Source organism: Nocardioides sp. Root682 (assembly GCF_001427795.1).
In the GTDB taxonomy this organism is placed as follows: Bacteria; Actinomycetota; Actinomycetes; order Propionibacteriales; family Nocardioidaceae; genus Nocardioides.
Map to the genome: position 1 here is coordinate 341,394 of NZ_LMHJ01000001.1, position 113,903 is coordinate 455,296.

The 113,903-nt window shown below is 69.2% G+C and carries 111 protein-coding genes, 3 pseudogenes and 1 riboswitch (1 of these 115 only partly in view); of the genes and pseudogenes, 53 read left to right on the forward strand and 61 right to left on the reverse strand.

All coding sequences use genetic code 11. The annotated features are described in order from the left end of the window. The 10 genes from ASD84_RS01645 to ASD84_RS26145 form a co-directional block, all read left to right on the forward strand. Positions 1 to 669 carry the 3' portion of an AMP-dependent synthetase/ligase gene (locus tag ASD84_RS01645; protein WP_056706086.1) on the forward strand. 1,122 nt of this gene lie to the left of the window's left edge, so only the last 669 of its 1,791 coding nucleotides appear in the window; its start codon lies beyond the left edge, outside the window; the stop codon is at positions 667 to 669. 263 nt (positions 670 to 932) lie between these two features. Beyond that, a complete protein-coding gene (locus ASD84_RS01650) occupies positions 933 to 1,643 on the forward strand; it encodes a hypothetical protein (RefSeq protein ID WP_156391525.1) in 711 nt (236 codons plus the stop codon). 7 nt (positions 1,644 to 1,650) lie between these two features. Further along, positions 1,651 to 2,835 (forward strand): AAA family ATPase, encoded by a 1,185-nt coding sequence (locus ASD84_RS01655; protein ID WP_056706090.1) that lies wholly within the window; start codon positions 1,651 to 1,653, stop codon positions 2,833 to 2,835. Beyond that, the gene (locus ASD84_RS01660) at positions 2,835 to 4,349 is read left to right on the forward strand and encodes a CpaF family protein (protein ID WP_056706091.1); all 1,515 of its coding nucleotides are present in this window, start codon (positions 2,835 to 2,837) and stop codon (positions 4,347 to 4,349) included. The genes ASD84_RS01655 and ASD84_RS01660 overlap by 1 nt, the downstream gene beginning before the upstream one ends. Further along, positions 4,349 to 6,277 (forward strand): type II secretion system F family protein, encoded by a 1,929-nt coding sequence (locus tag ASD84_RS01665; protein WP_056706094.1) that lies wholly within the window; start codon positions 4,349 to 4,351, stop codon positions 6,275 to 6,277. The genes ASD84_RS01660 and ASD84_RS01665 overlap by 1 nt, the downstream gene beginning before the upstream one ends. After that, positions 6,277 to 7,197, forward strand: a complete 921-nt coding sequence (locus ASD84_RS01670; protein WP_056706095.1) for a type II secretion system F family protein — start codon at positions 6,277 to 6,279, stop codon at positions 7,195 to 7,197. The genes ASD84_RS01665 and ASD84_RS01670 overlap by 1 nt, the downstream gene beginning before the upstream one ends. 21 nt (positions 7,198 to 7,218) lie before the next feature. Next, positions 7,219 to 8,793 carry a sensor histidine kinase gene (locus ASD84_RS01675; RefSeq protein WP_056706097.1) on the forward strand — a complete coding sequence of 525 codons (1,575 nt, stop codon included), beginning with the start codon at positions 7,219 to 7,221 and terminating at the stop codon, positions 8,791 to 8,793. Continuing rightward, the gene (locus tag ASD84_RS01680) at positions 8,790 to 9,440 is read left to right on the forward strand and encodes a response regulator transcription factor (protein WP_056706100.1); all 651 of its coding nucleotides are present in this window, start codon (positions 8,790 to 8,792) and stop codon (positions 9,438 to 9,440) included. The genes ASD84_RS01675 and ASD84_RS01680 overlap by 4 nt, the downstream gene beginning before the upstream one ends. Positions 9,441 to 9,595: 155 nt before the next feature. After that, a complete protein-coding gene (locus ASD84_RS01685) occupies positions 9,596 to 9,775 on the forward strand; it encodes a Flp family type IVb pilin (RefSeq protein WP_056706102.1) in 180 nt (59 codons plus the stop codon). Between the two features lie 161 nt (positions 9,776 to 9,936). After that, positions 9,937 to 10,029: a hypothetical protein gene (locus tag ASD84_RS26145; protein ID WP_414858592.1), complete on the forward strand. Its 93-nt coding sequence runs from the start codon at positions 9,937 to 9,939 to the stop codon at positions 10,027 to 10,029. A gap of 21 nt (positions 10,030 to 10,050) precedes the next feature. On the opposite strand, the pseudogene ASD84_RS01690 reads toward ASD84_RS26145, so the two are convergent. The 4 genes and pseudogenes from ASD84_RS01690 to ASD84_RS01705 all read right to left on the reverse strand — a co-directional run. Next, positions 10,051 to 11,373 (reverse strand): annotated as a pseudogene (locus tag ASD84_RS01690) (M48 family metalloprotease); the annotation flags it as partial. After that, complete coding sequence (locus tag ASD84_RS01695) at positions 11,291 to 12,502, reverse strand: hypothetical protein (RefSeq protein WP_056706105.1); 1,212 nt, start codon at positions 12,500 to 12,502, stop codon at positions 11,291 to 11,293. The pseudogene ASD84_RS01690 and the gene ASD84_RS01695, both read right to left, overlap by 83 nt. 20 nt (positions 12,503 to 12,522) lie before the next feature. Further along, positions 12,523 to 13,512, reverse strand: a complete 990-nt coding sequence (locus tag ASD84_RS01700; protein ID WP_056706106.1) for an NlpC/P60 family protein — start codon at positions 13,510 to 13,512, stop codon at positions 12,523 to 12,525. A gap of 10 nt (positions 13,513 to 13,522) precedes the next feature. Continuing rightward, a riboswitch (cyclic di-AMP (ydaO/yuaA leader) is annotated at positions 13,523 to 13,702 on the reverse strand. Between the two features lie 183 nt (positions 13,703 to 13,885). Next, positions 13,886 to 14,092, reverse strand: a complete 207-nt coding sequence (locus tag ASD84_RS01705; protein WP_056706108.1) for a hypothetical protein — start codon at positions 14,090 to 14,092, stop codon at positions 13,886 to 13,888. A gap of 83 nt (positions 14,093 to 14,175) precedes the next feature. Between ASD84_RS01705 and ASD84_RS01710 the strand changes: the two genes are divergently transcribed. The 4 genes from ASD84_RS01710 (at position 14,176) to ASD84_RS01725 (ending at position 19,019) form a co-directional block, all read left to right on the forward strand. Next, positions 14,176 to 15,540 carry a hypothetical protein gene (locus ASD84_RS01710; RefSeq protein ID WP_056706110.1) on the forward strand — a complete coding sequence of 455 codons (1,365 nt, stop codon included), beginning with the start codon at positions 14,176 to 14,178 and terminating at the stop codon, positions 15,538 to 15,540. Between the two features lie 33 nt (positions 15,541 to 15,573). Further along, a complete protein-coding gene (locus ASD84_RS01715) occupies positions 15,574 to 17,295 on the forward strand; it encodes a DEDD exonuclease domain-containing protein (protein WP_056706112.1) in 1,722 nt (573 codons plus the stop codon). Positions 17,296 to 17,304: 9 nt separating this feature from the next. Continuing rightward, entirely contained in the window at positions 17,305 to 17,583 is a 279-nt protein-coding gene (locus ASD84_RS01720) for an Lrp/AsnC family transcriptional regulator (protein WP_056706115.1), read from the forward strand. Positions 17,584 to 17,684: 101 nt separating this feature from the next. Beyond that, the gene (locus ASD84_RS01725; RefSeq protein WP_156391526.1) at positions 17,685 to 19,019 is read left to right on the forward strand and encodes a hypothetical protein; all 1,335 of its coding nucleotides are present in this window, start codon (positions 17,685 to 17,687) and stop codon (positions 19,017 to 19,019) included. 4 nt (positions 19,020 to 19,023) lie between these two features. Here the strand turns inward: ASD84_RS01725 and trpD are convergent, their stop codons facing one another. From trpD to ASD84_RS01740, 3 genes are read right to left on the reverse strand one after another with little or no spacing between them, the layout of a single operon-like run. Next, positions 19,024 to 20,046, reverse strand: a complete 1,023-nt coding sequence (gene trpD / locus ASD84_RS01730; RefSeq protein WP_056706120.1) for an anthranilate phosphoribosyltransferase — start codon at positions 20,044 to 20,046, stop codon at positions 19,024 to 19,026. Position 20,047: 1 nt separating this feature from the next. Next, entirely contained in the window at positions 20,048 to 20,449 is a 402-nt protein-coding gene (locus ASD84_RS01735) for a hypothetical protein (protein WP_056706121.1), read from the reverse strand. Positions 20,450 to 20,459: 10 nt separating this feature from the next. Next, entirely contained in the window at positions 20,460 to 21,386 is a 927-nt protein-coding gene (locus ASD84_RS01740) for a cytochrome c oxidase assembly protein (protein WP_235530931.1), read from the reverse strand. Between the two features lie 167 nt (positions 21,387 to 21,553). Here ASD84_RS01740 and ASD84_RS01745 point away from each other — a divergent pair, with 167 nt between their 5' ends. The 8 genes from ASD84_RS01745 to ASD84_RS01780 all read left to right on the forward strand — a co-directional run bounded on the left by ASD84_RS01745 (position 21,554) and on the right by ASD84_RS01780 (position 30,912). Beyond that, positions 21,554 to 22,144, forward strand: coding sequence for a heme-copper oxidase subunit III (locus tag ASD84_RS01745; protein WP_156391809.1), 591 nt, complete (start codon positions 21,554 to 21,556; stop codon positions 22,142 to 22,144). 70 nt (positions 22,145 to 22,214) lie between these two features. After that, positions 22,215 to 23,078 (forward strand): c-type cytochrome, encoded by an 864-nt coding sequence (locus ASD84_RS01750; protein WP_235530932.1) that lies wholly within the window; start codon positions 22,215 to 22,217, stop codon positions 23,076 to 23,078. 9 nt (positions 23,079 to 23,087) lie between these two features. Further along, the gene (locus ASD84_RS01755) at positions 23,088 to 24,185 is read left to right on the forward strand and encodes a ubiquinol-cytochrome c reductase iron-sulfur subunit (RefSeq protein WP_056706125.1); all 1,098 of its coding nucleotides are present in this window, start codon (positions 23,088 to 23,090) and stop codon (positions 24,183 to 24,185) included. Position 24,186: 1 nt separating this feature from the next. Next, a complete protein-coding gene (locus ASD84_RS01760) occupies positions 24,187 to 25,893 on the forward strand; it encodes a cytochrome b (RefSeq protein WP_056706127.1) in 1,707 nt (568 codons plus the stop codon). 75 nt (positions 25,894 to 25,968) lie between these two features. Next, a complete protein-coding gene (locus tag ASD84_RS01765; protein WP_162251477.1) occupies positions 25,969 to 26,667 on the forward strand; it encodes a L,D-transpeptidase family protein in 699 nt (232 codons plus the stop codon). Between the two features lie 156 nt (positions 26,668 to 26,823). Then, on the forward strand, positions 26,824 to 28,287 hold the full coding sequence (locus ASD84_RS01770; RefSeq protein ID WP_056706129.1) for a sugar transferase: 1,464 nt from the start codon (positions 26,824 to 26,826) through the stop codon (positions 28,285 to 28,287). A gap of 67 nt (positions 28,288 to 28,354) precedes the next feature. Then, positions 28,355 to 29,659, forward strand: a complete 1,305-nt coding sequence (locus ASD84_RS01775; RefSeq protein WP_056706132.1) for a glycosyltransferase — start codon at positions 28,355 to 28,357, stop codon at positions 29,657 to 29,659. Then, complete coding sequence (locus ASD84_RS01780) at positions 29,656 to 30,912, forward strand: lipopolysaccharide biosynthesis protein (protein ID WP_056706134.1); 1,257 nt, start codon at positions 29,656 to 29,658, stop codon at positions 30,910 to 30,912. The genes ASD84_RS01775 and ASD84_RS01780 overlap by 4 nt, the downstream gene beginning before the upstream one ends. Here the strand turns inward: ASD84_RS01780 and ASD84_RS01785 are convergent. Together ASD84_RS01785 and ASD84_RS01790 are read right to left on the reverse strand one after the other, a co-directional pair. Next, entirely contained in the window at positions 30,905 to 31,975 is a 1,071-nt protein-coding gene (locus ASD84_RS01785; RefSeq protein ID WP_162251478.1) for a glycosyltransferase, read from the reverse strand. The two genes, ASD84_RS01780 and ASD84_RS01785, sit on opposite strands and share 8 nt — an antisense overlap. 23 nt (positions 31,976 to 31,998) lie before the next feature. Continuing rightward, entirely contained in the window at positions 31,999 to 32,802 is an 804-nt protein-coding gene (locus ASD84_RS01790; RefSeq protein ID WP_056706137.1) for a glycosyltransferase, read from the reverse strand. Between the two features lie 76 nt (positions 32,803 to 32,878). On the opposite strand from ASD84_RS01790, the gene ASD84_RS01795 reads away from it, so the two are divergent. Further along, positions 32,879 to 34,012, forward strand: coding sequence for a glycosyltransferase (locus ASD84_RS01795; RefSeq protein ID WP_156391529.1), 1,134 nt, complete (start codon positions 32,879 to 32,881; stop codon positions 34,010 to 34,012). Here ASD84_RS01795 and ASD84_RS01800 read toward each other — a convergent pair whose 3' ends face one another. The 4 genes from ASD84_RS01800 to coxB all read right to left on the reverse strand — a co-directional run bounded on the left by ASD84_RS01800 (position 34,013) and on the right by coxB (position 38,393). After that, positions 34,013 to 35,221 carry a L,D-transpeptidase gene (locus ASD84_RS01800; protein ID WP_235530933.1) on the reverse strand — a complete coding sequence of 403 codons (1,209 nt, stop codon included), beginning with the start codon at positions 35,219 to 35,221 and terminating at the stop codon, positions 34,013 to 34,015. It lies immediately after the preceding gene. Between the two features lie 117 nt (positions 35,222 to 35,338). Further along, positions 35,339 to 35,770, reverse strand: a complete 432-nt coding sequence (locus tag ASD84_RS01805) for a cytochrome c oxidase subunit 4 (RefSeq protein ID WP_056706143.1) — start codon at positions 35,768 to 35,770, stop codon at positions 35,339 to 35,341. Then, positions 35,770 to 37,521 carry a cytochrome c oxidase subunit I gene (gene ctaD, locus ASD84_RS01810; protein ID WP_056706145.1) on the reverse strand — a complete coding sequence of 584 codons (1,752 nt, stop codon included), beginning with the start codon at positions 37,519 to 37,521 and terminating at the stop codon, positions 35,770 to 35,772. Before ctaD ends, ASD84_RS01805 begins: the two co-directional genes overlap by 1 nt. Further along, on the reverse strand, positions 37,518 to 38,393 hold the full coding sequence (coxB, locus tag ASD84_RS01815; RefSeq protein WP_056706146.1) for a cytochrome c oxidase subunit II: 876 nt from the start codon (positions 38,391 to 38,393) through the stop codon (positions 37,518 to 37,520). The genes ctaD and coxB overlap by 4 nt, the downstream gene beginning before the upstream one ends. Before the next feature lie 138 nt (positions 38,394 to 38,531). Between coxB and ASD84_RS01820 the strand changes: the two genes are divergently transcribed. After that, complete coding sequence (locus ASD84_RS01820; RefSeq protein WP_056706148.1) at positions 38,532 to 39,650, forward strand: cysteine desulfurase family protein; 1,119 nt, start codon at positions 38,532 to 38,534, stop codon at positions 39,648 to 39,650. Positions 39,651 to 39,652: 2 nt separating this feature from the next. Beyond that, positions 39,653 to 39,877 (forward strand): sulfurtransferase TusA family protein, encoded by a 225-nt coding sequence (locus tag ASD84_RS01825; protein ID WP_082573338.1) that lies wholly within the window; start codon positions 39,653 to 39,655, stop codon positions 39,875 to 39,877. Between the two features lie 7 nt (positions 39,878 to 39,884). Here the strand turns inward: ASD84_RS01825 and ASD84_RS01830 are convergent, their stop codons facing one another. After that, positions 39,885 to 40,817 carry a carbohydrate kinase family protein gene (locus ASD84_RS01830; protein WP_056710522.1) on the reverse strand — a complete coding sequence of 311 codons (933 nt, stop codon included), beginning with the start codon at positions 40,815 to 40,817 and terminating at the stop codon, positions 39,885 to 39,887. Between the two features lie 140 nt (positions 40,818 to 40,957). Between ASD84_RS01830 and ASD84_RS01835 the strand changes: the two genes are divergently transcribed. Next, positions 40,958 to 41,170, forward strand: a complete 213-nt coding sequence (locus ASD84_RS01835; RefSeq protein ID WP_056706150.1) for a hypothetical protein — start codon at positions 40,958 to 40,960, stop codon at positions 41,168 to 41,170. A 66-nt stretch (positions 41,171 to 41,236) separates the two neighbouring features. On the opposite strand, the gene ASD84_RS01840 is transcribed toward ASD84_RS01835, so the two are convergent. The 3 genes from ASD84_RS01840 to ASD84_RS01850 all read right to left on the reverse strand — a co-directional run bounded on the left by ASD84_RS01840 (position 41,237) and on the right by ASD84_RS01850 (position 44,026). Beyond that, on the reverse strand, positions 41,237 to 41,659 hold the full coding sequence (locus ASD84_RS01840) for a HesB/IscA family protein (RefSeq protein WP_082573096.1): 423 nt from the start codon (positions 41,657 to 41,659) through the stop codon (positions 41,237 to 41,239). Positions 41,660 to 41,735: 76 nt separating this feature from the next. After that, positions 41,736 to 42,866, reverse strand: a complete 1,131-nt coding sequence (locus ASD84_RS01845; RefSeq protein ID WP_235530934.1) for an NAD(P)-dependent alcohol dehydrogenase — start codon at positions 42,864 to 42,866, stop codon at positions 41,736 to 41,738. A 74-nt stretch (positions 42,867 to 42,940) separates the two neighbouring features. Then, the gene (locus ASD84_RS01850; RefSeq protein WP_056706151.1) at positions 42,941 to 44,026 is read right to left on the reverse strand and encodes a glycerate kinase; all 1,086 of its coding nucleotides are present in this window, start codon (positions 44,024 to 44,026) and stop codon (positions 42,941 to 42,943) included. Positions 44,027 to 44,099: 73 nt separating this feature from the next. Here ASD84_RS01850 and nadA point away from each other — a divergent pair, with 73 nt between their 5' ends. Genes nadA through ASD84_RS01870 form a run of 4 tightly spaced genes read left to right on the forward strand, consistent with a single transcriptional unit; the run spans position 44,100 to position 46,884 of the window. Then, positions 44,100 to 45,275, forward strand: a complete 1,176-nt coding sequence (gene nadA / locus ASD84_RS01855; protein ID WP_056706152.1) for a quinolinate synthase NadA — start codon at positions 44,100 to 44,102, stop codon at positions 45,273 to 45,275. Next, positions 45,268 to 45,636, forward strand: coding sequence for a zinc ribbon domain-containing protein YjdM (locus ASD84_RS01860; RefSeq protein WP_082573097.1), 369 nt, complete (start codon positions 45,268 to 45,270; stop codon positions 45,634 to 45,636). Before nadA ends, ASD84_RS01860 begins: the two co-directional genes overlap by 8 nt. Positions 45,637 to 45,638: 2 nt before the next feature. Then, positions 45,639 to 46,217, forward strand: a complete 579-nt coding sequence (locus ASD84_RS01865; RefSeq protein WP_056706154.1) for a DUF3043 domain-containing protein — start codon at positions 45,639 to 45,641, stop codon at positions 46,215 to 46,217. Between the two features lies 1 nt (position 46,218). Beyond that, on the forward strand, positions 46,219 to 46,884 hold the full coding sequence (locus ASD84_RS01870) for an EthD domain-containing protein (protein ID WP_156391530.1): 666 nt from the start codon (positions 46,219 to 46,221) through the stop codon (positions 46,882 to 46,884). Between the two features lie 37 nt (positions 46,885 to 46,921). Here the strand turns inward: ASD84_RS01870 and ASD84_RS01875 are convergent, their stop codons facing one another. Then, positions 46,922 to 47,932 (reverse strand): aldo/keto reductase family protein, encoded by a 1,011-nt coding sequence (locus ASD84_RS01875; protein WP_056706155.1) that lies wholly within the window; start codon positions 47,930 to 47,932, stop codon positions 46,922 to 46,924. Between the two features lie 92 nt (positions 47,933 to 48,024). Between ASD84_RS01875 and ASD84_RS01880 the strand changes: the two genes are divergently transcribed. From ASD84_RS01880 to ASD84_RS01890, 3 genes are read left to right on the forward strand one after another with little or no spacing between them, the layout of a single operon-like run. Continuing rightward, positions 48,025 to 48,564, forward strand: coding sequence for a GNAT family N-acetyltransferase (locus ASD84_RS01880; protein WP_056706156.1), 540 nt, complete (start codon positions 48,025 to 48,027; stop codon positions 48,562 to 48,564). Between the two features lie 19 nt (positions 48,565 to 48,583). After that, on the forward strand, positions 48,584 to 49,282 hold the full coding sequence (locus tag ASD84_RS01885; protein WP_235530935.1) for an AzlC family ABC transporter permease: 699 nt from the start codon (positions 48,584 to 48,586) through the stop codon (positions 49,280 to 49,282). Next, positions 49,279 to 49,584, forward strand: a complete 306-nt coding sequence (locus ASD84_RS01890) for an AzlD domain-containing protein (RefSeq protein WP_056706159.1) — start codon at positions 49,279 to 49,281, stop codon at positions 49,582 to 49,584. The genes ASD84_RS01885 and ASD84_RS01890 overlap by 4 nt, the downstream gene beginning before the upstream one ends. Positions 49,585 to 49,603: 19 nt before the next feature. On the opposite strand, the gene dapB is transcribed toward ASD84_RS01890, so the two are convergent. Further along, entirely contained in the window at positions 49,604 to 50,398 is a 795-nt protein-coding gene (dapB, locus tag ASD84_RS01895) for a 4-hydroxy-tetrahydrodipicolinate reductase (protein ID WP_056710533.1), read from the reverse strand. Positions 50,399 to 50,449: 51 nt separating this feature from the next. Between dapB and ASD84_RS01900 the strand changes: the two genes are divergently transcribed. Beyond that, entirely contained in the window at positions 50,450 to 50,965 is a 516-nt protein-coding gene (locus ASD84_RS01900) for a class I SAM-dependent methyltransferase (protein WP_056706160.1), read from the forward strand. Between the two features lie 49 nt (positions 50,966 to 51,014). Here ASD84_RS01900 and ASD84_RS01905 read toward each other — a convergent pair whose 3' ends face one another. The 5 genes from ASD84_RS01905 to ASD84_RS01925 all read right to left on the reverse strand — a co-directional run bounded on the left by ASD84_RS01905 (position 51,015) and on the right by ASD84_RS01925 (position 56,577). Next, positions 51,015 to 52,382: a M16 family metallopeptidase gene (locus tag ASD84_RS01905; RefSeq protein ID WP_056706162.1), complete on the reverse strand. Its 1,368-nt coding sequence runs from the start codon at positions 52,380 to 52,382 to the stop codon at positions 51,015 to 51,017. Further along, the gene (locus ASD84_RS01910; protein ID WP_056706164.1) at positions 52,379 to 54,619 is read right to left on the reverse strand and encodes a polyribonucleotide nucleotidyltransferase; all 2,241 of its coding nucleotides are present in this window, start codon (positions 54,617 to 54,619) and stop codon (positions 52,379 to 52,381) included. The genes ASD84_RS01905 and ASD84_RS01910 overlap by 4 nt, the downstream gene beginning before the upstream one ends. Positions 54,620 to 54,766: 147 nt before the next feature. Next, entirely contained in the window at positions 54,767 to 55,042 is a 276-nt protein-coding gene (gene rpsO / locus ASD84_RS01915; RefSeq protein ID WP_056706166.1) for a 30S ribosomal protein S15, read from the reverse strand. A 162-nt stretch (positions 55,043 to 55,204) separates the two neighbouring features. After that, on the reverse strand, positions 55,205 to 56,248 hold the full coding sequence (locus ASD84_RS01920) for an HAAS signaling domain-containing protein (protein ID WP_056706167.1): 1,044 nt from the start codon (positions 56,246 to 56,248) through the stop codon (positions 55,205 to 55,207). Next, positions 56,245 to 56,577 carry a PadR family transcriptional regulator gene (locus tag ASD84_RS01925; RefSeq protein WP_056706170.1) on the reverse strand — a complete coding sequence of 111 codons (333 nt, stop codon included), beginning with the start codon at positions 56,575 to 56,577 and terminating at the stop codon, positions 56,245 to 56,247. The genes ASD84_RS01920 and ASD84_RS01925 overlap by 4 nt, the downstream gene beginning before the upstream one ends. Positions 56,578 to 56,661: 84 nt before the next feature. On the opposite strand from ASD84_RS01925, the gene ASD84_RS01930 reads away from it, so the two are divergent. Together ASD84_RS01930 and arfB are read left to right on the forward strand one after the other, a co-directional pair. After that, the gene (locus ASD84_RS01930) at positions 56,662 to 58,767 is read left to right on the forward strand and encodes a molybdopterin-dependent oxidoreductase (RefSeq protein ID WP_056706171.1); all 2,106 of its coding nucleotides are present in this window, start codon (positions 56,662 to 56,664) and stop codon (positions 58,765 to 58,767) included. An 8-nt stretch (positions 58,768 to 58,775) separates the two neighbouring features. Next, positions 58,776 to 59,198 (forward strand): alternative ribosome rescue aminoacyl-tRNA hydrolase ArfB, encoded by a 423-nt coding sequence (arfB, locus tag ASD84_RS01935; protein ID WP_321164002.1) that lies wholly within the window; start codon positions 58,776 to 58,778, stop codon positions 59,196 to 59,198. A 12-nt stretch (positions 59,199 to 59,210) separates the two neighbouring features. On the opposite strand, the gene ASD84_RS01940 is transcribed toward arfB, so the two are convergent. The 9 genes from ASD84_RS01940 to rimP form a co-directional block, all read right to left on the reverse strand. After that, on the reverse strand, positions 59,211 to 60,143 hold the full coding sequence (locus tag ASD84_RS01940; RefSeq protein ID WP_056706174.1) for a nucleoside hydrolase: 933 nt from the start codon (positions 60,141 to 60,143) through the stop codon (positions 59,211 to 59,213). A 2-nt stretch (positions 60,144 to 60,145) separates the two neighbouring features. After that, the gene (locus tag ASD84_RS01945; RefSeq protein WP_056706175.1) at positions 60,146 to 61,162 is read right to left on the reverse strand and encodes a hypothetical protein; all 1,017 of its coding nucleotides are present in this window, start codon (positions 61,160 to 61,162) and stop codon (positions 60,146 to 60,148) included. Position 61,163: 1 nt separating this feature from the next. Continuing rightward, positions 61,164 to 62,111, reverse strand: coding sequence for a bifunctional riboflavin kinase/FAD synthetase (locus ASD84_RS01950; protein WP_082573099.1), 948 nt, complete (start codon positions 62,109 to 62,111; stop codon positions 61,164 to 61,166). Positions 62,112 to 62,170: 59 nt separating this feature from the next. Continuing rightward, a complete protein-coding gene (gene truB, locus ASD84_RS01955) occupies positions 62,171 to 63,028 on the reverse strand; it encodes a tRNA pseudouridine(55) synthase TruB (RefSeq protein WP_082573100.1) in 858 nt (285 codons plus the stop codon). Then, positions 63,028 to 63,525, reverse strand: coding sequence for a 30S ribosome-binding factor RbfA (gene rbfA / locus ASD84_RS01960; protein WP_056706179.1), 498 nt, complete (start codon positions 63,523 to 63,525; stop codon positions 63,028 to 63,030). Before rbfA ends, truB begins: the two co-directional genes overlap by 1 nt. Positions 63,526 to 63,603: 78 nt before the next feature. Then, complete coding sequence (gene infB / locus ASD84_RS01965; protein WP_056706182.1) at positions 63,604 to 66,495, reverse strand: translation initiation factor IF-2; 2,892 nt, start codon at positions 66,493 to 66,495, stop codon at positions 63,604 to 63,606. A gap of 94 nt (positions 66,496 to 66,589) precedes the next feature. Then, the gene (locus ASD84_RS24630; RefSeq protein WP_082573101.1) at positions 66,590 to 66,964 is read right to left on the reverse strand and encodes a YlxR family protein; all 375 of its coding nucleotides are present in this window, start codon (positions 66,962 to 66,964) and stop codon (positions 66,590 to 66,592) included. 72 nt (positions 66,965 to 67,036) lie between these two features. Then, on the reverse strand, positions 67,037 to 68,005 hold the full coding sequence (nusA, locus tag ASD84_RS01970) for a transcription termination factor NusA (protein WP_056706184.1): 969 nt from the start codon (positions 68,003 to 68,005) through the stop codon (positions 67,037 to 67,039). Further along, positions 68,005 to 68,574, reverse strand: a complete 570-nt coding sequence (rimP, locus tag ASD84_RS01975) for a ribosome maturation factor RimP (RefSeq protein WP_056706185.1) — start codon at positions 68,572 to 68,574, stop codon at positions 68,005 to 68,007. Before rimP ends, nusA begins: the two co-directional genes overlap by 1 nt. Positions 68,575 to 68,643: 69 nt before the next feature. Between rimP and ASD84_RS25260 the strand changes: the two genes are divergently transcribed. After that, a complete protein-coding gene (locus tag ASD84_RS25260) occupies positions 68,644 to 69,144 on the forward strand; it encodes a hypothetical protein (protein ID WP_056706187.1) in 501 nt (166 codons plus the stop codon). Continuing rightward, the gene (locus ASD84_RS25265; RefSeq protein WP_056706190.1) at positions 69,141 to 69,572 is read left to right on the forward strand and encodes a ferritin-like domain-containing protein; all 432 of its coding nucleotides are present in this window, start codon (positions 69,141 to 69,143) and stop codon (positions 69,570 to 69,572) included. Before ASD84_RS25260 ends, ASD84_RS25265 begins: the two co-directional genes overlap by 4 nt. A gap of 338 nt (positions 69,573 to 69,910) precedes the next feature. Here ASD84_RS25265 and ASD84_RS01990 read toward each other — a convergent pair whose 3' ends face one another. The 3 genes from ASD84_RS01990 to ASD84_RS02000 all read right to left on the reverse strand — a co-directional run bounded on the left by ASD84_RS01990 (position 69,911) and on the right by ASD84_RS02000 (position 74,256). Next, positions 69,911 to 70,654: an HAD family hydrolase gene (locus ASD84_RS01990; protein ID WP_235530937.1), complete on the reverse strand. Its 744-nt coding sequence runs from the start codon at positions 70,652 to 70,654 to the stop codon at positions 69,911 to 69,913. 2 nt (positions 70,655 to 70,656) lie between these two features. Then, a complete protein-coding gene (locus ASD84_RS01995; RefSeq protein ID WP_056706192.1) occupies positions 70,657 to 72,441 on the reverse strand; it encodes a proline--tRNA ligase in 1,785 nt (594 codons plus the stop codon). A 63-nt stretch (positions 72,442 to 72,504) separates the two neighbouring features. Beyond that, positions 72,505 to 74,256 (reverse strand): FAD-dependent oxidoreductase, encoded by a 1,752-nt coding sequence (locus ASD84_RS02000; protein WP_056706194.1) that lies wholly within the window; start codon positions 74,254 to 74,256, stop codon positions 72,505 to 72,507. 139 nt (positions 74,257 to 74,395) lie between these two features. Here ASD84_RS02000 and ASD84_RS02005 point away from each other — a divergent pair, with 139 nt between their 5' ends. After that, positions 74,396 to 75,022, forward strand: a complete 627-nt coding sequence (locus ASD84_RS02005; protein ID WP_056706197.1) for a TetR/AcrR family transcriptional regulator — start codon at positions 74,396 to 74,398, stop codon at positions 75,020 to 75,022. Positions 75,023 to 75,029: 7 nt separating this feature from the next. On the opposite strand, the gene ASD84_RS02010 is transcribed toward ASD84_RS02005, so the two are convergent. Then, on the reverse strand, positions 75,030 to 75,401 hold the full coding sequence (locus ASD84_RS02010; RefSeq protein WP_156391532.1) for a DoxX family protein: 372 nt from the start codon (positions 75,399 to 75,401) through the stop codon (positions 75,030 to 75,032). Between the two features lie 17 nt (positions 75,402 to 75,418). Then, positions 75,419 to 76,264 carry a GNAT family N-acetyltransferase gene (locus tag ASD84_RS02015; RefSeq protein WP_156391533.1) on the reverse strand — a complete coding sequence of 282 codons (846 nt, stop codon included), beginning with the start codon at positions 76,262 to 76,264 and terminating at the stop codon, positions 75,419 to 75,421. Positions 76,265 to 76,369: 105 nt separating this feature from the next. Between ASD84_RS02015 and ASD84_RS02020 the strand changes: the two genes are divergently transcribed. Further along, positions 76,370 to 77,266, forward strand: a complete 897-nt coding sequence (locus ASD84_RS02020) for a homocysteine S-methyltransferase family protein (protein WP_082573103.1) — start codon at positions 76,370 to 76,372, stop codon at positions 77,264 to 77,266. Between the two features lies 1 nt (position 77,267). Here ASD84_RS02020 and ispG read toward each other — a convergent pair whose 3' ends face one another. The 5 genes from ispG to ASD84_RS02045 all read right to left on the reverse strand — a co-directional run bounded on the left by ispG (position 77,268) and on the right by ASD84_RS02045 (position 83,181). After that, complete coding sequence (gene ispG, locus ASD84_RS02025; RefSeq protein WP_056706198.1) at positions 77,268 to 78,419, reverse strand: flavodoxin-dependent (E)-4-hydroxy-3-methylbut-2-enyl-diphosphate synthase; 1,152 nt, start codon at positions 78,417 to 78,419, stop codon at positions 77,268 to 77,270. 63 nt (positions 78,420 to 78,482) lie between these two features. Then, entirely contained in the window at positions 78,483 to 79,841 is a 1,359-nt protein-coding gene (locus ASD84_RS02030) for a M50 family metallopeptidase (protein WP_056706201.1), read from the reverse strand. Between the two features lie 21 nt (positions 79,842 to 79,862). Further along, positions 79,863 to 80,975: a 1-deoxy-D-xylulose-5-phosphate reductoisomerase gene (gene dxr / locus ASD84_RS02035; RefSeq protein ID WP_056706202.1), complete on the reverse strand. Its 1,113-nt coding sequence runs from the start codon at positions 80,973 to 80,975 to the stop codon at positions 79,863 to 79,865. A 10-nt stretch (positions 80,976 to 80,985) separates the two neighbouring features. Beyond that, the gene (gene meaB / locus ASD84_RS02040) at positions 80,986 to 81,963 is read right to left on the reverse strand and encodes a methylmalonyl Co-A mutase-associated GTPase MeaB (protein WP_235530938.1); all 978 of its coding nucleotides are present in this window, start codon (positions 81,961 to 81,963) and stop codon (positions 80,986 to 80,988) included. 18 nt (positions 81,964 to 81,981) lie between these two features. Beyond that, positions 81,982 to 83,181, reverse strand: coding sequence for an acetyl-CoA C-acetyltransferase (locus tag ASD84_RS02045; protein WP_056706204.1), 1,200 nt, complete (start codon positions 83,179 to 83,181; stop codon positions 81,982 to 81,984). 191 nt (positions 83,182 to 83,372) lie between these two features. Between ASD84_RS02045 and mce the strand changes: the two genes are divergently transcribed. Then, positions 83,373 to 83,822 carry a methylmalonyl-CoA epimerase gene (gene mce / locus ASD84_RS02050; RefSeq protein WP_056706205.1) on the forward strand — a complete coding sequence of 150 codons (450 nt, stop codon included), beginning with the start codon at positions 83,373 to 83,375 and terminating at the stop codon, positions 83,820 to 83,822. Positions 83,823 to 83,826: 4 nt separating this feature from the next. On the opposite strand, the gene ASD84_RS02055 is transcribed toward mce, so the two are convergent. The 3 genes from ASD84_RS02055 to ASD84_RS02065 are packed head-to-tail and all read right to left on the reverse strand — an operon-like array spanning position 83,827 to position 86,035. Next, positions 83,827 to 84,678 (reverse strand): biotin-dependent carboxyltransferase family protein, encoded by an 852-nt coding sequence (locus tag ASD84_RS02055; protein ID WP_056706207.1) that lies wholly within the window; start codon positions 84,676 to 84,678, stop codon positions 83,827 to 83,829. Beyond that, entirely contained in the window at positions 84,675 to 85,292 is a 618-nt protein-coding gene (locus ASD84_RS02060) for a 5-oxoprolinase subunit B family protein (RefSeq protein ID WP_056706208.1), read from the reverse strand. The genes ASD84_RS02055 and ASD84_RS02060 overlap by 4 nt, the downstream gene beginning before the upstream one ends. Next, positions 85,289 to 86,035, reverse strand: a complete 747-nt coding sequence (locus ASD84_RS02065; protein ID WP_235531075.1) for a LamB/YcsF family protein — start codon at positions 86,033 to 86,035, stop codon at positions 85,289 to 85,291. Before ASD84_RS02065 ends, ASD84_RS02060 begins: the two co-directional genes overlap by 4 nt. A 178-nt stretch (positions 86,036 to 86,213) precedes the next feature. Between ASD84_RS02065 and ccrA the strand changes: the two genes are divergently transcribed. From ccrA to ASD84_RS26085, 4 genes and pseudogenes are all read left to right on the forward strand, one after another. Next, positions 86,214 to 87,551 (forward strand): crotonyl-CoA carboxylase/reductase, encoded by a 1,338-nt coding sequence (gene ccrA, locus ASD84_RS02070; RefSeq protein WP_056706211.1) that lies wholly within the window; start codon positions 86,214 to 86,216, stop codon positions 87,549 to 87,551. A gap of 179 nt (positions 87,552 to 87,730) precedes the next feature. Further along, complete coding sequence (locus ASD84_RS02075; protein WP_056706212.1) at positions 87,731 to 88,990, forward strand: hypothetical protein; 1,260 nt, start codon at positions 87,731 to 87,733, stop codon at positions 88,988 to 88,990. Continuing rightward, the gene (locus ASD84_RS02080; protein ID WP_235530939.1) at positions 88,987 to 90,132 is read left to right on the forward strand and encodes an AI-2E family transporter; all 1,146 of its coding nucleotides are present in this window, start codon (positions 88,987 to 88,989) and stop codon (positions 90,130 to 90,132) included. The genes ASD84_RS02075 and ASD84_RS02080 overlap by 4 nt, the downstream gene beginning before the upstream one ends. Positions 90,133 to 90,259: 127 nt before the next feature. Continuing rightward, positions 90,260 to 90,790: pseudogene (locus ASD84_RS26085) on the forward strand (DUF6629 family protein); the annotation flags it as partial. On the opposite strand, the gene ASD84_RS02090 reads toward ASD84_RS26085, so the two are convergent. After that, positions 90,722 to 91,813 (reverse strand): DMT family transporter, encoded by a 1,092-nt coding sequence (locus ASD84_RS02090; RefSeq protein WP_082573106.1) that lies wholly within the window; start codon positions 91,811 to 91,813, stop codon positions 90,722 to 90,724. The pseudogene ASD84_RS26085 and the gene ASD84_RS02090 sit on opposite strands and share 69 nt — an antisense overlap. A 38-nt stretch (positions 91,814 to 91,851) precedes the next feature. Between ASD84_RS02090 and ASD84_RS02095 the strand changes: the two genes are divergently transcribed. Together ASD84_RS02095 and ASD84_RS02100 are read left to right on the forward strand one after the other, a co-directional pair. Beyond that, positions 91,852 to 92,391 carry a CGNR zinc finger domain-containing protein gene (locus ASD84_RS02095; protein ID WP_056706216.1) on the forward strand — a complete coding sequence of 180 codons (540 nt, stop codon included), beginning with the start codon at positions 91,852 to 91,854 and terminating at the stop codon, positions 92,389 to 92,391. A gap of 79 nt (positions 92,392 to 92,470) precedes the next feature. Next, positions 92,471 to 93,625 (forward strand): endonuclease, encoded by a 1,155-nt coding sequence (locus ASD84_RS02100; protein WP_056706217.1) that lies wholly within the window; start codon positions 92,471 to 92,473, stop codon positions 93,623 to 93,625. Between the two features lie 58 nt (positions 93,626 to 93,683). On the opposite strand, the gene ASD84_RS02105 is transcribed toward ASD84_RS02100, so the two are convergent. The 3 genes from ASD84_RS02105 to ASD84_RS02115 form a co-directional block, all read right to left on the reverse strand. Further along, positions 93,684 to 94,466, reverse strand: coding sequence for an alpha/beta fold hydrolase (locus ASD84_RS02105; protein ID WP_056706219.1), 783 nt, complete (start codon positions 94,464 to 94,466; stop codon positions 93,684 to 93,686). 9 nt (positions 94,467 to 94,475) lie between these two features. Then, on the reverse strand, positions 94,476 to 95,648 hold the full coding sequence (locus ASD84_RS02110) for a 3-hydroxyacyl-CoA dehydrogenase NAD-binding domain-containing protein (protein WP_056706221.1): 1,173 nt from the start codon (positions 95,646 to 95,648) through the stop codon (positions 94,476 to 94,478). A gap of 93 nt (positions 95,649 to 95,741) precedes the next feature. Further along, on the reverse strand, positions 95,742 to 96,056 hold the full coding sequence (locus ASD84_RS02115) for a DUF167 domain-containing protein (RefSeq protein WP_200954378.1): 315 nt from the start codon (positions 96,054 to 96,056) through the stop codon (positions 95,742 to 95,744). Between the two features lie 25 nt (positions 96,057 to 96,081). Here ASD84_RS02115 and nucS point away from each other — a divergent pair, with 25 nt between their 5' ends. Both nucS and ASD84_RS24640 read left to right on the forward strand, forming a co-directional pair. After that, positions 96,082 to 96,780 (forward strand): endonuclease NucS, encoded by a 699-nt coding sequence (gene nucS / locus ASD84_RS02120; protein WP_056706223.1) that lies wholly within the window; start codon positions 96,082 to 96,084, stop codon positions 96,778 to 96,780. Between the two features lie 26 nt (positions 96,781 to 96,806). Continuing rightward, complete coding sequence (locus ASD84_RS24640; protein WP_082573107.1) at positions 96,807 to 97,406, forward strand: DUF952 domain-containing protein; 600 nt, start codon at positions 96,807 to 96,809, stop codon at positions 97,404 to 97,406. Positions 97,407 to 97,433: 27 nt separating this feature from the next. Here the strand turns inward: ASD84_RS24640 and ASD84_RS02130 are convergent, their stop codons facing one another. Beyond that, the gene (locus tag ASD84_RS02130) at positions 97,434 to 97,958 is read right to left on the reverse strand and encodes a ferritin (protein WP_056706225.1); all 525 of its coding nucleotides are present in this window, start codon (positions 97,956 to 97,958) and stop codon (positions 97,434 to 97,436) included. 32 nt (positions 97,959 to 97,990) lie between these two features. After that, a complete protein-coding gene (locus ASD84_RS02135) occupies positions 97,991 to 98,197 on the reverse strand; it encodes a hypothetical protein (RefSeq protein WP_056706227.1) in 207 nt (68 codons plus the stop codon). Positions 98,198 to 98,291: 94 nt separating this feature from the next. On the opposite strand from ASD84_RS02135, the gene ASD84_RS02140 reads away from it, so the two are divergent. Beyond that, positions 98,292 to 98,651: an ArsC/Spx/MgsR family protein gene (locus ASD84_RS02140; protein WP_235530940.1), complete on the forward strand. Its 360-nt coding sequence runs from the start codon at positions 98,292 to 98,294 to the stop codon at positions 98,649 to 98,651. Positions 98,652 to 98,772: 121 nt separating this feature from the next. Continuing rightward, positions 98,773 to 100,719 carry a hypothetical protein gene (locus ASD84_RS02145; RefSeq protein ID WP_156391534.1) on the forward strand — a complete coding sequence of 649 codons (1,947 nt, stop codon included), beginning with the start codon at positions 98,773 to 98,775 and terminating at the stop codon, positions 100,717 to 100,719. A 46-nt stretch (positions 100,720 to 100,765) separates the two neighbouring features. On the opposite strand, the gene ASD84_RS02150 is transcribed toward ASD84_RS02145, so the two are convergent. Both ASD84_RS02150 and ASD84_RS02155 read right to left on the reverse strand, forming a co-directional pair. Further along, the gene (locus ASD84_RS02150; RefSeq protein ID WP_200954509.1) at positions 100,766 to 102,796 is read right to left on the reverse strand and encodes a protein meaA; all 2,031 of its coding nucleotides are present in this window, start codon (positions 102,794 to 102,796) and stop codon (positions 100,766 to 100,768) included. An 84-nt stretch (positions 102,797 to 102,880) separates the two neighbouring features. Then, on the reverse strand, positions 102,881 to 103,234 hold the full coding sequence (locus ASD84_RS02155; RefSeq protein ID WP_235530941.1) for an STAS domain-containing protein: 354 nt from the start codon (positions 103,232 to 103,234) through the stop codon (positions 102,881 to 102,883). Positions 103,235 to 103,357: 123 nt separating this feature from the next. On the opposite strand from ASD84_RS02155, the gene ASD84_RS02160 reads away from it, so the two are divergent. Next, positions 103,358 to 103,936 carry a cob(I)yrinic acid a,c-diamide adenosyltransferase gene (locus tag ASD84_RS02160; protein WP_056706231.1) on the forward strand — a complete coding sequence of 193 codons (579 nt, stop codon included), beginning with the start codon at positions 103,358 to 103,360 and terminating at the stop codon, positions 103,934 to 103,936. Between the two features lie 52 nt (positions 103,937 to 103,988). After that, positions 103,989 to 107,168, forward strand: a complete 3,180-nt coding sequence (locus ASD84_RS02165; protein ID WP_056706233.1) for a DEAD/DEAH box helicase — start codon at positions 103,989 to 103,991, stop codon at positions 107,166 to 107,168. A 42-nt stretch (positions 107,169 to 107,210) separates the two neighbouring features. On the opposite strand, the gene ASD84_RS02170 is transcribed toward ASD84_RS02165, so the two are convergent. From ASD84_RS02170 to ASD84_RS25665, 7 genes and pseudogenes are all read right to left on the reverse strand, one after another. Next, on the reverse strand, positions 107,211 to 107,654 hold the full coding sequence (locus ASD84_RS02170) for a DUF2550 domain-containing protein (protein ID WP_056706235.1): 444 nt from the start codon (positions 107,652 to 107,654) through the stop codon (positions 107,211 to 107,213). A 7-nt stretch (positions 107,655 to 107,661) separates the two neighbouring features. Next, positions 107,662 to 108,069 carry a F0F1 ATP synthase subunit epsilon gene (locus ASD84_RS02175; protein WP_056706237.1) on the reverse strand — a complete coding sequence of 136 codons (408 nt, stop codon included), beginning with the start codon at positions 108,067 to 108,069 and terminating at the stop codon, positions 107,662 to 107,664. 2 nt (positions 108,070 to 108,071) lie between these two features. Then, positions 108,072 to 109,526 carry a F0F1 ATP synthase subunit beta gene (gene atpD / locus ASD84_RS02180; protein ID WP_056706239.1) on the reverse strand — a complete coding sequence of 485 codons (1,455 nt, stop codon included), beginning with the start codon at positions 109,524 to 109,526 and terminating at the stop codon, positions 108,072 to 108,074. 43 nt (positions 109,527 to 109,569) lie between these two features. After that, complete coding sequence (locus tag ASD84_RS02185) at positions 109,570 to 110,484, reverse strand: F0F1 ATP synthase subunit gamma (protein ID WP_056706241.1); 915 nt, start codon at positions 110,482 to 110,484, stop codon at positions 109,570 to 109,572. 3 nt (positions 110,485 to 110,487) lie between these two features. Continuing rightward, the gene (gene atpA, locus ASD84_RS02190) at positions 110,488 to 112,125 is read right to left on the reverse strand and encodes a F0F1 ATP synthase subunit alpha (protein ID WP_056706242.1); all 1,638 of its coding nucleotides are present in this window, start codon (positions 112,123 to 112,125) and stop codon (positions 110,488 to 110,490) included. Between the two features lie 73 nt (positions 112,126 to 112,198). Beyond that, a complete protein-coding gene (locus tag ASD84_RS02195) occupies positions 112,199 to 113,005 on the reverse strand; it encodes a F0F1 ATP synthase subunit delta (RefSeq protein WP_056706245.1) in 807 nt (268 codons plus the stop codon). Positions 113,006 to 113,292: 287 nt separating this feature from the next. Further along, a pseudogene (locus ASD84_RS25665) lies at positions 113,293 to 113,868 on the reverse strand (F0F1 ATP synthase subunit B); the annotation flags it as partial. Positions 113,869 to 113,903: the final 35 nt, after the last annotated feature.

Below are 113,903 nucleotides of genomic sequence, written 5' to 3' on the forward strand. Positions count from 1 at the left end.
GGCCTGACGGAGACGACCGCCGCACTCACGGTGAACCTTCCCGATGCCCAGAAGGTCGGCACAGTGGGCCGGCCCCTGCCGGGCGCTGCGGTCCGGATCGCCGACGACGGGGAGTTGCTGTTCCGCGGTGGACAGGTGTTCGCCGGTTACTGGAACAACGACGCTGCCACGGCCGAGGCGCTGGACGCCGACGGGTGGTTCCGCACGGGTGATGTCGGCGAGGTCGATGACGAGGGCTTCGTCCGCATCACCGGCCGCAAGAAGGAGATCCTGGTGACCGCCGGGGGCAAGAACGTCGCTCCTGCCGTGCTCGAGGACCGGGTCCGCTCGGCCGCACTGGTGAGCCAGTGCCTCGTGGTCGGCGACGGTCAGCCGTTCATCGGTGCGCTCGTCACGATCGATGAGGAGGCCTTCCCCGCGTGGGCCGAGCAGCACGGGAAGTCCGGCTCGATCGCCGACCTGGTCGAGGACGACGACCTCCGCGCCGCGATCCAGACGGCGATCGACGAGGCGAACAAGGCCGTGTCGAAGGCGGAGTCGATCCGCAAGTTCACGATCCTCCCGTACGACTGGACCGAGGAAGCCGGGCAGGTCACCCCGAGCCTGAAGCTCAAGCGCAACGTCGTGATGCGCGAGAGCCGCGACGAAATCGCGGCGCTCTACGCCTGAGTTCAACCGATCGGTCAGAGCCCAACCACCCGATCTGACCAGTCGGTCCCGGGTCTGGTCTCGGTCCGGTATCGAATCGTGATGTTTTTGCGATTTCCGTCACTTCCACGCGTCGTCTTCGCTAACCTCGCGATGCGTCACTGCCGGGGAGGGCAGGCGCGCTGACATTTTCTTTCGGAGTGAGTGGTTGCCGAGGACCCTGGGAGGGATTCCCTCGGACAACGCATGGGGAGCGGGAGGGCTCTGAAGTGGACCGTCGCAGGTTGATGCTTGTTGTTGCTGCAGTGATTGCAGCGCTCGGTGTCGGACTCGTCTTCGTCTTTGCGCGCGGCGCGGAGTCGCGAGCAGCCGAGAAGTACGAGACGACCAAGGTCGTCACCGTCGCCGCCGGAAAGACCGTGCTGCCGGGTGAGAGCATCAAGTCCGCGCTCGACTCGGGCAAGCTCAGCGAGACCGATGTCCCGAAGGGCCAGGTCCTGGAGAGCGCACTGCGCCAGTCCGAGCTGACCAGCCTGGACGACAAGGTCGCGCTCACCACCCTCTTCTCCGGTGAGCAGCTGCTGTCCACCAAGTTCGGCGGAGTGGGCGACGCGATCGACGTGGCCACGCTGCCGCTGCCGGCCGGCATGATCGCCAAGCCGCAGTCCTTCGACCTGCCGGTCGGCTCGTTCATCCTTCCGGGCTCACAGCTCGCGGTCTTCCTGACCACCGATGCCAGCACCCCGACCTGCCTGCTCATCGACCGCGTCTCGGTCATCTCCGTCGGCGCGACGACCACCGTCGTGCCCGAGGGCGAGGAGGCACCCGTGGTCGGCGCATCGCCCGCACTGCACCTTGCGGTCACGCAGGAGCAGTTCGAGCAGATCGAGGACGGCAAGAAGCGCGGCGTGCTGTCCGTCGCCCTGCTGAACTCGGCAAGCGACGTCAAGGTCGACAAGACCGGTCCTTGCGCCGCCATCCGCGACGCCAGGTGAGGTCGTCATGCCGGTTCTCGTAGAACAGGATCCTTCGCTCGTCGACCAGCTCCTCGGTGCCATGCCACCGGGCTCCCAGGCCGTCGGGACGAGCGAACGCGGGCTCGCCTGGCTCGACCAGCACGCCGACGAGTACGTCGTCGCGTTCGGACCGTCAGTGGACTTCGCCGTGGCGCTGGCCACGGCGGAGGATCTGCGGATCAAGCGTCCGACCGTCAGCGTCGTCCTCGTCCGCGACCAGTACGACACCGACGTCCTCACGCGTGCGATGCACGCCGGGGTCCGCGATGTCGTGGTCGCCGCCGACCAGAAGTCGCTGACCGGAGCCATCGAACGTGCTCACCAGCTGCACCAGGCGTTGCGCGGTCCCGGCGGTGCTCGCCAGCTGGGTCGCGTCGTCACCGTCTTCTCCCCCAAGGGCGGCGTGGGCAAGACGACCTCGTCGGTGAACCTCGCGCTCGCGCTGACCGACCGGGGCGCCCGCAAGGTGTGCCTCGTCGACCTGGACCTCGCGTTCGGTGACGTCGCCATCACCATGCAGCTGTTCCCGACCCACTCGATCGAACAGGCCGTCGGCGCCGAGGACTCGATCGACCTCGGGATGCTCGAAGGCCTGCTCACGCGCGCCGAGGACTCCCTGGTCGTGCTGGCTGCGCCGGCCCACCCCGATGTCCGCGAGCGGATCACGCCGCTGCTGATCTCACGGATCCTGCGCACCCTGCGCGACGGTTTCGACTACATCGTGGTCGACACCTCACCGTCCTTCGACGACGCGACGCTCACCGCCCTCGACGAGACCGACGAGTGCGTCATCATCGCGACGCTCGACGTACCGACGCTGAAGAACGTGAAGGTCGCGCTCGAGACGATGGACATGCTGAACATCGCCCGTGGGCACCGGCACCTCCTGCTCAACCGTGCCGATGACGAGGTCGGGATCAGCGTCGAGAAGGTCGAGAGCATCCTTTCGATGCCCGTCTCGGCCCAGGTCGCCACCGCAGTCGACATCGCGGCAGCGACCAACGCCGGCACGCCGATCATCACCCACAAGCCCGGCCACGCGGCCAGCATCGCCTACGCCAACCTAGCCGCGTCGGTGACCGGTGAACCGGTGTCGGCCCCCCAGTCCCGAACCACCGACCAGGCCGATCACACTCGGTCGCGCGGACTCTTCCGCCGCGGGAGGAATTGATGTCCAGCCTCTCCGATCGCCTCGCCGCGGCGCGCCAGGAAGCCGCCGCCGCCCAGGGCAAGCACGCAGCACCGTCCACCGAGGACGACGTCACCGCCGGGGTGGAGGGCGCCAACGCCCCCGCCGCACCGACCGAGCCAGAAGCGAAGGCCAAGACGCCGGGGCCGCTGTCCTCGCGGACTGCCGTCGCTGCCACCGAAGGACGCCCCGGCGCTCGGCGGACCATGGCCGCCCAGGAGGCAGACCGCATCGAGGAGCTGAAGAGCAGCGTCCACGCGGAGCTCCTCAAGCAGCTCGGTCCGCACCTGTACGACGCGGAGATGGACCAGGAAGAGCTCGACCAGAAGGTGCGCTCTGTCCTGTCCGAGGTCCTCGGCGCCCAGGACCGGCCGCTCAGCGCGAGCGACCGCAGCCGGGTCACCCAGGAGATCACCGACGACATCCTCGGGTACGGACCGATCGACCCGCACCTGCGTGACCCGGAGGTCTCCGAGGTCATGGTCAACGGCTACGACAGCGTGTGGCTCGAGAAGAACGGCCGGCTGACGAAGTCCGATGCCCACTTCGCGGACGAGGCCCACCTGCGCCGCACGATCGACAAGATCGTGTCGCGGATCGGTCGACGCGTCGACGAGTCCTCGCCGATGGTCGATGCGCGGCTCCCTGACGGCAGCCGCGTCAACGCGATCGTGCCTCCCCTCGCGGTGGACGGCTCTGCCCTCACGATCCGGAAGTTCTCGACGGATCCGCTGACCGTCCAGGACCTGATCAACTTCGGTTCCCTCACGCCGCAGACCGCCGACTTCCTCGACGCGTGCATCCGCGGACGCCTCAACGTGATCGTCTCGGGTGGAACCGGCGCCGGAAAGACGACCACGCTCAACGTGCTGTCGTCCTTCATCCCCACCGACGAACGCATCGTCACGATCGAGGACGCCGCCGAGCTCCAGCTCAAGCAGGACCACGTCGTTCGACTGGAGTCCCGCCCCTCGAACATCGAGGGCAAGGGCGCGGTCACCATCCGCGACCTCGTGAAGAACAGCCTCCGGATGCGCCCCGACCGCATCGTCGTCGGTGAGGTCCGTGACGCCTCGGCCCTCGACATGCTGCAGGCCATGAACACCGGCCACGACGGTTCCATCTGCACCCTGCACTCGAACGGACCGCGCGACACGCTGGCTCGTATGGAGACGATGGTACTGATGGCCGGGATGGACCTGCCGATCCGCGCCATCCGCGAGCAGGTGGCGTCCGCTGTCGACCTGATCGTGCACCAGACCCGGTTCAAGGACGGGTCGCGCCGGATCACGCACATCACCGAGGTCGAGCGGATGGAGGGCGACATCATCACCCTCCAGGACATCTTCGTCTTCGACAACTCGGCCGGCTTCGACGAGAACGGCCGGATCCTCGGTCGCCTGCGGACGACCGGCCTTCGGCCGAAGTTCCTCGAGAAGCTCGCCTACGCCAACGTCGCCGTCGACCCGACGATCTTCCGAACGGAACGAATCTGATGTCCGGGCGCCGGGCACTCCGCCGCCTCGCGGCCCTGCTCGTCGTCCTGGTCGCCGCGCTGCTGCTCCCGGCGGGTGCGGCGACGGCTGAGGACGGCTCCATCGCCCACGTCGAGTCCACCGCCGACGGTCTCCGGATCCTCGTCGACGTCCCTGCCGGGATCGAGACCGATCTCGGCTCCGTCAGCGCCACCCTCGACGGCACCAAGCTGGACGCCACCGCGTCCGCGACCAGCGACGGCTCGGTCGTCAAGCGGACCACCGTGCTCGCCATCGACACCAGTCGGTCGATGCGCGAAGCCGGACGGTTCATCGCCGCAAAGCAAGCGGCGTCGACCTACCTCGAGACCGTGCCGCCGGACGTCGAGATCGGCATCGTCACGTTCGACTCCACCGTCGACGTCGCCCTCGCGCCGACGACCGACCGCGGAGCCGCGAAGACGGTGATCGACGGACTCACCCTGCGCCAGGACACTCTCCTGTACGACGGCCTCGTGGCCGCAGTGGAGGCTGCCGGCACCACGGGCCAGCGCACCGTGCTCGTCCTGTCCGACGGCGCCGACACGGGGAGCAAGGCCAGGCTCGACGACGTCGTGGCCGCCGTGGAGGCCAATGCCACCAGCGTCCACATCGTCGGTCTCGACCTGGCCGAGCAGCAACTGACCCCCCTGCGCACCATCGCGCGCGCCGGTAAGGGCGACGTCATCACCTCGACGGGCACCGCCCTCGCCGAGGAGTTCGCCAACCAGGCCCAGGCGATCGCCAACCAGGTGCTGGTCACCGCTCCCCTGCCCGCCAACTTCGACGCTGACGTGGCGAACGTCGTCGTGACCCTCCCGACCTCGGGTGAACCGGTCATCGCCCGAGCCCTGGCCCCCATCGAGGCAGCCAGCACTCCGGACCTGCCTGACGTCGTACCGAACTTGGCTACCGACAACGGCTGGAGCGCTCCGGACTGGCTGCTGTGGGTGGGACTCGGTGTGTTCGGGCTCGGCCTCGTGACCGCAGCGATGCTCCTCGTTCCCAAGCCGGCAGGTCCGATGAGCATTGCCGATCGGGTGACTGCTTACAGCACCCGTACCTCCGGTCTGGACATGACTCAGGAAGCCAAGCCGGCTTCCGAGCCCGTGCTGGACCAGGCCAAGGCCGCAGCCGCGGGGGTGCTGGAACGCAACAGCGCGCTCAACGAGCGCCTGACCCGCTCGCTCGGTGCCGCCGGTAGTGAGTTCAAGCCTTCCGAATGGCTGCTGGTGCACGTCGGGGTGGTCTTCGGAGCAGCCCTCATCGGCTTTCTGCTCGGCAAGGGCAACCTGCTGGTCGGACTCCTGTTCGTCCTCATCGGCGCGGTCCTCCCACCCCTCTTCCTGCGCTTCAAGGCCAGCCGTCGACGCAAGGCGTTCGATGCTGGGCTGCCCGAGGTCCTGCAACTGATCTCCGGAGCCCTGAGCGCCGGTCTGTCGCTCGCCCAGGCGGTGGACACGGTGGTCCGCGAAGGACCGGAACCGATTGCCGGGGAGTTCAAGCGGGTGTTGATCGAGGCCCGGATCGGCGTGGCTCTCGAGGACGCCTTCGACGGTGTCGCCGAGCGCTTCGCCAGCAAGGACTTCGCCTGGGCCGTGATGGCGATCCGCATCCAGCGTCAGGTCGGCGGCAACCTCGCCGAGCTGCTCACGACCGTCGCGGCAACCATGCGGGAGCGCCAGTACCTCCGGCGCCACGTGCGTGCGCTGTCGGCTGAGGGGCGCCTCTCAGCCGTCATCCTCTGCATCTTGCCCCCAGGGTTCCTGGTCTTCTTCCTCGTCACCAATCCAGACTTCCTCGACCCGCTGGTCCACGATCCTCGCGGCTGGGTGCTCTCGGGATTCGGAGTCATCTGGATGGCGATCGGCGTGTTCGCCATGTCTCGGCTGGTCAAGGTGGAGATCTGATGCTGCTGCTACTCGCATTCTTGCTCCTCCTGGGCGCCATCCTCGCCTTCGGTGCTGCCTTCGCGAAGGAGCAGCCCAAGGGTGTCGCGCGGGCACTCGAAGCCCTGGAGCGTTCGGGGCAGGCGGGCCACGAGCTGGCTCAGGAGGCCGATCGCTCGTTCGCCGACCGGATCGTCGATCCGATGCAGGCCCGCGCGCTGACCTTCGGACGCCGACTGACCGGCGCGGACAAGGCGGAGCGTATTCGCCGCAAGCTCGACTTCGCCGGCAATCCACGAGGCTGGTCGGTCGACCGGGTCGTTTCGCTGAAGGTCCTGTTCGCCATGGTCTTCGCTGCTGCAGCCCTTGCCTACGGATTTCTGGTCGGCATTTCCCCCCTGATCGTCCTGTTGGCCACAGTTGGCGCCATGGGGCTCGGCTTCGTCGCGCCCGATCTCTACCTGCACAACCGGACTGCCCACCGCGCCGACCAGATCCGACGCAGCCTCGCGGATGCCGTGGACCTGCTCACCATCAGCGTCGAAGCCGGCCTCGGGTTCGACGCCGCTCTGCAGCAGGTCGCGCGCAACACCGACGGTCCGTTGGCCGAGGAGTTCTCTCGTGTACTTCGAGAGATGCAGCTCGGCATGGGCCGCTCCGAGGCGATGCGCGCGCTGGGCGCCCGTACCAACGTCGAGGACCTGCACACGTTCGTGGGTTCCATGGTGCAGGCGGACGCCTTCGGCATTCCGATCGGTCAGGTGTTGCGCGTGCAGTCCTCCGAGATCCGGGTCAAGCGTCGACAGTACGCCGAGGAGAAGGCGCAGCAGGTGCCGGTCAAGATCATGGTTCCGTTGATTCTCTTCATCCTGCCGTGCCTGTTCGTCGTTATCCTTGGTCCCGCCGTACTCGGAGCAATGGACGCGTTCAACTCGAACTAGAGTCAAAGGATCGGAACAACCATGCCGAGCAGTCGGTCGTACGCCGTTGTCGGCGCGACGCGGATGTTCGCGCTGCTCGCCATCGGTGGCCCGATCCTCTGGTTGCGCCAGGAACAGGGCGTCATCTCGCTCGCCACCTTGAGCGCCGTGTGGGTGTACCAAGGCGTGACGGCCACCCTCCGGGACCTGCGGCTCTCGCTGGCCCCGACCACCGAGGCCGCAGCGGTTGGTGTCATCTGCGCACTCGGCATGACCGCAGCCCCATCCATCCTGGCAGCGCTGGTCGTGCCACCGCTCTATGCCACGGCCGTGGCCGGTGTCCGCACGATGGCGCGCACGGTGCTCATTGAGCTGATCGCCGTCGTTGCACTCGCCCTGATGTGGTGGGAAGAGGTCACGTCCGACCAGGCCGTCGCCATCTTCACCTGGGTCATGGCCGGCGTCGGCCTCAGCCTGATCGCCGCGGTCACGTTCTCCTCGGACCGCGTTCCCGATCCTCTGGCGCCCTACCGCGACGCCCAGGAGCACCTCAAGCAGCTCCTGGACCTCGCCGGCAGCCTCAGCTCCGGGCTGGACGTCGGTGCCCTGGGCGGTGAGCTCCTGAGCGAGGTGAGCGACCAGATCCCCAACCGCGGACTGGTCCTCTACGTCGCTCGCGGGGATGCCTTGACTCCCGTGGCCTCCACCGTGGAGCTCGAACCCGGAGATGCCGTGGCCAGTGAGACGCTTGCGAACGACGTGCGCCAGAGCGTCGGGACACGGTCCGGCCCCGTCGAGATCGGGCAGGGTTTTGCCTTCCGCGTCAGTGACCAGGCCATCGTCGCGGGCCTGCGCCCGTCCGGTTCGGATGCGGCCGACCCGCTTCCCCTCGCCGCGGTCGCGGACCGGCTCACCGGAAACGCAGTCAAGCTGGACGCGGCCCTGCTGTTCGCCCAGTTCCGCGACGCAGCCACGTCCGACGAGCGCAACCGGCTCGCCCGCGAGATGCATGACGGCGTCGCGCAGGACATCGCTTCGCTCGGCTACATCATCGACGCCCTCGCGGCACGACCCGCCGACGAGCAGCAGGCCAAGGCGCTGGCCATGCTGCGCGAACGGGTGAGCAAGGTGGTGGCCGAGGTCAGGCAGTCGGTGATGAACCTGCGTACCAGCATCGGGGAGAACGAAAGCCTCGGTGGAGCCATCAGCAGCGTCGCCCGCCACCTCTCGGAGTCCTCCGGCATCCCGATCCGGGTCCGCCTCGACGAGCAGCCCACCCGGCTGCGTCCCGAGGTCGAGGCCGAGTTGTTCCGCATCACCCAGGAAGCCATCAACAACGCCGTCAAGCATGCCCGCGCCACCGCGATCGACGTGCGCTGCCAGGTGTACGCACCGGAAGCAATCATCACGATCACCGACGACGGTGTCGGCCTCCAATCTGCCCGCAGCGACTCGCACGGCCTCAAGATCATGCGCGAACGTGCCAGACTGATCGGTGCGGAGCTCGTGGTTCGCGACAATGCCAGCAGGGGCCTCACCGTTTCAGTGTCGGTGAAGATCTCACGGAACTCCGTCGGCGCCGTACCGGCCTCGGCCACCCCAGAGGAGACGCGATGAGCGAGAAGATCACCGTCCTGCTGATTGACGACCACGAGTTGATCCGCAACGGTCTCGGTGCAGTACTGGACCTCGAGGACGACCTCGACGTCGTGGCGACCGCTGGCTCGGTCAGCGAGGGTATCGAGCGCTGGCGCCAGTACCAGCCCGACGTGGTGATCACTGATCTCCAGATGCAGGACGGCACCGGGCTCGACGTCGTGCGCACGATCCGCAAGGAGAGCGACAAGGTCGGTCTCATCGTGCTCACCATGCACTCGGGCGATGAGCAGATCTTCGCGGCGATGCAGGCCGGCGCGTCCGGCTTCGTCGGCAAGGACGCGCCGTCGACCGAGGTCATCAAGACCGCCCGTCACGCCGCAGTCTCTCCCAAGGCCTTCGTGTGCGCCGGCCTGGTGGGCGCCATGATGCGTCGGCAGTCGGCGGAGTCCACCGCGCTGACCGAGCGTGAGCACGACGTCCTGCTCCTCCTGGCAGAGGGGCTCAACGCCGCCGCCATCGGAGCAAAGCTCTATCTCTCCGAGTCGACCACAAAGTCGCACATCGCCCGGATCTACCAGAAGCTCGGCGCCTCCAACCGCGCCCAGGCGCTGGTCACGGCAATGCGAATCGGGCTGCTCTCGACCGTCCAGCCGTCGGCCCGCTGACAGCGTTACCGGAACGCTTCGCACGGTAGTCAGAAGTGACTACGAGCGACAAGACGAACTCCCGATCCGTGGTCCTGTGAACTCAGGCAGAGTTCTCTTCATCGGGGAACACTCCCCGGGGACACCGAAGCAAACAGTTCTAGGGAGAACACCCCATGGTCCAGTACCTCAGCATCCTGCTCAACGCCCGCCTTGCCAAGACGGACGAGCGTGGCGCCACCGCCGTTGAGTACGGCCTGCTCGTCGCCCTGATCGCCATCGCGATCATCGTCGCGGTCACCACCCTGGGCGGCAAGCTCAGCGGCCTGTTCGAGGACGTGAGCAGCTCGCTCTGAGCGAGCGCGTCAGTCGCCGGTAGGGTCGGGTCGTCAGTGACGACCCGGCCCTTCTCGCATTGTTCGGCACACAGAAGAGAGGCGGTCCGATGGTCGAGTCAGTACGCACCGAGCGCGGTGCGACGGCTGTTGAGTACGCGCTGATCCTTGCGCTCCTGGCGATGGCGATCATCATCTCCGTCAGCCTGTTCGGAGGCGGGGTCGCCGGTCTGTTCCAGGACTCCGCCGCGAGTGTGGGCAACGCCGTTCCCTGACGTGGCCGCCCGGGCAAGCGCGACCCGGTCCAGGACCGTTGGATGTGAACCGAACCAGAATTGTGACCATGCCGGGGGTGTGGGGTCGGCATGGGACCGCAGCGCCAGACGGCGCTGGAGGTCGACGAACGCCGCAGGTGCGTTCGTCACCTCCAGCGCCGTCTGGTCTGCCCGGGTCTCGAGCTTGCGGCTGATCCCGTTCTGCACGGGCGCGGCGAGCACCGTCGCCAGTGCCGCCAACGCCAGGATCGTGGGCACCGCACTCATCCCGATGCCGGGCGGTACGACGTCCGGCGGGTCGGCGACGCCGCCAGCCAAGCGCCTGCGCGGCAGCAGCAGCCCGAGCAGGCCGACCCCCACCAGCGCACCGGCGGCTGCCAGCAGCGTCCCTGTCACCACGTCGTCGTACTTCGCGTGGGCGAGCTCGTGGGCGACCACCGAGAGCGTCTCGTCCTTCGGGGTGTCGTCGACCAGGTTGTCGTAGAGGACCACCCGGCGCGTGTGCCCGAACCCCGACACGTAGGCGTTGAGCGTCGTCGTACGACGGGACGCATCCGCGACGAGCACGTCGTCCACGGCGACGCCCTCCTTGTCGGCGAGCGCCAGGATCTCCGTGCGCAGGGCACCGTGGGGCAGCGAGTCGAACTGGTTGAAGAGTGGCTCCACCACCAGCGGGTAGACGAACGACCCCGCGGCGACCAGCGCGGCGGCGAGCACTCCCCCGATGGCCGGCCACATCCGCGGCCAGCGCCGCGCGCAGCCCACCAGTGCGATGAGCGCTATCGAGGTCGAGATGATCGTGACCAGCTCGCCCTTCGCGAGATCGAGGGTCCATGCGGCCCAGGTGCCCGCAGCGAGGCCTTCGTCCAGGCGCAGCTGGCGCAGCACGATCCCGAACGGCAGGGTGACCAAGCGGCCGACGAGGGTCAGCGCCGCGACGACCAGCAGGACCCGCACCCACCACCAGCCCGGCATCCGCTCGGCCCAGAGGCGGCCACGTCGGCTGAACCCGAACCAGGCCGCCACTGCGAGCGACACGGCCAACGACGACCAGCTCCAGATCCGCCCCCACGTCGCAAAGTGCTCCGCGCGCGTGATCTCGTCGGCGGAGAACACCGACGAGGCGGACACGGGTGCGGGCACGCCGCCGGGGACCGGCTCCCACGGCACGCGGTTGGCGGCGATCAGCACGAAGGCAGCGACACCGATGAGGGCAGTGCCGAGCGCCACCCGATCGGCGGAAGGGCGGGGGTCCACGGCCCTACTCTGACACGCCCGCCAATGCGGCCAGCTGGGCCTGCCAGGCCGCAGTGAGGTCGGCCACCGACCAGCCGAAGGACGCACGCAACGCGGGCGCGAGCTCCTTGCCCTCCAGCATCGCCCGGTAGAAGTCGACCAGGGCCCGCTCGCCTCGACGCTCGGCCAGGGTGACGCTCACCTGCCAGGCCGCCTCGTACACAGCACCCAGATGGGTTCCCGACGGATTGAACTCCGAGTCCGTGGGCAGCGCCTTGGGTACGCCGTTCTTGCGCACCTGCGACCGGATCTGACCGGCCGTCTTCGCCAGCGGCAGACCGACGTCGCGCAACGCCACGTAGTCGGCGAACCCCTCGACCACCCAGAGCGGAACGTTGCGGGCGAGCACTGCTCCGGTGAGGGCGTGCACCGCTTCGTGGGTCATCACGACCTGCGCGGCCACCCGGTCGAGGTCGTCGTAGACAGCGGGATTGATGAAGACATGGATCGGGCTGCCAGCAACCCGCGACCCGTCCACCGGCGCCGTGACGGCGGCAATGGATCCGTAGGCGCCCGGATCGGCACCCAGCGCGCGGTGCAGGGCGGTTGCGTCACGGGGCACCTCCACCACGAGCCCGGACCGGCCACCGACGACCGCGCGGGCCTCCGCAACGGCCTTGCGGGCCCATCCGGCGTACGACGTCCGGTCGGCCGAGGTGCCCGAAGTGTCTGCGGCGAGCACGAGGGCACCGGGAACCCGCTGGACGGTCACCGGGCCGGTGAGCCACACGGGGAGCCGACCTGTCGCGTCGCCGATGGCAGCGATGCGTCGTCCCCCGGCGGCGAACGACATGGGAATCTCCGTGCGGGCCGACGCCTCGTCGAAGCCCTCGATCCGCCACGTCACGGCGACCAGCCCGTCCCAGGCGTCGTCGCCCGACGTGCGGCCGGTCTCGGTGACGTAGCGGAACGTGACGTCGCTGAGGTCGATGGCCTGCGCATTGGTGGCCAGCGCCGCGACGAGCGTCCGGGCGTCTTCGGTGGCCAGTGCTCGCGCTGCCGCACCGTCGCCGGCGACGACCGCGTCCTGCAGGGCTGCCAAGGTGTCCGCCGCGGCCGCCGCATCGGCGACCTCGCTGCCCTGAGCCGGAGGCGGCGCGACGTACTCGTCAGGCGAGCAACCAGCCGTCGCCAGGGCGACCGCGAGCAAGCCCGCCGGAAAGAGCCGGCGGATCACCCAGTCACCCAGTCACCGGATCATCCGGGACGGACAGCTCCGGAGTAGGGCATCTCGTCGACACTCGACACCTTGACGCCCGCGCCGGGGTTCGCCGCGTGGACGATCATGCCGTTGCCGATGTACATGCCGACGTGGCTGATCGGGCTGTAGTAGAAGACGAGGTCGCCCGGCTGCAGGTCGCTCTTCGACACCCGCGCACCGGAACCGGCCTGGGCACGCGAGGAGTGCGGCAGACCGACACCGGCCTGGCCCCACGCCACCATCATCAGGCCCGAGCAGTCCCAGGCGTTGGGACCGGCTGCACCGTAGACGTAGGAGTCGCCGACCTGCGCGAGGGCGTACTTGATCGCGACCGCGGCGCGGCCGGAGGCAGGGATCGAGGACGCAGCAGGGGCACGGACGCCACCGTCGCGGGACAGGATCTCCGCGCGCTCCTCCTCCTCGAGGCGCGACAACAGCGACTCCGCCTTGGCCAGCTTGGAGTCGGCCGACTTCTTCTCGGCCGACAGCTTCGACTTGAGGCTCTTGATGTCGTTGCGCCGCTTGGCCGTCTGGCTCTCGCGAATCGAGTAGGCCTCGAGCTCGTTGTCGTAGTCCGACAGCAGTCCGTCCTGGAGGCCCGTGATCGTCGACAGCGTCGAGAGCTCGTCGAGGAAGGCCTCGGAGTCCGAGGACAGCAGCTCGCCCGTGGGGCCGAGGCCGCCGGTCTGGTAGCGCTGGATGATCGAGTCACGCACGTCGGACCTGACGCCATCCAGGGCATCGCCCTGGCGTGACTGGTCTGCCTTGAGCGAGTCGAGCTCGCGGTTCAGCTCGGTGAGCTCGAGCTTGGCGTCGTTGTAGCGCTCCGAGGCCTGCTCAGCCTGGTGGAGGAGCGTCTCGACACGATCACGCACGGTGTCGATGTCGGGCTCCGCCTGGGCGGGGGTGCTCACGGAGAGAGCAAGGGTTCCGGTGAGGGCGAGCGCAGCGAGCGCGGCGATGGTGCGGTTACGGCCGTTCAGCACGAGCTGGCGGTCCCCTTCGTGTCGTACGCCTACCGGGTGAGCTGACGGATTCGGGCACGACTTGCCCTACCCGCACTCCTCGCGGCCCTCGTCGATCCGGTCAGGATCTTCGAGGTCGCACCTCGTGCGGGATTCACCCCAGATGTGGTTGGTTCCCCGGCTCCGGCGCCCCGAGTGGCGTCAGACTCAGCGCGGCGCTCGCGCGGGTCGGTCGACCCACTTCCTCGAGCACCTCAGTGAGGCAGCCTAATCGTGGTCCGCGGGGACACCAAACCTTCCCCGAGCGTGTTGGGTCCGCAATCGGTGAGGCGCGGATCACACCGGCCCCATGTGCCTCGCTGGCCCCATCGCTCACAGGCACGGTGCGGACCGGTCACGCGGACTCGACCCGCGGGCCGTCGACAGGCAGCACCAGCCGCAGCGGCGGCACCAGTCCGCCCTCGGCCAGCACGTCCAGCGCACGCAGCTCGTCGTCGTCGATGAGCAGCTCGGGCGGTGGCCCGAGCAGCACCGTGATCACGCAGTCGTGGCACGCGAGCCCGCGCACCACGCACGTGTCGCAATCGATCCTCGTTGTCATGGCCCGAGCGTCGCAGGAGGGGCCGACACTTCACGCACGTGCAAAGGCACCGGCGATCGTCACCTGACTGCGAGAATCCCACCGTGCCCGAGAACCAGCAGCGACCCAACCGGCCCACGTGGCAGATCGGCGTCGCCCTCTTCCTCGTCGCCGCAACCGTCTACGTCGCCACAGCGGGCTACACCAGGGTCCACATCGACGTCCTCTCCGCGAATGTCGGCGGCTGGCGGATCGCTTCCACTGGTGAACCGTGGATCGACGGGGTCGATGTCGACCAGATCAACCGCTCGAAGGTGCCCCTGTTCACGACCACCCACGACGGGCACCGGGTCATCGCGCGCTCACCCGGCGTCGTCGCCGCCGGCGTACCGGCGTATGCCCTTCGCGAGCTCGCCACTGACAGCGGGACCTCGGCCGACGACTACAGCAGCGCACCTCCCGCGGTCACAGCGGCGCTGATCACTGCCGTGAGCGTCGTGCTCATGTGGGGCGCGCTCCTGCGGCTGACCAGTCGAAGATCCGCCACCGCCGCCGCCCTGGTGTTCGCCTTCGCAACACCGGTGTGGTCGGTCGCGGCGGACGGGATGTGGACCCACACCCTCACGGTCCTGGGAATCTGCGGGATGGCTTACGCCGCAGCTCGCGAACGATGGCTCCTCGTCGGTGTCTTCGGCGGTGTGGCGACGTGGGGCCGTCTACACACGGTGGTGATCGCCGCCGCGGTCGCGTTGGCGTGCGCCTGGCTCCAGCGAAGGCCGTCGATCGCGGTGCGCGTCGGCGTCACGGGTGCGCTCATGGTGGCCGGAGCGAGCATCTGGTCGCACTGGCTGTACGGCACGTGGATCCCTTCTGGCGGCTATGCGCCTGGAAACTACGTTTCGAGGGCGCCCGGGTCGGCCTACGACTTCAACACCTCGCCCGTCCTCCTCCTGCGCAACGAGGCCGCACTGTGGATAGCCGGAGACCGAGGCATCCTGATCTGGACGCCCCTCGTGGTGCTCCTCCTGCCGTTGCTCATCCGGACCTGGCGGACGCAGCCGATGTGGTGTCGCGCGATGTTCCTGGCCGGTGTCGCCTACACCCTGTTCCAGGGCTGGGCAGCCCCGTTCCACGGCGGCGACGGCATCTACGGCTACCGGCACGGGCTGGAGTTCCTGGCGTGCGCGACCCCGTCGCTCACCCTGGCAGCGTTGTACGCCGGCCGAAAGCTGCGCCTGGCGCTGACCGTGGTGGTCGGCGTGCAGCTCTCGGCGTTCGCACTGGGAGGCAGCATCAACCGTCCTACGCTGACGTTCGGCGACCACTGGGACAACAACGCCTTCGTCCAGGCGCTCCGGGACGCGCCCGTCCTCATCGCCGTGCTCGCGTGCGTCGTCGCCACGACCGTCCTCGCTACCCGGATGTTCCTGAGCGAACCTGAGCCCGAGGCAGCTTCGGCGCGGGAGTGACGTCATGTCGGAGGTCCTGCCTACCGTGAGGTCATGACCGTCAGCGCCGCCACACCGCAGAGCCGGTGGGAGGCGCAGCGTTCGTTCGACGAGCTCGGCCAGCCGCTTCGTGACGTGACCTTCTGCGTCGTGGACCTCGAGACCACCGGCGGTTCGGTGGGCGACGGCGACCGGATCACCGAGATCGGGGCGGTCAAGGTACGCGGTGGCGAGGTGCTGGGCGAGTTCCAGACCCTCGTCAATCCTGATGCGGCGATCCCGGCGTTCATCGCCGTCCTCACCGGCATCACCAACCGGATGGTCGCGGACGCGCCCCGCGTCACCTCTGCGCTGCCGGCCTTCCTCGAGTTCGCTGCCGGCTCCGTCCTGGTCGCCCACAACGCCCGTTTCGACGTCGGCTTCCTCAAGCACTTCTGCCGCGAGCAGGACCTCGTCTGGCCGGAGTTCGAGGTGCTCGACACGGTCAAGCTCGCCCGCCACGTCGTCACACGCGACGAGGCGCCCAACCACAAGCTGTCCTCACTGGCCCGGGTCTTCCGGGCCGGCACCACCCCGAACCACCGGGCGCTCGAGGACGCGCGGGCCACCGTCGACGTGCTCCACGGCTTGATGGAGCGGCTCGGAGGACTCGGCGTCCACACCCTCGAAGAGCTGCAGGGCTACTCGTCGAAGGTCGCGCCGGCCGCGCGGCGCAAGCGCCACCTGGCTGACCGGCTCCCCCACGCACCCGGGGTCTACCTCTTCCGCGACGAACAGGAGCACGTGCTCTACGTCGGCACCTCCAAGGACCTGCGACGCCGCGTGCGGTCCTACTTCACCGCATCGGAGAGACGCACCCGGATCGGCGAGATGGTGCAGATCGCCACCTCGGTGACCGGGGTCGAGTGCGCGACCCCGCTCGAGGCCGAGGTCCGCGAGCTGCGGCTGATCGCCGAGCACAAGCCGCGCTACAACCGACGCTCCCGCTTTCCCGAGAAGGTCACCTACCTCAAGCTGACACGCGAACCCTGGCCGCGGCTGTCCCTGGTCAAGCGGGTGCTGGACGACGACGCCGACTACATCGGCCCCTTCTCGTCCAGGTCCTCGGCCGAGAGCGCCCTCGCCGCCCTGCACGAGGTCTTCCCGATCCGGCAGTGCAACGACCGGTTCGGGCGCCAACCCTCGCGGACGGCCTGCGTCCTCGCCGAGATGGCGCGCTGCCTGGCGCCCTGCGACGGGAGCACCGACGCCCAGACGTACGCCGCCGTCGTACGACAACTGCGCGACACCCTCCTGCGCCGGCCTGACGACGTCGTCGACCTGGTGCAGGCGAAGATGACCGCGCTCGCCGACCAGGAGCGCTTCGAGGAAGCCGCGCACCATCGCGACCGCCTCGCCGACTTCATCCGGGGCGCCGCCCGGTCGCAACGGCTCACGGCGCTGACGGGTTGTCCCGAGGTGGTCGCCGCACGACGGGACGAGGACGGCCGCTGGTCGGTCCACGTCGTGCGACACGGCCGCCTGGCCGCGGCCGGGGTGATTCCCACCGGTGGCGACGCCCTCGCGTACGTCGCCGGCCTCCGTGCCTCCGCCGAGACAGTGCTCCCGACCATCGGTCCGACCCCTGCCGCGACGGCAGAGGAGTCCGAACGCATCCTGCGCTGGCTGGAAGCCCCCGGCATCCGGCTCGTCGACGTCGTCGGCGAATGGGTGTGTCCGGTCGCCGGGGCGGGCCGACACCGGGAGTCGCTGCTGCGCGCACCTGCATCCATCTAAGGTGGGCGCATGATCACCGCCATCGTGTTCGTGCAGGCCGAGACCGCGCGGATCCCCGAGGTCGCCGAGGCCATCGCAGCCCTCGAGGGAGTGAGCGAGGTCTACTCCGTCACTGGTCAGATCGACCTGATCGCGCTGATCCGCGTCGCGAGCCATGACGACATCGCGACGGTCGTCGCGGATCGCCTCAACAAGGTCGACGGTGTCGTCGACACCGAGACCCACATCGCCTACCGCGCCTACTCGCGCCACGACCTCGAGGCCGCGTTCTCCATCGGGCTCGACTGACGGTGGCAACGGAGCCCGGATCCGAGGCCGCGGGAGGTCGCTTCCCCCTGCTCGCCGTCGCCTGGCCGCCTCTCGTAGGGCTGGTCTTGGCTGCCTTGCTGATGAACCTCTCGAGTCGACCGTTCCGGTCGTTCGACACCTACTTCCATCTCCGCTTCGGCGAGGAGTTCCGCAGCGGGTGGTCGCTGACCCATCCCGGTCAGGTCAGCACCGCGTCGACCAACGACTGGGCTCCGACTCAGTGGCTGCCGCAGATCGGGCTGTCATGGCTCGCCGACGCCGCTGGCGACACCGGACTCGTCGTCCTCTTCGCTGCCCTCGTCTGCGGCTTCGCAGTCGCGATCTACCTGCTGGTTCGAGCCAGCACCACACCCGGCATCGCCGTCGTCGTCACAGCAGTGGCCACCCTCGGCTGCATGCCCAGTCTCTCGCTGCGCCCGCAGGTCCTCAGCTACCTCTTCCTCGTGGTCGTGCTGGCTTCCTGGAGCCTTGCTCGTCGCACCGGACGTCTGCCCTGGTGGCTGGTTCCATTGGCGTGGCTCTGGGCCGCCAGCCACGGCATGTGGATTTTGGGCGTCGGCGCGAGTGCGGTGCTGGCCGTCGCCGTGTGCCTGGAACGGCGCGGCACCCGCGGAGAGGTCCTGCGGATGCTGGTCGTGCCGGCAGGCATGCTGCTCGCCGCCTGCGTCACGCCCGTCGGCCCGCGACTGGTGTCGGCGGTCCTCCTCGTCAACGCGCGCGCCAACCACTTCAGTGAGTGGCGGGCGCCGGAGCTGGTGACCCTCGCCGCGGCGCCTGTCACCGTCCTGCTCGCTGTCGCAATCCTTTTCATGGTCTGCCGCAACGGCGTGCGCCCCTATGACGTGGCACTGCTCGGGCTCGGCTGCGTGTTTGCGATCTATTCGAGCCGCACGTTGCCTCTGGCACTCGTGGTCCTCGCGCCCGTCGCCGCGCGCGAAATCACCCTGGCGCGGGAGGCACGAAGAGCCAGACCTGCCGTGCATCCACCCGGCCGAGCCGAACTCGCAGTCGTGACCGTGCTCGCGGTCGGTGTCGTCGTGCTCGCGCCGATCAAGTCGCTGCAGGACGTCCCGGCCGACAACATCCGCCCCTTCGCTGGGCAGCTCGACGAGTTGCCGAAGGGCACCGTCGTACTGACCGATCGCGCCACAGGTGCAGTCCTGCTGTGGACCGACCAGCGACTGGACATCCCTGTTCACGGCTACGGCGACGTCTACACCGACACGGAACTCGAAGCGTACGACGATCTGGTCCGACTCGAGCCGGGCTGGGAGGACACCTTGCGCGATCTCGGCGCGCACGTCGCGCTGTTGCCCGACGACACCCCCCTGGCCGCAGCTCTCGAGGAGCACGGCTGGACCATCGTCAAGAAGGACGACGACCTCGTCTACCTGAGCCAGCCCCGAACCAGTTGAGGACTCAGCCGGCTGCGGCAACCACCCAGCGGTCGAGGGTGGCCTTGGCGGCACCCGAATCGATCGCCTCGGCGGCCCGGACGATGCCGGCTGCGAGAGCCTCCTGGACGGGCGCCCCGGGCGCGTCGTACACGGCGAGTGCCGCTCCCGCGTTGAGCAGTACGGCGTCGCGCACCGGGCCCTGGACACCATCCAGCATCCGTCGTACGACGTCCGCGTTGTGCGCGGCGTCCCCGCCACGCAGGTCCGCGGCGGTGGCTGGTGCGAGGCCGAGCGCACCCGGATCAACAGTCGTCGGGACGACCTCACCGTCGTGCACGACCCAGACCCGCGAGGTCGTGGTGGTCGTCAGCTCGTCCAGGCCGTCGTCGCCGCGGAAGACCCACGCATCGACTCCGCGGTCCGCGAACACGCCGGCCATCACCGGCGCCAGGCGCAGGTCGGCGCAGCCGATGGCCTGGGCAGCGGGCCGGGCCGGGTTGGCCAGCGGGCCGAGCACGTTGAACGCGGTGGCGATGCCGAGTTCCTTGCGGGGCACCGCAGCATGACGCATCGCGGGATGGAAGGACGCAGCGAAGCAGAAGGTGATGCCCGCCTCGATAGCCACCTCGGCGACGCGGTCGGCCGGAAGGTCGAGCCGGACCCCGAGCGCCTCGAGCACATCGGCCGTGCCGGCCTGCGACGACGCCGAGCGGTTGCCGTGCTTGACGACCCGCGCGCCGGCGCCAGCCGCGACGATGGCCGACATCGTGGAGATGTTGACCGAGAACGAGCGGTCACCGCCGGTGCCGACCACGTCGAGCAGTCTCCCGGGCACCGAGATCGGGGTCATCACGCCGTACATGGCATCGACGAGCCCGGTGAGCTCCTCGGTGGTCTCTCCCTTGGCCCGCAGCGCCACGACGAAGCCGGCGATCTGCGCAGGCGTTGCGGCGCCGTCGAGGATCTCCCCCATCGCCCAGGTCGACTGGGCAGGCGTCAGGTGCTCCCCGGCGACCAGCGAGCCGAGGACGTCAGGCCAGGTCATCTCAGGCCGGTACGCGAGCGCGCAGCAGCGAGACGACGGCCTCGGCCAGCACGATCGGGTCGATCGGGTGCGAGACGGCGGCGTCCGCGCGGGACCACGTGGCAAGCCAGGCATCCTGCGGCCGACCGGTCAGCACCAGCAGCGGCGGGCAGTCGTAGATCTCGTCCTTGAGCTGCTTGGCGATGCCCATCCCACCCGCAGGTACGGCTTCGCCGTCGAGGATCGCCAGCGCGAGGTGGCCAGCGTCCATGTGCTGGATCACGACCGGTTCGGTCGCGACCTCGACGTACTCCAGCTCGGGGAGATCGGGGTGCGGACGACGACCCAGCGCCAGGATGACCTGCTCGCGGGTGTGCACGTCGTCGCTGTAGACGAGCACCTTCAAGGTCTTCGGTGAGGTCACCCGCGCGATGCTACTCGGTCCGCGCCCGCTCCTGCCGTTCGAGTCGGTCCAGGCGCCGGTCCTCGCGTTCGGCCTCCTTCATCGATGCCCGCACCCACTGCACGAACAGGACAAGGAAGAAGACGATGCCGACCAGGTCGCCGGCCGCCCAGAGGATCCCGCCGGCGAGGTTCTGGTCGTCGTACGGGTCAGGGAGCCAGGCACCCATCGGCCCGTCGTGCAGAGCCGGGTAGTGGTCGCCCCCCAGCAGGGTGTTCTGCCCCATGATCGTCACGCCGAGAAAGGCGTGGAACGGGAGCGTCATCACCGTGAGGAGCACGCGGAACGGGTGCTGGACCCGCCCCGGCAGCGGATCGATCCCGACGATGGGCCAGAAGAACAGCGCGCCGACCGCCACCAGGTGCACGTGCATCATCTCGTGGACGTAGACCGACTCGAGGGAGGCGTCGTACCAACCGGTGAAGTAGAGAGCCCACGGCGACAGCACGTAGAGCGCGAAGGCGAGGGGCGGGAACCCGAGCACCTTGGCCACGGGCGAGTGCAGGAAGGCCAGCAACCATCGGCGCGGCAGCTTCGGCAGTGTCCGCAGTGCCAGCGTCACCGGCGCTCCGAGGGCCAGGGCCAGCGGGACCACCATCGACAGCACCATGTGCTGGACCATGTGGACGCTCACCAGGACGGTGTCGTACGCCGCCAGGCCCGACGAGGTCGCGAAGTAGAAGGCGAACATCCCGACGGCCCAGGCGATCGAGCGCCCGATCGGCCAGCTGTCTCCCCGGCGACGCATCGCTGCGACGCCGAGTGCGTAGAGACCGACTCCCCAGACCGTCGCGATCAGGGGCAGTGGAGCCAGCGACCACTCGGACCAGACCGCGCCGAGATCAAATGCAGGCAGCGTCTTGGCGGCTGTTGCCGCCGCTGTCACGACCAACCCCACGGGCACCTCCTCGACTGGATCGAGCGTAGGTCGTGACCGTTCCGGCGTCAGATCGGGGGGTCGAGATGCCGATGGCGTCAGGAACCGCCATAATGACGCCCGTGGCGACCACAGCAACGGCATCTCTCCCGGCCTCGCGCCTTCACGGCCAGCACGACCGACCCAGCATGGTCGCCGTCGGCACCATCATCTGGCTGTCCAGCGAGCTCATGTTCTTCGCGGCGCTCTTCGCGTCGTACTTCACGATTCGATCGGTCTCGTCCGAGATGTGGGCGGACAACACCGCCCTGCTCAACGTGCCGTTCGCGGCGATCAACACGACGATCCTCGTGTTGTCGTCGTTCTCGTGCCAGTGGGGCGTCTTCGCCGCCGAGCGCGGGCAGGTCGGTCGGGGCGGCCCCCTCTGGAAGTTCTGGGGCGGCAAGACCGGCTGGGGCCTGCGTGAGTGGTTCATGCTCACCTACGTCATGGGCGCGATCTTCATCGGTGGCCAGGCACTCGAGTACTCCGAGCTGATCCACGAGGGCGTGACGATCCCGCACGACGGCTACGGCACGATGTTCTACCTCACCACCGGCTTCCACGGCATCCACGTCACTGGCGGCCTGATCGCGTTCCTCTTCGTCCTCGGGCGTACCTACGTCGCACGGCGCTTCACCCACGAGCAGGCGGTCAGCGCGATCGTCGTCTCCTACTACTGGCACTTCGTCGACGTCGTGTGGATCGGGCTGTTCGCGACGATCTACCTGGTCCAGTGACACCCGGAACCGCTGCGATGAAGAACTGTTGTACGCCCACCGATCCGACCCGGACCCGCAAGGACTGATTGTGCGCCTTCTGAACCGCTCCGCCGGTCGCCTCTCCCGGCACCGCCGTGGCCCGATCGCCGGCCTGATGGTGCTGGTGTGCGGCTTGCTGCTCACCGGCGGCCTGTACGCCGCCTTCGCCCCGGCCCAGGCCGACTCGACCCAGGGCCAGGAAGAACTGGTCAAGGAGGGGCGCGAGCTCTTCCTGGTCGGTTGCGCCTTCTGCCACGGCCAGAACGGTGAGGGCGTCCTCACCCAGGGCGGCACGCAGTACGGCCCGGCGCTCACCGACGTGGGCGAGGCTGCCGTCGACTTCCAGGTCGGCACCGGCCGGATGCCGATGGCGCAGCCGGGTGTGCAGGCCCCCCGCAAGGAGGTCACCTACGACAAGGACGAGATCGCAGCGCTCGCGGCGTACGTCGGCTCGCTCGGAACCGGCCCGGAGATCCCCGACACCGAGCTGTACTCGACCGAGGGCATGAGCGACAAGCAGCTCGAGGAGCTCGTCGTCCGCGGTGGGCAGATCTTCCTCGCCAACTGCACGGCCTGCCACAACTTCGAGGGCTCCGGCGGAGCCATGCCCCGCGGCGGCTTCGCGCCCAAGATCCGTGGCGTCGACTCCAAGCACATCTACGAGGCGATGCTGACCGGTCCGCAGTCGATGGACACCTTCTCCGACGGCAACATCCCGCCGGAGGACAAGAAGGCCGTCATCGCCTACCTCGAGACCCTCGACAAGGCGCCCAGCTACGGCGGGCTCACCCTCGGCGGCCTCGGTCCGGTGAGCGAAGGCATCATCGCCTGGCTCGTCGGCATCGGCTCCCTGGTCGGCTTCGCCGTCTGGATTGCAGCCCACACCACCCGTTCAAGCAAGCAGAAGGGCTGAGGCGGAAGCGTGAGCGACGCACACAACAACGACCACAGCGGGGAGATCGAGCCCGTCGGCCCGATCGCCGATCCGGGACTGCCCGCCCACACCTGGCGGCCGACCGACGTCGACCCGGCCAAGGAGAAGCGCGCCGAGCGGCAGGTGGCCGGCTTCTTCGGACTGTCCGCGATCTGCACCGTCCTGTTCCTGGTGGCGTACTTCACCCTGGACATCGACGACAACTGGCACGTGGTTGCCGGTTTCGGTGCCTCGACGATGGCGCTCGGCGCCACCCTCGGCCTGTCGCTGATGTTCATCGGCATCGGGATCATCCACTGGTCGCGCAAGTTGATGGCCGACCACGAGATCTCCGAGCTCCGCCACCCGGCCAACTCCCCCGAGGAGGACCGCGTCGCGACGCTCAAGGCGCTCAACGAGGGCATCGAGGAGTCCGGCATCGGCCGGCGTCCCCTGATCCGCAACTCGCTCCTCGGCGCGATGGGCCTGGTCGGTCTCCCGGCCGTCGTGCTCCTGCGCGACCTCGGTCCGCTGCCGGGCGACAAGCTCGAGCACACGATCTGGGGCAAGGGCCTGAAGGACAAGCCGATGCGCGTCGTGCGTGACGGCATCTGGACCCCGATCCTCGCTTCCGACCTGGAGATCGGCGACCTGGTCAACTGCCAGCCCGATGCCCTGCACAACCCGGAGCGCTACGAGCTGGACCCGACCGAGGTCGAGGGCATCGCATCCCAGGTCCACAAGTCCAAGGCCTCGCTGGTGCTGCTCCGGATGAACCCGGAGGACATCAAGCCGGGCAAGGACAAGGACGGCAACAGTCGGGAGAACTGGACCGTCAACGGGATCGTCGCCTACTCCAAGATCTGCACCCACGTGGGCTGCCCGATCTCGCTGAACGAGCGGACGACCCACCACCTGCTGTGCCCCTGCCACCAGTCGACATTCGACCTCGCGGATTCCGGTCGGGTCATCTTCGGCCCTGCCGGCCGTCCGCTCCCCCAGCTCCCGCTGGGCGTGGACGCCGAGGGCTACCTCGTCGCGACCCGCGACTTCGACGAACCGGTCGGCCCGAGCTACTGGGAGCGTGACTACTATGACCGTTGGTGACATGAGCAAGGTCGCAAAGACCAACGGCACCGAGCCCGCCACCGCCCCCAAGGGGGCCAAGGCCGCCGGCGCCATCGCGAACTGGGCGGACGAGCGCCTCGGCCTCGGCACGGCCATGAAGAAGAACCTGCGCAAGGTCTTCCCGGACCACTGGTCCTTCATGCTGGGCGAGATCGCCCTGTGGAGCTTCGTCGTCCTGCTGCTGACCGGCGTGTTCCTGACGCTGTGGTTCGACCCGAGCATGACCGAGGTCCAGTACAACGGCTCCTACGACCCGCTGCGCGGCGTGCACATGTCGTCGGCGATGGCCTCGACGCTGGACATCTCCTTCGATGTCCGCGGCGGTCTGCTCATGCGGCAGATGCACCACTGGGCAGCGATGATCTTCATCGCCTCGATGATGATCCACATGCTGCGCGTGTACCTCACCGGTGCATTCCGCAAGCCGCGCGAGCTCAACTGGGTGATCGGCTGCCTGCTGCTGCTGCTGGGCACCATCGAGGGCTTCACCGGCTACTCCCTGCCCGACGACCTGCTCTCGGGCACCGGCGTCCGGGCCGCGGACGGCTTCATGAAGGCCTCCCCCGTGGTCGGCAGCTACATGTCGTTCTTCCTCTTCGGAGGTGAGTTCCCGGGTGACTCGATCATCCCGCGGTTCTACGCCATGCACATCTTGTTGATCCCGGGCATCCTGCTGGGCCTGGTTGCGGCGCACATGCTGCTGCTCGTCTACCACAAGCACACCCAGTGGGCCGGCCCCGGCCGCACCGAGGAGAACGTCGTCGGGTACCCGATGCTCCCGGTCTACGCCGCGAAGGCCGGTGGGTTCTTCTTCATCGTGTTCGGCGTGATCACCCTGCTGGGCGGGCTGTTCTCGCTCAACCCGGTCTGGAAGTTCGGCCCGTACGACCCGTCCAAGGTGACCGCGGGCTCGCAGCCCGACTGGTACATGGGCTGGCCCGACGGCCTGCTCCGGATCATCCCGGCGTGGGAGACCCACATCTGGGGAGTCACGCTCTCCTGGAACGTGATGCTCCCGATCCTCGTGATGCCGCCGCTGATGCTGATGATCCTGATCGCACTGCCGTTCCTCGAAGCGTGGATCACCGGCGACAAGCGGGAGCACCACCTGCTCCAGCGTCCGCGCAACGCCCCGACGCGTACGGCGATCATGGTCGCGCTGATGACCTTCTACGGCCTGTCGTGGGCCGCGGGCGGCAACGACATCATCGCGATCAAGATGCACCTCAGCATCAACCAGATCACCTACTTCATGCGGGCCGCGGTCTTCATCGGACCGGTCATCGCGTTCCTCATCACGAAGCGCTGGTGCATCTCGCTGCAGCGCCACGACGAGGGCAAGCTCCTGCACGGCTACGAGTCCGGCGTCCTGGTTCGCTCCCCCGAGGGCGGCTATGCCGAGAAGCACCTGCCGCTCCCCGAGGGCGAGGCCTACCGCCTCAGTGCCCGCGACATCGACCCGACGCCGGAGACGGTCGAGGAGATCGAGTCGTCCGGCCTGGCCGGTCGCCAGGTCAAGCTGCGGCGCCTGCGCGCCAAGCTGGCAGCGGTCTTCTTCGCGGACAACGTGCAGAAGCCCACGGCCGAGGAGCTGCACGACGCGCAGCACCACGCCGAGCACGAGCTCCACGAGCTGGAGGCGCAGATCGCCGCCGGTCCGAACAAGCACGGCCCGGCCGACCACTGATCCGTTCGACGGGCGTCGTCCATCCTCGCGTGCGAGGATGACGACGCCCGTCGTCGTTTCCGCAGGAGGTCTCCGGTGCGCCGCTTGCTACTGCCCGTGCTCACGGTGCTCTGCCTCGCTCTGGTCACTCCCCTGCTGGCGACCCCCGCCGCGGCCGACGCCGGGGTCCTCAGGGCCCAGAAACGGCTCAATGCGCTGCACTGCGATGCGGGACCCGCTGACGGACGGCTCGGATCACACACTCGCTCCGCGATCATCCGCTTCCAGTCGAGGCACTGGCTCTCGCAAAGCGGCGTGCTCGGACCGACCACCCGGCGAGCGCTGTACTCGGCCAAGGCCCACCGCTGCGACCTCCGTCCGGTTCCCACGAGCTCAGGATCCGGTCGCCGGATCGTGATCAGCCAGCGCCAGAACTGGATCTGGCTGATCGGGTCGAGCGGTCAGGTCGTCGCCCAAGCCGGGATCGTGGACAACCCGGCCGTCCTGCGCAAGGGCACCTGGCGCACCGGGTCCTACTGCGGGCGCCCGGCACGCGTGGTCCTCAACCAGAGCGGCAGCGTGTGGATGGACAACTTCGTCCGGTTCGCCCCGTGCGGCATCGGCTTCCACCGGATCCCCCGCTACAAGTCGACCGGCCGACAGATGCACGCCGACTACTTCCTCGGGACCAATCTCGCCGGCGACTCGCACGGCTGTGTCCGGCTCAGTCGCGCCATGGCGTTCAAGCTCTGGGACTTCACCGCCGGCCGTCGTACGACGGTCCGGGTGATGTGAGGGCAGGTCGGGACCTTCCCCGGGCAGATCCTGCAACGGACTAGTCCGAAAGGACTAGGAACCAGCGACGGAAACCACCGGATCGACGGATCCTGCCGTGAGCCCGCTCGATTAGCGTTCGGAGAACACTGACGCGCGGAACGGAAGGACTCGGCCATGACGACCACTGCCCTGTCGTCCCCCGCCGTCCGGACCACCGTGCGTCCCGCGTCCATCCGCAGCCGGATGGCCCGTCTCATCGTCGTGACAGCCCTGCTCGACCTCGTCACGGTCGCCCTGGCCGCGACCACGGCGATCGGCATCAAGTTCGGCTACGGAACCTGGCCGCCGACCGGGATCGAGTGGCTCACGGGTGTCCCGCTCGTCGACTTCGGCTGGATCGTCCCGGTCTGGATGCTGTCACTGGCCCTCGCCGATGCGTACTCGCGCCGGCAGTTCGCCCAGGGCACCGACGAGTTCAAGTGTGTCCTGCGCGGCTCGGTCGGCGCTGCCGGCGCCATCGCCATGCTCGCGTACCTGATCAACTACGACATGTCCCGCGGCTACTTCGCGATCGCGTGGGCCCTCGGCACGGCCGGCCTCCTGCTCGAGCGCTTCGCCGTGCGCGCCGCGGTGACCCATCTGCGGGTGAGCCGTCAACTGTTGCACCGGGTCGTCGTCGTCGGCGACGCGCTCTCCGTGGCCGAGCTGCACTCGGCCCTGGCCCGCCAGCCCGAGCTGGGGTACGGCGTCGTCGGTGCCTGCGTCCCCGAGGCCGCCCCCGACCTGCCGGTCCCGGTGCTGGGCGACCCCCGGCACGCCGCCCGTCTGTGTCGGGAGCACGAGGCGGACACGCTGCTGATCGCGAGCGGCTCCTACGGGTCCTCGGTCGACCTGCGCCAGGTCGGCTGGGACCTCGAGGGCACCGACATCGACCTGATCGTCGTGCCGAACCTGATCGACGTGGCCGGCCCCCGCATCCACATGCGCCCGGTCGCCGGACTTCCGTTCCTCCACGTCGAACCGCCCCAGGTGGCCCGAGCCATGCGTTGGGGCAAGGCCGCCTTCGACCGGATCGGGTCCCTCGCCCTGATCACAGCGCTGCTTCCCGTCTTCATCGCTGTCGCAGTCGCGATCAAGCTCGATGGCCGCGGCCCCCTGTTCTACCGGCACCGCCGGATCGGCCTGAACGGCCAGGAGTTCGGTGTGTGGAAGTTCCGCAGCATGTCGGTCGACGCCGATCGCGCGCACGGATCGCTCCTCGACGCACACGGAGCAGATGCCCTTCTCTTCAAGCTCGCCGACGACCCCCGGATCACGCGGGTCGGCAGCTTCCTGCGCCGGTACTCCCTGGACGAGCTTCCCCAGCTGCTCAACGTGCTGGCCGGGCAGATGAGCCTGGTCGGCCCGCGTCCGCAGGTCGCGGCCGAGGTGGCGTCGTACACCGACTCGATGCACCACCGGCTCAAGGTCCGCCCGGGCCTCACCGGACTGTGGCAGGTCTCTGGGCGCTCCAACCTCAGCCAGCCGGAGTCCGCTCGCCTGGACCTCTACTACGTCGAGAACTGGACCATGGCCGGTGACTTGGCGATCCTGGCGCGTACCGTGCGTGCAGTGCTGAAGCACGAAGGTGCGTACTAGGCTCCCTTTCGGAGGCGCCGCCGTGTGTCGTCCACGGAAGGCCACCCACGGAAGCAGGACAGAGGCGTTGAGTTTCTCCGGTGCAGCGACCGCACCACCAGGTCGACGGAGCAGGCTCCTGCTGCTGACCGGCAACTTTCCCCACAGGGAGGGCGACTTCCCGTTCGTCGCTCCTGAGATCGGCGCCCTGGCCGGGCGGTTCGATGAGGTCGTCGTCGCCAGCTTCCACGGTCCCAGCGGGCCCGGAGTCCCACAGGCAGAGCTGCCGCCGAACTGCCGTTACGTCGGGCCGCTGCGACCTGGGTCCCTGTGCCTGTCGCTGCGTGGCATCGCCAGCCTGCACCGAATGCGGACGATGTGGTCGGCCCTTCGCCTCGGTCGATCGAGCAACGAGTCCCACCTCATCGCGGACCTCAAGGCATGCCGGGTCGGCCTCGCCATCGCAGCGGACCCGCGCCTTCAGGCCGACCGGGGCAGCGAAGCCGTCACCACGGTCTACTCGTTCTGGGGCCTCGAAGCGGGGCTCGCGATCCCGTGGCTGGCCGCGCAGCCGTCCACCCACGCACTGGTACGGCTGCACCGGTTCGACCTGTACGACGACGTGACGGGCTACCACCCGCTTCGCCCCGCACTCTTCCGGGCAGCGGACGCCATCCTCGCCATCTCGGACCACGGACGCGCCCACCTGCTTGATCGCTATCCCCCGATCCCTGCCGATCACGTCCTCGTCAGTCGGCTGGGGGTCGCAGGACCTGCTCAGGTCCCCGTCAACCGGCGGGTTGATCCGTTCGCCGTGGTCAGCTGCTCGTCGGTCACGGAGACCAAGGCAGTCGACCGCATTCTGGAGGTGGTGGCATCGCTCGCCCGGAGCGGCTTCGCCATCCGCTGGACCCACTTCGGCGACGGTCCCGGCCTCGAAGACCTCCGCATCCGTGCCGTCGCTCTCACCGTGGCCACACCGGGGCTGGAGGTCGAGCTCGCGGGCTGGAGGTCCAATGACGACGTGCTGGCCCATTACCGGCAAGCCCAGGTCGACCTCTTCGTCAACCTCAGTCGCTCCGAGGGTGTGCCGGTCAGCTTGATGGAGGCAGCCGCATGGGGCGTCCCCCTCCTCGCCACTGATGTCGGCGGTGTCGCGGAAATCGTCGGCGCCGAGCTCGGATCAGGACTCCTGGTCGACCCGACCTCCTCGACCGACCAGATCGCCGCCCAGGCACTCGAGATCCTCCGGTCGGCGACGGGACGATTCGCACCACGCCAGGTGTGGGCGAACCGCTTCGACGCCACCGCGACCAGCGTGCGCGCGGCCGACCTCGTCGCAGGAGTCGCCGCGAGCCCTGCCGCAGGACCGAACGGTTCGTGGTGCCCATGACCTCGTTCCGGGCGAACGTCGCGACCCTGGCCGGGGCGAATGCGGTCGCCCAGGGCACCACTCTCCTGACCCTGCCGATCCTCAGCCGTGTGTACGCACCGTCGGACTTCGGGCTGCTCGCCGCCTACCTGGCCCTGGCCGCTCTGCTGGCGGTGCTGGCGACGCTGCGGTACGAGCTGGCCATCCCGCTTGCGACGGACGATGACGACGCAGAGGCGCTCAGCCAGGCAACGCGGCGCATCGTCCTGATCGCATCGGCGCTCACGCTCGTGGTCACCCTGGCCGTCGCTGCCGCGCACCGCGAAGGGCTGATCGGCCTCGACTGTCCCGTGTGGTTCCTCACCTTGGGTCTCTTCGTCCTGCTTGCCGGCGAGGCGTCCATCCTCAATTACGGATTCACGCGAACCGCTTCCTTCCGCGCCCAGGGCATCAGCCGGATCGTCCAGGCCATCACCACGGCCGCGGCGCAGATCATCTTGAGCACGACCCTGCTGGCGTCCGCCGGCGGGCTCATCCTGGGAGCGCTGATCGGGCAGCTGTCCTGCGTCGTCGCGCTGAGAATCAGTCGCGACCAACGCGGTTCCCGGACTGCCCCGTCGACCGCGTCGCGACGATCCGTCCTGCGTCGCTATCGCCGGATGCCGCTGCTCAACGGTCCCAATGCACTGGCTGACGCAGCGCGAACCAACGGCATCAATCTGCTCATCGGCAACCATTCGTACGACACCCTGGGTCAGTTCGCCATGGCGATGCGCGTCGTCCAGGCGCCGGTGGGGATCCTCGCCTCCGCGATCGCCCAGGTCTCGTACCAACGGATGGCGACGGCGGCCGCCGGCGAGCTTCGCGGGATGGTCCTCCAGAGCGTCCAGCGTGCACTGGCCGTCGGCGCGATCCCCTTCGCCGTACTCTTCCTGGTCGCTCCGACCTTGGTACCGGCGGTACTCGGGCCCTCATGGACCGACGCGGGCACCTACGCCCAGATCCTCACGCCGTGGCTGTACCTGAACCTGGCGACGTCTCCCATCTCGATGGTCTACCTGGTGACCGAACGCCAGGGCACCTTGCTGACCTTCTCGCTGGTCTACATGGTTGCCCCCATGGTGTGCCTGGTGCTGCTGGGCACGAACCTGACGCATGCCGTCGTAGCGATGTCCGCCGTGATGACCGTCCTACTGGTGTTCTTCGTCTTCCTTGCGGTGTCGGTCGCAGCGGCCCACGACCGGAGCTCCGACCCCGTGGTTCCGGCTACCTGACCAGCGTGGCCCAGAGCGATCGGTGGCGTGCCGTCGACGTGTCGATCGCATGGTCCCGTAGGACGCGCTGGCGCGCCCCCTGCCCGAACGCGACCCGAGCGCCTTCGTCCGCTAGGGCCAGCCGAATCGCATCTGCCAGCGCCGAGATCGACTCCGTCTGATCGGGCGCCAGGACCCACCCGGCGCCGCCGAGGATCCCGCCGGACCCGGGCGTACTGGCCACGACCGGGGCTCCGGTGGCCATCGCCTCGAGCAATGCGATCGACAAGCCCTCCCAGCGCGAGGGCACGACGACGAGGGTCGCGCGCCTCATCCATGCGTCGGGGGCTCCGGTCCCTACCATCCGGACCCGGTCCGCCACGCCCAGTTCGCTCGCCAACTGCTGGAGGTGCCCGCGCGCCGGCCCATCGCCCAGGAGCACCAACTGCACGTCGTCGAGCTCGGCCAGGGCACGGATCAGGATGTCCTGACCCTTCTGTCTGGCCAGGCGACCGACGACCAGCAGCATCGCAGGTTCTCGCGGTTCGGCGGACGGCGCGAAGCGCGTGATGTCCACACCGTTCGCTATCACCTCGATGCGGCCACGACCGTGGAGCACCGTTTCCCCGTCCTGGGCTTCGGAGTCCGACACCGCGACGATTCGATCAGTCGCAGGAGCAAGGAGTCGCTCCATCTGACGGTAGACACCGCCCAGGCGCCCCCCGGTGTGCCATGACCACCCGTGCGGCATGAACACCGAGGCGGGGCGCCGTCTGCGTGGCAGGCTCAACAGCGCCAGGCGCCCCAACAGGCCGGCCTTGCTGGAGTGGAGCACGACGACGTCGTACGCCACCAGGAGACGGCGCAGTCGCCACCAGTGAACGATGTCCTTCCAGCCCGGCAGTCGCGTCATCGGCACGTCGATCCAGCCGCCGCCGGCGGCGCGGACGTCCCCGGCCAAGTGGCCCGACGGACCCGTCGCCACATCAGCGACCCCGCGGTGCGCGATCCCTGACGCGACCAGGTTTGCCACCACGACAGCGGTCCCCTCGCTGGTCGGCTGGCTGACGTGGAGCACACGCATGAAAGCGGATCGCCGTGTCTGGATCATCGGTCGTTCCGCAAGAAGGGGGCCAGCGCGCGTCGTACCCGGACTACGGCACGACGCGGCGAGAGGTAGAGCACCGCCGAGCGAGCCAAGCCCCAGACAGCACGGGGCGTCGGGCTGAAGTTGTCGAGCATGATCTTGATCCGGCTCCGGATCTGACGCCGCCGGCGGAGCGACGAAATGGCATCGGGATCGACTGCGTACCGGAGGACGACTTCGCGAAGACTCCTTGCCTCGCCGACCTTCGCGATCGACCAGAACCAGGCATAGTCCTCTGCCGCCGGCCGGTCCACGGGGTAGGTGCCGACCCGGTCGATCACAGCCGATCGGAAGATGACCGACGGGTGCAGGAACGCCGAGTTGACGCGGAGGCGGCGCAGCGCGCCAGCCCACGTGGTCGGGAAGTACTCCAGGTGCGTCTGTCCGTCAGGAGTCGCGAATTCCGCCGCCCCACCGAGCAGGAGCAGCTCGGGGTGCCGGTCCATTTCGTCGAGCTGGAGGCGGAACCTTTCGGGCAGGCACGTGTCGCCACAATCGAGGCGAGCGACGTAGGTGTACGACGCTGCAGACCGCAGACCATGGTTCAGGGCTTCCGCGATGCCGACGTTCCGAGGCAGGGTTTCGACTCGCACCTGGAACGGCCACGAGCGCCCGACAACGGACGCGGACGCGGGAGCCCGAACGCTGCCGTCGTCGACAACCAGCACGTCGAGTCGCCGGCCGGGATCAACGATCGAGTCGAGCGACATCACCAACTTCTCGCCGGCCTCGTAGTACGGGATCAGGACGAGACAGTCCGCCACACCCAGTCCGCCCTTCCCTCCGTACGCAACCGCGCTGCGCCGAAGTCTATCGACGGGCGCTCACTAGGGTGAGTGAGTGCGAGTCCTTCACGTGACACCGGTCCGCGATCCCGCGAACCCCTTGCTGACCGGACTTCTGGAGCAGGTCCGCGCAGAGCAGGCTGCAGCCGACGACCACGGCCTCACCTGGGACGCACGCATCTTCACCCGCGGAAACCTTCCGCCCACCCTCGATCCCTTGCGCGCGAGCTCCGACTCAGCCGAGCCACGCTCTGGACCCGTCCTGCGCCGGGCGCTGGACCGACAGTCCCACCTCACGGCTCTCTACAGGTGGCTCGTCGACATTCAGGACGACTACGACGTGATCCTCCTCCGTCATTTGCAGTACGACACTCATCGGCCGTCCGCAGCACGCAAGCTGCGGGTCCCGTTCCTGTCCGTTCATCACACTCTCGAGGTGCCCGAGATCCGGCTCTCAGGTGGCATCAGTGGACGGATGCGCGAGATTGCCGAACGGAGCATCGGCGTGCGGGCAATTCGAGCCGGCGACGGGATCGTCGGCGTCACCTCAGAGATCACCGAGTACGAGCAACGCCGGGCTCGAACCGATCTACCGACCTTCGTGCTTCCCAATGGAATCGATCCCCACGGTGTCGAGCTGCTGGACGACCGCAGAGGCGAGGTACCCGAGCTCCTCTTCGTCGCCAGCACTTTCGCACCGTGGCAGGGGGTCGACCTCCTGATGGACGCCGTTCGGGACTCATCTGAGGCCTTCGTGCTCCATCTCGTCGGCACCATCCCCGATGGTGCGTTGCCGCCCGGACCGCTGGATCCGCGCGTCCGACTCCACGGACACCGCTCACGAAGCGAGATAAACGACATCGCCGCCACAGCATGGCTCGGCCTGTCCGCGTTTGCTCTCGAACGAAAGCAGATGACTGAAGCCTGCAGCCTCAAGGTCCGGGAGTACCTCGCGTCCGGACTCCCGACCTATGCCGGTCACCGCGACGTCTTTCCCCCCAGCGAGTTCTTCTTCAGGACGGGACCGGTGTCGATGAACGCCATCTTGTCCTATGCACACGAGATGCGTCGTCAGTCCCGGGAGGACGTCCGGCGAGCCAGTCTGCCCCATGTCGCGAAGGCAACCATCCTGACCACGGTCAGTGCTCAGCTCGCGCGGGCGTATGGCACCGGGACAGCGCAGGACTGATCAGCTGAGTGCTGACCCTGCCAGATAGTCGGGCCACCTGATGTTCCAGTCGCCGTAGCCATTCCAAGACTCCATCGGCCGGTTCGTGCCGACGTACTGGACGACGTCGCCGCGGCGGGTCATGTTGTAGAGCCAGGCCGCGTTGGCGGTGCTCATGCCGGTGCAGCCGTGGGAGACGTTCTCGTGGCCCTGGGAGCCGACCGACCACGGGGCGGCGTGGATGAACTCACCGGAGTTCGTCAGGCGCATCGCCCACTTCACGTCGTCGAGGTCGTAGGCCTCGGACGAGCCCGCCGGGATGCCGACGGTCTCGGAGTTCATCCGGCGGGTCGCGAACTTCTCCATGATCACCTTCGTGCCGGACCGGGTGATGAAGCCCGCCTTGCCCGTCGTGATCGGGATGGTGCGCAGCAGCTTGCCGTTGGAGAGGACCTTCATCTGGTGGGTCTTCGCGTTGACCTTGTAGACGTGCGCGTCGCCGACAGTGAAGGCGAGGTCACGATCTTCCTGGCCGTAGACGCCACCGCCGGCAGAGACGCTGTTGATGTCGATGTTGACGCTGACCTTCGAGCCGGCCTTCCAGTAGGCCTGCGGACGCCAGTGGGCTTCCTTGTCGCTCACCCATCGCCACGACCCGGCCTGGGCTGGGACCGCAGTGACCTTCATCTTCGTCTCGAAGGCGGCCTTGTCGGTCACGGGGAGATCGAAGGTGACGACCACGGGCATGCCGATGCCGACCTTCTCGCCGTCGAGCGGCGAGACCGAGGGATAGGTCTGCTGGGAAAGTGCGAGCGTCTGGGTCGTGAAGACCGTGTCGCTGTCGGCCTGGGTGCCCTCGGCGTTCGTGGCAGTGGCGAGGACGCGGTAGCGGACGCCCGGCTCGAGCCGGTCGCTGGCGATCCAGCGTCCACTGGCCTGGTCCACCGCGCCCTTGAGCGGACCTGCCGCCGACCGGACCTTCACCGTCTTCAGCGCACCGTCCACGGCCGCAACGCGCAGGATCGTGTCGACGGGGACGTTCGTCGCACCGGCCTTGACGTTGGTGCGCACCGACGCCTGGACCGCGGCTGCGGCCGTCGTCTCGGCGGTGCCATCGTCACTGGCGCCGGGAAGCACGCCCGAGCCGTCGCAACCGGCTGCCACCACCGCAATGAGGGACAGGACGGCACAAGAGCGCACCAAGTAGGCGCGACGGGGCGTAATGGACACCAGAGAAGGGTACCTGCCACAACCTCACCAGAACCGCTGGAAACACGTTGGCGGTGTCACACCGTGAGGTGCGACACCGCCAACGAGATCAGCGTCAGACGTACTGACTCCAGGGAATCAGTGGGCGTACTCGCCGCGGTAGTACTCGTAGATCCAGCCCGGCACGGCCAGCGCACCGAGGACGAACCCGATGATCACGAGCCACCAGGCCAGCACGGCCACGGCGAAGACGATCACGCCGAGAGCGGCGGCGCACCACAGCGGCCACCAGGAGTACGGCGGGAAGAAGCCGAGCTCGCCCGCGCCGTCAGCGATCTCGCCGTCCTTGCGGTCCTCCGGCCGGGCGTCCATCCGCCGGGCGTGGAAGCCGAGGTACAGCGTCATCATCGCGCAGAGCAGCGTGGTCATGACCAGGGCGGACGTGCCGGTCCAGTCGCCGCAGTTCTCCTTGCCGCAGCGGGTGCCGGCGTCGGTGATGAACCAGTAGGCCGGTGAGACCAGGACCAGGAAGATCGTGGTCAGGCCGAAGATCCAGGCTTCGATCTTCATCAGTGGTCACCGTCCTGCTTCTTGATCTGCTCTTCCAGGTGCTCGGCGCGCCCCTCGGTGTCCGGCAGGTCGCCCACACCGTTGCCCTCGAACTCTGCCGGGTTGTCGTACATCTCGATCGCGGCGATCTCCGGGTGGTGGAGGTCGAAGGCAGGCGACTCGGAGCGGATCCGCGGCAGGGTGTGGAAGTTGTGACGCGGCGGCGGGCAGCTCGTGGCCCACTCCAGCGACCGGCCCCAGCCCCACGGGTCGTCGGTGTTGACCAGCGGGCTCTTGCGCGAGACGTACACGTTGTAGAAGAACGGCAGCATCGAGGAGGCGAGCACGAAGGCACCGATCGTCGACACCTGGTTCAGCGTCTCGAAGCCATCGCCGGGCAAGTAGTCCGCGTAGCGACGCGGCATGCCCTCGATGCCCAGCCAGTGCTGGATGAGGAAGGTCGTGTGGAAACCGATGAACAACAGCCAGAAGTGGATCTTGCCCAGTCGTTCGTCGAGCATTCGTCCGGTGAGCTTCGGCCACCAGAAGTAGAAGCCCGCGAACATCGCGAACACCACCGTGCCGAACACCGTGTAGTGGAAGTGCGCCACCACGAAGTACGAGTCGGACACGTGGAAGTCCAGCGGCGGGCTGGCCAGGATGATGCCGGTCAGGCCACCGAAGAGGAACGTCGTGAGGAAGCCGATCGACCACAGCATGGGTGTGTCCATGCGTACTGATCCGCCCCACATCGTGCCGATCCAGTTGAAGAACTTCACGCCGGTCGGAACCGCGATCAGGAACGTCATGCCGGAGAAGAACGCCAGGTTGACCGCACCGGTGACGAACATGTGGTGTGCCCACACCGCCACCGAGAGGATCGCGATGCCGAGCGTGGCGCCGACCAGGCCGACGTAGCCGAAGATCGGCTTGCGGCTGAAGACCGGCAGGATCTCGGAGATGATGCCGAAGAACGGCAGGGCGATGATGTAGACCTCTGGGTGCCCGAAGAACCAGAACAGGTGTTGCCAGAGGATCGCGCCACCTGTCGAGGTGTCGAAGACGTGGGCACCGAGTTGTCGATCAGCCTCGAGCGAGAGCAGCGCACCGGCGAGGATCGGGAAGGCGATCAGCACGAGGATCGCCGTGATCAGCACGGTCCACACGAAGATCGGCATCCGGAACATCGTCATGCCGGGCGCGCGCATGCAGATGATCGTGGTGATGAAGTTGACCGCACCCAGGATCGTGCCGAGACCGGCCATCCACAGGCCCATGATCCACAGGTCGCCACCGACGCCGGGGCTGTTCACCGAGTCGGACAGCGGGGTGTAGGCGAACCAGCCGAAGGACGCAGCGCCCTGCGGGGTGAGGAAGCCGGCACCGGCGATGAGACCACCGAACAGGTACAGCCAGTAGCTGAACATGTTCAGGCGCGGGAACGCGACGTCGGGCGCACCGATCTGCAGCGGCATGATCGCGTTGCCGAAGCCGAAGAACAGCGGCGTCGCGAAGAGCAGCAGCATGATCGTGCCGTGCATCGTGAAGAGCTGGTTGTAGAGCTCCTCGTTGACGATCTGGCTGCCCGGGTAGGCGAGCTCCGACCGGATGAGCAGCGCCATGATTCCGCCGGCGATGAACCAGGCCATGGCCGTACCGAAGTACAGGTTGCCGATCAGCTTGTGGTCGGTCGTGGTCAGCACCCGCACGACCTGCTGGCCGAGCGGCTTGCGCTCGGTGAGGTCCGCGGAGCGAGTGGCAGTCGCGGTCACTCGTGCCCTCCCTCGTCGTCGTGGATGAGGTTCTCGGAGTAGACGCCGCCGTCGACGGGCTCCTCGGAGACGTGCTCGGGGTCAGCGGCCAGCTCGGCCAGGTACGCGTCGTACTCCGCGTCGGTGACGACCTTGACCGTGAAGAGCATCCGCGAGTGGTAGGCGCCGCACAGCTCGTAGCACTTGCCGTCGTAGACACCGGTCTCGGTAGGCGTCACCTGGTAGGAGTTGTCGTTGCCGGGAACGACGTCCATGCGCATGGCGAAGGACGGGATGCCGAAGTTGTGGATCACGTCGGGGCTGTACAGCTGGAACTCGACGGTCTTGTGGACCGGAATGACCAGCTGCGGGATGTCCTCGCCCGTACCGGCGACGTAGAGGTTCTTGCCGCCCGCAGCCTCGCTGTCGGGGTAGTTGAACGTCCACGACCACTTCTGGCCGACCACCTTGACGATGACGTCCGGGTTCGGGTCGTGCTCGAGCGCGATGTTCTGCACCCGCACCGTCTGGGCGAAGAACGCAACCACCATCACGATCGGGAAGATCGTGTAGAAGATCTCGATCGGCAGGTTGTAGCGCGTCTGGACCGGGACCTCGTCGTCACTGCGACGACGGAACCAGATCGGGACACCAATGATGAGCGCCCACGTGATCACGCCGGTGACGAGAGCAGCGATCCACGCGCCCTGCCACAACAGGAGGATGTGCTCACCCTGTTCGGACTTGATCTCCGGCATGCCGAACCGTTCCCACTGGGTATCGGTCGAACATCCGGACAACGCGAACGCGAGTACGACGATGCCGGCGAGCGGGATCACGCGGCGCAATTGCCGACGAGGTCCACGCGTGCGCTCGGGTAGCCACCAGCCCACGAACGAGCCTTCCTCTCGAGGGTCAGAACAATTGCGAACACTAGCGGAGACGGGACTCGTGCGGGGCGTGGGGTCAGTGGTTCGGGATCGGCGCGGCGTGCGCGCACCGCTCCCCTGCCCCTCATCTATCGTCGCCCTGTGAGCAGCACGCCTGAGGTGTACCTCGACGCGGCGTCGTCGCAGCGCCTGCACCCCGCAGCGCACGACACGCTGCTCGCTGCGCTCGAGCGGGGGTACGGCGACCCGCGTCGGCTCCACGGTCGCGGCAGGGACGCGCGCCTGCTCCTCGACAACGCCCGCGCCGTGGTCGCCGAGGCGCTGGGTGCCCAACCCGACGAGATCACCTTCACCGCGTCCGGCACCGACGCCGTGCACCGGGGGCTGTTGGGGCTCGCGTCCACGACAGGACTCAGCGGGATCGTGCACAGCGCGGTCGAGCACTCCTCGGTGCTGCATGCCGTCGAGTGGCGTGAGTCGTCTGCCCACGCGAGCATCGCGGTGGACCCGGCCGGTCGGGTCGACCTGGAGGCGCTCGCCGTGGCGTCGCGACGCGACGGCGTGGCCGTGGTCGCCCTGCAGGCCGCCAACCAGGAGGTCGGCACCCTTCAGCCGGTGGACGAGCTCGACCTGCCCGGCGGCGTACCCCTGTTCATGGACGCGGCCGCAGCGGTCGGGCACGTCGTGCTCCCCCGTCGTTGGGACGCCCTCGCCGCCTCCGCCCACAAGTGGGGCGGCCCGGCCGGGGTCGGCGTTCTCGCGGTCCGCCGGGGCACTCGCTGGACCAATCCGTTCCCCGGCGAGGACGAGCTCGAGAACCCGGCCGGCTTCCCGAACGTGCCCGCCGCCCTGGCTGCCGCCGCGGCGCTCCAGGCGGTGCTGGCCGAGCGGGAGCAGGTCGCCACGCGCCAGTTCGAGATGGTCGAGCGGATTCGTCGCGCCGCCGCCGGTCTCCCCGACACCGAGGTGGTCGGGGACCCGATCGCCCGGCTCCCCCACCTGGTGACGTTCTCCTGCCTGTACGTCGGCGGCGACGAGATCGTCACCGACCTCGCGCAACGCGGCTACGGCGTCGCCAGCGGGTCGGCCTGCACCGCCTCCACCCTGGAGCCGAGCCACGTGCTCGCGGCGATGGGCGCCCTGACGCACGGCAACGTCCGGGTGTCACTGGACCGTGACACCACCGACGACCAGGTCGACGGCTTCTGCGCGGCACTCGTCGAGTCCGTCACGGCCATCCGTGCCAGGGCAGGGCTGTGACGATGCTGGAGCTGGACTGCCGGGACCTCCCGTGCCCTCGCCCGATCATCGAGCTGGCGAAGGCGTTGCCGTCGGTTGCCGTCGGCGACCTGCTGGCCGTGGTCGCCCGCGACCCCGCAGCGCGCTACGACGTCCCGGCGTGGTGCCGGATGAGGGGGCAGGAGTACGTCGGCGAGGACCTCGCCGACGACCACCTGCCCCGCTACACCGTGCGGCGGCTCAGCTGAGCCGAGCTCAGACGACGAACTTGCCGACCTCGTCGGCGGCGTCGTCACCGTAGGACGCACGCACCCGGTCGACGAACTGCGCCGTCGTGAAGTCGTACTCCTGGGTGCCGACCGTCTCGACGACGTAGGCGGCGAGGACGCAACCGACCTGGGCGGCACGCTCGAGCGTGGAACCCCACGACAGGGCCGCGAGGAAGCCGGCACGGAACGCGTCACCGACACCGGTGGGCTCCAGGGCCGCGACGTCCTTGGCAGCCGGGATCTCGAACGACGTGCCGTCGTTCGTGGTGACCCGGACGCCGTCCTTGCCGAGCGTGGTGACCTGGATGTCGACCTTCGAGAGCACCTCTTCGGCGCTCCAGCCGGTCTTCTTCTCGATGACGTGCGACTCGTACTCGTTGGAGAACAGGATCGCAGCGCCCTCGATGAGGTCCCGGATCAGGTCACCCTCGGCGAAGGCGAGCTGCTGGGAGCAGTCAGCGATGAACGGGTAGCCACGCTGGCGGCACTCCTCGGTGTGGCGCTTCATCGCGGCCGGGTCGTCCGCGCCGATCAGGACGTACGACGGCGCGCCGACCCGCTCGACGATGGGCGCCAGCTCGATCTGGCTGGCCTCGCTCATCGCGCCCGGGTAGAACGACGCGAACTGCGCCATCGTCGTGTCCGTGGTGCACACGAAGCGCGCGGTGTGCTTGCTGTCGGAGATGTGCACGGAGTCGCAGTCGACGCCGTTGCGCTCGAGCCAGGAGCGGTAGTCGGCGAAGTCCTCGCCGGCAGCGCCGACCAGGACCGGGCGCAGCCCGAGGCGCGCCAGGCCGAAGCACATGTTGGGTGCCACTCCGCCGCGGCGGATCTCGAGGTCGTTGACCAGGAAGGACACCGAGAGCTTGTCGAGCTGATCGACCACCAGCGAGTCCGAGAACTTGCCGGCAAACGTCATCAGATGGTCGGTCGCGATCGATCCAGCGATCAGGAGGGAGCCCGTGGGTTCAGTCACGACACGGAACGTTATCGGACTCGTAACACGAAGTTGGGGCAGTCCCACTGGGTCTACCCAGGAGTAACGCTTAGCGTCGAAGCATGACGCCGTACGAAGAGATCGCCGCCCCCAGCGACCTGCACGCCGACTGCGAGGCGGTCAACCGCCAGCTCGCGAAGGCGGCCGTGCAGGCCACCCGCCCCGCACCCAGCATCCACTTCGACGAATTCCCCCGCGAGATGCCCAAGCGCGGGATCGAGATCTCCGAGGCCGCCCAGCGCCTCGCGAACGCGCTTCAGCTTCATCTCGACTGATTCAGCCGACGCAACGCAAGAGGCCCCCGCCAACCGGCGGGGGCCTCTTGCGTTGCTGAGGATGACTCAGTTGAAGCTGTCACCGCACGCGCACGAGCCGGTCGCGTTCGGGTTGTCGATGGTGAAGCCCTGCTTCTCGATCGTGTCGACGAAGTCGATCACCGCACCGTTGAGGTAGGGGACGCTCATCCGGTCGACGACCACGCCGACGCCGTCGAAGTCGGTCACGACGTCGCCGTCGAGGGTCCGCTCGTCGAAGAAGAGCTGGTAGCGCAGGCCGCTGCAGCCACCGGGCTGCACCGAGATCCGCAGCTGCAGGTCCGAGCGGCCCTCCTGCTCGAGCAGGCTGGCGACCTTCGCGGCCGCAACCGGGCTGATGTTGATCTGGTCTTCACGGCGGTCAAAGGAGACCGGCTCGGCGATGGTCGCCGTCGTACCGGTGGCCTCGGCCTCGTGACTGTGGCCGCCACCGCAGCAGGCGTCGCTCATTCTCACTCCAGGGTGTTGTCCATATTTGGTGTGTCAGAAAGGGGTTCAACTACAACCAATGGTCGCACAGTTGTGGTTATTCCCCCCAGACGAGGACCGGCTTGACCACCGCACCCGATTTCGTGTCCGCGATCGCGTCCGCGATCCGCTCGAAGGGGTAGGTCGTCACGAGGTGGTCGACCTCGAATTTGCCCGCTCCACGAAGCGCGATCAGCTCCGGGATCGTGACCTGCGGATCCGACTCCCCCTCCACCGAGGACCGCACGGTCTTGCCTGACTGGAGCAGGTCGATCGCGTCGATCGTGTACTCGTCGGCTCCGAGGCCCAGCGCGACCAGCATGCCGCGGCTGCGCAGCGAGCGCTGCGCCTGCAGGACCACGGCCGGCAGCGCCGTCGTGTCGATGGCGTACGACGCCCCGCCACCCGTGAGCGACCGGACCTGTTCCTCGACGGCTGGGGCACCGCCCGCCGTGGGGTCGATCGCCGTGGCGCCGTACTCCTCCGCGAGGGCCCGGCGCGTGGCCACCGGGTCGACGGCAATGACCGTCCCGACGCCCCTGCCGCGCGCTGCCGCGACCGCAGCGAGACCGACTCCTCCGGCGCCGAAGACCACGAGCGAGTCTCCGGGAGCGGGATCGAGGAGGTTGAGCACGGTGCCGGCGCCGGTCTGGAAGCCGCACGCGAAGGGGGCCAGGTGAGCCAGGTCCAGGGACTTGTCCACGACGACACAGTTGTCGGCGTACGCGAGGGCGTGGCGCGCGAAGCTGGACTGTCCGAAGAAGTTGCCGAAGACCGTCTGCCCGGCACGGTCTCCGTCCGCCGCCGTCATGGTCGTCGAGCCGTCGGCCCGCATCCCCATGTAGTTGAGCAGCAGGGACTGCTCGCAGTAGCCGACGTGGCCCTCCCGGCAGGGCTCGCAGGCGCGGCAGGAGCGGAAGCTCAGCACGACGTGGTCGCCGACCGCGATCCCCGCGACGTCGGCGCCGACCTGCTCGACGACGCCCGTGCCCTCGTGGCCCATCACGGTCGGCATCATCTCGGCGGGCAGCATCGTCGGCACCACCAGGTCGGTGTGGCACAGGCCGGTGGCGACGATCCGCACCAGGACCTCGTCGTCTCGGGGTGCCTCGAGGTGCACGTCGGTGAAGGTGAAGTCGCCGCCCGGTTCGTTGACGACGAGGGCGGTGGTGCGCAGGGTGTCAGTCACCCGAGCAATCTAGAACATGTTCCAGAAACGTCTCGACACGCCTCGCCTGGCGGCTCGGCTACTCGACGACCAGATCAGGTGGCCCAGGTCCGCGCCACGCGGGCGGCCAGCACGGTGAGCGCGCCGGCCGGATCGGCGAAGGCGCGCTCCTCCCCGACGGCGTCGACGAGGGAGTAGGCGGCGTCCATCCCCAGGGCGCGCATCTCGCGGGAACCGACCAGGACCTGGCCGGCGAGGGCGACGCAGGGGCGGAGCGCCTCGGCGGCGATGGCGGCGACGCCGGCGGGAACCTTGCCGGCGCGGCTGCTGAAGTCGAAGGCACCCTCGCCGGTGATCACCAGGTCCGCAGTCCGTGCCTGCTCGGCCAGACCGACGGCGTCAGCGACCAGCCCGATGCCTCCGACCCTCGACCCGCCGAGCAGCAGCAGCGCGAAGCCCAGCCCGCCGGCAGCACCGGCACCGGGGGCGAGCGCCAGGCGCCGGTCCGTGGCGAGCGCGAACTCCTCGAGGTAGCCGTCCATGACGACCTGCATCTCCTCGTCGAGGCCCTTCTGGGCGCCGAAGGTCTTGCTCGCACCGAACAGTCCGGTGAGGGGGTTGTCGACGTCGGTCGCCGCGACGAGCTCGACCCCGTCGACGAGCGCGCGGGCGATGCTGAGGTCCACCGTGGTCACGCCGTTGAGGAACACGCCGCCGACGTCCAGCGCGACATCGGCCGACGCGCCGAGTGCGGCCAGCAGCCCGGCGCCGCCGTCGATGGTGCCGGATCCGCCCAGGCCGACCACGACCCGATCGGCTCCCGCGTTGATGGCTTCCAGGACGAGCGAGCCGACGCCCACCGTCGTACCGAACTCGCCGAGCTTGCCGCCGGTGAGGTGGATGCCGCAGGCCTGCGCACTCTCGACGTACGCCGTCCGTCCGACCATCAGCAGCGTCGCGGGGACCTCGTGTCCCGGAGGTGCCTCGACCGTGACCGCCAGCAGGTCACCCCCGAGCGAGGCGTGGAGCACGTCCACGAAGCCCGGGCCACCGTCCGACATCGGCGCCAGCACGATCTCGTCGTCCGGGGCGTGGAGCCGCCAGCCGGCCGCGATCGCTTCGGCCGCCTCGACCGCGGTGAGCGTGCCGGCGAACTTGTCAGGGGCCACCAGCACGCGCATGGCGTCATCATGGGCCATGACCACCCGGAGCACCGACCGGTGGCTCTCGACACGTCAGATCTAGGATGGGGCCATGACCACCGTGGACCTTCCACTGCTGCCACTCGGCCGCGGCACCGACCCGCTCTCCGAGCGTGGCGTCGACTGCCCGGGCGACCTGCCGGCCGCCTCCGATCCCGACCTGGTCGAGCGTGCTCGTGCCGCCCGGGAGAAGCTCGGCGAGCGCCTGTTCGTGCTCGGGCACCACTACCAGCGCGACGAGGTCATCCAGTTCGCCGACGTCACCGGTGACTCGTTCAAGCTCGCCCGCGACGCGGCTGCTCGCCCGGAGGCCGAGTACATCGTCTTCTGCGGCGTGCACTTCATGGCCGAGTCCGCCGACATCCTCACCGGCCCCGACCAGCGCGTCATCCTCCCCGACCTCGCGGCCGGCTGCTCGATGGCCGACATGGCGCGCATCGCCCAGGTCGAGAAGGCGTGGGATGCCCTCGCTGCGGCCGGCGTCCAGGACGTCGTCGTCCCGGTCACCTACATGAACTCCAGCGCCGACATCAAGGCGTTCTGCGGTCGCAACGGCGGCGTCGTGTGCACGTCGTCGAACGCCGAGGTGGCACTCGACTGGGCCTACGCGCAGAAGGGCGAGGACACCAAGGTCCTCTTCCTGCCCGACCAGCACCTCGGTCGCAACACCGCCGTGCTGCAGCTGGGCATCCCGCTCGACGAGTGCGTCGTGTGGAACCCCTTCAAGCCCAACGGCGGGCTCACCGCCGAGGAGCTCGCCAAGGCGAAGATCATCCTCTGGAAGGGCCACTGCTCGGTCCACGGCCGGTTCTCCGCCGACGTGATCGACGAGCTCCGCGCCAAGGTGCCCGGCCTCAACGTGCTGGTCCACCCCGAGTGCCAGCACGAGGTCGTGCTCAAGGCCGACCAGGTGGGCTCGACCGAATACATCATCAAGACGATCGAGGCCGCGCCCGCCGGTTCGAGCTGGGCCATCGGCACCGAGCTCAACCTGGTGCAGCGCCTCAAGAACGCCCACCCGGACAAGAACATCATGTTCCTGGACCGCAACGTCTGTTACTGCTCGACGATGAACCGGATCGACCTGCCGCACCTCGTGTGGACGCTCGAGAACCTCGTCGAGGGGGTCGTCGTGAACCAGATCCAGGTGGACCCGCAGACCGAGGCGGACGCGCTCGTGGCCCTCCAGCGGATGCTCGACCTCCCCGGGAAGTCCCACCGTGACTGACACCCTCCCTGCTTGTCCCACGTGTGCGAGTGAGTACACCTACGAGATGGGCGACCTGCTCGTGTGCCCGGAGTGCGCCCACGAGTGGTCGCCCGCCGAGGCTGCCGCCGAGGCACAGGCCGCGGCGGACGCTGACGTCGTGCGCGACGCCAACGGCAACCCGCTGGCCGACGGCGACGACGTGATCATCGTCAAGATCCTCCCCGTCAAGGGAGCGCCGAAGCCGATCAAGGCGGGCACCAAGGTGCGCAACATCCGTCTGGTCGACCCCACGAAGCGGGTGGGCGACCACGACATCGACGCCAAGGTCGACGGCTTCGGCCCGATGCAACTCAAGTCCAGTGTGGTCAGGAAGGCCTGAGCGTGTTCAAGCGCACCAAGTCCCCCGTCGAAGAGACGACCGTCGCGAAGCCGGGCGGCAAGGGTCGTCCGACCCCGACGCGCAAGGAGGCCGAGGCCGCAGCCAGGGCTCGCGCCAAGGCGCCCGCCGACCGCAAGGCCACCTCCCGCAAGGAACGCGAGTTCCGTGCCGAGCAGAGCAAGCGCATCCGCCAGGGCATGAAGGAGGGCGACGAGAAGTACATGCTCCCCCGTGACCGCGGTCCGGTCCGTCGCTTCATCCGTGACTACGTCGACGCCCGGTTCTCCATCGTCGAGATGGTCATCCCGTTGATGATCGTCGGCCTGATCCTCGGGTACACCCGCAACGACGCGCTGCGTCAGGCCAGCAGCCTGGTCCTGCTCGCGACCGTGCTGTTCGTCGTCACCGACATGTTCGTGCTGCGGTTCCGGATCCGCCGCGAGCTCAAGCGACGCTTCCCCGAGGAGCCGCTCAAGGGCACGACCTACTACACGCTGACCCGCGCGATGCAGATGAAGTTCATGCGGATGCCGAAGGCCAAGGTCAAGATCGGGCAGGCCCTGCCGGACGACTACCGCTGACGTGAAGATCATCGCGGCGCTGCACGCGCCTGCCCTCGGGGACGTGCTCCGCGGGTCGGCCTTCCGCGACGACGTCGCCGCCGGTGGCGCCACCCGGCTCCAGGTGAACGTCGACGACGACGCCGTCGCCCCGGCCATGCGGTTCGGTCCCGGCGTACAGATCACCGCAGTCGTGAGCGTGTGGACCCCTGGATCGCCCGACGCGGTCGTGGACGTCGTACGACGGCTCGACGGCAGCGCCGACGCGTGGCTGGTCGAGGAACGCGAACCCCTGGCTCCGCCCGCCGTTGCGGACGGGGCGCGGGCCGACACCCTGGCGAACGTCGCATTCCTGCGCCGCCCGGACACCCTCTCGCCCGAGGCGTGGCGGACCGACTGGCTCGACCGGCACACCCAGGTCGCGATCGACACCCAGGGCACGTTCGGCTATGTCCAGAACCCCGTGCTGGAGGCCCTCACCGCCGACGCACCGGCGGTCGCCGGCATCGTCGAGGAGCTGTTCCCGATGGCCGCGATGACTGACCACCACGCCTTCTACGGCAGCGGCGGCGACGAGGCCGAGTTCCAGCGGCGGTTCGCGGTGCTGATGGAGAGCTGTGAGCGCTTCGGAGCGGCGCAGGGCCTCGACCTCGTGCCGACCAGCCGCTACACGTTCACCCTGACCTGAGCGACCGGCTCAGCCCGGCCGACTCAGCCCGGCCGGCTCAGCCCAGCGCCTCGGAGCGGCGCGGCGACCGGGTCAGCGTCGGGTCGGTCGTCACGACCCCGTCGAGCACGCGGTCGATCGCAGCCAGCGTGTCGGCGTCCAGCTTCACGCCCGCTGCCTTGACGTTCTCCGTCACCTGCTCGGGCCGGCTGGCGCCGATGATCGCGGCCGAGACGTTGTCGTTCTGGAGGACCCACGCGACGGCCAGCTGCGCGAGCGAGAGCCCGGCGGCGTCCGCGATGGGCGTCAGCTGCTGGACCCGCTCCAGGACGTCGTCCTTGAGCCAGCGCCCGATCATGTCGGCGCCGCCCTTGGCGTCGGTCGCGCGTGACCCCGCGGGCGGAGGCTGGCCCGGGAGGTACTTCCCGGTCAGCACGCCCTGCGCGATCGGGGACCACACGACCTGGCCGAGGCCGAGCTCGCGGCTCGTCGGGACGACTTCCTCCTCGATGACCCGCCAGAGCATGGAGTACTGCGGCTGGTTGGAGACGAGGGGCACCCGCAGCTCCCGGGCGAGCTCGGCCGCCGCACGGATCTCCTCGGCACGCCACTCCGAGACGCCGATGTAGAGCGCCTTGCCGGAGCGCACGACGTCGGCGAAGGCCAGCATCGTCTCCTCCAGCGGCGTCTCGTGGTCGAACCGGTGCGCCTGGTAGAGGTCGACGTAGTCGGTGCCGAGTCGGCGCAGCGAACCGTCGATCGACTCGAGGATGTGCTTGCGGGACAGCCCGTGGTCGTTGTGCTTGCCCGGACCCGTCGGCCAGAAGACCTTGGTGAAGATCTCCAGGCCCTCCCGACGCTCACCGGCGAGCGCCTTGCCGAGCACCGACTCGGCGGCCGTGTTGGCGTAGACGTCGGCCGTGTCGAAGGTGGTGATCCCGTCGGTGAGGGCCTGGCGGACGCACGCCAAGGCTGCGTCCTCCTCGACCTGCGAACCGTGGGTGAGCCAGTTGCCGTACGCGATGGCCGAGATCCTGAGGCCGCTCGCTCCGAGGTTGCGAATCTCCATGCGTCGACCCTAGTCGCGCCGGGCAACCCGATGACGACGCCGACCGCGACGCCGAAGGACGGTCCTGCCACTCACCCTGCGAGGATGGACCCATGGTCGCTGCTGACGTCTCCGTCCGGGTCGGGTGGCCCGCCGACGCTCCCGGGATCGCCGCGGTCCAGCTCCGCACCTGGCAGCAGAGGTACGACGACGAGCTGGCCGCGCTGCTCACCGCACGCGGCATCGGGCCTGATGCCCTGACCGAGTCCTGGCGCGCGTCCCTCTCCCGACCGCCCGAGGCCCGACACCGGGCGCTGGTCGCGCTGACCCACGACGTGGTGGTCGGCTTCGCGCTCACCGTGCCCGCGACCGACCCCGACGCCGACCCGGCGGTCGACGGCGAGATCGTCGAGTTCACGATCGACCCGGAGAAGACCCGCGCGGGCCACGGGTCCCGGCTGCTGCAGGCCTGCGCCGACACCCTCGAGGCCGACCGGTTCAGCCGGGCGGTGTGCTGGGTCTCCACGACCGACGACGCCCTGCGTGCGTTCCTGACCAGCGCCGGCTGGGCGCCGGACGGCGCCAGCCGCGAGCTCGCCGACGAGTCCGGCGGCACCATCAAGCAGCTCCGGCTGCACACCTCGCTCGCCTGACCGACCGATCGTCGTCGCCGTGGAGGGTCCCCGTCGTCGTACCGTCGTTCGCGACAGCCTGGGCGTCGCGATCGCGACGGGTACCTACGGCCTGGGCTTCGGCGCCGTCGGCGTCGCGTCCGGGCTCGACGTCGCGCAGACCTGCGTGCTGTCCCTGCTGATGTTCACCGGCGCCTCCCAGTTCGCGCTGGCGGGCGTGCTGGGCTCCGGGGGCACTCCGGTGGCCGGCGCCCTCGCTGCGCTGCTCCTGGGCACGCGCAACACGCTCTACGGGCTCCGTCTGGCACCGCTGCTCGGCTACCGCGGGTGGCGGCGCGCGCTTGCCGCTCATGTGCTCATCGACGAGTCGACCGCGATGGCCGTCACCCGGCCCGACCGGGACCTCGCCCGCACCGGCTTCCTCGTCACCGGCGGCACCATCTTCGTGCTGTGGAACCTCACGACCCTGGTCGGTGCCGTGGCTGGCGAACAGCTCGGCGACCCGCGCGACCTCGGCCTGGACGCAGCAGTCGGCGCCGCGTTCCTCGCACTGCTGTGGCCACGCCTGACGACGCCCCTGACCCGGACCGCGGCTCTCGTTGCCGCACTCGTGGCGGCGGGCGCGGTCACCACGACCCCGGCCGGTGTGCCCGTGCTGGTGGCTGCCGGTGTGGCGGTCCTCGTGGGCGCGCTCACCGCGCGGTCCAGCACCCGTCCCGACGAGGAGGTGCCGGCGTGATCTGGTGGGCTGTCCTCGGCGCCGGCGTGGGTTGCTACCTGCTCAAGCTGGCGGGACTCTCGGTGCCCGCTCGGGTGCTCGCGCACCCGGTCGTCGCGCGGATCGCCGACCTGATCCCGGTGGCCCTGCTGGCCGGGCTGGTCACGGTGCAGGTGTTCGCAGCACCCCACGGGCGCGCTCTGGCGCTGGACGCGCGTGCGGCAGCCCTCGCGCTCGCCGTACTGCTGCTGCTCGCGCGAGCACCCTTCCTGGTGGTGGTGTTCGGCTCAGCCGCCTGCGCGGCGTTGCTCCGCCTGCTCTGACGCGCCACCCCCAGCTCGGTCAGGGCAGGTCGAGGAAGTGCTCGAGGCCCACCGTCAAGCCGGGGTACGACGCGATCTTCCGTACGCCGGTCAACACGCCCGGGGTGAACGAGACTCGATCCAGGGAGTCGTGACGGATCGTCAGGGTCTCCCCCAGCCCGCCGAGCACGACTTCCTGGTGGGCCACGAGGCCGCGGATGCGCAGGCTGTGGACGCGTATGCCGTCGACGTCGGCACCCCGGGCGGCGTCGATGCCGGTGCTGGTCGCATCCGGGATCGGCGCGCTTCCGGCGGCGCGACGCGCGGCGGCGATCAGCTCCGCTGTGCGCCCGGCCGTGCCGCTCGGTGCGTCGGCCTTCGTCGGGTGGTGGAGCTCGACGACCTCGACCGACTCGAAGAAGGGGGCCGCGATGGCCGAGAAGCGCATCATCAGGATCGCGCCGATCGAGAAGTTCGGGGCGATCAACACGCCTGTTCCGGGGCTGTCGGCCAGCCAGCCGCGCAGGGTCTCGAGTCGCTCGTCGTCGAACCCGGTCGTGCCCACGACGGCGTGGATGCCGTTCTCGATGCAGTAGCGCAGGTTGTCCATCACCACGTCGGGGTGGGTGAAGTCGACGACCACCTGGGTGCCGGACGCGGCCAGCGCGTCGATCGGGTCGCCCTGGTCGACACCGACCGTGAAGTCGACGTCCGGAGCACCCTCGACGGCCGTCACCACCTCGGCGCCGACCTTGCCGCGGGCCCCCAGCACCCCGACCTGGAGGCGACCCGCGGGACGCTCTTCTGCTGCATTCTCAGCGACACGTTCAGCCACGAGACCAAGGTAGTGCGTCACCCGGGCCGACGTTCTGGCAGGCTGGGGCCCATGGTGAACAAGATCCCGGCCCGGATCCGGTGGGCGGTGGATTTCATGGACGTCCAGCCCAACGACCACGTGCTGGAAATCGGATGCGGCTCCGGAGCCGCCGCCGACCTCATCTGTCGTCGACTCGAGGGCCGCGGCAAGATGTTTGCCATCGACCGTTCCGAGGCGGGGGTGGACCGTACGAAGGCCCGCTGTGCCGAGCACATCGAGGCGGGAAAGCTGACCGTGCGCCAGATCGACCTGGCCACGCTGCGCGTCCCGGTCAAGCGGCTCACGAAGGTGTTCGCGTTCGACGTGCACCTGTTCTGGGTGCGCGACGCCGCCGAGGAGATCGCACTCCTGCACGAGCGGCTGATGCCAGGGGGTTCGGTCCAGCTGTTCTTCGACACCAGCAAGCCCGAGCACGTCCCGGACATGCTCGCCAAGACGTCGGAGCAGCTGCGCGACGGCGGCTTCCGGGTCTACATCGTCGACTCGAAGATGCCCCCGGTCATCGGGATCATCGGGCGTCGCTGACCCTCACTGCCCCCGCTGACCTTGGGGTCCCGCCTGACGTCGTACGACGTCAGGCGGGCCCGACCACGGCGAGCAGCTCGGGTCGCCCGAACACCTCGGCGGCCACCTCACGCACCTGCTCGAGAGTGACGCCCTCGATCCGCTCGATCACCTCGTCGATCCCGGTGACCTCGGCGTGGACGAGCTCGTTCTTGCCCAGACGCATCATCCGTGACCCCGAGTCCTCCAGGCCGAGGATCATGCCGCCCACCAGCTGTCCCTTGCCGCGGGAGAGTTCGTCGGCGCTGATTCCTTGAGCCGCGATCAGGTCCAGCTGCTCGCGCACGACCGCGAGCACCTCATCGGTGCGGTCGGGCAGGCAGCCGACGGCCACACCGACCAGCCCGGAGTCGGCGTAGTGGCTCGCGAAGGAGTAGACGGAGTAGGCCAGGCCACGGCGCTCCCGGACCTCCTGGAACAGCCGGCTCGACGTGCCGCCGCCCAGGGCGGTGTTGAGCACGCCCAACGCGAAGCGGCGGTCGTCGTCACGGGCAAGGCCCTCGCGTCCGATCACGATGTTGACCTGCTCGAAGGGTCGCTCGACCTGACCGGATCCGCCGCTCACGCGGGGCCGACGGCGTACGGCTTCGCCCCGCGGCGGCTCCGGTGATGCCTGGGCGTCGAGCCAGCCGTGGCGGGAGAACGCCTTCTTGATGGCCTTCACCACGGCGTTGTGGTCGACGGCTCCGGCCACGGAGATGACCGTGTTGGCGGGCACGTAGTGCCGGCGGTAGAACCGCTTGATCTGGGCCGGCGACATGGCTTCGATCGAGCCGGTGGTGCCGGCGATCGGTCGGCCCAGCGGCGACTCGGCCCCCCAGGCGAGCTCCGCCAGAAGATTCTGTACGACGTCGTCGGGGTCGTCGTCGTGCATCGCGATCTCGTCGAGGATGACGTCGCGCTCGGCGTCGACGTCGTGGGCCTCGATCAGCGATCCGGTGATCATGTCGCCGACGACGTCCACCGCGAGCGGCAGGTCGTCGGACAGCACCCGCGCGTGGAAGCAGGTGTACTCCTTGGCGGTGAAGGCGTTGAACTCCCCGCCCACCGCGTCGAGCTCGATCGAGATGTCCAGCGCGGACCGCTCCCCCGTGCCCTTGAACAGCAGGTGCTCGAGGAAGTGCGAGGCGCCGTGGGTGGTGGCGGTCTCGTCACGCGAGCCGACGCCGATCCACACACCGAGCGAGGCGGACCGGGATCCGGCCATCTGCTCGGTGACGATGCGCAGGCCCGAGGCGAGCTGCGTACGTCGTACCAGCGAGGTCACCTGACCGGCGTCGTCACGGACCGTCTCGAGGGTGCGGGTCGAGGCCCGGGAAACGGCCGACGGCCGGTCAGCATTGCGCTGACCGGCCGTCGTGTTGAGCTTGTTGCTCACGCGTCCTCGGACTCCGCAGCGTCCGCAACCTCGGCGGCGTCCTCGGTCGAGGCAGCCTCCTCGACGACGGGGATCAGCGACAGCTTGCCGCGGTCGTCGATCTCGGCGATCTCGACCTGGAGCTTCTGGCCGACCGAGACGATGTCCTCGACGTTCTCCACGCGCTTGCCACCGGCGATGGCGCGCAGCTTGCTGATGTGCAGCAGCCCGTCCTTGCCCGGCATCAGCGCGATGAAGGCACCGAAGTTCGTCGTCTTCACGACCGTGCCGAGGTAACGCTCACCGATCTCGGGCATGGTCGGGTTGGCGATCGCGTTGACCGCCTGGCGGGCGGCCTCGGCCGCTTCACCGTTGGTCGCACCGATGTAGACCGTGCCGTCGTCCTCGATGGACAGCGTCGCACCGGTGTCGTCCTGGATCTGGTTGATCACCTTGCCCTTCGGGCCGATGACCTCGCCGATCTTGTCGACAGGGACCTTCACCGTGATGATCCGCGGAGCGTGGATCGACATCTCCTCGGGACCGTCGATGGCCTCGGCCATGACCTCGAGGATCGCCAGACGGGCGTCCTTGGCCTGGTTGAGGGCCTTTGCGAGGACCTCGGCCGGGATGCCGTCGAGCTTGGTGTCGAGCTGGAGCGCGGTCACGAACTCCTTGGTGCCGGCGACCTTGAAGTCCATGTCGCCGAACGCGTCCTCGGCGCCGAGGATGTCGGTCAGCGCGACGTACTCGAGCTTGCCGTCGATCTCACCGGAGATGAGGCCCATCGCGATACCGGCGACGGAGGCCTTCAGCGGGACACCGGCCTGCAGCAGCGACAGGGTCGAGGCACAGACCGAACCCATCGAGGTGGAGCCGTTGGAGCCCATGCACTCGGAGATCTGGCGAATCGAGTAGGGGAACTCCTCGCGGCTCGGCAGCACGGGCACCAGGGCACGGCGCGCCAGGGCGCCGTGGCCGATCTCGCGACGCTTCGGCGAACCGACGCGACCGGTCTCACCGGTGGAGAACGGCGCGAAGACGTACTTGTGCATGTAGCGGCGGTGCTTCTCCGGCGACAGCGTGTCGAGCTGCTGCTCCATCTTGAGCATGTCGAGGGTGGTGACGCCCAGGATCTGGGTCTCGCCACGCTCGAACAGAGCCGAACCGTGGACGCGCGGGATCACGTCGACCTCGGAGTGCAGCGGACGGATGTCGGCGAGGCCGCGGCCGTCGATGCGGATCTTGTCGCGGAGCACGCGCTCGCGGACGACGTTCTTGTTGACCGAGCGGAACGCCGCGCCGATCTCCTTCTCGCGACCCTCGAACTGGCCGGCGAGCTTCTCGAGCAGGCCACCCTTGAGCTCGTCGGTGCGCGCTTCGCGCTCCTGCTTGTCACCGATGGTCATCGCGGAGGCCAGGTCGGCCTTCGTGGCGGCCTCGACGGCGGCGTAGACGTCGTCCTCGTAGTCGAGGAAGACCGGGAACTCCTGGATCGGCTTCGCAGCGACGTTGGCCAGCTCCTGCTGGGCCTCGCACAGCTGCTTGATGAACGGCTTGGACGCGTCCAGACCGGCAGCAACGACCTCTTCGGTCGGCGCCTGGGCACCGCCCTGGACCTTGGCGAACGAGTCCTCGGTGGCCTCGGCCTCGACCATCATGATCGCGACGTCGCCGGTCTCGGTGACGCGGCCGGCAACGACCATGTCGAAGACGGCGTTCTCGAGCTGGCTGTGGGTCGGGAAGGCAACCCACTGGCCGTCGATCAGGGCGACGCGGGTCGCACCGACGGGGCCGGAGAACGGCAGGCCGGAGAGCTGGGTGGAGAGCGACGCGGCGTTGATCGCGAGCACGTCGTAGAGGGCGTCGGGGTTGAGCGCCATCACGGTGATGACGACCTGGACCTCGTTGCGCAGACCCTTCTTGAAGGTCGGGCGCAGCGGGCGGTCGATGAGGCGGCAGGTGAGGATCGCGTCCTCGCCCGGGCGGCCTTCGCTACGGAAGAAGGAGCCGGGGATCTTGCCGGCGGCGTACATCCGCTCTTCCACGTCGATGGTCAACGGGAAGAAGTCGAAGTGGTCCTTGGGGTGCTTGCCGGCGGTGGTCGCCGAGAGCAGCATCGTGTCGTCGTCGAGGTAGGCAGTCACCGAACCGGCGGCCTGGCGGGCCAGGAGGCCCGTCTCGAACTTGATGGTGCGGGTGCCGAACTTGCCGTTGTCGAGAACGGTCTCCACGGCGGAAATGACGGGTTCAGTCAAGGGGTTCTCTTCTTCATGTGGTGCGGGACGCGTTGCCCCGCTGCAATGGACTTGATGACGTTCGCCACCTTATCGACCGGGCGGCGAATTGCAGAACGGGCGACCCCCTGAGGGATCACCCGTTCAACGGCTATTCCGGTCGCTGGATCAGCGACGGAGGCCGAGGCGCTCGACGATGGAGCGGTAACGCTCGATCTCGGTCTTCTTCAGGTAGTTGAGAAGACGGCGGCGCTGGCCCACGAGGAGCAGCAGGCCACGACGGCTGTGGTGGTCGTGCTTGTGCTTCTTGAGGTGCTCCGTCAGGTGGCTGATGCGGTGGCTCAGCAGCGCGATCTGCACCTCGGGCGAACCGGTGTCGCCCTCGGACGTGCCGTATTCGGCGACGATCTTCTTCTTGGTCTCAGCGTCGGTTCCGACTGCCATGGGTTCTCCCTGTGTTCGCTCGTTGCGCGGCGCTCCAGCCTGATTTCCTGGAGCACTCTCGATCCGCGGCCGTTCTGACGGCGGTGGTGCCGTCGAGGACTCCCCGACGACAACCGACAAAGGTTATCCCGGACCGGCCGCGAGTCTCCAATCGGTGACGCCTCAGCGAGCGGGCAGCTCGGGCAGTTCGGGCAGCTCGGGCAGCTCGGCGGTCGGCGCGGTCGGGAACGGGAAGTCCGGCAACACGGGAGGGGTCGGACCGTCCCACGCATCGGCCGCCCGCTCCCCCGTGTCGGGATCGACCTTGCCCACCGGGAGCGGGAAGACGTTGAACCGGGGTGATCCGTTGCTCAGCCACGGATACATCAGGGTCTCGTAGTCGTCGAGGAAGAGGTGCTCGTTGATGACGAGCGGGCGACCGGCGCCGTCGAAGAGCTGCGCGCCCGTCACCGGCGTCCCCGTGGCGTCGTACACGAACAGGTTGGTCAGCTCGACGCCGTTGAACATCAGGCCGACACCGGGCTCCTCCGTGCTGCCGAAGTCGCTGTAGCCCCACTGTTCCGCCTTGTCGTAGGCGATCCCTGTCCCCGCACGATCCATCGCGCTGGGCAGCAGGCAGATCGCCAGCAGGTTCAGGCCGATGAGCGCCAGTCGGGCCGCGGCGTGGCCTCGCACTCGAGCCACGAGGCCGGCACCACGGCCGACCTGGACACTGCCGACCACCAGGACCAGGAGGACAGCGAGCCAGTCGACGTCGTAGCTGGCATGCGACGCGTGACCCGCGATGTCCTGGAGCAGCATCCAGGCGACCCAGGCCCGAAGAACCCACCACACGGGACGCAGCGACTCGACGAAGTCGCGGGGCTCGCCTGGCACCTTGTCGGCCAGCTCGACCCACCTCCGCCTGCCGGCGTCGAGCCACTCGCCGAGAACCATGGCGATCGGCCGGCGCACACGTCGCTCGGCGGCAACGGGCGCAAATCCTGCAGCCGTCCGCAGCTCTGCTGCGTACACCGCCGGGTCTCCCAGCACCTCAGCCGGACCCTCGGGACCGGAGTGCTCCGCCAACCGCTCGGACAGGTCCGCACGCAGACCACCGATCAGCTCGTCGCGCTCATCGGGGCTGAGGTCGGCGAGCCGATGCTCGACCTCGACCACGAACGCCTCGACCTCGGACTGGACAGCGACCTTCACGGTGTCGTTCATGCGTTGGCCTCCTGGCCGGAGAGGAGCGTGGTCACGGTGGTCGAGAACTGGAGCCAGTCCTCGGACTCGCGCTTGAGCTGTTCGCGGCCGCCCGGGGTGATGCCGTAGTACTTGCGGTGCGGCCCCTCGTCCGAGGGCACGACGTACGACGTCAGCGCGCCGGCGGCGTACAGCCTGCGGAGCGTCCCGTAGACCGAGGCGTCGCCCACGTCACCGAGGCCCGCCGAGCGGAGCCGCCTGAGCACGTCGTAGCCGTAGCCGTCGTCGTCCTCGACGACCGCGAGCACGGCCAGGTCGAGGACTCCCTTGAGGAGCTGGGTCGAATCCATGCAGCGCACACTATTACGGTTTGCGCAGTACTGTCGACAGCGGACGACCTTCCGCGTGTCGGCGCGAACTGCGACGATGCGTGGGTGGAGCAACGAATCGGCGTGTGCAACCTGTGCGAGGCGACCTGTGGGCTCCTGCTCACCATCGAGAACGGCAAGGTGACGGGCGCGCGGGGCAACCCGGACGACCCGCTCTCGCGCGGGCACATCTGCCCGAAGGGAGTGGCCATCGGCGACATCCACGCCGACCCGGACCGGTTGCAGCGGCCGGTCCGCCGGATCGGTGAAGGTGCCGACGCCCGGTGGGAGGAGATCTCCTGGGACGAGGCGTTCGACCTCGTTGCCGACAAGCTCGCCGCCACGATCCGCGAGCACGGTGACGACGCGCTCGCGATCTACCTCGGCAACCCGAACGTGCACAGCCTGGGCTCGATGACCCACGGCGTCGCGCTCGTCCAGTCCTTCCGGACCCACAACAAGTTCAGTGCGACCTCCGTCGACCAGCTCCCCCATCAGTTCCTCGGCCACCTGCTCTACGGCCACCAGCTTCTGCTGCCCGTGCCCGACATCGACCGCACGTCGTACTTCCTGGTCTTCGGAGCCAACCCGATGGCGTCCAACGGGTCCCTGATGACGGTGCCCGACTTCCCCGGCCGGCTGCGCGAGCTCAAGGCTCGCGAGGGCCGGATGGTGGTCTTCGACCCGCGGCGCACCGAGACCGCGAAGGTGGCCACCGAGCACCACTTCGTCCGGCCCGGCACCGACGCCTGGGTGCTGCTGGCCCTGCTGAACGTCCTGTTCACCGAGGGCCTCACCAGCCCGCCGTCGTACGTCGACGGGCTGGACGAGGTCGCACGCCTGGTCGCGGACTTCACCCCGGCAGCGGCCGCCGAGGTCAGCGGCGTCCCCGCCGCAGACATCGAACGGGTGGCACGCGAGTTCGCGGCCGCCGACGGTGCGGCGGCGTACGGCCGGATCGGAGTCTCGACCCAGGAGTTCGGAACCCTCTGCCAGTGGGCGGTGCAGCTGATCAACCTGGTCACCGGCAACCTCGACCGGGCCGGAGGCGTGATGCTGACCAACCCGGCGATCGACGTGGTCGGACGCGGGCTGGTCGGACGCGGCCACCACGACCGGTTCCGGTCCCGGGTGCGCCAGGCGCCCGAGTTCGGCGGCGAGCTGCCGGTCTCCGTGCTCCGCGAGGAGATCGACACACCCGGCGACGGGCAGGTGCGCGCGCTGCTGACCATTGCCGGCAACCCTGTCCTGTCCACACCCGACGGTGCGGCGCTGGACCGGTCGATCAGCGGACTCGACTTCTTTGCAGCGGTCGACATCTACGTGAACGAGACGACCCGGCACGCCGACGTGATCCTGCCGCCGACGACCCTGCTGGAGCGCGACCACTACGACCTGGTGTTCCACGCCCTCGCCGTCCGCAACACCGCGCGCTTCACGCCCGCCGTTTTCGACAAGACGCGCGACCAGCGCCACGACTGGGAGATCTTCCGCGAGATCTACCTGCGCGTGGCGCGCCGGCTGCCCCGCAAGGCCCCGCTCAAGCGCCGCCTGACGGGCGAGATCCGGATGCGGACGAGCCCGACCTTCCTGATCGCGATGCTGCTGCGGAGCGGCCGGAACACCACGATCACCCAGCTGCGCAAGCATCCCGAGGGAGTGGACCTGGGCGCCCTGCGGGCCGACCAGCTGCCCGGACGCCTGGCCACGAAGGACAAGCGGATCGACGCTGCCCCCGCCATCGTCGTCGGAGACCTCGCCCGCCTGCGCGAGCACGAGGTGCCGAGCGGTGACCAGCTGCTGCTCATCGGCAGGCGCCACCAACGCGACTGCAACTCGTGGATGCACAACTCCGAGCGACTCACCCGCGGGCGCAACCGGCACCAGCTGCTCATGCACCCGGCCGACCTGGACGCCCGCGGCCTGGTCGACGGCGCCCTCGTGACGGTCAAGTCCCGTGTCGGGTCGGTCTCGGTGGAGGTACACGCCACCGAGGACGTGATGCCCGGCGTCGTGTCGCTGCCGCACGGCTTCGGGCACCAGGTCGGCGGCACCCGGATGGGGATCGCTGCCGAGGTCGTGGGGGTGTCGATCAACGACCTGACCGATCCCGACCGTCTCGACCTGTCCGGCAACGCCGCGCTCTCAGGTGTGCCGGTCACGGTCTCCTAGGCACGATCGTGGATCTCGACGTACCCGCGGGTCCCGGCCTGCCCGAAGGACTGGTCATTCCCGACGTGGAGCTGGTCGAGCGGTTCTCGCGCTCCCCGGGGCCGGGCGGGCAGTCGGTCAACACGAGCGACACCCGCGTCGAGCTGCTCTGGGACCCGTCGGCGTCGAGCGTGCTCGACGACCGGCAGCGGGCCCGCATCCTCGCCCGCGAACCCGGCACGATCGCGGTCGTCGCTCACGAGCACCGCTCGCAGCACCGCAACCGGATGGCAGCCCGCGAGCGACTGGCAGCGCAGGTGCGCGAGCTGCTCGCCCCGCCTCCCCCGCCACGCCGGCCCACGAAGCCGACCCGCGGCTCGAAGGAACGCCGGCTCGAGGCCAAGCGCCAGCGCGGTACGACCAAGCGCTTGCGCGGCTCCGTCGACGACTGACGCCGACCCGGCTCAGCCGCGCGCAAGGACGTCGCAGAGAAACCGGACGTAGCCGTCATGGTCCGCCCGTACGGCGACAGCGAGCTGCCCACGCGCCGCGCCGGTGTCGAGGGCGAACCGGGTCGCCCCGTAGGTGAGCGGGTCTTCCAGCTCGACCCGCACCGCCGCGGGGAGGGTGGTGAACAGGTCAGGAGCAACCAGGGCCGCCACGGCGAGCGGGTCGTGCAGGGGTGCTCCACCCAGCGCCGCCATCGCCCCGTCCCGGCGGTACCACTCGATCCGCGCATCGACGAAGTCCGCCGCCGCCTGCGCCGCACGGGTGCCGACCGCTCGGAGCCGCGCCGCGTCACGCCCCGTCAGAGGAGCCGAGAACGTGGCGTCCATGGTGACCATCAGGACGTCCCGGAAGGGCGCCGAGAGCACGTCGGCCGCGGCCTCGGGGTCGCACCACACGTTGCGCTCGGCGTACGGCGTCACTCCGGCCGCACGATGGGTCCCGCCGAGGACGACCAGCCGGTCCACCGCGTGCACGAGTGCAGGATCGGCGGCGAGGGCCGCCGCGAGGTTGGTGAGCGGGCCGGTCGCGACCAGGGAGACCCGCTCGGTCGTCGAGCGAAGCGTCGCCACCAGCCACTCGACGGCGTCGTCGCCCGGGACCGAGACCGGCTCCGGGAGGTCGAGCGTGGGGGCCAGGTCGGCGCGCCCGCTCGGCAGCGGTTCGAGCCGCGGCCGGATCGGCTCATTGCGTCCGGGGTGGACACCCACGCCGCTGCTTCCCAGCAGATCGAGCACCCGCAGCGTGTTGTCGGTCGTGTGCCGGACGTCGTGGTTGCCCCAGACCGTGGTGACACCGAGCAGGTCGAGGTCGGGGTGCAGGGCCGCCAACATCACGGCTACGGCGTCATCGGTGCCGGTGTCGCAGTCGAGGATCACCGGTTGGCGCACGGTCAGGCTTCGCCTGCCGTGTCGTCGCGCATTGAGCGGTAGGCCACCCGCGCGCTGACCGCCCGCTCCAGCTCCTGGATCACGGCGGAGAAGAACTGGCGGCGATAGAGCTCGTCCGTGACGGCATAGACGGTGAAGTAGAGGCCGCTGAAGGCGGCCAGGAACGTCGAGACACGCAGCAGCTCCAGGCTCAGCCGGGTGCCCAGCACGTCACCCACGGCACCATGGATGGGGTGGACCGGGCCCTGGAGCCACGTGGCCAGCACGGCAGGTTCCATCGCGACGACACCGAACAGGATGAAGAACGCGAACACGGCCAGCGCCAAGAGCAGGACCTGGACCGCCTGGGCGACCAGCAGGACGAGCACCAGGTTCGCCTTCTGCAGGCCGCTCACCTCGGCGTGGACGGCACCGACCCGGTCGACGCGTCCGGCAATGCTGCGCGCCTCGGCCTCGAGCGGCGTACCGACGCAGGCGTCGATCAGCTGCTGCCCCTCGACCTCGTCGTCCACACTGTCCAGCTCCTCGGGCAACCGCACCATCAAGAAGCCCACCGCCAGTGCAGCGAACAGCAGCACCGCCACCCACAGCACGCCGCCGTCGAGGCTCGCGCCCACCTGCCAGACCTCGGTGTTGATGAAGAGGAACGTCATGAAGAGCAGGAGCAGCGGCAGCGCGCGGGTGACCAACGGGAACATCAGGCCGAGCGAGCGGAAGGTGCGCCGGACCGCCCAGGTCACGATCAGCCACGCGCGGAGTGTGGCAACCGCGTAGCACGCCAGCAACGCCCCGGCCACTGTCAGTCCACCGCCCACGCCGGCAGCGGGGCTGAGCCAGGCACCGATGACCACGCCCGCGAGCGTGCCGAGCACCAGCGCCACCCCGGTCACGGCGAGCAGCCGGCCGCGACGAAGCCCGCGGGCGACGGCGGCACGGTGGTCGTCGACGAAGTAGGGCAGGCCGTGGTCGACGAACCACCGCTCCGCTGCGTCGAGGTCCTGGGCCGGCCCGTGGGGCACGTCAGGCTCCGAGGATCCCGCGGGCGCGCGAGACGTCGTCGGCCATCGCCACGAGCAGCGCGTCGATCGAGTCGAACCGAACCATCCCCCGAAGTCGCTCGACGAAGGTCACCTCGACCTCACAGCCGTAGAGCTCGAGATCGGTGCGGTCCAGGACGTAGGACTCGACGCGTCGCTCCCTCTCCCCCGCAAAGGTCGGGTTGGTGCCCACGCTGATCGCCGCGGGGTACGACGTCCCGGCATCCGGTCCGTCGAGAACCGTCAACCGGCCGGCGTACACGCCGTCGGCGGGCGCCGCGGCGCCCTGGCGGACCGGCACGTTGGCGGTCGGGAAGCCGAGCTCGCGGCCGCGCTTGTCACCCTCGACGACCACGCCACGCGTCGCGAACGGGCGGCCCAGGGCCTCGGCGGCACCCGTGACGTCGCCGGCCGCCAGACAGGTGCGGACGTAGGTGGAGGACCAGACCTGGGGCCCGCCGTCGAGGCTGACCTCCTCGAGGACGAAGTCGTTCTGCAGCCCGGAGGCACGCAGCAGGTTGCAGTCGCCCGCCGCACGATTGCCGAAGCGGAAGTTCGCACCCACCACGACCGCCTTGGCGTGCAAGGTCGCCAGCAGGATCCGCTCGATGAACTCCTGGGGCGTCCAGTCCGCGATCTCGCGGGAGAACGGGATGACCAGCACGTCATCGACGCCGGCCTCACCCAGCAGGCGCAGCCGCTCGTCGATCGTGGTCAGCGTCGGTGGAGCGTGCTCCGGACGCAGGACGGCGATCGGGTGCGGGTCGAAGGTCACCGCCACGACATGGGCCACGCCGACCTCGCCGGCCACCTCACGGGCCCGACGGACGACGTGCTGGTGCCCCAGGTGCATGCCGTCGAAGTTGCCGATCGTCACCACAGTGCGCCCGAGGTCACCCGGCACGTCCTCAAAGGCTCGCCACGCTTGCACGGCGCAAGACTACTGATGTCCGTGCGGAGGCCGACCACCGAGGATCGGTGGAGACCCGATCAGCCGACGAAGACTGCTGCGGGGCGCGCCGTACCGCCCTCGGGACGGTAGAGCGCCAGGAACTCGCCGTCGGGCGCGAAGACGCCCGTCAGGGTCTCGATCGGCAGCGGCAGGGGTCGGCCGAAGCGGACCGACTGCGCCTGCTCCTCGTCGAGGTCGAGCGCCGGGAACGATGCTCGCGCGGCCGCCGCGACCGGAACCACGTGGAGGTCGGCCACGTCCGTGTCCGCGCCCTCCAGCGTGAACGGTCCGACAGCATGACGACGCAGGGCGGTGAGGTGGCCGCCCACGCCCAAGGCATTGCCGAGGTCGCGCGCGATGGCGCGGATGTAGGTGCCGCTGGAACACGCCACCCGTACCTCGAGGTCCACGAAGTCACCGTCGTGACGGATGCCGGATGCCTCGATGGAGTGGATCGTCACGCGTCGCGACTTGAGCTCGACCTCCTCGCCCGCGCGGGCCAGAGCATAGGCGCGCTTGCCGTCGACCTTGATGGCCGACACCGTCGACGGCACCTGGTCGATCTCGCCCTCGAAGGCCCGCAGTGCTTCGCGGACGGCAGCCTCGGTGACGTGCCCGGCCGGGGTGGTCGCGGTGACCTCACCCTCGGCGTCGTCGGTCGTGGTCGCCGCGCCGAGCCGCACGGTGGCGGAGTACGTCTTCTCGGTGAGCATCAGGTGACCGAGCAGGCGGGTCGCCCGCTCGACGCCCAGCACCAGGACACCCGTGGCCATCGGGTCGAGGGTCCCGGCATGCCCCACCTTGCGGGTGCCGAGGGTACGGCGCACCCGGGCGACGACGTCGTGGGACGTCATCCCCGCGGGCTTGTCGATGACGACGAGGCCGGACTCGGCCACTACGCGTCGAGCTCCTCGCCCGCGGCAGAGTCGTCGTCCGAGTCGTCGTCCGAGTCGTCGAGGTCGTCCTCGTCGGCGATGACACGGGGCTTCTTGTACGGGTCCGCCTCACCGGCGGGCTGGGCGCCCTCGCGGGCGGCAGCGACCGCTGCATCGGCCTCGCGGGCACGGGCCAACACCTCGTCGAGCTGACGCGCCGACTCGGGGATGCCGTCGAACGCGAACGCCAGGCTGGGCACGGTACGCATGCCGAGCTGCTTGCCGACCTCGGCGCGGAGCACGCCCTTGGCCGACTCGAGCGCGGCGGCAGTCTCCTGCTGGACGTCACCGTCGCCGAGCACGGTGTAGTAGATGGTGGCGTTCTGGGCGTCGCCGGTCATCCGGACCTCGGTGATGGTCACGAACCCCAGACGCGGGTCCTTGATCCGTCGTTCGAGCATCTCGGCGACGATCACCTTGATGCGGTCGGCGATCTTGCGTACGCGCGGGCTGGCCATGGTCTGTTCCTATCAGTTCAGCGAAAAGACTGCGCCGCCCGGCCCACGAGGGACCGGGCGGCGTAGTGATGAGAGCGATCAGCTCCGGGGAATCTCGCGCATCTCGAAGGCTTCGACGATGTCGCCTTCCTTGATGTCCTGGAAGTTCTTGAGCACGAGACCGCACTCGAAACCTTCCCGGACCTCCGACGCGTCGTCCTTCTCCCGCTTGAGCGAGGCGAGGTCGATGTTGTCGGCCACCACGGCGCCATCGCGGAGGATGCGGACCTTGGCGTTGCGTCGAAGGACACCACTCGTGACCATGCAGCCTGCGATGTTGCCGATCTTGGACGAGCGGAAGATCGCACGGATCTCCGCCTGGCCGAGAGTCGACTCCTCGTACTCGGGCTTGAGCATGCCCTTGAGGGCCGCCTCGATCTCCTCGATCGCCTGGTAGATGACCGAGTAGTACCGAATCTCGACACCCTCCTTGTCAGCCATCTGGCCCGCCTTGCCCTGGGGCCGGACGTTGAAGCCGATGATGATGGCGTCCGAGGCGGATGCGAGGTCGACGTTGGTCTCGGTGATCGCACCGACGCCGCGGTCGATGACCCGGAGGCTGACCTCTTCGCCGACATCGATCTGGGCGAGGGCGTCTTCGAGCGCCTCGACCGAACCGGACACGTCACCCTTGAGGATGAGGTTGAGCTCCTGGCTCTCGCCCTTCTCCATGGAGGCCATGAAGTCCTCGAGGGTGCGACGGACACGACGCTTGGCCTGCATGGCCGCACGCTCGCGCGCCTCACGCTTCTCAGCGATCTGGCGAGCCATCCGGTCGTCCTCGACGACGAGGAAGTTCTGACCAGCGCCGGGGACGGCAGTCAGACCCAGCACCATCGCGGGACGCGACGGGTCGGCTTCCTCGATGTTGTCGCCGTGCTCGTCGAGCATCGCGCGGACCCGGCCGTAAGCCGGACCGGCGACGATCGAGTCACCGACACGCAGCGTTCCGCGCTGGACGAGGATCGTCGCAACCGGACCGCGACCGCGGTCGAGGTGCGCCTCGATGACGAGGCCCTGGGCGTCCTGCACCGGGTTGGCGCGGAGGTCCAGCGACGCGTCAGCCGTCAGCACGATCGCCTCGAGCAGCTTGTCGAGGTTGAGGCCGGCCTTGGCCGAGACGTCGACGAACATCGCGTCGCCGCCGTACTCCTCGGGCACCAGGCCGTACTCGGAGAGCTGGCCACGAACCTTCGTCGGGTCGGCGCTCTCCTTGTCGATCTTGTTCACGGCGACCACGATCGGCACACCCGCAGCGCGGGCGTGGTTGAGCGCCTCGACCGTCTGCGGCATGACGCCGTCGTCAGCCGCGACGACCAGGACGGCGATGTCGGTCGCCTGCGCACCACGGGCACGCATCGAGGTGAAGGCCTCGTGACCCGGGGTGTCGATGAAGGTGATGCGACGGTCGTTGCCGTCGACCTGCGTGTGGACCTGGTAGGCACCGATGTGCTGGGTGATGCCACCGGCCTCGCCGGCCACGACGTTGGCGTCGCGGAGCGCGTCGAGGAGCTTGGTCTTACCGTGGTCGACGTGACCCATGACGGTCACGACCGGCGGACGGATGACGAGGTCTTCCTCGCCGCCCTCGTCGGCACCGAACTCGAGGTCGAACGTCTCGAGCAGCTCGCGGTCCTCGTCCTCCGGGGACACGATCTCGACGGTGTAGTTGAGCTCGTCACCGAGCAGCTCCAGCGTCTCGTCGCCCACCGACTGGGTGGCGGTCACCATCTCGCCGATGTGGAACAGCATCTGCACGAGCGACGCCGCGTCGACACCGATCTTGTCGGCGAAGTCGGTCAGCGAGGACCCACGGGCGAGACGGATCGTCTCGCCGTTGCCCTTGCGGACCCGCATGCCGCCAATGGTCGGGGCCTCCATGGCCTCGAATTCCTGACGACGCGCGCGCTTCGACTTGCGACCGCGACGGGCGGGACCACCGGGGCGACCGAAGGCACCCTGGGTCTGGCCACGCTGGCCGGGACGGCCACCGCCGGGACGACCGCCGCCACCGGGACCGAAGCCACCGGGACCGCGACCGGGCGCGCCGGCACCGGGCGCACCAGCGCCAGCGCCTGCACCCGGGGCACCACGGCCCGGAGCACCACGACCCGGAGCACCGCCCGGACGACCCGGACCACCGGCGCCGGGACGACCCGGACCACCGGGGCCACGGCCACCGGCGTTGGGCCCGAAGGCTGCCGGCGACTTGGGCATCATGGCGGGGTTCGGACGCGGCATGCCGGGACGGCCACCGGGCGCAGCGGCGGGCGGACGCGGTCCACCCGGACCGGCCTCACCCTCGCGAGCCGGCGGAGCGGCAACAGGCTTGCGGCCCATGCCCTGGCTGGGAGCGAACGGGTTGTTGCCCGGACGCGGCGTACCGCTGGGCTTGCCGACCGGACGCGGTGCCGGAGCCTTCGGCGTGGCACCTCGCGGCGCACCACCGGGCTTCGGACCGGCCGGAGCAGCAGGCGCTTCCGGGGCCTCGGGAGCCGCCGCAGCAGCGGGGGCCTCCACGACCGGCTCGACGACGGGCTCGGGCTCCGGCTCCGGCGTCTTGGCCGGTCCCGGGCGCGGGCCGGGACGCGGAGCCGCCGGCTTGTCGTCAACAGGTGCGGCAGGTGCGGCGTCCGCAACCGGAGCGTCGGCGACGGGCGCCTCGACAACGGGAGCAGCCGGCGCAGCGGCAGGCTTCTTGGCCGGCGCGGGCCGCGGGGCGGGCGTTGCCGCCTCGCCGCCAGCAGCGGCCGGCTTCATCTTTGCGAGAAGATCGGCGCCGTAGGTGTCTTCGAACTTCTTGACTGCAGGCAGTTCAACGCTCGAGGACGCCGTCTTGGCGAATTCGCCAATGGCACTCAGCTTCTCCAGCGCTTCCTTGCTGGGGATGCCGTACTTCTTCGCGAGTTCGGAAACTCGGGTCTTGGCCACAATGCTCCTTCTGGCCCAAGACCCGGGGGGATCTTCAGACCGTTGGTGGGTGGTGCAGAACGAACTGGCTCATCGCGAGGTACTCATCGAGTGCTCATGAGCTGCTGCTCCAGTCTCTCTTGGTGGATGCGGTCGGATTGATCAGTGACGAGGCGACGTACTCCCCCACCGGCACGCTGGAAAGCCCGGTTCCACCCGCACCTTGCGCGAAGCGCAGGGCCCGGGAGAAGGCTTTCCGCCGTACCGCGAGGTCGTAGCAACCGGAGGTGGGGTGCAGGTGCGCCCCTCGTCCCGGTGCGGTTCCCTCCAGGTCGGGCACGACGGCTGGTCGGCCATCTGCACCCGAGCCGGCGGTCACCCGCAACAACTCGCGTTTGGCGGCCCGCTGCCGACATCCGATGCAGGTCCGGACGGGACCCTCGAGAGGGAAGACGTCAGGTTCTGCGGGGGATTTCGATTGGCGTGCCACCAACAGACGACTCTACCCGCCGTGGGGTCGAGATCACCAACCGGCAACGCCGGTCGGCCCCCAGAAGCGCGCTCAGGCCTCTTCGTCGGAGTGGATGTCGATCCGCCAGCCGGTCAGGCGGGCGGCGAGGCGGGCGTTCTGACCCTCCTTGCCGATCGCCAGCGACAGCTGGAAGTCGGGGACGACGACGCGTGCCGAACGCGCCGCGGCGTCCACCACGGTGACGGACTGCACCTGTGCGGGTGACAGCGCGTGCGCCACCATCTCGGCCGGGTCGTCGGACCAGTCGACGATGTCGATCTTCTCGCCGTGGAGCTCGGCCATCACGTTGCGGACGCGCTGGCCCATCGGGCCGATGCAGGCGCCCTTGGCGTTGACCCCGGGGACCGCGGAGCGGACCGCGATCTTGGTGCGGTGGCCGGACTCGCGCGCGATCGCCGCGATCTCGACGGTGCCGTCGGCGATCTCGGGCACCTCCAGCGCGAAGAGCTTCTTCACCAGGTTCGGGTGCGAGCGTGACAGCGTGATCTGCGGTCCGCGCATGCCCTTGCGCACCGACACGACCAGGCACTTGATCCGGGTGCCGTGGCTGTAGTCCTCCCCGGGCACGCGCTCGGACGCGGGCAGCATCGCCTCGAGCTTGCCGAGGTCCACGAGGACGTCGTCGGGATTGCGGCCCTGCTGGATGATGCCGGACAGGATGTCGCCCTCCTTGCCGGAGAACTCACCGAACCGGATCTCGTCCTCGGCGTCGCGCAGGCGCTGCATCATGATCTGCTTGGCGGTCGTGGCGGCGATGCGGCCGAAGTCGGCGGGCGTGTCGTCGTACTCGCCGATCTTGTTGCCGTCGTCGTCGAGCTCGGCGGCCAGCACGTTCACGTGCCCGGTCTTGCGGTCCAGCTCGACCCGCGCCTGGGTGTGGGAGCCCTCGGTCTTGTGGTACGCCGTCAGGAGGGCCTGTTCGATCGCCTCCACCAGCACCTCGAACTTGATCTCCTTCTCGCGTTCCAGCGTGCGGAGGATGTTCAGGTCGATGTCCATCAGTCGGCGTCCTCGTCCATGTGTTCGTCCAGGTCGTCCTGGTCGTCGTCGTCTTGATCCGTGGGGGTGGTGCTCTTGCGGCGGTTGAACTCGATCTGCACGAGGGCCTTCGTCACGTCGGCGTAGCTGACCCTGACTTCGGTTCCGTCCACGTCGAGGGTCACCCCGTCGTCGTCGGTGGCGCCGATACGGCCCACCGTCTCGTTCGTCGTACCGTCCGCGGCGGTGATGGCCACCTTGACGAGGCGGTCTTCGTTGCGACGCCAGTGGCGCGGCAGCGTGAGCGGGCGATCGACGCCACGGGAGGTGACCTCGAGGGTGTACGGCAGCTCCCCCATGACAGCGGCACCGTCGGACTCGAGGACCCCGTCGATCTGCTTCGTTGCCGACGCGACGTCGTCGAGCGTCAGGCCGCCGTCGGTGTCCAGGGCAATGCGCAACACGCGGCGCTTGCCGGCCGGAGTGAGCTCGACTGCTTCGAGATCCAGGCCGAGATCGGCCAGTGGAGCAGTGAGCAGGTCGGTGATTCGCTCTGCTGTCGAACGCTGAGCGGGCTGGCCCGAACCCATGCGAATCCTCCCGTTGTCCTGTTGTGGTGGTGCGGATCAACACTACCGCCTCCCGATAGGGTTCCCCGCGTGCCCGACCGTGTTAGCCACCTCTCCCGTCGCACCTTCGTCGCCTTCGGCGTCGGTGGAGCCGCGCTGGCACTGACCGGATGCGACGCGCTCGACTCCGTTCTCGGCGACGACGACCCGGTGCCACCGGGAGCGGTCACACCGACCGCACCTGCGGCCGACGCCGACAGCACGCTCGTCGACGAGGTCACCACAGCGATCGCCGAAGCCGGGGCACTCGCAGCGGCCACCGGTACGACGATCGCCTCCCTCGCACGGATCGGGAGCCGGTTCGCCCGGATTCACACCGCTCATGCGAGCGAGCTCGGCCGCACCGAGGCGGCCGCTCCCCCGGTGGTGACCGGGCCCGAGGCGGTCGCACTGCGCGCCCTGTGGGCGAGCGAGACCGCACTCCAGGATCGTCTGGTCGCTGCCGCGCAGACCGCCGAGAGCGGCGCACTGGCCCAGGTGTTCGCGTCGATGGCTGCCGCCCTGGCTCAACAGAAGGCGGTGCTCGCGTGACCGAACCGTCCCCCTCGCCCACCGACGCGCTGCAGGTCGCCCTGGCAGCCGAGCACGCGGCCGTCTTCGTCTACGGCGCACTCGGCGCCCAGACGTCGCAGTCGGGCCAGCCGACCCTGTACGAAACGCTCACCCGCGCCTACGCCCTGCACCGCGATCGACGCGACCACCTGAGTGGCGTCATCGCCGCAACCGGCGGCGAACCCGTCGCCGCCGAGCCCGGCTACGCACTGCCGGCCGACCTGGGGTCGGTGAGGGTCGTCCGAGCGCGCGCACTCGCGATCGAGGAGGCGGCCACGTCGACGTATGCCTATCTGGTGGCGAACACCACCGGGCCGGACAGGGCCTGGGCCGTGCAGGCGTTGCTGGACGCGGCAGTGCGGGGGCTCGGCTTCGGCGGCAGGCCTGAGCGGCTACCTGGTCTTTGACCTCACCCGATGTCTCGATACGCGCGTCGCGAGCTCGTTCCTCGCTCGCGGCGCTGCTCGACCTTCCGGTCTGATCCGCACCGCTGCTCGTGCCTCGCAGCCCTGCGGGCCGGTAAAAACAACAGTGGTTCGCGGCCTCGGTCTCCGGGAGACTCCCGAGACGTCCCCCGAAGACGGGGCCGCGAACCACTGGTGACCGGGGACAACGGTCATCTGGTGACGGGAGAGGTGGGGCTCACCGATCACCTGTGCACAATCATGCAACAGAACGGCTCGAGGGTCTGCAACTATCGATCCTCATAAATGTGCAGTGCACAAACCTGCAGTGCGCGGCTCGCTCAGCGCCAGGAGGTGAGGATGCCGGGGATCTCCGACAGGCGGTGCGCGACCGCGTCGGGCCGGCCCTCGGTGTGGCCGATCTGCTCGACCGGGATCACGCTGTGCGGGACATGGATGGCCCGCAGACCGGCGTTCTGTGAGCCCCACACGTCGTCGAAGAGCCGGTCGCCGACGTACACGCAACGAGCCGGATCGGTGGCGCCCACGGCGTCCATCGCGGCGCGGAACGCGTCAGGCGACGGCTTCGTCCACGGGATCTCGCTCGAGTAGACGTCACCGTCGATCAGGTCCAGGACACCGTCACGCTCGAAGTAGCCGCGGTGCCACTCCCGGGGCCAGATCGTGTTCGACAGGATGCCGACCTTGATCCCCTCGGCGCGCAGCCAGCCGAACAGGGGCGCAACCTCGGCGTCGGTCAGCGTGTGGGGCTCCCAGAAGTCGTAGTACGCGCTGAGGAGCGCCGGGTCGTGATCGAGGCCGGCCTCGTCGAAGAGGTCGGCGATCGTCGCGCTCTGCTGGTGATCACGGCTGCGACCCCACACGACCGAGCCGGCGCCGTGCAGCTTCGCGGCGAACGCGTGGTGGTCGTCCGAGGTGTCGGGTGTCGCCAGCACGGCCTGGGCCAGCGCCAGGGACTCGGCGTGGAAGTCCACGTCGTGCCACTGGGTGAGGGTGCCACCCCAGTCGAAGATGACGGCGTCGACACCGGGTTTCGAGGCTCGCTGCGCTCGCACCTCAACCACCGCTACCGCCCGACCTGCTGGACGAGTGCCTCCACCGCGCCGTCGAGCGTCAGCTCGCTCTTCTCGCCGGTACGACGGTCCTTGACCTCGATGACGCCGTCGACGACGCCACGACCGACCGTGACGATCGTCGGGACACCGATCAGCTCGGCGTCCTTGAACTTCACTCCGGGACTGATCTTGCCCGCGCGGTCGTCGAACAGCACGTCGAGTCCGGCGCCGACCAGGCCCGCGACCAGCTCCTCGGCGGCGGTGAAGAGTGACGCGTCCTTGCCCGCCACGACGACGTGGACGTCCGCAGGGGCGACCTCGCGCGGCCAGCACAGGCCGATCTCGTCGAGGGTGTTCTCCGCGATCGCGGCCACGGCGCGGGTCACGCCGACGCCGTACGAACCCATCGTGACCGTGACCAGCTTGCCGTTCTCGTCGAGGACCTTGAGGTCCAGCGCCTCGGCGTACTTGCGGCCGAGCTGGAAGACGTGGCCCATCTCGATGCCGCGGGCGGACTCGAGGGTGCCGTCGGCGCAGTGCGGGCAGGCGTCGCCGTCGCGGACCTCGGCGGCCTCGATCGTGCCGTCGGGCGTGAAGTCACGGCCGGCGACCAGGTCGACGACATGCGTGCCGGGGACGTCCGCACCGGTGACCCAGCGGGTGCCGTCGACGACACGAGGGTCCACGAGGTACCGGATGCCGCTCTTGTTCTCCTCGCCGAGGACGCCGGGGCCGAGGTAGCCCTTGACCAGCGCGGGGTGGCGGGCGAACTCGGCAGCGTCCATGGCCTCGATCTCGATCGGCTCGAGCTGGCCCTCCAGGCGCTTCTGGTCGACCTCGCGGTCGCCGGGCAGGCCGATGGCGAGGGGCTCGCGAGTGCCGTCCGGGTGCCGGAGCACGACGAGGACGTTCTTGAGCGTGTCACCGGCATGCCAGGGCCGGTCCTCACGCGGGAACGCCGCGTTGAGGTGGTCGACGAGCGTGGCGATGGTCGGCGTGTCCGGCGTCGCCTCGGCGTGCGCGGCGGGCGCACCGTCCCAGTCGTTGTCGGCGCTCGCGCTGACGACCGTGGGCCGGACCTGGACGGCCTCGACGTTGGCGGCGTAGTCGCAATTGGTGCAGCGGACGTAGGTGTCCTCGCCGACCTCGGCCTTGGCGAGGAACTCCTCCGACTTCGAGCCGCCCATCGCTCCGGCCGTGGCCTTGACGATCGCGTAGTCGAAGCCGAGCCGGTCGAAGATCCGGACATAGGCGTCGCGATGCTTCTGGTACGACGCCTCGAGGCCCGCATCGGTGACGTCGAAGGAGTAGGAGTCCTTCATCGTGAACTCGCGCCCGCGCAGCAGGCCGGCGCGCGGCCGCGCTTCGTCGCGGTACTTGGTCTGGATCTGGTAGAGGCTCAGCGGCAGGTCCTTGTAGGAGCCGTACATGTCCTTGACCAGGAGGGTGAACATCTCCTCGTGGGTCGGACCGAGCAGGTAGTCGGCGTCCTTGCGGTCCTTGAGGCGGAAGATGCCGTCGCCGTACTCGGTCCAGCGACCTGTCGCCTCGAAGGGCTCGCGCGGGAGCAGCGCGGGGAAGACGACTTCCTGTGCGCCGATACCGTCCATCTCCTCACGGATGATGTTCTCGATGCGGCGCAGCACCTTCAGCCCGAGGGGAAGCCAGGTGTAGATCCCCGGCGCAGCGCGACGGACGTAGCCGGCGCGCAGCAGCAGCCGGTGGCTCGGGACCTCCGCGTCCGAGGGGTCCTCTCGAAGGGTCCGGACGAACAGGGTCGACATCCTCATCAGCACGTCGCGCAGCCTACGGCGGCGGCGTACCGGACAGCGAACCAGTAACCCTCCCCGACGACATCCTCAGAGCAGATCGAGCGCGTTGCGCTGCCCGAGCCGGTAGAGCAGCTTGTCGGCCTGCTTGAGGAGCGCGAACTCGGGCGGGTCGTAGAGCCGGTAGGTCGTGGCCCGGACAGCGGTCGACCGGGACGCGTCGAGGATGGCGTTGACCGCGTGGCGCGCCGACTCGTTGGCACCTTCCATCGTGGCGAGGTCGATGTCGGTCTGCACGAAGTCGCCCGTCATCAGCAGGTTGGGGATCTTCGTGCGCGCAGTCGGCCGCTTCGACCAGGAGTCGACCGTGTTGACGAGCAAGGGGGTCTCGTTCGTGTTCCGGCGCGCTGCCGCGTCCCACTGCACGCCCGGGTCGAGGAACCAGGAGTGGATGATCCCCTCGGGCAGCAGGTCACCGACCGTGTGGTGGGCGCGGATCTGCGCCAGCACCTCGTCGGCGATCTCCTGGCGCGTGCACTCCTTGGCCGTCTTGCCGGACAGGATCCCCGGGGCGTCCCAGTTGGAGATGTCGACGGAGAGGATGTCGACGACCTCGCCGTCCCCGTAGTCACGCGGAACCTGTCGGTCGGCCCAGAACTGGCCCTGGGTCAGGGCGGTCAGTGACCAGGGAGAGTCGATGAAGGTGATGTGTCCCTTGGTCACCTCGACGTGGTCACGCAGGAAGAACTGGATGCCGACCATCCAGTCCGTCTGCAACGAGGTCAGCCCCTTGAGACCGGGGTCGAGCGCCAGCACGTTCGACGTCAGCGTCGGTACGACGCGCTCGACGGGCATGGCACTGACGAACCAGTCCGCCTCGACGCGACTGGTGACACCAGCCGCGTCCGCCACCACGGCCGAGGTGATCCGGCCGGCGCCGGTCTCGTAGCGCACCAGCCGCTGACCGCTCACGAAACGCACACCCAGGCCCCGCAGGTGGATCATCCACGGGTCGATCCACGCCTCGTTGGTCGGCAGGTCGAGCACCCGGTCGAGCGCACCGTCGTTGCCGCGACCCATGAGGTTGTAGACGAAGGCCTCCCCCATGTTCCCGATGGTGCGAGTGCTCGCGATCGTCTCCTTGGCGGCAACCAGGTTGCGGGTCAGGCCGGCCGCGAGGATCTTCTGGTAGGGCCCGGAACGCTTGGCGGCACCGACGAAGTCCCACCAGCTCACCTTCTCCCACTGACCGAGGCGGCGCTCGTCGCAGCTGGTCAGGAAGACCAGCAGTCGCTCGACGAAGTAGGTGAGCTCGTGGGGTGGAACCGCGTGCCCACCGAGGGTGTCGAGCAGGAAGCGGCGCAGGCCGTCGACCGTGAGGATCTGCGCGGGGTCCGGCCCGATGCCGAACACGAACGCGTCAGCGTGGTCGCCTGCGCGCAGGAACTTGCCGCCACTGGCGGCGACCAGGTTGTCGCCGACCGTGCCGGAGCCGAACGGAATCCTCCGCATCGTGTCCGGAACGTGGTGGTAGAAGCCCGGGAAGAAACGGAACCCGTGCTCGCCGGGCAGGTCGGCCCGACCGCCGACGCCCGTGCCCGCCACCGGGATGCTCCGCGCCTTGCCGCCCCACGCCGAGGGCTCGAAGACGGTGACCGTGAAGCCCCGCTCGACCAGCTCGTGCGCCGCGGTCAGCCCCGCCATGCCGCCACCCAGGACGGCCACCCTGCGGCCGGGCGTCTCGGCGAACCCAGGTGCCATCCCGGCGCCGGCGAGCACGGCGCCGGCACCGACGGCCGCCGACGACGTGAGCAAGGTACGACGGTCGACACGCTGCGTCATTCGATCACCCCATGATCCGGTAACCGACATTAGTGTCGGTTACTCCGGAGGAGAGTATTGTGCTGTGCAAGAGGGTGCGTCAAGGTGTGTGGCGAGCATTGCCGACATCTGTGTTGGTTGTTCCGGACCGGAGGAAGACATGAGTGGCACCGAGACCGTTCGACGCAGGCTGAGCGCGCCAGCGCGCCGGGAGCGGGTCGAAGCCGCTGCGGTGGAGGTCTTCGCCGAGCGCGGGTACGACGCCACGACCCTCGGCGACATCGCCCGGGCAGCCGGCGTGAGCCGGACCGTGCTGTATGACCACTTCCGTTCCAAGCGAGACCTCTACCTGCACGTCCTCGGTACCCAGAACGGCGCGATGCTCGCCGAGGTCGGCGCCGGCATCACCGGGGCAGGCCCCGGCCAGGACCGGCTCCGCTCCACCATCGCGGCGTACCTGTCGTTCGCACACCAGCGTCCGGCGGCCCGCCGGCTCCTCGTGGACCCGATTCCTCCCGGCGACCCCGACCTGGAGCAGGTGCTCGGCGCCATCCGGGCCTCCCGGGCCCAGGCGGTGGCCGCGATGCTCGCACCGGACCTCGCGCGCTCAGGCGTGCAGGCGGGATCGACCGATGCCGCCGTGGTCGTCGAGCTCCTCATCACCGGCATCGACGGTGCCGCACGGTGGTGGCGTGAGCATCCCGGCACGAGCCTCGAGGAAGTCACCGACATCGCCGCGCGGCTGCTCTGGAACGGGCTCCCCCGCATGGGTGTGCGCCCGCGCTGACCGCGCGTCAGGCCGAACGAGCGGCCCTGAGCACACCGCGGATCATCGGGAGCTGCAGCGGAAGCCGTCCGAGCGTGGCTGCCTTGAACGGCGCGTTGTCGGTCTTCTGCGCGTCGACGGCCATCTGCACGTTCGCCGGGAAGACACCGGCGAGCAGCGCGGCGCTGGCGTAGCCCGCCACCTTGCGGGTGCGCGGGTGCAGCATCCCGGCCGCGCAGACCAGTTCCGCGACTCCGGAACCGATGATCACCTCACGGTGCCGGGGCACCCACGCCGGCATCGTTCGCGCGAACACCTCCGGCTTGACCAGGTGGACGGCTCCCGAGCCGATGAAAGCAGCGATGACGATCTTGGCGTCGGTGCGCAGAGCGGAGGTCACGTCGTGAGAGTAGTGGCTCAGAACATCACGGTCGCGAAACGAGCGGTCTCCACGAAACCGACCCGTTCGTAGACCTTGCGCGCCGACACGTTCCAGTCGTTGACGTAGAGGGACACCGTCGGAGCGATCCGGGCCCGCACCTGGTGGACGACGGCGGCCATCCCGCTGGTGGCCAGGCCCTCACCCCGGCGGTGGGCCGGCACCCAGACACCCTGGATCTGGGCGGCATCGGGAGTGGCGCAGGCGACCTCCGCCTTGAACACGAGCTCGTCGCCGTCGTACCGGACGAAGGACCAGGCGCGTCCGATCAGCTGGGCCACGCGCGCCCGGTAGAGGTCGCCCGCTCCCCCGAGCTCCGGCGACACACCCACCTCCTCGGTGTACATCGCCACACACGCCGGATAGAGGGTCTGCAGGTCGTCGCGGACCCCGGCGCGTACACCGTGGTCCGGCGCGACGGCGGGCGCCGTGTCGATGGCGAGGTGCCGCTGGTCCCAACGCACGTCGCGCGGCTGCCCCCAGTGCGGTCCGACCTGGCCCCAGATCTCGCGGACGGCGTCCTGCGGTCCCACGATCGTCGAGGCGGTACGACGCCGGGTGAGCGCCCGTTCGGCAAAGGCACGCGCGTCCTCGGGGCCGGCCTGGATGGGCACCAGGTTCGCCGCGGCATGGCAGGCCGCCACCAGCTGGCCGTCCTCGAACCGACCCCACATCTCTCCGCCGAGCCAGCGCGGCTCGAGACGGGTGGTGTGCGCCCGGTGCACCGCGAAGACGTTGACGACCGGCTCCTGGTTCGCGAGCTCCAGGAAAGCAGGCAGGTCAGCGCTCGCGAGGACGCGGACGCCGTGTCGGGTGGTCAACACGCAATCGAGCGTAGGGCACGAACCCTGTCAGCACTGACGGTTGGCGTGCTACAAAGCCAAGGTCGAGCGATCTCGGGGCCCGACCTGCCGAAAGGAGGGTCTGCCGTGACCCGACACGTCACCGACGGGGGCCTGGAGACCGACCTGCTGTTCCTGCGCGGGATCGAGCTCCCCGAGTTCGCCGCGTTCCCCTTGCTGGACAGCACCGAGGGACGCACCGCGCTGAGCGACTACTACCGCGGCTACGTCGACATCGCTGCCCGGGCGGGCGCCCCGCTCCTGCTCGAGACACCCACCTGGCGGGCGAATCCCGACCATGCCGCCCTCCTCGGGTACGACGCCGCCGGGCTCGACCGCGTGAACCGGATGGCCGTCGACTTCATGGTCGGGCTGGCGCGCGAACGCGAGGCGGACCTGGTCGGCTGGTCGGTCGGCGGAATGATCGGGCCGCGCGGCGACGGCTACGCCTCGGCCGGACCGGTCGATCCCGACGCAGCCGCCGACTACCACCGGACCCAGCTCGCGTCCTTTGCGGCGGCCGGGGCCACCCGTGCGTGCGTGCTGACGCTGACCGAGGTCGGCGAGGCGATCGGCCTGTCCCGCGCGGCGGCGGACGTCGGACTCCCGATCGGGATCGGGTTCACCGTCGAGACCGACGGTCGGCTGCCGGACGGTACCCGCCTGGCCGAGGCGATTGCCGCTGTCGACGTGGTCGCCCCGCCGGCGTACTTCGTGATCAACTGCGCCCACCCGACTCACGTCCTGGCCGGGTTCGACGCCCTCGACGGCACCGCGTGGCGTGAGCGGATCGGCGGACTGCGGGTGAACGCGTCGACGATGACGCATGCCGAGCTCGACGAGTCCGAGGTCCTCGACGAGGGTGACCCCGTGCAGCTCGCGATCGATCAGCAGCCGCTCATCGACGCGTTCGGCAACCTCGAGGTGCTGGGCGGCTGCTGCGGCACCGACGTGCGCCACGTCGCCGCCATGTGGGGCGTCTGACTCAGGACACGGAGACCGAGGGCTCGGCGCCCTCGACCGGCTCCATCGCCTCGGCGAGCTTCATCGCCTCTTCGATCAGCGTCTCCACGATCATTGCCTCGGGGACGGTCTTGATGACCTCGCCCTTGACGAAGATCTGGCCCTTGCCGTTGCCGGAGGCGACGCCCAGGTCGGCTTCGCGAGCCTCGCCGGGACCGTTGACGACGCAGCCCATGACGGCGACGCGCAGAGGCACTTCGAGGCCCTCGAGGCCGGCGGTGACCCTCTCAGCGAGCGTGTAGACGTCCACCTGGGCGCGACCGCACGACGGGCAGGAGACGATCTCGAGCTTGCGCGGGCGGAGGTTGAGCGACTGGAGGATCTGGATGCCGACCTTGACCTCCTCGACCGGCGGGGCCGACAGCGACACACGGATGGTGTCGCCGATGCCCTGCGAGAGCAGGGCGCCGAAGGCGGTGGCGGACTTGATGGTGCCCTGGAAGGCCGGTCCAGCCTCGGTCACGCCGAGGTGCAGCGGCCAGTCCCCCGCCTCGGCGAGCAGCTCGTAGGCCCGCACCATCACGACGGGGTCGTTGTGCTTGACGGAGATCTTGAAGTCACGGAAGCCGTGCTCCTCGAAGAGGCTGGCCTCCCAGACCGCGGACTCGACGAGCGCCTCGGGCGTGGCCTTGCCGTACTTCTCCAGCAGCCGCTTGTCGAGCGAGCCTGCGTTCACGCCGATCCGGATCGACGTGCCGCGGTCGTTGGCGGCCTTCGCGATCTCCTTGATCTGGTCGTCGAACTTCTTGATGTTGCCGGGGTTGACGCGGACCGCGGCGCAGCCGGCGTCGATCGCGGCGAACACGTACTTCGGCTGGAAGTGGATGTCGGCGATCACGGGGATCTGGCTGTGCTGGGCGATCTCCGCAAGAGCGTCCGCGTCGTCCTGGCTCGGGCACGCCACGCGCACGATGTCGCAGCCCGCAGCGGTCAGCTCGGCGATCTGCTGGAGCGTGGTGTTGACGTCCGAGGTGAGCGTCGTGGTCATCGACTGGACCGAGACCGGGTGGTCGCTCCCGACGCCGACCTTGCCGACATTGATCTGGCGGGTGGTGCGGCGCGGAGCAAGGACCGGAGGGGGTGCTTCCGGCATGCCCAGGCTGATCGACGTCATGGCTTCAAGACTACTTCCACGGCACAGCCGGGCCGCTTCGGGGAAGCCCTGTCGGGAGCGACGTCAGGATTCGAGGTGGACCGGCACGACGAAGTCACCGACGATCAGCACCACGCCCATGACGAGCAGGGCACTCGCGACGACGTACGTCAACGGCAGCAGCCTGGCCCCGTCGACGTAGCCCGGGTCGGGCCGACGCCGCAACCGCGCCCAGCCGCTGCGGATGCCCTGCCAGAGGGCCGCGGCGATCCGACCGCCGTCCAGCGGCACCAGGGGCACGAAGTTGAGCATGCCGATGAAGAAGTTGAACCCACCGATCAGCATGAGCAACGACACCGTCTTGCCGGAGATGCTGATCTCGTCGTGCGAGGCCACCTCACCGGCCAATCGGCCGCCGCCGACGACGCTGACCGGACCGAGCGGGTCCCGCTCCTTGACGCCGACGATCGCCTGGCCGACGCCCCACACCTTGGCCGGCAAGGTGACGAGCGCCTTGGTCACGTCGACGGTCATGTGGCCCATCTGACCGATCGTGTAGACAACCCCGCCCGTGCGTGCATGGCGTTCGGGGCTGACGCCCAGGAAGCCCACCTCGGTGGCCTCCTTGTCGTCCGACTCGAGGAAGCGCGGCGTCACCGTCGTGTTCGTCAGGATGGTCTTCTCAGCGCCGTCGCGTTCGATGACGATGGTTGCCTTGTCGCCCTTGTTGGCCCGGACGAGGTCCTGCATCTGGTCCCAGCCGGTGACCTTCGTGCCGTTGAAGGAGAGGATCCGGTCGCCCTTCCGGATTCCGGCGGCGTAGGCCGGGGTCGGAGACTTCTCGACTTCCTCTGCCGTGCAGGCGCGACCGTCCTCGCCGGCCGGGACGACGCAGGCGTGCACCTGGTCGACCGTCGTCTCCACGACGTTGTCACTGGGGTTGCCGTAGGTGGCGAACACCCCGACGAAGATCAGGAACGCGATCGCGATGTTCACCATCGGACCGCCGGCCATCACGATGACCTGCTTCCACCAGGGCAGCTTGTAGAAGAGGCGGTCGTGGTCCTCGGGCCGGACCTGCTCCCACTCGGCCGCCCGCGCGTCCGAGATCAGCTGGGTGAACATGCCGGTGTTCGACTTGCGGACCTTGAGGACCTGGTTGCCTTCGGCGTCGACCTCGGCCTCGTCCGCGAGGGCCGCAGCCCCCGGCGGCAGCATGCCGATGATCTTGACGTAGCCGCCGAGCGGGATCGCCTTCAGGCCGTACTCCGTCTCTCCGACCTGCTTGCTCCAGACGGTCGGCCCGAAGCCGATGAAGTACTGGGTGACCTTCCCGCCGAACTTCTTGGCCGGGATCATGTGGCCGAGCTCGTGCAGGCCGACAGAAGCGACCAGCGCGACCGTGAAGATCAGGACGCCGAGGGCGTAGAGCAGAACGGTCATGCGGCGATCAGGTCCTTGCGGTCAGGAAGCGGCGATGGATCGGGCGGCGGCTTCCCGCGCCCACGCGTCGGCGGCGAGGATGTCATCGAGGGAAAGCTGCTCACCCGAGGGTACGTCGTGCGCGGCTACCGCGCTCGCGACCACGTCAACGATCCCGGTGAACGGCAGGCGTCCTGTCCGGAAGGCCTCGACCGCGACCTCGTTGGCCGCGTTGTAGACGGCCGGCACGGTGGCGCCGCGGGCGCCCGCGGCACGGGCGAGCGACACCGCCGGGAAGGCCTCGTCGTCCAGGGGGAAGAACTCCCACGTCTCCGGCTTGGTCCAGTCGACCGCGGGTGCGGAGTCCGGCACCCGGTGCGGCCACGACAGGCCGAGGGCGATCGGGATGAGCATCGTCGGCGGGCTGGCCTGGACCAGGGTCGAACCGTCGATGAACTCCACCATCGAGTGCACGACGCTCGTCGGGTGCACCACGACCTCGATCCGGTCGTAGGGGATCCCGAAGAGCAGGTGCGCCTCGATCACCTCGAGGCCCTTGTTGACCAGGGTGGCCGAGTTGATGGTGATGACGGGACCCATGTCCCAGGTCGGGTGGTTGCCCGCTTCCTCGGGAGTGACGGAGGTGAGCTGGTCGCGAGTCCGCCCGCGGAAGGGGCCACCGCTGGCGGTGAGCACCAGTCGTCGTACTTCTGCGGCGGAGCCGCCCCGCAGGCACTGCGCGAGGGCGCTGTGCTCGGAGTCGACCGGAACGATCTGGCCGGGCTTCGCGCGTTCCAGCACCAAAGGGCCGCCCATGACGAGCGACTCCTTGTTCGCCAGCGCGAGCGTGGTGCCGGCGTCCAGCGCGGCGAGGGTGGGGCGGAGTCCGACCGCACCGGTGATGCCGTTGAGGACGACGTCGCACGTCTCCTGCGCGGCATCGACGCTCGCCTCCTCGCCCAGCCCGTGGAACCGCGGAGAGAACTCGGCGACCTGCTTCTCGAAGAGGTCAGGGTTGCTGCCGCCGGCCGTCAGCCCGACGACGCGGAACCGGTCGGGGTTGGCGCGGACCAGGTCCAGCGCCTGGGTGCCGATGGAGCCCGTCGATCCGAGGATGACGACGTCCTTCACAGCCTGCTCCGCGCCATGGTCCATGCGGCCATCCTCACAGGAGACGGTCCGCGGCGGCGTACGGGTCGGTCTCGCCGGCCACCACCGCCCTCGCGAGCTCGTCGAGGCGGTCACCCTCTCCGACCAAGCCCCAGCGCCGGCGCAGCGCGGTCAGGGCGAGCGTCTCGATCTCGCCCCGCGCGCGGCGTACCCGACGCTTGTGGAGCTCACCGCTCTCGCGCAACCACGCGCCGTGCTGCTCGATGGCGTCGACGACCTCCTCGACACCCTCGCCGGTCGACGCGGTGGTCTTCAGCACGGGTGGCTTCCAGGCGCCGTCGCGACGTTCGGCGAGGCCGAGCATCGAGCGCAGGTCGCGGCGTACCTTGTCGGCGCCCTCGCGGTCCGCCTTGTTGACGACGTACAGGTCACCGATCTCGAGGATCCCGGCCTTGGCGGCCTGGATGCCGTCGCCCATGCCGGGGGCGAGCAACACGATCGTCGTGTCGGCCTGGCCGGCGACCTCGACCTCGCTCTGGCCGACACCGACCGTCTCGACCAGGACCACGTCGAAACCCGCGGCGTCGAGGACGCGCAGCGCCTGCGGCGTGGTCCACGCCAGACCACCGAGGTGCCCGCGGGCTGCCATCGAGCGGATGAAGACACCGGGGTCCAGGACGTGGTCGCCCATCCGGATCCGGTCACCGAGCAACGCGCCGCCGGAGAACGGCGAGGACGGGTCGACCGCGAGTACGGCGACCCGCTGGCCACGCTTGCGCAGCTCGCCGATCAGCGCGTTGGTGGACGTCGACTTGCCGACGCCCGGCGACCCGGTCAGCCCGATGATCCGGGCGTTGCCCGCGTGGGGCGCAAGGATCCGGGTGAGCTCGGGGAGCAGCGGCGACTCGTCCTCGACGAGGGACACCAGCCGCCCGACCGACCGCGGATCGCCCTCGCGGGCCTTGTCGACCAATGCAGGAACGGCCGCCGCGGTGATCCCGCGGCGGCCGCCCTGAATGCCTACGTCAGGCAAAGTGATCCTCTGAGCTCGTCAGGCAGAGGGAACCCGGATGACGAGGGCGTCGCCCTGGCCACCGCCACCGCACAGCGCGGCAGCACCGACGCCGCCACCGCGGCGCTTGAGCTCGAGCGCGAGGTGAAGGGTGATCCGGGCGCCCGAAGCACCGAGCGGGTGACCGATGGCGATGGCACCGCCGTTGACGTTCACCTTCTCCTCCGGGATGCCGAGGGCGCGTGCCGACTCGATGCCGACCGCAGCGAACGCCTCGTTGAACTCGACCAGGTCGAGGTCCGCAACGGTCAGACCGGCCTTGTCCAGCGCCTTCTGCGTCGCGTTCGCGGGCTGCATCTGGAGCGTGGAGTCAGGACCGGCAACCTGGCCGTGGCTGACGATCTCAGCGAGGATCGGCAGGCCGAGCTCCTCGGCCTTCTTCTTGCTCGTCACGACGACGACAGCCGCGCCGTCGGAGATCTGCGACGCCGACCCGGCCGTGATGGTTCCGGTCTTGGAGAACGCGGGACGGAGGCCCGCGAGCGACTCGGCGGTGGTGTCGCCACGGACACCCTCGTCGACGCTGAAGACGACCGGGTCGCCCTTGCGCTGCGGGATGCTCACGGGAACGATCTCGTCGTCGAAGATGCCGTTCTTCTGACCGGCAGCGGCGAGCTGGTGCGAGCGGGCGGAGAACTCGTCCTGCTCCTCGCGGCTCAGCGGGTTGTCACGGTCGGCGTTGACGGCCTCGGTCAGGTTGCCCATCGCCTGAGCGGTGGTCTGGTCGTACAGGGCGTCGTACGCCATCGAGTCGACCAGCGCGACGTCGCCGTACTTGAAGCCCTCACGGCTCTTGGGAAGCAGGTGGGGAGCGTTGGTCATCGACTCCATGCCGCCGGCGAGGACGATCTCGGCCTCACCGGAGCGGATCAGCTGGTCGGCCTGGGCGATCGCGTTGATGCCCGAGAGGCAGACCTTGTTGATCGTGATCGACGGGACGTTCAGCGGCAGGCCACCGGCGATACCAGCGGAGCGCGCGGGGTTCTGGCCGGCGCCGGCCTGGAGGACCTGGCCGAGGATCAGGTAGTCGACCTGGTCCGGCGAGACGCCCGACTTCTCCAGTGCGCCCTTGATGGCGACGCCGGCGAGGTCAGCAGCAGAGAAGGACTTGAGCCCTCCGAGCAGGCGGCCGATCGGGGTACGCGCCCCGGCGACGATGACGGTGGGGTTGTCGGACATTGCTGCCTCCGTGAAAGAACCGTGTGAAAGGAACAGGGTGAGGATGCGTTCGGGGGACGTGCGGCCGAACCTCATCAACACTACTCGCGGGTCACCTGAGCTAGCGAGGTGTCTCGACAGCGCTCACCTGAGGCGCTCGTCACAGCCGGACAGGCGTCGGAGTGTTCTCCGGACTTCGGCACAATGGGCACATGAGCCTTGACCTGCCGAAGCACCTGTTCACCGCGATCGACCACGTCGGCATCGCCGTACCCGACCTGGACGTCGCCATCGCGTTCTACCGCGACAACTTCGGCATGGTCGTCGCCCACGAGGAGACCAACGAGGAGCAGGGCGTGCGCGAGGCCATGGTCGCCGTCGGCGACTCCGGCTCCTGCATCCAGCTGCTCGCCCCGCTGAACGACGAGTCGACGATCGCCAAGTTCCTCGACCGCAGCGGCCCCGGCCTGCAGCAGCTCGCCTACCGCGTCACGGACCTCGACCAGGTCTCCGCGATCCTGCGCGAGCGTGGCCTGCGCCTGCTCTACCCCGAGGCGAAGCGCGGCACCGCCAACAGCCGGATCAACTTCATCCACCCCAAGGACGCCGGCGGCGTCCTGGTGGAGCTCGTCGAGCCCGCTCAGGGCGCTTCAGCGCACTGAGCGATCAGGCCCAGCGGAAGCGGAGCTCGTCTCCGGGCCGGAGCTGGGCAAGTCGGTCGGTGTCGGCGTCGATGACCACACCGACCACCGGATAGCCACCCGTCACCGGGTGGTCCGGCCCGAAGACCACCGGCCCGCCGTTCGGCGGGACCTGGATGGCACCGCGCAGGGCGCCCTCGCTCGGCAGCTGGCCGCGATCGGCGTCCGGCGCGAGGGACGCGCCGTCGAGCCGCAACCCGACGCGATCACTGGCCGAACCGACCCGCCACGTCACGGAGACCAGACGATCGGCATCGGTGACCCAGTCCGCGCGCGGCCCGCGCACGACGCGCAGGACCGGCCGGTCGTCGTACGACTGCGACGGGACGGCGTCGACGAGCATCTCGCCGGCGGTGTCGCTGCCGACTGCGAACCGGTCCCCCACCACGAGCGGCGGCGGGCCGAGGCCGGCGAGGGTGTCGCGCGAGCGTGACCCGAGGAGCGGCGGGACCTCCAGCCCACCGCGAACGGCGAGGTACGAGCGCAGCCCCGACGGCGGGATCCCGAGTCGGAGCCGCTGACCGGGGCGCAACGCGAGGACGGCACCGGTTGGTTCCGGGCGATCGTCAACGAGCAGCGGTGCGGGCGCACCGGTCACGCACACCCACACGACTCCGGTCGCCTCGATCTCCAGCCCACCGAGGGTCACCTCGAGCGACGCCGCACCATCGGCGTTGCCCAGCACCCGGTTCCCGAGCCGGTACGACGTCCGGTCGGCGGCACCGCTGGACCCGACCCCGATCGCGGCGTGCCCCGGCCGGCCGCCGTCCTGCACCAGGCACGGCCCGCCGACGGCCCGGACGAGCAGGTCGCTCATGTCGCCTCGAAGCGCACGGGCACACCGGCCCCGAGCAACGCCGGTGGGTCCCGGTCGAGGTCCCACAGCACCGCGTCGGTGCGTCCGATCAGCTGCCAGCCGCCGGGCGAGGACCGTGGGTAGATCCCGCTGAACTCCCCTGCCAGTCCCACCGACCCGGCCGGGACCTGGGTGCGGGGCGAGTCCCGCCGCGGAACCTGCAGCCGGGGGTCACCACCCACGAGGTAGGCGAAACCCGGCGCGAACCCGCCGAACGCCACCCGCCACGGGGTGCCGGTGTGGGCGGCGACGACCTCGTGCTCGCTCAGGCCGGTGCGGGTCGAAACGAACGCCAGGTCCGGGCCGTCGTACCGGACCGGGATGACGACCTCTCGGGGTAGTCCCGGGCCAAAAGCACCGGAATCCGCCGATTTCAGGTGCTCTTGGCCCGGGACCATCGCGCGCAGCGCATCGAGACCCACCCCGGGGCGAGCGACGAGGAGAACGGTCCGGGCGCCGGGAACGACATCGGCGAGCGCCGGGTGTCCACGCACGGCATCCGCGCAGGCCACCACCGCGGCGGTGTTCGCGAGCTCGACCAGCAGCCCGCGGTCGCCGTACGGAAGCACCTTCATGACGAGGGGCCCACGAACGCCTTCACCGCGATCCCGGCGTCCGACAACGCCGCACGAACCGCGGCCGCCGACGCAGCCGCACCGGGCGAGTCACCGTGGATGCACAGCGACTGCACGTCTCCGGACTGCGCCAGCCGGACGGCCTGCGCGGCCACGGCCGAGGAGTCCACCAGCACCGCTCCCGGTTCGGACCGGGGCACCAGGCCACCGTCAGGGAGGTAGGCGCGGTCCGCGAAGCCCTCTCCGACGGTGGGGAGGCCCGCAGCAGCCACCCGGGACAGGAACGGCGAGCCGGCCAGGCCCAGGACGGGCAGTCCGCCGAAGGCCACGACCGCCGCGATCACGGCGTCCGCCTGCGCCTCCTGGCTGCTGACCGCGTGATAGAGCGCACCGTGCGGCTTGAGATAGGCGACCGCTCCCCCGGCGGCGGCCGCGATCCCGGACAGCGCCGACAGCTGGTAGAGCACGTCCGCCTCGAGCTCGTCGGGTGCGACGTCGATGAACCGTCGGCCGAAGCCGGCCAGGTCGCGATAGCCCACCTGCGCGCCGATCACGACGCCGTGCGCCACGGCCCGGTCACACGTACGCCGCAAGGTGAGCGGGTCGCCGGCGTGGAACCCGCACGCGACGTTGGCGCTGGTCAGGTGCGGCAACAGCGCCGCGTCGTCGCCGAGCTCCCAGCGACCGAAGGACTCGCCCACGTCGGCATTGAGGTCGATCGTGGACGGGCAACCCGATGGCAACGTCACAAGGCCTATCGTGGCCCATCGACGCGCCTCCGACAGGAGTACGGCGCCCGGGCGCTGACTGAGACAACCGTCACGAACACGCCATCGGGCGGTTACTCATGGGTAATCTTCGCGGCGGCCGTGCCCAATTTGCGATTGCCACCCCCGAATCAGAACCAGGGAGACAACGACCGTGCAGCACATTCTTGACGCCATCCAGGCCGAAGCCTCGTCGGAGGACTTCGCCAACCTGGCGCTTCCGGAGTCCTACCGCGCCGTGACCGTCCACAAGGACGAGGTCGACATGTTCGAGGGGATCCCCTCGAAGGAGAAGGACCCGCGCAAGTCCCTGCACGTCGAGGACGTGCCGCTGCCCGAGCTCGGTCCGGGCGAGGTCTTCGTCGGCGTCATGGCCTCGGCGATCAACTACAACACCGTGTGGACCTCGATCTTCGAGCCCGTCTCCACGTTCGGGTTCCTCGAGCGCTACGGCAAGCTCTCCGAGCTCACCAAGCGCCACGACCTGCCGTACCACGTGGTCGGCTCCGACCTGTCCGGCGTCGTGCTCCGGGTCGGCGCCGGTGTGACGAAGTGGAAGCCGGGCGACCGCGTCGTCGCGCACTGCCTCTCGGTCGAGATGGAGTCCGCTGACGGCCACGACGACTCGATGATGGACCCCGAGCAGCGCATCTGGGGCTTCGAGACCAACTTCGGCGGTCTCGCCGAGGTCGCGATGGTCAAGGCCAACCAGCTCATGCCCAAGCCCGAGCACCTCACCTGGGAAGAGGCCGCCGCGCCCGGCCTCGTGAACTCCACCGCGTACCGCCAGCTGGTCTCCAAGAACGGCGGCAACATGAAGCAGGGCGACAACGTCCTGATCTGGGGCGCCTCCGGCGGCCTCGGTGGCTTCGCGACCCAGTACGCCCTCAACGGTGGCGCCACCCCGATCTGCGTGGTCTCGAATGAGGAGAAGGCCCAGATCGTGCGCAACATGGGCGCCGAGCTGGTCATCAACCGTTCCGAGGAGAACTGGAAGTTCTGGAACGACGAGAACACCCAGCAGAACCCCAAGGAATGGCTGCGCCTGGGCAAGAAGATCCGTGAGCTCACCGGCGGTGAGGACATCGACATCGTCTTCGAGCACCCCGGCCGCGAGACCTTCGGCGCCTCGGTGTTCGTGACCCGCAAGGGCGGCACGATCACCACCTGTGCCTCGACCACGGGCTACATGCACGAGTACGACAACCGGTACCTGTGGATGAACCTCAAGCGGATCGTCTCGTCCCACTTCGCCAACTACCGCGAGTCGTGGGAGGCCAACCGCCTCATCGCCCAGGGCAAGATCCACCCCACCCTGTCGCGGGTCTACGACCTCGACAACGTCGGCCAGGCCGCCCTCGACGTCCACAAGAACCTCCACCAGGGCAAGGTCGGCGTCCTCGCCCTCTCGCCCCAGGAAGGCCTCGGCGTCAAGAACGCCGAGCTCCGCGAGAAGCACCTCGACAAGATCAACCTCTTCCGCGGCATCTGATCCACCACGTACGACGGGCCCGCGCTGCTTGCGCGGGCCCGTTGTCGTTGGCCCACCCGGCTCGGCCACCTGTGACGCTGGCCCGATCCGGCGGGGCGGGCTGGGATTCCCTTCCCCCATCGGGGATCATGGGCCGCGTCCCCCCACGAACCGCATCGAGAGCCAGGGAGGCTCATTCCATGAGCGACCAGGGTCTGTCCATTTTCGACGACGAGCCGAACCCCAGCCAGGAGCCCAAGCACGTGAGCACCAAGGCCACAGACGACGAGCCGACCCAGGTCATCCCTGCCGTGAGCCCTGCTCCGGCAGCGCGCCCGCAGGCGACTGCCCCCGCCCGCGCGGCCCAGACGGCCGCCCAGGCCCGTCCCCGCACCGCAGCCACCCCGTCGGCGTCCAGCCCCGCAGCCGGCGGCGCCCGCCCGGTCGGTTTCACCGGCACCCCGTCCTCCGGCGGCCTGCCGATCGTCCGCAAGGGCGGTTACGACCGCGACGCCGTCGACGCCCAGATCCGGACCCTCTCGAGCGAGAAGGCGACCCTGGGCGCCAGCCTGACCGAGTCCGAACAGCGCGTGATCGACCTCGAGAAGGAGGTCGCCCGACTCAAGTCCGACCTCTCCGAGTCCGAGGCTCCCTCGTACGCCGGCCTCGGTGGTCGCGCCAGCGCAATGCTTCGCCTCGCCGAGGAGGAGACCAGCGAGATCCGCGCCGGCGCCGAGGCCGACGCCGCAGAGATCCGCGAGCAGGCCGCCCGCGACGCCAAGGCGATCCGCGCCGAGGCGGCCCGCGAGGCCGACGACATGCGTGCGGTCCAGCTGCGTGAGCTCGAGGAGAACCGGACCCGCCTGCTCACTGACGCCGAGCAGGAGCGAGCGCTGGCCAAGAGCGAGGCTGCCGACATGCTTGCTGCCGCGCGCCGCGAGGCCGACCAGCTGCGCCTCGCCGCCCAGCAGGAGGCCTCCGAGCAGCGCAGCCAGGCCCAGCGCGAGGTCGAGCAGGCCCGTGCCGCCGCGGACCGCGAGGTCCAGGAGGCCCGTCGTGCACTGGCCGTGGAGAAGGAGCGGCTCGCCCGCGAGGCGACCGACCACCACAACACCGCCGTTGCCGAGACACGTCGCCTGGTCGAGGAGTCCGAGCAGCGGGCATCCGCGGCCGAGGCGCGCGCGACCGAGGCCAGCAAGCAGGCCACCGAGAACCGCTCCGCAGCCCAGGTCGAGTCTGAGGCTCTCCTCGCCCGCGCCCGCCGCGAAGCGGAGCAGATCGTCGTGTCCGCCCGCACCCAGGCCGAAGCCATCACCGCCAGCGGTGACGCCGAGGTGCAGCGCGAGGTCGCTGCCAAGCGTGCCGAGCTCGACCGCCTCACCAAGCGCCGCGACGCGATCACCGCCCAGCTCTCCTCGCTCGCCGACCTCGTGGCCGGATTCGGCGAGGACGACAGTTGAGCGCACCTGACGCCGATGGCGTGATCGAGGACGGCGTCCTGGAGCACGCCGGGATCGACCCGGCCGCACCCGTCGAGGCCGCCACGCCGCCGTACGGCGAACCGGGCAAGCCGTTCGACCGACGCTCCCCGTTCTACTACGGGTTCGTCGGTGCGCTCGGTGCGTTGATCGCCTACTGGCTGTTCCAGGCGCTCCTCGGCATCGGCTCGGTGCTGATGCTGGTCGTCGTCTCGTTCTTCCTCGCCGCCGGGCTGAACCCGTCGGTGGAGTTCCTGGAGCGGCGCGGCCTGCGTCGGTCGTTCGCGGTGACGCTGGTCATCGTGATCGCGCTCGCGATGGTGGGCCTGTTCCTGGTCGCGATCGTCCCGGTCATCACCGACCAGATCACCGCGATCACCAACAGCGCACCGGGCTGGCTCGACGAGCTCAAGAAGAACGACCGGATCCAGGACCTCAACCGCGAGTACGACCTCATCGACAAGGCCCAGGCCAAGATCGAGGACGGCGACTTCCTGTCGAGCATCTTCGGCGGCGTGCTGGGTGTCGGCCTGAAGATCCTCTCGGCGCTGTTCAACGTCTTCATCATCCTGGTCCTGACGCTGTACTTCCTCGCGTCGCTGAAGACCACGACGGGCGCGCTCTACAAGCTGGCTCCGGCCTCGCGTCGCGACCGGGTCGCCAAGCTCGGCGACAAGGTGATCCACAACATCGGCGGCTACGTCTCGGGCGCCTTCCTGGTGGCCCTCAGCGCCGGTATCACCTCCCTGCTGTTCCTCTCCTTCACCGAGATCCGCGAGTACGCCGTCGCCCTGGCCTTCGTCGTCGCCGTGCTCGACGTCATTCCGATGATCGGCGCCACGATCGGCGCCATCCTCGTGTGCGCGATCGCTTTCGCGACCGACGTGAAGACCGGCATCGCGTGCGTGATCTTCTACGTGATCTACCAACAGGTCGAGAACTACGTGATCTACCCGCGGGTGATGAGCAAGTCCGTCGACCTGCCGGGCGCGGTGATCGTGATTGCCGCGCTGGTCGGTGCCGGGCTGCTCGGCGTCGTGGGCGCCCTGCTGGCGATCCCCGTGGCCGCCGCCATCCTGCTGATCCTCCGCGAGGTCGTGGTCAAGCGCCAGGACGCGCTCTGATCCCATTGGAGCGAGCGCGTCTTCGGCGCAGCCCGGGCAGCAAGCTGCCGCCGACGCCTCCCGCCACGCTGCCGCTCTAGACTTTTCTGCGACGACGAAGGGCAGGACCATGTGCTTCTCCGCGGAGATGGATCTCGCCGCCGGCCTGGTGATCACGGGTATCGGAGTCAACACGCTGCGCCAGGTGCGCACGCCCGACCAAGTACCCCTGGCGATGTTGCCCCTGGTCTTCGGCGCCCACCAGCTCATCGAGACCCTGGTCTGGTGGAACCTCGAGGGCCACGTGTCCGATGCAGTCGGTGACCTGGCGGCCTGGATCTACGCAGCGATCGCACTGGTCGTGGTTCCGCTGCTGGTGCCAGTGGCGTTCCTGCGCGCCGGCACGGCCCCGAGCCCGCTCGTCGGCCGGATCTTCGTGGGTGCCGGGGCGCTCGCTGCACTGCTCGGCCTGCACGCGCTGGGGTTCGGCGAACTGGCCCGGCGGATCGACGGGCACCACATCTCCTACGCCCCCGGCGACCCGTATGTCGTCGTCACCCTGTCGGCCTACGTCATCGCAACCTGTGCGCCGAGCCTCGTGGCCCGGAGCTCAGCGCTGCGCTGGTTCGGGGTCGGCAACCTCGCGGTCGTCGCCACGCTGGTGTGGCTCGACCAGAACGCCGTCATCTCCCTGTGGTGCGTGTGGGCCGCCTTCACCAGCGTGCTGATCAACCTGCACCTGCGCGGCGGGATCACCGCCGGTGACCGTCCGCTCCCCCAGCTTCACCCCGACCACGCCGACCAGGATCAGCGCACCGCCCAGGAACTGGACGGGCGAGGGGAGCTCACCGAGTAGCGCCCAGGCCCAGACCACCGCGAGCACGACCTCGCTGAGGGCGACGAAGGATGCCAGCCGCGAGCCGAGGCGTCGACTGGCTGCGATGCCGGTGCCGTAGGCAAGGGCCGCGGTGACCAGGCCGAGCAGGACCAGCGGTACGACGACGCCGACATCCGCACCGGCGTAGGCGACCTGGGCATCGACCGCGTCGACCGGCAGCACGCCGACCAGCGCGAGCAGTCCGAGGAAGGCACCGCCCACGACCAGTCCGCCGGCGGCCAGTGCCATCGGTGGCAGTCCGCTGCGGTCGTCGGCCGAGATCACGAAGTACGCCGCCGCGCCGACCATGGCGGCGAGCGCCCAGGCCGCGCCGGCCAGGTCGAAGTCGGCCCCGGAGAACAGGTCCAGCACCAGCAACAGCCCGACGGCTGCGACCACGGCGCCGAGCACGGTGATCCGGCCGGGACGCTGACCGTGCACCAGCCACATCCACACCACGACGGCCGCGGGAGCGGTGTACTCGATGAGGAGAGCGGGACCGACCTCCATCGTCCGCACGGCGGAGAAGTAGCAGAACTGTGCGCCGGCCACGGCCAGCGTGCCGTAGAGCAGCACCGTCGCTGCGTTGCGTCGCAGGACGCCCCAGCGGCCGCGCAGGGCCACGAGGCCGAACGGCAGCACCACCGCAGCGCCGATCGCGATCCTGATCAGGACGACGGCACCGGCGGTCCACCCTGCGTCGAGCAGCGGTCGGGCCAGGGCTCCCGACAGACCGAAGGCCGCCGCCGAGGTGAGCGCGAGGAGCAGGCCGGGTGCGGCGCGCGACACCGGGACGGCTTCGATGTCACGGGTCAACGTCGTCATGACTCATGACCGTACACCGGGTGCGGTAACCTGTCAAAGTGGTTTTCGCCCATGACACCAACATGTCGCTCCAGGCAGCCGTCGCCCTCGTGAACTCGGCCGTGGAGCCGGTCACCCTCACCACGATCGAAGAGCTGGACGACTTCTACGGCGAGCACGCCTACAGCGGTCGGCACGACGGCGACCAGGCCGAGCTCGACGCCGTCCACGCGATCCGCCCCCAGCTGCGGGCGTTGATGACGGCCGACCGCGACGGCGCGGTGGCCCTGCTCAACGCGATGTTGCTCGAGGCAGGTGCGCTCCCCCAGCTCAAGCGCCACGACGGGATCGACTGGCACCTGCACGCGATCGGCAACGACCGCCCGTTCGCGGAGCGAATCGTCGTGGAGACGGCGATGGCGATGATCGACGTCGTGCGCGCCGACGAGATGTCCCGTTTCAGCCTGTGTGCGGACGAAGGCTGCGACGGCGTCGTACTCGACCTGTCACGGAACCGGTCCAAGCGGTTCTGCTCCGTGACGTGCGGAAACCGCAATGCCGTGGCCGCCTACCGGGCGCGCCAGGCAGAGGCTGAGTGAACGAACGCCCGATGACGGGCGTGTGACAACTGCTCGGGGGGTCTGTTCAGCACCGGCTCGCTGGGACAGTATCGCCACCATGACACGCATGCTCGGGCTGCGTCGGCGACCGCTCTGCGCCCTCCTCCTCATCCTCCTGGCCACTTCCCTGCTGCTCGTGGCTCCGCGGCCACAACCGGCGTCGGCTGCCACACCGATCACCGTCGCGCAGGCGATCGCGACCCAGAACTCCTCCGCCGCGACGGTCCGCGGGTACGTCGTCGGGCAGCCGACCGCGACCTCGACCGTCGTCCGCAGCAACTTCCCGAACGACTACGCCCTTGCCCTGGCGGACTCCCCCGGCACCACGGCGACCGGATCGATGATCTACGTCCAGATCCCCTCGGCGTTCCGGGCGACCTTCGGCCTGAAGACCAACCCGTCGCTGCTCGGCAAGCAGATCGACGTGACGGGCACGCTGGCGTCGTACTTCTCCCACCCGGGACTCACCGGAGGCAGCGCGTTCGCGCTCGTCGGCAGCGACCCCGACCCGGACCCGGGTGACCCGAGCATCCCCGCGGGCTACTACGACCCCGCAGCGGGCAAGACCGGCGCCGCGCTGGCGACCGCGCTGTACGGGATCATCGACGGCAACACACGCCTGACGTACACGCAGGTCTGGGAGGCGCTGAAGGTGACCGACGCCGACCCGAACAACTCCGCGAACGTCATCGAGTTCTACTCCGGCCGCTCGGTCCCCAAGTCCACCAACGGCGGCGACCCCGACGACTGGAACCGCGAGCACACGTGGCCGCAGAGCCACGGTGACTTCGGTACGACGGCCGGCCCCGGCACGGACCTGCACCACCTGCGGCCCGAGGACGTCACCGTCAACTCCACCCGCGGCAACAAGGACTTCGACAACGGCGGCTCGGCGGTCTCCCAGTGCGCGGACTGCTTCACCGACGCCGACTCGTTCGAACCCCGCGACTCGGTCAAGGGCGACGTCGCCCGCGGCCTGATGTACATGGCCGTGCGCTACGAAGGGGGCGACGGGTTCGCCGACCTCGAGCTGAACAACCTGGTCAACGGCTCCGTCCCGCTGCTCGGCAAGATCTCCGTCCTGCTCGCATGGCATGCCGCCGACCCGGTCTCCGCTGCCGAGCGCGCCCGCAACAGCAGGATCTACGCCAACTACCAGGGCAACCGGAACCCGTTCATCGACCACCCGGAGTACGCCGAAGCGATCTGGTAGGTCGCGCAGCGACCGATCGCTGGTCGAGGAGGTCGCTCTGCGACCGTCTCGAGACCCGTCAGTCGCCCAGGAAGCGCCGGAGCACCTCGACGAAGATCTCGGGGCGCTCGGAGTGCAGCCAGTGGCCGGCATCCTTGATGGTCACCTTGCGGTTGCGCGGGAACCAACGGTCCATCGCGGCGTCGTACTCCGGCTTGACGTAGTCGGAGCGACCACCAGCGAGCCACAGCACCGGTCCGTCGTACGGCGGCCGCCCGGCCAGCTGGGCCTCGGGCCAGCCGCTGAGGACCGGGAGGTCGCGGGCGAGCACGTCGAGGTTCATCTGCCAGCTCCAGCCACCGGGCGCGGCCGGGTCGCGACGGAGGTTCTGGAGCAGGAACGACCGCACGGTCGTGTCGGGAACAGCCGGCTCGAGCAGCCGGTCGGCGTCGGCGCGGTGCACGACCTGCGTCAGGTCCATCCCGCTCATGGCGGCGATGTAACCCGGGAACTCCCGGCTCGCCGCGTAGCTGACCGGGGAGATGTCGGCGACGCAGAGCCGCTCGACGCGGTCGGGGTGCAGGAGCGCGAGCACCATGGCGACCTTGCCGCCGAGCGAATGGCCCACGACGGTCGCCGGGCCGTCGGACAGCAGGTCGGCCACCTGCTCCGCCGCCTCGGTGAAGTCGAATCGCTCGGGCCATGGCGAGCGCCCGTGGTGGGGCAGGTCGACCAGCAGCACCTGGTGCCGCTCCGCGACCTGCTTGGCGATCTGGGTCCAGTTCTTCCCCTGGCCGAACAGCCCGTGCAAAAAGACCACACGGCTCCCGGTCGTGCCGAGAGCCGTGTGGTGAAGCGTCACGCGTGAAGACTACTTCGCGTAATTGTGGAACCCTGCGCCGGTCTTGCGACCCAGCTCGCCGGCGTCGACCTTGGCGACCAGCGTCTTGGCCGGCGCGAAGCCCGGCTCGGCGAACTCGGTGAAGAGCTCCTTCTGGATGGCCAGCGACACGTCGTTGCCGACCACGTCGAGCAGCTCGAACGGACCCATCGGGAGACCCGCGGTCTCCTTGATGGCGGCGTCGATGGTCGTCAGCTCGACGCCCGACTCGCTGAGCGTCACCGCGTCGTTGAGGTACGGGAAGAGCAGCAGGTTGACGATGAAGCCCGCGCGGTCGCCGGCGGAGACGCCGACCTTGCCCACGTTGGCGGTGAGCGCACGGACCGTCTCGTCGACGTCGGCGGACGTCGCGGAGGTCGTGATGATCTCGACCAGCTTCATCACCGGCGCGGGGTTGAAGAAGTGCATGCCGATGACGTCCTCGGGACGGCTCGTGGCCTCGCCGAGCTGGGTGATCGGGAGCGAGGAGGTCGTGGTCGCGAGGATCGCGCCGGGCTTGGTGATCTTGTCGAGGTCGCGGAACAGCTCGAGCTTGATCTCCAGGTCCTCCGCGATCGCCTCGACGACGATGTCGACGTCGCCCAGGGCCTCGCGCTCGGTCGAGCCGGTCAGGCGGCCGAGCAGGTCAGCTTTGTCGTCCTCGGTGCCCTTGCCCTTGGCGATGGCGCGGTCGAGGTTCTTGGTGATGTAGCCGATCACGCCGTCGAGCTTGTCCTGGCTGCGGCCGACGTACACGACGTCGTACCCGGCCTGGGCGAAGACCTGGACGATGCCCGAGGCCATCGTGCCCGTGCCGACGACGCCGACGCGGTTGATGTCGTGCTTGAAGGTGGGCGTGGCGCTCTCACCGGCGGCCGCAGCCTCCTCGGCGAAGGTGCGGCCGTCGGCGGCCAGCTTCTCCAGGAGGTCGGCCGGCTGGTGCAGGTGGTCACCGGTCTCGGCGAAGCGGGCGGCCAGCAGGTCACGGACCTGGGCGGCGCCGATCTCGTCGACCACGGTCAGCGGTCCCTTGGGGTAGCCGCAGCCGAAACGCATCGCTGCGTCGATGTCGGTCACCGAGGCGTAGCCCGACTCGTAGGTGCGCACCGCGTGGTTGAGGTACGGAAGCACCAGCGTGTTGAAGATCTGCTCGCTCGAAGTCATGGCCCGGATTCTCGCAGTCGGAGGGGCCCGTGACTACCCGTCGGTAACAATCTGGACACAACGAGAGGGACATCACACGTCCGATCGTCGAGGTCAGCCCCGCCGAGCCGACAGGTCGATCCGCACCACCTTCGAGCGAGACGTCTGGCCCCGCACCAGCGTGACCGCCGACTTCGGCACGCCGACCTCCTTGGCCAACCAGTGGAGCAGCTCCTCGTTCGCCCGGCCGTCGACCGGTGGCGAGGCGAGCCGGATCTTGAGCTCGCCACCGTCCACCCCCGTCGGCCCGACTACGCCGGTGCGCGAGGCACCCGGTTGCACGCGCACCGAGAGCAGCCAGGCCGTCGTGCTCCCGGCCCCATCAGTCAGCTCGGAGCGCCACCACGGACGGTCGGGCTCGATCTCCACACCCCGGACTGTAGATTCATCGCCCGTGAGACTTGTCGTTGCGCGCTGCCAGGTGGACTACGCCGGACGTTTGACCGCCCACCTGCCGATGGCGACCCGGGTGCTCATGCTCAAGTCGGACGGCTCGGTGCTCGTGCACTCCGATGGCGGCTCCTACAAGCCGCTGAACTGGATGTCACCGCCGTGCACAGTCCGCGAGGGCGAGACCGAGGACGGCCAGCTCGAGTGGACCGTCACCGCGAAGGCGGCCAAGGGAGCGACACCGGACACGCTGCGGATCCTCATCGAAGAGCTCCTCCACGACTCCTCCCATGACCTGGGCATCGACCCCGGCCTGCAGAAGGACGGCGTCGAGAAGCACCTGCAGGAGATGCTCGCCGACCACCCCGGCACCCTCCACGAGGGCCTGACGCTCGTACGGCGCGAGTTCCCGACCGCCATCGGCCCGGTCGATCTGATGTGCCGCGACGTCGACGGCCTGAGCGTCGCGGTCGAGATCAAGCGCCGTGGCGACATCGACGGCGTCGAGCAGCTCACCCGCTACCTCGAGCTCCTCAACCGGGACCCCCTGCTCACCGGCAAGGGCGCGGTTCGCGGCATCTTCGCCGCCCAGGAGATCAAGCCCCAGGCACGGGTCCTGGCCGAGGACCGCGGCATCAGCTGCGCGGTGGTCGACTACGACGCGCTGCGTGGTCTGGACGACCCGTCCGACCGGCTCTTCTGAACACGACCGACCTCGGGAGTACGACGATGGCCACGATCTTCCACCTCGCGCTCGCCTCGGACTGGACGGCTGCCCAGGCCTCCGGTGCGTACACGACGTCCACGCTCGGCCGGACGCTCGCCGAGGAGGGCTTCATCCACGCCAGCCGGGCCGACCAGTGGACGGCCGTGCGGGAGCGGTTCTACGCCGACGTCACCGAGCCGCTGGTGCTGCTGCAGATCGACACCGACCTGCTCGACGTGCCCGTCGTCGAGGAGCCGGCGGTGCCCGGGGGCAGCGAGACGTTCCCGCACATCTACGGACGGCTGCCCGCGGCCGCCGTCGTCAAGGCGATCGCGCTGAAGCCCGAGCCGACGCCGGCCACGACGGCCACGACGGCCGAGCCCGTTCGTGCGACGCCTGCGGTCGCCGTACCGACCACATCGGCGCAGCCGGCCGAGAGCTTCTCCCGGGTCTACTTCCGCGAGATGTTCTTCAACATGGCGATGCTCTGCATCGCGCTCGCCGCCGGGACGGCCGGCATCCTCATCGGTGACGGCATCGGCGGACTCGTCGGCCTGGCCGTCGGCGGAGTGATCGCAGTGGCGATCTACCGCAGTCGGCACGCGAACGCGCCGACGGGCTGACGGGCAGCCGACGGGCTCAGCGCAAGGTCAGGCGCCGGCAGCCTGCGGAGCGGTCGGGTCGGTCGCGCCGCCACCCTGCTCGCGGGCCACCCAGTCCTCGATCGCGTTGATGTCGTTGCCGCTGCGCGTCACCACGGCGAGCAGGTCGTTCATGGTGGCGACCTCCTCGACCTGCTCCTTGATGAACCACTGCATGAACTGCTCCGAGGCGTAGTCGCTCTCCTCGCGCGCGATCCGCAGCAGGCCGTAGATCTGCTCGGTCACCTTCTTCTCCTGCTCGAGGGCGAGCTGGATCGGCGCCGTGATGTCGCCGAATGACGACACGGGGGCCTCGACGCCAGGGATGGCGACGGCCGCATCGGTGTCGAGGAGGTACTGGACCATCATCATCGCGTGCTCGCGCTCCTCGAGGGCCTGGGCGTAGAAGAACGCCGCCAGCTGAGGCATCGTCAGCGAGTCGTAGTGGACGGCGCACGCGAGGTACTGGTTGTGCGCGGCGAACTCGTTGCCGATCTGGGCATTGAGCTGGTCGGTGAATCGAGGGGCAGCCATGCGGCAAGCCTAGAGGTAGACCGCACAACGCCTCACGCAGCCTTCTGCAGGCCCTTCTTGGTGACCTTCTTGCCGTCCGCGCGCACCAGGACGCGCTTCTTGACGGTGTAGCCGGAGGGCAGCGTGCCCTCCTTGAGCATGCGCAGGGGGCAGCGGCCGCACTTCGACTTCGAGACGCAGCACTTCGTCTTGGGGAGCTTGGTGAGCTTCCCCTTCGACTTCTTCTTGTCCTTGCCCACGAAACGAGGGTAAGCGATTGAGGCTAGGCAGACCTAACCAACGTGACCGGCGTCACGGTGTGGCGCGGGCCATGCCCGACGCTAGGGTGCGGCCGTGATCGAGATCTGGCTGAACCCGTCCTGTTCGAAGTGCCGCACCGCAGAGAGCGAGCTGCAGGCGTCCGGTCTGGAGTACGTCGTGCGCCGCTACCTCGACGAGCCGCCGACGATCACCGAGCTCGAGGAGGTGCTCGCCCGCCTGGGCCTGGAGCCGTGGGACATCGCCCGCACCCCTGACGCCTCCCGGCTCGGCGTGAGCCTGCCGGCTCGTGACGCCGCGCACCGCGCCGAGTGGTTGACGGTGCTGAACGCCGAACCGAAACTCATCCAGCGCCCGATCATCACTGCCTCCGACGGTACGACGGTCGTGGGCCGCGACCCCGCGGCGGTGGCGAAGGTGATCGACGCGGGCTGAGGCCCGCCGGTCCTCGACGGTGCCCACGAGGGCGGCCAGTTCTGCCCCATGGACCATTCCGTGAGTGGGACGATGCGGGAAGGATCTGTAGGACAACAGGCCTGACCGACGGGATGACGTGGTGGCCGAACGGGTTTGCCGGACATGTGGCACGCCGGAGAACGGCGAGGCTGCGTTCTGCCATGTCTGCGACACGTACCTGGGCTGGAGCGTCAACACCAACACGGCCGTCCCGCCCCCGGGCGGCGGAGCCCTCGCTCCACCTCCCCCGCCTCCCCCGGGAACCCGGCCGGACACTCCGGCCCAGAGCCGACCACCGGTCGACGCGCCGCGCCGGGATCGGGTCCTGCCGCCGGTCGCGTCCCTGACACAGGCGGAAGTGGTCGTGTCGCCGGAGGCCCCGGCGACCTTCGAGGTGTCGATCAAGAACGACTCGACGATCGTCGACGCCTACGAGATCCAGCTCGCCGATCCGCCGAGCTGGCTCACCCTGGTCCACGGCGAGAGCAACCTGCTCCCCGCCACCGTGCGCACCGTCCTGATCACGCTCGCGGTCCGACCGGGCGCCGTCGCGATCGCGCAACGGGTGACGATGCCGATCGTGGTCCGGTCCTCGGTCGACCCGACCCAGGCGACGCCACTGGAGATCGTGGTCGTCGTACCCCGGTCCGGACCGCAGGCCGTGGTCAGCACGCACCCCCAGGTGATCCGCCTGTCCGACGTCACTGAAGGCACCTTCACCCTGCTCCTCGACAACCGGGCGGCCAACTTCGCCCGTCGCTACCACCTGAGCGCCAGCGATCCCGAGGACGTCGTACGCGTCGGGTTCGTCCCGTCCGCCGTCGACCTCCCCGCCGGCGGGAGCGCGGAGGCCGCTGTCCGGTTCACTGCGCCGGCACCCCCACCGGGCAAGGAGGTCTCCCGCCAGCTGACAATCACGGCCACCGATCCCGAGGGCTCGGTGCCGGTCACGGTCACCATCGCGCAGAGCACCGCTGCCGCACCGGACAGCCTGCCGGTGCGGGTCCGTCTCGAACCGGCCGCGCCTGCACTGGTCGACACGGGCGTCACTGCGGTCAACGTGGTGCTGGACAACAGGGGCGGCCGTTCGCTCGTGAAGTTCAACCTCAGCGGACGCGATCCCGGGGGCAAGGTCAGGTTCCAGTTCGACCACACCAGGGTCGCTGTCCAGGCGGGCACGCTCGGATACGTCCGGGTGGTGGTGGAGACCTCGCTCCCACCGCGCGGCGCCTCGGAGTCGCGGCCGTTCTCGGTGACCGCTCTCAGCGACGACGGGCACGAGGCCGAGGCCACGGGCACCCTCGAGTTGTCGTCACGCCCCGACGCCATCACCACCGCCGCGCTCCACATCCACCCGGAGCATCTCGCGACCAAGGGTCGCAAGGGCAGCTACACGGTCGACCTGGACAACCGGCGCGGTGCCGAACCACTCCACGTCCAGCTCTCGGGAGCAGACGAGTACGGCACGGCACGGCTCGCCTTCCAGCCCGCGGTCCTGCTCGTCCCGCCCGGGCAGACGGCCCGGGCAGGCCTGGTGGTCCAGAACGCTCGTCCGGCAGCCGGTGCGACGGAGTCGCGCCGGGTCCAGGTCCGCGCGACGTCGGCCACGGGCAGCGTCACCGCGGAGGCCACGTTCACCCAGCACGCCGAGAACCTCCGCCGCCTCTGGGCGGTCCTCACCGTGCTGCTCGGCGTCTGCGTGCTCCTGCCCGGAGTGATCCTCTGGGCGATGGCGCCGGAGCTCAGCAATGACACGATCGAGTCGGCGGTGAACCAGGTCGCCGACGCCGCGAACACGGGGCAGATGCCCGACCCCACCGCAGTGGGGACCACCGCCGCGGCCGCGCTGCTCCTGCTGCTCATGCTCTGCGGCGGCCTGATGCTGCTCGGCCTGACGGGCGGCGGGCGCATGGTGCGCGCCGCCGCCATCGTCGCGGCGGTCTGCGGCGTGGGCGTGCTCGCGGCCAGCGGGCTCGCGATCGGCCTGCCGTTCGTCGTGGGCGGAGCGGTGCTCGCCTTCGCGGGCGGTGTCATGCTGCGCCGCTGACCGTCCACAGTCAGCCCCACGATCAGCCCCACGATCAGCCCCACGATCAGCTCAGGCCGTTGGCCTTCCGGATCACCTCGACGATGCCGCCCATGATCTCGGTCAGCCCGAAGTCCTTGGGGGTGTAGACGGCGGCCACGCCCAGCTCCTCGAGGCGCTTGCCGTCGGACTCGGGGATGATGCCACCGACGATCACCGGCACCTCGCCCATGCCTGCGGCCTTCAGGCCGTCGAGCACGGCGGGCACGAGCTCCATGTGGGAGCCGGACAGGATCGACAGGCCGACGCAGTGGACGTCCTCGGAGACCGCTGCAGCGACGATCTGCTCGGGCGTCAGGCGGATGCCCTGGTAGATCACCTCGAAGCCGGCGTCACGGGCCCGGACGGCGACCTGCTCAGCGCCGTTGGAGTGCCCGTCCAGGCCGGGCTTGCCGACCAGCAGCCGCAGGCGGCCACCGAGCTCGTCACCGGTCGCCTTCACGGCTTCGCGTACGGCGGTGAGCTCTGCACCGGCCTCGGCGACACCGACGGCGCCGGCGACACCGGTCGGCGCACGGAACTCGCCGAAGACGCCACGCAGGGTCTCGGCCCACTCCCCCGTGGTCGCACCGGCGCGCACGGCGTCGAGCGTGGCGGCCATCAGGTTGACGCCGTTCTTGGCGTCCTCGACGAGCTGGGCCAGCGCCGCGTCGACGGCGGACTGGTCGCGCTGCGCCTTCCAGGCTTCCACGGACGCGAGGGCGGACCTCTCGGCCTCGGGGTCCGCGACCATGATCGCGCCGTCGAGGTCTGCGGTCAGCGGGCTCTGCTCAGTGGTGTCGAACTTGTTGACGCCGACGATGATCTCGTGGCCGTCCTCGATCCGGCCGCGCCGAGCCGCGTGCGCGGAGACGAGCTCCTGCTTCATGTAGCCCGAGTCGACGGCAGCGATCGCTCCGCCCATCGCCTGGACCCGGTCGATCTCGGCCCGGGCACCGTCGAGCAGCTCGTTGACCTTCGCCTCGATCACGGGAGAACCGTCGAAGATGTCTTCGTACTCCAGCAGGTCCGACTCGAAGGCCAGCACCTGCTGCAGGCGCAGCGACCACTGCTGGTCCCACGGCCGCGGCAGGCCGAGTGCCTCGTTCCACGCCGGGAGCTGCACGGCGCGGGCGCGCGCGCCCTTGGAGAGCGTCACGGCGAGCATCTCGAGGACGATCCGCTGGACGTTGTTCTCGGGCTGCGCCTCGGTCAGGCCGAGGCTGTTGACCTGCACGCCGTAGCGGAACCGGCGCATCTTCGGGTCGGTGACGCCGTAGCGCTCGCGGGTGATCTCGTCCCACAGCTCGACGAAGGCGCGCATCTTGCACATCTCCTCGACGAACCGGACGCCGGCATTGACGAAGAAGGAGATCCGGCCGACGACCTTCTCGAAGTCGTCGTCGGACACCTGGCCGGAGGCCTTCACCTGGTCGAGCACGGCGATCGCCGTGCACATGGCGTAGGAGATCTCCTGCACGGGCGTCGCGCCTGCCTCCTGCAGGTGGTAGCTGCAGACGTTGATCGGGTTCCAGTTCGGGATCTGGTGGACCGTGTAGGCGATCATGTCGCCGATCAGGCGCAGGGAGTGCTCGGGTGGGAACACGTAGGTCCCGCGGGAGAGGTACTCCTTGATGATGTCGTTCTGGGTGGTGCCGGCGAGCTGCTTGGCCACCTCGGCCGGGTCCAGCCCGGGGTTCTGCTCCTCAGCGGCGACCTGGTACATCGCGAGCAGCCACATGGCGGTCGCATTGATGGTCATCGAGGTGTTCATGCCCGTCAGCGGGATGTCCTTGAAGAGCTTGCGCATCTCGCCGAGGTGCGGCACGGGTACGCCGACCTTGCCGACCTCGCCGCGCGAGAGCGGACTGTCGGGGTCGTAACCGGTCTGGGTCGGGAGGTCGAACGCGACCGACAGGCCGGTCTGGCCCTTGGCCAGGTTGCCGCGGTAGAGCGCGTTGGAGGCCTCCGCCGTCGAGTGGCCGGCGTAGGTCCGCATCACCCACGGGCGATCCTTGGCGTGCGAGGCCTTCTCGGGCACAGCAGTTGCGTCAGGCATGGAGCTCATAGAGCGAAGCGTAAGGCGATTGCTACCGCTAGGTAACGCCTGACCAGTGTGGGGTAGTGCACAACGCCACATCCATCAGGCTGGAATCGGCTCCCGCTCGAGCTCGATGACCCGGATCAGGTGGGTCAGGTGGAGCATCCGGCGTACGGCGGGACAGGCACCGCGCAGCACCACGCGGGCGCCGTACCGGTGGGACCAGCGGCTGGCCACCGCGAGCATCTTCAGCGCGGTGGCGTCCACCGAGTGGATCTGGCTGATGTCCACGACGACGCGGCTCCCGACCGCGACCGACTGGAGGTGTTCGTAGACGGCCGCGCGCACCGCACCGGTGCTGCGGACGTCGAGGTCGCCGCCGAGGACGAGCACTGGTCCGTCCACGCCGTGGTCGACCCGGATGTCGACGCACGTTCCCATCTGGTTCTCCCGCATGATGCCCTCCCGAGATCGGGTCGCCTTCGCGTCCCTGTTACCCACCATGACGCCCTGGACGTGTGATCGGTTGCACCCGAGGGCCGGAAATTTTCTCCGCGTGTCGGTACTACGCTCGCGATCATGGTCAATCTCACCCGCATCTACACCCGCACCGGCGACGCCGGCGAGACCCGGCTCGGCGACATGAGCCTGACCACGAAGACCGATCTGCGCCTCACGGCGTACGCCGACGTCGACGAGGCCAACGCCCAGATCGGGGTCGCCATCGCCACGGGCGAGCTCGAGGACGACGTCGTCACCGTGCTCACGCGCGTCCAGAACGACCTCTTCGACGTGGGCGCCGACCTGTGCACGCCCGTCGTGGCCGACCCGGAGTACCCGCCCCTGCGCATCGAGCAGGAGTACGTCGACCGGCTCGAGGCCTGGTGCGACCACTACAACGACCAGCTGCCGAACCTGCGCTCCTTCATCCTGAACGGCGGTACGCCGGGCGCGGCGCACCTGCACGTCGCGCGCACAGTCATCCGCCGGTCCGAGCGTGGCGCCTGGGCGGCGTACGAGGTCCATCGCGACGTGATGAACAAGCTGGCGATCACCTACCTCAACCGGCTGTCCGACCTCGTGTTCATCCTCGCGCGCTACGCGAACCGCACCGAGGGCGATGTGTTGTGGGTGCCCGGAGGCGAACGCGGCGAGTAGGCCTGTGCACGGAATCCACGCCTGTCCCTGACGCGTGGAACGATGGAGGGCCGTGAACGTCCTCGCGCAGCTCTCCGACGCCTTCCTGGCCCGTCACTTCGACGCCGGGACGCTGCAGCGCGCCCAGGACGTCGTCGCCGCCGGCTTCGTACGACGCCCGGAGATCGGGCTGCTGACCGCGGGGTCAGTCACCGCGACCGCCGAGGTGCAGGGCTCGCGTGAGGTCCCCTACCAGGTGCAGCTGCACGCCGAGGCGCCCACCGACACCTACGCCGGGTGGTTGTTCACCGTCTGCACCTGCCCGGTCCCGACGCCCTGCAAGCACGGAGCGGCCCTCGCGCTGACCCTGCGCCAGACCTTCACCCAACCGGCGGGAGAAGCCGCGTGGCGGCGCTCCCTGGAGCGCCTGGTCGCCGAGCTCGACCGCCACCAGCCCCGGCCCGTCGACGAGGTCCCCCTCGCCCTGGAGATCAGCCTCGAGGAGCCGCGCAGCCACTACCGGTCGGTGGGTCCGACGCTGCGGGTCCGGCCGCTCCGGCAGGGCAAGAACAAGCCGTGGATCAAGACCGGTGCCGACTGGAGCGACGTCGGTCTCGGCGGGGTCGCCCAGGGGTTCCCGAAGGCGCAGTCCGACGCCATCTCCGCGCTGCACGCCCTGTGGGCCGGCCACCGCGCCTACTACTACGCCGGGGTGGCGCCCTCGCTCGACGAGTTCGGCGAACACCTCGTGCGCGCGCTGCGCAACGCCCGCGACGCCGGGGTCACCCTGCTCGCTGCGCGCCCCTTGCGCGAGATCGTGATCGCCGACGACCCTGCCGAGGTGGTCGCCGAGCTGACCGACGTCCAGGGCGGCACGTCCCTGCGGGCCGCGGTCACCCTGGGCGCGCAGACCTGGCGAGGTGAGTCCGTGATCGCCGTCGGCAATCCCGCGTCGGTGGTCGGCCTGATCGACGCCGAGCGCACGCTGGTGATCGCGTCGACGACCTCCCCCGTCCCCACGGCGTTGCGTCACCTGCTCGACGGCCCGCCGATCGTCGTACCGCCGTCCGACCTGGCGGACTTCCGCGACTCGTTGCCCGGGCTGATGCGCCACCTGCCCGTCCTCGCCGAGGACGCCTCGGTCGACCTGCCCGAGCCGCTGCACCCGACCCTGGTCCTCACTGTCACGTGGCACACCGCGACGAAGGCCGGCCTCTCCTGGCAGTGGCAGTACGGCGACGACCGCTCACGCTCGTGCCCGGTGACCAGCAGCGATCCCCTCGGTGGCGTGCGTGACCGTGCGGCCGAACGCGCGCTGCTCGGCACGGTCCCGCCGGACCTGCTGGCCCGGACCACGGCCACCGACGGCGAGGCGCTCGCACTCGCCATCCACGAGCTCCCCCACCTCCGCACGATCGACGGCGTCGAGGTGATCGAGGAGGAACGGCCCGACTTCCGCGAGACCGACGTCGCCCCGGACATCCGGTTCGAGCTCGCCGAGCCCGAGCCGGACGCGGCAGTCACCGACTGGTTCAACCTGGCGGTCACGGTGAGCGTCGACGGTGAGCCGATCCCGTTGCCGGACGTCCTCGCTGCGCTCACCCTCGGCCAGGAGTTCCTGGTGCTGCCGAGCGGCCTCTACGTCACCGCGGACCGGCCGGAGTTCGACCGGCTGCGGGAGGTGGTCGAGGCTGCCGCGGAGCTTCGTGAGCGCGACGGCAACCACATCGGCATCGGCCATCACGACCTCGGCCTCTGGGCGCAGCTCGCCGAGGCCGGCATCGTCGACAGCCAGGTTGCGGCGTGGGTCGAGCGCGCCCAGGCGCTGCGCGACCTGACCGACATCCCCCAGCCCGAACCCCGCGGCCTCGTCACCGACCTCCGCAGCTACCAGCGCGAGGGCTTCTGGTGGCTGGCGTTCCTGTGGCAGCACGGCCTCGGCGGCATCCTCGCCGACGACATGGGCCTCGGGAAGACGCTCCAGGTGCTGGCACTGATCACCCACGCCCGCACGGAGCGACCCGACGAGGGACCGTTCCTCGTGGTCGCCCCGACGAGCGTGGTCACGGCGTGGGCCAGCGAGGTCGCCCGGCACGCCCCCGGCCTGCGCGTCGGCGTGATCGGTCGTCGTACCGACGACATCGCCGCGATCGCGCGCGACAACGACATCGTCGTGACGACCTACACGCTGCTGCGACTCGGCCACACCCACTACAGCGACGTCACCTGGGCCGGGCTCATCCTCGACGAGGCGCAACAGGTCAAGAACCACCAGAGCAAGACCTACTCGGCGGTCCGGACGATCGACGCTCCGTTCAAGCTGGCCGTCACGGGCACACCGTTCGAGAACCGGCTGATGGAGCTGTGGTCGCTGCTGTCGATCACCGTGCCCGGGCTCTACCCGTGGCCACGTCAGTTCGCGGATCGCGTCGCCCGACCGGTCGAGCGCAACGGCGACAAGGCGGTCCTCGACCGGTTCCGCGCACGGATCAAGCCGTTCCTGCTGCGCCGTACCAAGGAGCTGGTCGCGGCAGACCTGCCCCCGAAGCAGGAGCAGATCCTCGCGGTCGACCTCGAGGCGAAGCACCGCAAGATCTACGACACCCACCTCGCCCGGGAGCGGCAGCGCATCCTCGGCCTCGTCGACGACTTCGACCGCAACCGGGTCGCTATCTTCAGCGCGCTCACCACCCTGCGCCAGCTCGCGCTCGACCCGGCCCTGGTAGACGTCGAGCACGAGAAGGTCGGCTCAGCGAAGCTCGACGTCCTCGTGGACCACCTGCTGGAGCTCACCGCGGAGGGACACCGCGCCCTGGTCTTCAGCCAGTTCACGTCGTTCCTCACCCGGGTGCGTTCACGGCTCGACGACGCCGGGATCGCCGCGACCTACCTCGACGGCCGCACCCGCGACCGCGGCGCGGTCATCGAGGACTTCCGCTCGGGCGCAGCGCCGGTCTTCCTGATCTCGCTCAAGGCCGGCGGCGTCGGCCTCACCCTGACCGAGGCCGACTACGTGTTCGTGCTCGACCCGTGGTGGAACCCTGCCGCCGAGGCCCAGGCGGTCGACCGTGCCCACCGGATCGGCCAGACCCGCCACGTGCACGTCTATCGCCTCGTCGCCAACGACACCATCGAGGAGAAGGTGATGGAGCTGAAGGCCCGCAAGGCCGACCTCTTCGCCCAGGTCATCGACGGCGACGGCGCGATGAGCACCTCGATCGGCGCCGACGACATCCGGAGCCTGTTCGAGTAGTGGTCTCGAGACGGTTGCGGAGCAACCTCCTCGACCAACGGCCTAGCGGCGGTTCCAGTCGGTCCCGGGCGGCATCGCCTCGAGCCAGGCCTGGAAGCCGGTGAGCGAGGACATGCTCATCGCCAGCTCGACCAGACCCTCGGAGGACTGACAGCCGATCACCAGGTGGTCGGGGTACAGCGAGGCCTGCTCGGCGCCGAGCGGCGTGCGCTGGCCGTCGTACGACAGGTCGTCACGGTTCCAGGAGCGCTTCGGTCGCGGTGACAGCGTGAAGACGCGGAACCACTCGAGGGTCTCGCCTGAATAGCGACCCAGACCCAGCACCCAGCCCCGCTCGGGGACGTCGGTGCGGTACCGGTGGCTCAGTTCGAAGGTGCCCCCGTGACGGGAAAGAAGACGGCGCCGGACGATGAGTCCGGCGCCGTACAGCACGCAAAGGAGCAGCAGAGCACCCGAGATGTCGAGGAGCAGCTCCCACCAAGCCATCTGCGTACTACGAAACCTTCTCTGCAGCGCGAATACGCGCCTCGGCGTGACGCACCCGCTGCTCGGCCTCGTTGTTCGAGTTCAGCAGGCGCTGCGCCTCCTCGAGCTCGATCCGTGCCTGGTCCAGGTGGATCTCCTCGGCCCGCTCGACCCGCTCAGCGAGGATCGAGACGCGGTCGTTGGCGACCGAGAGGAACCCGCCGTCGACAGCAACGACCAGCAGGTCGTCGCTGTCGGCGATCTGGATCTCGACCACCGAAGCCGACAACAGCGACAGCGTGGGCGCGTGGCCACGCAGCACACCGATGTCACCCTCGAGCGTGCGCGCGATGATCATCGACGCCTCACCGGACCACACGGTCCGGTCGGCAGCGACGAGCTCGACGTGCAGGTGCTCGACTGTGGACTCCGCCATGATCAGAGGCTCTTCTGGATCTCGGCCCAGTTGCGCTCGACGTCGTCCAGACCGCCGCACATGAAGAAGGCCTGCTCGGCGACGTGGTCGTAGTCGCCGTCAGCGATCTTGTTGAACGCGTCGATGGTGTCGCCGATCGTCACGGTCGAACCCTCGATGCCGGTGAACTGCTTGGCGACGTAGGTGTTCTGCGACAGGAAGCGCTGGATGCGACGGGCGCGGGAAACGATGACCCGGTCCTCTTCGGACAGCTCGTCGACACCGAGGATGGCGATGATGTCCTGGAGCTCCTTGTTGCGCTGCAGGATCTGCTTGATGCGGATCGCGCAGTCGTAGTGGGCCTGACCGATGTACTGCGGGTCGAGGATCCGCGAGGTCGAGGTCAGCGGGTCCACGGCCGGGTAGATGCCCTGCGACGCGATGTCGCGGGAGAGCTCGGTCGTCGCGTCGAGGTGCGCGAAGGTCGCGGCCGGCGCGGGGTCGGTGTAGTCGTCCGCGGGGACGTAGATCGCCTGCATCGAGGTGATCGAGTGACCACGCGTCGAGGTGATCCGCTCCTGGAGCGTGCCCATCTCGTCGGCAAGGTTCGGCTGGTAACCCACTGCAGACGGCATCCGGCCGAGCAGCGTGGAGACCTCGGAACCGGCCTGCGTGAAGCGGAAGATGTTGTCGATGAAGAGCAGCACGTCCTGCTTCTGGACGTCGCGGAAGTACTCCGCCATCGTCAGGGCCGACAGCGCGACGCGAAGACGCGTGCCCGGCGGCTCGTCCATCTGGCCGAAGACCAGGGCGACCTTGTCGAAGACGCCGGCCTCCTGCATCTCGACGATGAGGTCGTTGCCCTCACGGGTGCGCTCGCCGACACCGGCGAACACCGACACACCGGCGTGGTTCTTGGCCACACGGGCGATCATTTCCTGGATCAGGACGGTCTTGCCGACACCGGCACCACCGAACAGACCGATCTTGCCGCCGGTGACGTACGGGGCGAGCAGGTCGATGACCTTGATGCCCGTCTCGAACATCTGCGTCTTCGACTCGAGCTGGTCGAAGGCGGGAGCCTTGCGGTGGATTCCCCAGCGCTCGCCGACCTCGACGGTCTCGCCCTCTTCGAGGTTGAGGATGTCGCCGGTCGTGTTGAACACGCGACCCAGCGTCACGTCACCGACGGGAACGGTGATCGGGCCACCGGTGTCGGTCACGGCCTGGCCGCGGACCAGGCCGTCGGTCGGCTTGAGCGAGACGGCGCGGACCATGCCGTCGCCGATGTGCATGGAAACCTCGAGGGGCAGCACCGAGGTGACGCCGTCGAGCGTGACGGTGACCTCGAGCTTGTTGTAGATCTCGGGCATGTTGTCGACGGGGAACTCGGCGTCGACAACCGGGCCGATGACCCGTGCGATCCGACCCACCGAGGCCGCACCGCTGGCGGTGGTCTCTTCAACCGTTGCAGTCATGTCTTACTCCGTTGATCCGAAAAGATGTTTTGGTCTGGTGGGGTCAGTCGTTGGCAGCCTGAGCGTCGGCGAGCGCGTTCACGCCACCAACGATCTCGCTGATCTCCTGGGTGATGCCGGCCTGGCGCGCCTGGTTGGCGATCCGGGTGAACTTCTTGATGAGTTCTTCGGCATTGTCCGTCGCCGACTTCATTGCCTTCTGACGGGCAGCGAGCTCGGAGGCCGCGGACTGGAGCAGGCTGTAGAAGATCCGGCTCTGCACGTACTGCGGAAGCAGCCCGTCCAGGACCTGCGCGGCGGACGGCTCGAACTCGTAGAGCGGGAGCAGTTCGTCGGCGTCCGGAGCGTCCGTGCCCTCGATGACCTCCAGGGGCAGCAGCCGGACGGCCGTCGGCTCCTGGGTGAGCATCGAGCGGAACCGGGTGTAGACGACGTGGACCTCGTCCACGTCACCGTCCTCGCCCTGCTCCTTGAGGAACGCCGTGATCAGCGCGCTGCCGATCTCGGCGGCCTTGTCGTAGGTGGGCTGGTCGGAGAAACCCGTCCAGGACTCCACGAACGCACGGCTGCGGAACTTGAAGTACGCCTCCGCCTTGCGACCGGCAAGGAAGTAGTCGATCTCCTTGCCTTCGGCGCGGAGCCGCTCGCTGAGCCGCTCCGATTCCTTGAGCACGCTCGAGGAGTAGGCACCGGCCAGACCACGGTCGCTCGTGATGATGAGCACCGCAGCCCGCTTGGGGTTCTCCTGCTCGCGCGTCAGCGGGTGGTCGACGTTCGAGAACGTCGCGACCGCCGACACGGCGCGGGTCAGCTCACGGGCGTACGGCGCTGCCGCCGCGGCCTTCTGCTGCGCCTTGATGATCCGGGACGCAGCAATGAGCTCCATGGCGCGCGTGATCTTCTTCATCGACTCCGTCGACTTGATCCGCGCGCGGTACTCACGCAGCGATACGGCCATGTGTCAGCCCCGCTTCTGCTTGACGATCTTTTCCTGCTCGAGCTCGTCGTCGGCCAGGGCGCCAGCTTCGGGCTCGTGCCCGACCTTGATGGAGCCACCGTCAGAGGTCTCGAACTGGTCGAGGAAGGAGTCGTACGCCGCAACGACGCCACCCTCGTCCTCGAACTTCTGCGACTCGCGGATCGCCGAGAGCAGGCCCTCGTGCGAGCGACGCAGGTAGTCGATGAACTCGCGCTCGAAGCGGAGCACGTCACCGGTGGGCACCTTGTCCAGGCGACCCGAGGTGCCGAGCCACAGCGAAACGGTCATCTCCTCGAGCGGGTACGGCGAGTACGCCGGCTGCTTGAGGAGCGCCATCAGGCGCTGGCCGCGGGCCAGCTGCTGCTTCGACGCCGCGTCGAGGTCCGAGGCGAACATCGCGAACGCCTCCATGGCGCGGAACTGCGCCAGGTCGACCTTGAGCGAACCGGTGACGGCCTTCATCGCCTTGGTCATCGCCGCGCCACCCACTCGGGAGACCGAGATACCGACGTCGATGGCCGGGCGCTGGTTGGCCGCGAACAGGTCCGACTGCAAGAAGATCTGGCCGTCGGTGATCGAGATGACGTTGGTCGGGATGAACGCCGAGACGTCGTTGGCCTTGGTCTCGATGATCGGCAGGCCGGTCATCGATCCCGCGCCGAGCTCGTCGGACAGCTTCGCGCAACGCTCGAGCAGGCGGGAGTGCAGGTAGAAGACGTCACCCGGGTACGCCTCGCGGCCCGGCGGGCGGCGCAGCAGCAGCGACACGGCGCGGTACGCCTCGGCCTGCTTGGTGAGGTCGTCGAACACGATGAGGACGTGCTTGCCGTCGTACATCCACTCCTGGCCGATGGCCGAGCCGGTGTACGGGGCGAGGTACTTGAAGCCCGCGCTGTCGGAGGCCGGGGACGCCACGATCGTGGTGTACTCCAGCGCGCCGGCCTCTTCGAGGGCGCCACGCACAGCGGCGATGGTCGACCCCTTCTGGCCGATGGCGACGTAGATGCAGCGAACCTGCTTCGACGGGTCGCCGGTCTCCCAGTTCTGCTTCTGGTTGATGATCGTGTCGATCGCGATCGTCGTCTTGCCGGTCGCGCGGTCACCGATGATCAGTTGACGCTGGCCACGGCCGATCGGGGTCATCGAGTCGATGGCCTTGATGCCGGTGGCGAGGGGCTCGTGGACCGACTTGCGGGCCATGACGCCAGGGGCCTGGAGCTCGAGGGCACGGCGCTTGGTGGTCGCGATCTCGCCCAGGCCGTCGATGGGGGTGCCGAGCGGGTCGACGACGCGGCCGAGGTAGTTGTCGCCGACGGGGACCGAGAGGACCTCGCCGGTACGACGGACCGGCTGGCCCTCTTCGATCTTGTCGAAGTCACCGAGGATGACGACACCGATCTCGCGCTCTTCGAGGTTCAGCGCGAGGCCGAGCGTGCCGTCAGCGAACTCGAGGAGCTCGTTGGCCATGGCCGAGGGAAGGCCGGCGACACGGGCGATGCCGTCACCGGCGGAGGCGACGGTGCCGACCTCTTCCTTGCTGGCGGCCGCAGGCTTGTAGTCCGCGACGTACTTCGCGAGGGCGTCGCGGATCTCGTCCGGACGGATGGAGAGTTCCGTCATCTCAGGTGCCTTCTCTCTTCTGGCTGCTGTGAAGTCTGTGGTGATGTGTGGTCAAGCGTGGTGGAGCGGTGATTCAGCCGGCGATCTTGCGACGTGCGTCATCGAGGCGGGAGGAAACCGTCCCGTCGATCACGTCGTCGCCGATCTCGACCCGGACACCGCCGACGACCTCGGGGTCGACCACGATGTTGAGGTGCACGGTGCGGCCGTACTGGCGTGACAGTGCCGTGGCGAGGCGGGCCTCGTCCTGGTCGGACAGGGCACGCGCGACGCGAACGGTCGCGACACCCTCACCGTTGACATCGGCGGCCGTCGTCTCGTAGTCCTCGAGCGCCAGGCCCACGTTGCGGTACGAGCCCGACAGCGCCTGGCGAACCAGCTGCACCGTTGCGGGGAGGGTCTTGCCGCCGATCAGCGACTCGACCAGGTCGGCCCGGTCAGCGACCGACCGGACCCGGTCCGACAGCGCGTCGCGCAGACCGGGGTTGCCGTTGACCAGCTGACGCACGGCGAACAGCTCGTCGACGAGCCTGGCCCCCTGCGCGCCGGTCGAGCGGACCGACGCGATGACGCCGACCTGCTCGAGGGCATCGGCCAGGTCACGCGTCTTGGTCCAGCGACGACCGACAGCCGTGGTGACGAGGCCGAGCGCGGCTGCGTCGACCTTGCCGGAGAACAGGCTGTCGACCAGACCGACACGAGCCTCGGGCGCCACCGACTGGTCGGTGGCGAACCGGCGGAGCGAGCCCTCGGTGCGGAACGCCTTGGCCGCAGCGAACAGGTCGCCGGCCACCTGAGCGGCCGACGCCTCGGACACCGCACCGAGCTGGTCGGTGACGGCGGCCATCGCCTCTGCGGACGCTCCACGGAAGGACACCATCAGTTGTCGTCCTTCTTCCGGGTACCCGCCTTGGAGAAACCGGCAGCGATTGCCTCTTCCTCCGTGCGGAACCAGTACTCCGCCACGGTGCCGTCGTACCAACGGCCGCCGGGGAGGTGGTACAGCTTCGAGCCGGCGTTGGCCTTGACGACGTAGCCCTCGGGCTGGCTGCCGTCGGCCGGAGCCTTCACGGCACCAGCGAACGAGCGCTCCTCGGCGTCATCGGACAGCAACGGCTGCTCGACGTCGGCGAAGCCGGCCGGTGCAGCAGACGTCGCAGCAGACGTCGCAGCCGGAGCGGCCTTGGACACTGCGGCGACCGGGTCGGCCGTCTCGAGCTCGGCGAGGAACCGCTCGATGACGCGAGCCTGACGGTCGTCGTCCTCCAGCGACTCACCCACGATGCGGCCGGCGAGGCCGGTCGCGAGAGAGCCGACCTCGGCACGGAGCGAGGTGACCGCCTGCTGGCGCTCGGCCTCGATCTGCGCCTTGCCGTGGTCGAGGATGCGGGTCGACTCGGCCTGGGCCGACTCCCGCATCTCGGCCACGATCTGGGCACCCTGCTCGCGAGCTTCCTCGCGGATCCGAGCTGCCTCGTGACGGGCGTCCGCCAGCTGCTTCTCGAGCTCGGCGAGCTTGGCGTCCGCCTCGGCCTGCTTGCTCGCGGCCGCTTCGATGCCGCCCTCGATCGCCTGCGTGCGCTCGGCGAACGTCTTCTCGAAGTTCGGTACGACGAACTTCCTGATCGCGAAGAAGAGGATCGCGAACACCACGAGGGCGAGGACGATCTCAATCGGCTCGGGGATGAGCGGATTGTGTGCCTCCTCCTCACCCGTGGAGGCGAGGATCAACAGTGACTTCATGGACCTGACCTTGTCGATCGAGTAAAGGGCGGACG

Bases quoted from the DNA above. Each gene is read 5' to 3' on its own strand.
- ASD84_RS01655 (WP_056706090.1), top strand. From the start codon at position 1,651: ATGCCGGTTCTCGTAGAACAGGATCCTTCGCTCGTCGACCAGCTCCTC.
- ASD84_RS01660 (WP_056706091.1), top strand. From the start codon at position 2,835: ATGTCCAGCCTCTCCGATCGCCTCGCCGCGGCGCGCCAGGAAGCCGCC.
- ASD84_RS01665 (WP_056706094.1), top strand. From the start codon at position 4,349: ATGTCCGGGCGCCGGGCACTCCGCCGCCTCGCGGCCCTGCTCGTCGTC.
- ASD84_RS01670 (WP_056706095.1), top strand. From the start codon at position 6,277: ATGCTGCTGCTACTCGCATTCTTGCTCCTCCTGGGCGCCATCCTCGCC.
- ASD84_RS01675 (WP_056706097.1), top strand. From the start codon at position 7,219: ATGCCGAGCAGTCGGTCGTACGCCGTTGTCGGCGCGACGCGGATGTTC.
- ASD84_RS01680 (WP_056706100.1), top strand. From the start codon at position 8,790: ATGAGCGAGAAGATCACCGTCCTGCTGATTGACGACCACGAGTTGATC.
- ASD84_RS01685 (WP_056706102.1), top strand. From the start codon at position 9,596: ATGGTCCAGTACCTCAGCATCCTGCTCAACGCCCGCCTTGCCAAGACG.
- ASD84_RS26145 (WP_414858592.1), top strand. From the start codon at position 9,937: ATGGCGATCATCATCTCCGTCAGCCTGTTCGGAGGCGGGGTCGCCGGT.
- ASD84_RS01705 (WP_056706108.1), bottom strand. From the start codon at position 14,092: ATGACAACGAGGATCGATTGCGACACGTGCGTGGTGCGCGGGCTCGCG.
- ASD84_RS01715 (WP_056706112.1), top strand. From the start codon at position 15,574: ATGACCGTCAGCGCCGCCACACCGCAGAGCCGGTGGGAGGCGCAGCGT.
- ASD84_RS01720 (WP_056706115.1), top strand. From the start codon at position 17,305: ATGATCACCGCCATCGTGTTCGTGCAGGCCGAGACCGCGCGGATCCCC.
- ASD84_RS01725 (WP_156391526.1), top strand. From the start codon at position 17,685: ATGAACCTCTCGAGTCGACCGTTCCGGTCGTTCGACACCTACTTCCAT.
- trpD (WP_056706120.1), bottom strand. From the start codon at position 20,046: ATGACCTGGCCTGACGTCCTCGGCTCGCTGGTCGCCGGGGAGCACCTG.
- ASD84_RS01745 (WP_156391809.1), top strand. From the start codon at position 21,554: ATGGTCGCCGTCGGCACCATCATCTGGCTGTCCAGCGAGCTCATGTTC.
- ASD84_RS01760 (WP_056706127.1), top strand. From the start codon at position 24,187: ATGAGCAAGGTCGCAAAGACCAACGGCACCGAGCCCGCCACCGCCCCC.
- ASD84_RS01770 (WP_056706129.1), top strand. From the start codon at position 26,824: ATGACGACCACTGCCCTGTCGTCCCCCGCCGTCCGGACCACCGTGCGT.
- ASD84_RS01780 (WP_056706134.1), top strand. From the start codon at position 29,656: ATGACCTCGTTCCGGGCGAACGTCGCGACCCTGGCCGGGGCGAATGCG.
- ASD84_RS01785 (WP_162251478.1), bottom strand. From the start codon at position 31,975: ATGCGTGTGCTCCACGTCAGCCAGCCGACCAGCGAGGGGACCGCTGTC.
- ASD84_RS01805 (WP_056706143.1), bottom strand. From the start codon at position 35,770: ATGAAGATCGAAGCCTGGATCTTCGGCCTGACCACGATCTTCCTGGTC.
- ASD84_RS01825 (WP_082573338.1), top strand. From the start codon at position 39,653: ATGCTGGAGCTGGACTGCCGGGACCTCCCGTGCCCTCGCCCGATCATC.
- ASD84_RS01830 (WP_056710522.1), bottom strand. From the start codon at position 40,817: ATGACGTTTGCCGGCAAGTTCTCGGACTCGCTGGTGGTCGATCAGCTC.
- ASD84_RS01835 (WP_056706150.1), top strand. From the start codon at position 40,958: ATGACGCCGTACGAAGAGATCGCCGCCCCCAGCGACCTGCACGCCGAC.
- ASD84_RS01840 (WP_082573096.1), bottom strand. From the start codon at position 41,659: ATGAGCGACGCCTGCTGCGGTGGCGGCCACAGTCACGAGGCCGAGGCC.
- ASD84_RS01850 (WP_056706151.1), bottom strand. From the start codon at position 44,026: ATGCGCGTGCTGGTGGCCCCTGACAAGTTCGCCGGCACGCTCACCGCG.
- nadA (WP_056706152.1), top strand. From the start codon at position 44,100: ATGACCACCGTGGACCTTCCACTGCTGCCACTCGGCCGCGGCACCGAC.
- ASD84_RS01875 (WP_056706155.1), bottom strand. From the start codon at position 47,932: ATGGAGATTCGCAACCTCGGAGCGAGCGGCCTCAGGATCTCGGCCATC.
- ASD84_RS01880 (WP_056706156.1), top strand. From the start codon at position 48,025: ATGGTCGCTGCTGACGTCTCCGTCCGGGTCGGGTGGCCCGCCGACGCT.
- ASD84_RS01900 (WP_056706160.1), top strand. From the start codon at position 50,450: ATGGTGAACAAGATCCCGGCCCGGATCCGGTGGGCGGTGGATTTCATG.
- rpsO (WP_056706166.1), bottom strand. From the start codon at position 55,042: ATGGCAGTCGGAACCGACGCTGAGACCAAGAAGAAGATCGTCGCCGAA.
- ASD84_RS01920 (WP_056706167.1), bottom strand. From the start codon at position 56,248: ATGAACGACACCGTGAAGGTCGCTGTCCAGTCCGAGGTCGAGGCGTTC.
- ASD84_RS01925 (WP_056706170.1), bottom strand. From the start codon at position 56,577: ATGGATTCGACCCAGCTCCTCAAGGGAGTCCTCGACCTGGCCGTGCTC.
- rbfA (WP_056706179.1), bottom strand. From the start codon at position 63,525: ATGGCCAGCCCGCGCGTACGCAAGATCGCCGACCGCATCAAGGTGATC.
- nusA (WP_056706184.1), bottom strand. From the start codon at position 68,005: ATGGACATCGACCTGAACATCCTCCGCACGCTGGAACGCGAGAAGGAG.
- rimP (WP_056706185.1), bottom strand. From the start codon at position 68,574: ATGGGTTCGGGCCAGCCCGCTCAGCGTTCGACAGCAGAGCGAATCACC.
- ASD84_RS02000 (WP_056706194.1), bottom strand. From the start codon at position 74,256: ATGACGCAGCGTGTCGACCGTCGTACCTTGCTCACGTCGTCGGCGGCC.
- ASD84_RS02005 (WP_056706197.1), top strand. From the start codon at position 74,396: ATGAGTGGCACCGAGACCGTTCGACGCAGGCTGAGCGCGCCAGCGCGC.
- ispG (WP_056706198.1), bottom strand. From the start codon at position 78,419: ATGACGTCGATCAGCCTGGGCATGCCGGAAGCACCCCCTCCGGTCCTT.
- ASD84_RS02030 (WP_056706201.1), bottom strand. From the start codon at position 79,841: ATGACCGTTCTGCTCTACGCCCTCGGCGTCCTGATCTTCACGGTCGCG.
- dxr (WP_056706202.1), bottom strand. From the start codon at position 80,975: ATGGACCATGGCGCGGAGCAGGCTGTGAAGGACGTCGTCATCCTCGGA.
- ASD84_RS02045 (WP_056706204.1), bottom strand. From the start codon at position 83,181: ATGTCCGACAACCCCACCGTCATCGTCGCCGGGGCGCGTACCCCGATC.
- mce (WP_056706205.1), top strand. From the start codon at position 83,373: ATGAGCCTTGACCTGCCGAAGCACCTGTTCACCGCGATCGACCACGTC.
- ASD84_RS02055 (WP_056706207.1), bottom strand. From the start codon at position 84,678: ATGAGCGACCTGCTCGTCCGGGCCGTCGGCGGGCCGTGCCTGGTGCAG.
- ASD84_RS02060 (WP_056706208.1), bottom strand. From the start codon at position 85,292: ATGAAGGTGCTTCCGTACGGCGACCGCGGGCTGCTGGTCGAGCTCGCG.
- ASD84_RS02075 (WP_056706212.1), top strand. From the start codon at position 87,731: ATGAGCGACCAGGGTCTGTCCATTTTCGACGACGAGCCGAACCCCAGC.
- ASD84_RS02090 (WP_082573106.1), bottom strand. From the start codon at position 91,813: ATGACGACGTTGACCCGTGACATCGAAGCCGTCCCGGTGTCGCGCGCC.
- ASD84_RS02100 (WP_056706217.1), top strand. From the start codon at position 92,471: ATGACACGCATGCTCGGGCTGCGTCGGCGACCGCTCTGCGCCCTCCTC.
- ASD84_RS02110 (WP_056706221.1), bottom strand. From the start codon at position 95,648: ATGACTTCGAGCGAGCAGATCTTCAACACGCTGGTGCTTCCGTACCTC.
- ASD84_RS24640 (WP_082573107.1), top strand. From the start codon at position 96,807: ATGGCCACGATCTTCCACCTCGCGCTCGCCTCGGACTGGACGGCTGCC.
- ASD84_RS02130 (WP_056706225.1), bottom strand. From the start codon at position 97,958: ATGGCTGCCCCTCGATTCACCGACCAGCTCAATGCCCAGATCGGCAAC.
- ASD84_RS02150 (WP_200954509.1), bottom strand. From the start codon at position 102,796: ATGCCTGACGCAACTGCTGTGCCCGAGAAGGCCTCGCACGCCAAGGAT.
- ASD84_RS02155 (WP_235530941.1), bottom strand. From the start codon at position 103,234: ATGCGGGAGAACCAGATGGGAACGTGCGTCGACATCCGGGTCGACCAC.
- ASD84_RS02160 (WP_056706231.1), top strand. From the start codon at position 103,358: ATGGTCAATCTCACCCGCATCTACACCCGCACCGGCGACGCCGGCGAG.
- ASD84_RS02170 (WP_056706235.1), bottom strand. From the start codon at position 107,654: ATGGCTTGGTGGGAGCTGCTCCTCGACATCTCGGGTGCTCTGCTGCTC.
- ASD84_RS02175 (WP_056706237.1), bottom strand. From the start codon at position 108,069: ATGGCGGAGTCCACAGTCGAGCACCTGCACGTCGAGCTCGTCGCTGCC.
- atpD (WP_056706239.1), bottom strand. From the start codon at position 109,526: ATGACTGCAACGGTTGAAGAGACCACCGCCAGCGGTGCGGCCTCGGTG.
- ASD84_RS02185 (WP_056706241.1), bottom strand. From the start codon at position 110,484: ATGGCCGTATCGCTGCGTGAGTACCGCGCGCGGATCAAGTCGACGGAG.
- atpA (WP_056706242.1), bottom strand. From the start codon at position 112,125: ATGACGGAACTCTCCATCCGTCCGGACGAGATCCGCGACGCCCTCGCG.
- ASD84_RS02195 (WP_056706245.1), bottom strand. From the start codon at position 113,005: ATGGTGTCCTTCCGTGGAGCGTCCGCAGAGGCGATGGCCGCCGTCACC.